The organism is Mycobacterium sp. pV006 (genome assembly GCF_041287115.1).
In the GTDB taxonomy this organism is placed as follows: domain Bacteria; phylum Actinomycetota; class Actinomycetes; order Mycobacteriales; family Mycobacteriaceae; genus Mycobacterium.
Genome location: NZ_JBGGKT010000001.1, coordinates 1 through 115343 on the forward strand (window position 1 = coordinate 1; position 115343 = coordinate 115343).

The window sequence follows — 115343 nt, forward strand, 5'->3', positions numbered from 1 at the left end:
ATTCAGATCATCCTCGGGAAGGTGCGCCCACTTTCACGCCCCCTCACCGAGGCTCATCCACAGGTTCTGATCATTGCTCGCAGCATTTCGCCGACGCCACCACCGGCATCGACATCCTCGTCCTGGCGGCCACGTTCCTGTTCGACACCCTCGACGGATTCCTCGACACCCTGCTCGCCGCCGCCGCCCGCGGTGTGACGGTGCGGTTTCTCGTCGGGGACCCCGACACCCCCACCACGATCCTGCGCGGCGAGGAGGAAGGGATCGGCGAGGCCGTCATCGCCCGCTGCCGCACGTCCGTGGAACTGCTCGCCCCTCACGCCGGCACCCCGGGGCTGGACATCCGCACCCACGACACCGCGCTCTACACGTCGATCTTTCGGGTCGATGACGCCATGATCGTCAACTTCCACATCTACGGCTCAGCCGGGCGCAACAACCCTGTGCTGGTTCTGTCACGTCACCACGAGCCACGGCTCTGGGCCACCCTTGAAGACGCTTTCACCCAGGTCTGGGACCATGCCAGACCGCTGACCTCGAAAGGCTGACCCCGATGCGCACCGACTACTACAACGACCCCAACGCCCCGGCGCCCAACAGTGTCGTTCCGTCGGCCTCGGCCATCGTCACCGACGAACACGGTCGCATTCTGCTGATCAAACGCCGCGACAACACCCTGTGGGCGCTACCGGGCGGCGGCCACGACATCGGCGAAACTATCGCCGACACCGCCGTGCGGGAAGTCAAAGAGGAAACCGGGCTTGACGTCAAAGTCACGGGTCTGGTCGGTGTCTACACCAATCCCCGCCACGTGGTCGCGTTCACCGATGGCGAAGTCCGCCAGCAATTCTCGCTCCTGTTCACCACCACGGTGCTCGGCGGCACCCTTGCCATCGACCACGAAAGCACGGACATCGCCTGGACTGCACCCGACGAGATCCCTAACCTGGATATGCATCCGTCGATGAGGCTGCGCATCGAGCACTACCTGCAACACCGCGACGGCCCCTACCTCGGCTAACCGGCTGGGTTTATAGCCAGTCGCGTACTCGCCGGACGGCCGCCAACAATTCGTCGCGGCCCGCGTCGACCGCCCGGTGCACCGGGTCCTCGGATCCATAACGCGACAGCACGTCGCGTAACCGATCGCGCGGTGATATCGGCGCCCCGTCAGGTCCGGTCGTCAGATCGCAAAAAGTCAGCACATCAAGGAAATCGCTGGGCGGATCACTGAACGCGGATAAGCCTGACAAGCCCCGCTCGGCAGCCTCCGCGTGCGCTCCGGTATGAAAGGCCACCAAGGAGGCGGCCAGCTCCCCGAAGCCGGCCGCTCGCACGTACTCCGCTCCATCGAGCGGATGAAACCCGGTCCGGCGCAACGACGATGCGTAACCGATATCGTGCAGCCACGCCGCTGCGACCAGACAGTCCGCTGTCTGGGGATCGAAACGCCGACTCAACCGCTCGGCAGTCGCCGCGACGCCCCGGACATGCGCCAACCGCCGCGGCTGCTCAGCCAGCCGCGTCTCGGTCTCGCGCCGTGCACGCTGCGTCAGAACCCCGCTCACAGCCGCCAGCTTACGAGCCACAGCACCATGACGCAGCCCCCTCGCAGCTTATGACGTAGATCCTGGAGGCCAGGATCTGCGAGGAACGGCGGCTACCTGCAGGCTTCGCTACGCTCGCTCTGCTCCCGTACGCTGGCGCTCCCGTCCGCGCCGCTCCCTGCGCTTCGCCCTCCGTCCGCCGCCACGCACACATGCACCCACGACCGGCGCCGGAACTAAGTCGCAGGCCACCACAGCTCTGGCATCACGACGAAGCGCAGCTGCCCTCGCTCCTCGCCGCATCGAGACGCCGCGAGCGGCAGGCTGGACCAACAGCCGCCTGACCGTCGTTGACCTGCGATGTGAGAACTTTCTTTACTGGTATCAAGAACTAGAGTCCGATACGTTTGGCAATGATCTCATTCATGATTTCGTTGGTGCCGCCGCCTATTCCGAGAATCCGGCAGTCTCGGTAGTGTCTCTCGATCTCAGACTCACGCATGTAGCCCATCCCACCAAAGATCTGAACCGCCTCATTGACCACGTAGTCGCACGCATACACAGCGGTGTTCTTGGCCATCGACACCTCGGCAACGACATCCTCCCCCGCTAGCCACCTCTGCATGACCGCACGGGTATAGGTGCACGCCACGTCGACCTGTCGAGCCATCTCCGCGAGCTTATGGCGAATGACCTGGCGCCCCGTCAAGGGTCTACCGAACGTTTCACGCTCCCGCGCCCAACTCTTGGCGAGATCGAGAGCCCGACCCGCCGTCGCGTACGCCTGGACGGCGATGCCGAGCCGTTCAGCCTGAAATTGCTGCATGATCTGCAAAAACCCGCTGTTTGCTGCCCCCACCAGGTTCTCAGCCGGTACGCGAACGTCGACGAAAGACAACTCGGCGGTGTCGCTACATCGCCATCCCATCTTGTCCAACCGGCGGGACACTTCGAATCCAGGCGAATTCTTGTCGATCACGAGCAATGAAACTCCACCGTAACCCGGTCCGCCGGTGCGTACCGCCGTAGTAACGAAGTCCGCCCGAACTCCGCTGGTGATGAACGTCTTTGCTCCGTTGACCACGTAGGTGTCGCCGTCGCGCACTGCGCGTGTGCGCAAATTCGCGACATCTGAACCTGCCCCAGGCTCGGTAACGCCCAGCGAGCCGATCATCTTTCCTGCGAGCGTCGGACGGACATATCGTTCAATCAGGGCGTCGGAGCCATTGGCGGCAATGTGGGGAAGGGCAATGCCATGGGTGAACAAGGCGGCGCAGACGCCAGTGGACCCGCCTGCGGCCAGGATGGCCTCAGTGACCAGTGCAGAGTCAATCGCATTGCCGCCGCTGCCGCCGACTTCTTCCGGGAACCCGATTCCGAGAAGCCCCACCTCGGCAGCATTGAGATGCAGGTCGCGCGGAATCTCACCCACGTGCTCCCATTCCGCTAGCTTCGGCGCGATTTCACGTTCCACGAAAGACCGCGCCATTTGGCTCAGCGCTCGTCGCTCCGGCGTGGTCCACACCTCCGGGGCGATAGCGAAACGAGCAGCCCCATCCCCGCTTGCCGTGGTCGTGCCAGCGTCCGTCATCTCAGCCTCCAGAGAATTTGATAAATGATCTATGAGGTGTCTGATGCTTGCCGTCCTCACGACGGGAAAGAAGGACGCGACGCCAACCACCCAAGCGGCCCGGCCGCATGATCTGCAGCGACGCAAGGACATGAAGACCAGCAGTGGGCATGATGCTCTTCAGAACCGGACCAGCCCTCGGATGTTTTTTCCTGAACGCATATCCTCGTAGCCCTCATTGATTTGGTCGAGGGAGTATTCGCGGGTGACCAATTCATCGAGCTTCAACAACCCAGCGGAGTACAGCTCGACCAGTCGCGGAATATCGTGCGGCGCATTGGATGAGCCATACAAAGCGCCACGAATCTGCTTCTCGTAAAGCGTCATTTCAAGCAGTGATCCTGAGATCGATGAGTCGTCGGGGTGCCCGATGGCCGTGACCACGACGCGCCCGCGCTTTCCGACCAAGGCCAGCGCTTCCGCGGTGTAGGAGGCCTCAGCCACATCGGTGGTGAGGATGCAGACATCAGCCAGCTTGCCCAGCGTCATATCGCTGACCAGCGACCAAGCTTCATCCATCGAGGCCGCGGTGTGCGTCGCACCGAACCCGCTCGCTTGCTCTCGCTTGAACTTCACCGGATCGACCGCCACAATCGCCAGCGCTCCCGCGATTCGCGCGCCCTGAATCGCATTCATTCCGATTCCGCCCGCTCCCACTACCACGACGGTGTCCCCGGCGCGCACCTCCCCAGTCCGCACCGCAGATCCGTAACCGGTCGTGACGCCGCAACCGATCAAGGCTGCCCGATCCAGGGGGATTCCGCCGTCAATCTTGACCACGGACGCCTGCGGCACCACTGTGTACTCGGAAAACGTCCCGAGCAAACACATCTGCCCGACGTCCTCGCCTCGTGCGTGAAAGCGATAGGTGCCGTCGATCTGCGGTCCCATCATGAGCGCCGCTCCCAACTCACAGAGATTGCCCATGCCGCGCGCGCAGTACGAGCAGCGCCCACACGAGGGAAGGAAGGTCAAGATGACAGAATCACCTTCGGACAGTTCCTCAACCCCTTCGCCGCACTCCACGACTGTGCCAGCACCCTCATGACCCCCCACTACCGGCAATGGGATCGGGAGGTCGCCGGTCACCAGATGTTCGTCGGAATGGCACAAGCCGGTGGCCGCCAGCCGCACGAGGACCTCCCCGGGACCTGGCGGATCCAAATCGACTTCTTCGACCTCCCACTTCTGCTCCAAGCCCCACAAAACAGCCGCACGTGTCTTCATGTTGAAGTCCCTTCTATCGAATTACGCTTCTCGAGTAGTTATCCCGACCGCGCACGGTGGTCGCGCGAACTGTCCTGGATGATCTCCGGGCACATCGCCCAGAGGCCCGCGCCGCTCACCCGTGCCCGGGCGCGGTACCGCACCGACATCACACATTGAGCAGGTCGTGACGCTTGTCGGCCTCAAGGATTGCCCGGTATTCCGGAAAGAGGTTCTTTGCCTGCGGTATGAGCTTGATCAGTTTGGTGACAGGACCTTTCGCTCGTACAGTTCCTTTCGCCATCGCCATGGTCAAGTTCACCTTCCCCAACCAGAACCTGTTGCCGGTATCCGCGGACATGAACAATTCGACATTCGGTGTAACGCCACTGTCCGCGCCGGTCTCTACGACCTTCTCCGGCATATCCACGGTTAGTACCGCATCCGGATCGGTGTAGTGGATCCGTAACACCACCCCGGACCCGGCAAGTCTGTTCGCAAGGTCTTCGTTCTCCAAACCTCGTCGAAAGATGCCGGCGAGGTAGCGGTAAACCTCTTCCGCATCAGCGAAGACAGCCATCGTGATTCTCCCTTCTTATGACACAATTCAAAGCGCTCAAATAAATCTGCTGGGTCGCAACCAGTTCGGCTTGCTCCGAAGCAATCAGAACTCATAGGAGTAGATCTCCTGCCTCCCTCAGCGCCTCCGCGAGTCGACGTTCGGCTGTCGGCAATTGCGCAGCCACGGACGCGGCGCCGCTCGCTCTTCGGTGCGGATCTGCACCGCGGTCATAAGCGGCGTGCGCAACCGCGGTCCACAACTCAGATGCGGTCTTTGCAGCCTCCGCTGCTTTAAACGCAGGTTCGAAACTCAACTCTTCAGCGACGCGCCGACATCCACGTGCTTGCAGATCTCGGAACAGACCGCCTCCGGTTCCGGCTTTTTCGATGAAGGCGCTCAGCGCAAACAAGGCTCCGTCGAGGGTGTCGTCGTCAAAGATCTTCGGCCACCGCTTGAGATCCTCCACAAAAGTCGATACCCCTGGTAGCCCACGCACCTGAATTTCACAATCGGAGTCCTCGGTGATCGGCGCGCTCACACACGAACCCTGCATCGCGTCCGCGGACCTACGGAAGGCCGACCGGGCAGCATTGCCGAGATCTGGTGCCGCGCCGGGCCACTCGACTACGTAGGTGGTGTGCCGCGTGGGGACGGGAAATCCCGTCGATGCCCGCGCCTTCCGTAGATTCTCGTAAGGCACGGCTTGAGGTGTATCGCGATCGTTATCGACCACGAAGGCGAGTTCCTCGTCGTCGTCGTACCCTACGATCACGACATCGTGCCGGCTCATACTCAGACGCGTTCTCAGATAGGGCAATTCGGCGATGTCAGTCCACACCATGACCGGCGTACCGGCATCGATCTGTTCGGTCACCCATTTCCACCCGAGATCGGGGTCGTCTGTCGAACGACACTCGAAGCGCGCGCCCAACCGGGTCAAGTATTCGTCTTCGAGGTCCGCGCTGCGTCCAACGAGGTAGATCGGTGGACGTAGGTGGGCCGAGCGAACATACGAGAAGTCGAGGGCCCCGCCGAGAGCAAACACGATGCCTTCGTCCGGGGTGTCATCACCCCAACGGATCCCGGCCCATTCGGTCAAATCCCGAAGAGCCCCCGATCCGCAGTGGCCGCCCATGTCGTGGCGATACGGCACCACCATCGATGCCATCAGTCCTCCTCCTCTAGATGACTAACGTGCGGGCGGCAACTCCTCTGAGTCATAGGGAACGCGAGATGATTTCCTTCATCACCTCGTTCGTGCCGGCATAGATTTTTTGCACGCGCTGATCCACCCACAACCTCGAGATGGGGTACTCGGTCATGTAGCCATATCCGCCGTGAAGCTGCATACAGTCATCGAGTACCTTCATCGCTCGCTCAGTGGTCCACCACTTCGCCATGGCGACGGTCTGCACGTCGAGTTGACCCGCAAGGTGCAGGTCGATGCAGTAGTCGAGGAACACTCGTGCGATGCGCGTTTCTGTCGCGGCTTCAGCCAGCGTGAACTTGGTGTTCTGAAAGCCAAAGACAGGCCGACCGAACGCCTCCCGCTCACGCGTGTACTTGAGCGTCTGCTCCAGGGCAAGTTCCATCGCTGCGACAGCCCCCACCGCGACGATGAGTCGCTCTTGTGGCAGCTGCGTCATCAGCTGAATGAAGCCCTGTCCCTCAGACTGGCCCAGTAGATGCGAGCGCGGAACTCTCACTTCATCGAAGAACAACTCGGAGGTGTCCTGGCCGCGCTGGCCGATTTTGTCGAGAACCTTGCCGCGCCGGAATCCCGCCCGGTCAGCCTCGACAACGATCAAAGAGATGCCCGCAGCGCCCTGGCTCGGATCTGTCTTGGCAACAACGATGATGAGGTCGGCCTGTTGGCCGTTGGTGATGAAAGTCTTGGAGCCGGTGATCACGTACTCGTCACCGTCCAGGAGGGCTTTTGTCTTGACGCTCTGCAGATCGGACCCGGTCCCCGGTTCTGTCATGGCGATCGCCCCGATCATTTCACCGGACGCCATCTTGGGAAGCCACTGCGCGCGCAGCTCTTCAGTCGCGTACTGCAGGATGTAGTGGGCGACGATTCCGCTGTGCAGTCCCGCGCCCCATGAGCTGTCACCTATGCGGGCCTGCTCTTCAAGCACGACCGCTTCGTGCGCGAAAGTGCCACCGCCTCCGCCGTATTCCTCAGGTATAGACATGCAGAGCAGGCCCAGCTCGCCTGCTCGGTTCCACAGTTCTCGGTCGACGTGGTGCTGGTCTGCAAAGCGGTTCGCATGCGGCGCCAATTCGGCCGAGAAGAACTTCGCAGCGAGGTCACGAAGCTCGAGTAATTCGGCATTCATCCAGGGAGAGATTGGTGAGGACATGATTACCTTCCGACTGTTGGAATTCCAGGGATTTGACGTTATGACGTTTCGATTTCGATGAGGTATTCGCCGGCAGAGTGGCGCGCACGGATGACCTTTTTGTCGTACTTTCCGACGCTCGTCCTCGGAATATCGGACACGAAGCTCCATCGCTCGGGAATCCACCATTTGGCGACTTTGTCCGCAAGGAACGATCGGAGTTGGTCAATGTCAACGTCGGTTCCGGGGTGGACGACGACAAGCGCCAACGGCCTTTCCTGCCATTTATCGTCCGCGACGCCGACTACCGCCGCTTCGTACACGGCAGGGTGGCCGATCAGCGTGTTTTCCAGCTCCACCGAGGAGATCCATTCGCCACCTGACTTGATGACGTCTTTCGAGCGGTCGGTCAGTGTCAGATAGCCCTCGGCGTCGATCTTGCCCACATCACCGGTACGCAGCCATCCTTCGTCGAACTTCTCCGTATCGTTGTTTCCGAAATAGGACCCGGTGATCCAGGGACCGCGCGCCTGGATCTCCCCAACTGATTGCCCGTCCCACGGCACGTCTTTCCCGTCGTCGTCCCGCAACCGGATTTCGACACCGCAGATCGGTCGGCCCTGGGATGCGCGCAGCTCCCAGCGCCGCGTCGCGTCGGCTCTGTGAGCCGGACGTGCAACGGTCGCCAACGGAGAGGTTTCGGTCATACCCCAGGCCTGCACAATGGGCACGTCGTACTTCTCTTCGAATGCCCGCATCAACGAAAGCGGAACAGCAGACCCCCCGCACGCGACCAGCCGTAACGAAGAAATGTCCCGCTCAGGGTGCGAATCCAGATATCGGTCGACATCGTTCCAGATCGTCGGCACTGCACCGGCCAAGGTCGGTCTGGTGTCTTCGATGATCGACACCAACGGTTCGGCTTGGAGATACCGGTCAGGCAGTACCAGATCCGCACCGGACATCAACGCTGCGTAAATAAGCCCCCACGCATTGGCGTGAAACATTGGGACGATGGCCAGCACACGGTCGGCCTCGCTGACTGACAAAGCGTTAGCTGTGCAGGCGGTCAGGGAGTGAAGGTACGTCGAACGGTGGCTGTAGACGACGCCTTTGGGATCTCCGGTGGTACCGCTCGTATAACACATGGCCGCGGCGGACAGCTCGTCGAGCTCAGGCCAGTCAAATGATTCTTCTTGGCCGGCAAGCACTTCCTCGTAACGCAGAACGGTCTTCCCGCATCCCTGGAGCGGGGCAAGGTCGCCCTCTCCGGTGACGATGACGGTGTGCACCGACGCCATCGCTGGGAGCGCGCGCGCCAACAACGGGGCAACCGAAGCGTCGACTAGGACGATCTGATCGCTCGCGTGATTGGCGATGTACGCCAGTTGCTCTGGGGCCAAACGAATGTTGAGCGTGTGCAGGACCGCGCCCATGGAGGGAATCGCACAGTAGGCCTCCAGATGTTCCTGGTTGCTCCACTGGAAGGTGGCCACGCGTTGGTCTGCCGTGACGCCAAGACTGCGCAGCGCATTGGCAAGGCGAGCCACTCGCGCCAGCACAATGCGGTAAGGCGTTCTCCGATATCCATTTCCGGTCGGAGTGACGACCTCGCTGTCACCGTGTATGGCTGCCGCATGCTGGACGATCGCCGACACCGTGAGCGGAACATTTTGCATTGTGCTTTGCATCGTGTAGTGCCCTTTCAGGCGAAGAGGTCGGGACGGCTGTTCGGCTGATCGATGAATGTGCCGTAATGCGTTCTCAGTGCTTGCAGGATGTCTGCTAGGGGTAGATCGTCGTAGGCTCCCCGGTCGCGCAGATACTCCATGTGCTGGGTGCCGTCAGCGGTGAAACCATGGAGTAGCGCGTCGCTACGGCCGTCGAATTCGATCGGCGAGACACCGAAGCGTGCGCACAGCTCGCGATTGAACGCCGGGGTGGCCTTTACCCACGCACCGTTGAGGAACATGAGACTGTAGCCGTGGTAGACGAAAACGTCGCTACCACCCATCCGCTCGCGCAATGCCTTGGTCTGGAGGTGGTTTCGGACGTCGGCGAACCCCAGCCGCGCCGGGATTCCCGCCGCTCGGCACGCTGCAGTCAAGAGCACGGCCTTCGGGACGCAGTAGGCCCGTTCTGCGGTCGCGACGGTGCTGGCGCGATACGCGTGCGGGTTGTCGGTCACCGTGTAGGGGTCGTACCAAATGGAGTCACGGACCGCGGTGAAGATGGCGATGGCCTTCTCGGTGTCGCCGCAGGCACCACGGATCGCCGATGACACGAAGTCACGTACCGAATCTTGTTGCCAGTCAAGAAACTCCGTGGGTTCGAGGTAGGGGCTGTGGTCGACGGTCATCGGCGCTTCATCTCCAACGGAAGTCCGTCCACCGGAATGGGCAGCGAGGTGTTGTCCCATCGGACGTGATAGTTCTCCGGAACCTTCCAAGTGAACGAACGCAGCATCCTGTGCAGGATTGCTTTGACTTCGAGCGTCCCGAATTGCATGCCGATGCACTTGTGCGCTCCACCTCCGAACGGAACCCAGGCGAATCGGTGGTGTTGGTCTTCGCGCCGAGGCTCGTCGAAACGTGAGGGATCGAACCGCTCCGGATCACTCCAGATCGTTCGATCGAAGTGATTCACGGCAGGCGTTATAGCGCATAACGTGTTCGAGGGGATGTGATATCCATCGATGGCGACATCTCGAACCGTCTTGCGCATCACCAGCGGAACAGGTGCAAGCAGTCTGAGCGCTTCCTTGATCACGAGGTCGATGACCGTCATCTTCTCCAGGGCCTCGATGTCCGGCAACCCGTCACCGATGGCCGCGGCTTCCGCAGCCGCAGCCTCCTGCCACTGCGGATACTTGGCAAGGAAATAGGTGACCGCTGTGGTGGTGATCGTCGAGGTGTCGTGGGCCGCCATCATCAAGAAGATCATGTGATTCACCACATCCTCGTCGGAAAACCGCTCCCCGTCTTCGGTCGTGGCTTGACAGAGAGCAGCGAACAGATCCTCCGTTTCACCGGCTCGCGCGGCCGGCAGATGCCGGAAGAAGTAGTCCTCCAAAACGCGCCGCCCTTGCACACCAGCGCGGAATCTGGTTCCCGGAAGCGGAGCACGCACAAGGGAACTCGCCGCCCGGACCGTAGCGACGAACGCCTTGTTGACAGCATCGCTCTCGTCCTTGCCGCGGCCGCCCATGAAGACGTCGGTAGCGATGTCGAGGGTGAGTTCCTTCAACAGTGGGTAGATTCGAACCGACGGGCCCACCGGCCACGCAGGCACTGCCGAGCGAACGCATGGCGTTACCTGTTCGACGTATCCGGTCAGGCGCGGACGCGTAAACGCCTCCTGCATGATGCGCCGGTGCATCAAGTGCTCGTCGAAGCTCATGAGCATCAAACCGCGATGGAAGAAGGCGTCGATCAGGAAGGACCAGCCATCCTGAGAGAATGCTTTCGCTTCGCTCGTGAACGCCTCTCGAGTGGCGTCAGGGCCGGCGATGACCACCATCTTGGTGCCGAACGCGCCCATCCACGACACCGAACCCAGACGGTCGTAGCGCTCTCGACTGAAATCCGAGCCGAATCGGATGTAGTCGAGCGTGTGACCTACGAAGGGCAGTCCGGCATCCCCCCGGACGGCTTTCAATCCACTGCCCGCGGGTGCCGGTGCCAGTTCACGAACCGGCCAGTCCCGGCTCCATCGACGCCATCTGTCGTCGACGGCGTGAGGCGCGGGGACCATGATCACAGAGGACAACCGCTCCTTCACGTGGTGCGCAGGTGCGAGAAGGTGATTCGTCATGGTTCCTCCTGGACGCTGGGCCGCTTTGACGGCGTCCACCAGTCTTTACAAAGATGCCATTGATGTCAATATCTAGACATTATTGGCCTAGCGGTTAAGTGCGCGTCTCGTGCCCTTAGTCGGCCAGGCTCGGTTCTGCAGGGTCTCAGACCTTTAGACGCCCGACGTTTCTCAAGACGTAATCGCCGCTGTGCGGCTTCCGGGTAAGGAGTCGATAAACCAAGGTAGGCCCCGGCCAGTTCGTCGGGATTTCCCCGCTCGAGGTTCGATACCAGCTCGCACACAGCGCCCACACCGACCTCCGTAGTCGCCTTCTCAAGCGCGTGTTGTAGCGTTGCGCGCTCTCCGTCCTGACATCGATCGCATGACCCGGATGAGCAGCCACGGCTTTGATGAGCGTTGCGATGTGACGGACTTGTGACTCGATCATGTAGAGGATCGACCCCGAGCCCACATTCGTGTTGGGACCATAAAGCAGGAACAGGTTCGGGAACATGGGGACAGTGATGCCCAGATATGCGTACGCCTGGGTCTTCCACACCTCGGCCAAGGAGACTCCGCGAGAGCCGCGCACGGACATCGGGGCGAGAAAATCGGTGGCGCGAAACCCGGTTCCGTAGATCACGACATCTGCAGGACGAAACTCTCCATCCACGGTCTTGACACCGTTGTCGCAGAGCTCTGCGATAGCCTTCGGCACCAACGACACGCGATCACTCGCGATTGCTGGATAGTAATCATTCGAGAACAGCACTCGCTTGCACCCTGGCGCGTCCGAAGGCATCAATTGCTCGCGCAAAGATGGGCTAGCAACCTGCCGATGTAGGTGGCGGCGCGCGATCGCACCGAGGACGCGTGAGAGGGGCTTCGCGTCGACTAGCGTCACAGCGAGCAACTCGAAAATTAGCCATACCGCGAAACGCTCGAGGCGCAGCGCCATCGGCAATAACTCGCTCACCCTGTCGTGAAGGACTCCATACCTGCTGTCCCACTTCGGCAAGATCCACGGAGCCGTGCGCTGATATAGCGTGACATGCTCCGCCTCCTGGGCGATGTGTGGCACGAATTGGATGGCACTAGCTCCTGTGCCGATGACGGCTACTTGCTTGCCGCGAAGCGAAACCGATCGGTCCCAACGCGCCGAATGAAAGCGCGGCCCCTGGAAGGTGTCTGCGTCGGCAATAACGGGTACGTGGGGCAAGGAGAGCTGACCCACGGCCGAGACGACGACATCGCAGGTTATTGTCTCGTTCGAGTTCGTAACCAGGGTCCAACGCCCTAGCTGGTCATCGAAGGTCATTGCGACAACTTCGGTCTGGGTACGCAGATGCGCGGCCAGTCCGCCACTCTCCACGAGTTGTTGGAGGTACTTGAGTATCTCGGGTTGCTCGGCATATCGCCGTGACCAACGAGGATTGGGCTTGTACGAGAGTGAGTACAACGCTGACGGCACGTCGCAGGCCGCTCCCGGATAGGTGTTGTCACGCCAAACACCCCCGATGTCTGCAGCCTTTTCCAGGATCGTGAAGTTCGTGAACCCGTCCTTCTTCAGCCGGTGGGCCATCGCAACCCCGGCGAAGCCGGCCCCGATGATCACGATCGACGGATCGTATGCGCGACAGGCCGTCGCGAAGTTGCTGCTCATGAGGCAGAGACGACTGACTTCACGCTGCGGCGGTCGAGGTGGTGTAGGTGTAGGAGCATTGCCTGTTCGGACACTTTCACCTGACTTCCGAGGCTTCAAGGAAGCGTCCCGCTCGATGAATCGCGTCTCGGGCTTCGGGAAGAATCCGGAACATAGCCTGGAATACATGGATCTGTCCCCGGTATACCTGGATCTCGACGTGGGATCCAGCTGATTGAAGTCGCTCGGCGAGACGGCGCGAGTCATCGATCAACATTTCTCTCCCGCCCACCTGAATGAGGATCGGCGGCATCGAGGTGAGGTCCGCGTCAAGCACGCTGAGGCGCGGATCTCCGCGATCTGCGCCACCTACGTAGAGGTCAAGAGCGCGCGCCGCTGATTGAGCGGAGGCAAAAGGATCCCGGCGGCGAATTTCACGCGCTCTGGCAAGTTCGCACCTGAGATCCAGGACGGGAGACATCAGCAGCATCGCATCAGGGAGCGGCAATCCAACTGCACGTGCGCCCAAGGCCGTGGCCATCGTGAGCTGACCGCCCGCTGAATCGCCGGCAACCGCGACGGTGCGCTGACAAGAACCCGGGGACCCTCCGCTGGTAAGCCAGCGATACGCATTCAGCGCATCGTCCGCGGCTGCGGGATAGGGATACCGCGGGGCAAGACGATACTTCACTGCGAAGATGGGGCGCCCGCTCGCCGAGGCGAGTTCACCAAGAAGACCGCGGTGCGTCTCCGGCGAGCACATAGAATAGGCGCCGCCGTGGATGTACAGCAAAGGGTTGGCATGCGGATTAATGGCAGGCGTGGTGATCCAGTCCCCACGAACCGGGCCTCCGGCGAATACAGTGTCAACCTTGCGCACTGTGACGCCGCGCCGAGGCCGTGAGGCTACGAGCGCTGTTCGAAGCACGCGATCCATCACCGCAAGTCCGTAGGCGTTTGATGGCATCAGCTGCGCCAGTGGCCGCAGCGTGGTTCGCGAGGACATCGCGACGAGATGACTGGCAAGACTGGGCTGCCAGTCAGGGGCATCCATTCTGGTCACCGGGGACACACCTCTTCGGGCCGATTCTCGAATCGGTAGTCCGAGAGGCGAAAGGTGCGGCTCCGCCAATAGGTCTCCAGAGTCGTTGATGGACGGAGTGGAACGTCACCGTGCCTGTCGAAGTAGTAGCTGTTGGCATTGGAACAGCTCGGCTGCCAGAAAACCTGTCTGTGACGCCGCCTTAGCACTTCGGCGAAATAACGGTCGTTCGCCTCCTTCTTGACCTCCACGCAGTTAGCACCCAGCGCCCGCGCGCGACGAAGACACCGGACGATGTGCCGACTCTGCGCCTCGATGAGCGTGAAGTACGAGGAACCGTTGTAGCCGTACGGGCCGAAGATGTTGAAATGATTCGGAAATCCCGGGACGCTCACCCCTTCGAAGGCCTGCAGTCGATGCTCGTCCCACCATGTAGCCTGCTCCAGCCCGCCGCGTCCCTTCAATACGTAAGTTGGCATGTTGCCCGACTCCATCACTTTGAAGCCGGTGGCCAGGATCAAGACGTCAATGGGATGAGCTTTGCCGTCTCGAGTATGGACGGATGCATGGTCGATATGGGTTATGCCGCTCGTCTCGAGCGAAACGTTGGACCGGTTGTACGTTGCGAGATAGGAATTGTGGAAGCTGGGTCGTTTACAGCCCAACGAGTAGCGCGGAATGAGTTGTTCTCTCGTCGTCGGGTCATGGACCTCACGCCGCATGTACCGCTTTGCGGCGCTCTCCATGACATCGGCGAACGGTATCACCGTATGAAAGTGAGCGGCGATTGGGAAAGTGATTTCCACGAACGCCTGGCTGGCGGTCCGGGTCGCCAATTGTGCCCCCGGCAGGAAATGTAGAAGCCTTCCACCCCACGTCGGTATGGGGAAGTCTGGCTTCGGCAGACAATAAATTGGAGTTCGCTGAAATACCGTCAGACTCTCTGCTTTCTTTGCGACTTCGGGTATCAGTTGCACCGCCGATGCACCGGTACCGATTACTGCAACCCTCTTCCCGCTGAGATCTTTGGCATTGTCCCATCTAGCCGTGTGGAGCGTAACGCCGGCGAAATCTCGCACCCCCTTGATTTCAGGCCACTTTGGCCGACTGAGAACGCCGGAGCAATTTATCACGAAGCGTGCCGTGAACTCCTCACCATTGGCACTGGTCAAATGCCACCGTGTTGCGTTCTCGTCGAAACAAGCCTCGGTAATGGTTGTGTTGAAACGAATATGGTCCCAGAGCCGATACTTTTCAACACATCGCTCGGCATAGGCTTTGAGCTCATTGCCGTGGGCGTACGTGCGCGACCAAGAGGGCCGCATTTCGTATGAGAATTGATAACTGAACGACGGTATATCGACAGCGATACCCGGGTAGGTGTTCCAGTGCCACGTACCACCTACGCCATCGGCGTCATCAACCATCAAGAAGTCGGTAAATCCCGCCTTCATCAAGCTAATGCCAGACCCGATGCCGGAAAATCCAGCTCCTATGATAATTATCTCGTAATTACGGTCGGACTTGCGATCCATTCCTGTATTTCACCGTTCTGACGGTCAGCCCTGCAAACTTGTATTCAGAGTGATTGCGTCAGCTCGACGTGTGTATCGTCGCGCCGGGTTATCACGTAATCATGAGGATCCAAGCGGGATAGTTCTCTCATAAACTGGGTCGCGAAACCTGGGTACATCGTGCCGTTGTAGCCGTCCTCGGTCAAATACCAACTGCTGCACCCCGAATTCCAAGTCGTTCGTCGAAGGCGGCGCTGAATTTCGGAGTGATAGCGGTCCTGACGATCCTCCCTCACATCCAAAGTGCCGATGTCATTTTGCTGAAGGAGCTTGATCGCCTTGACTATATAGTCAATTGCAGCCTCCATATATACGAGCGCCGAGTTGTGGCCTGGCCCGGAATTCGGTCCGAAAGTGAAGAATAAGTTCGGATACCCGGCCACGCTCACGCTCTTGAAGGCAAATGTCCCCTGAGACCATTCATCGCCGAGCTTCCGACCGCCGAGGCCGCTAATCGGGAACGGGGTGCCACGTTTGGCCACATCGAAGCCAGTGGCAAATACGATACAGTCCACTTCGTGCTCGACACCGTCGGCGGTCCGAACACCGTTGGGTGACAATGTGGCGATCGGCCAGCTGATCAGCTTGCAGTTATCCGCCTGTAGCGCAGGGTAATAATCACTGGTCATGAGCATGCGCTTGCATCCAGGCCTGAAATGGGGCGTCAACTGACGTCTCAACCAGGAGTCTTTCACCTGCCGACGGAGATGAGCCTTGGCCGCCAGCTGTATCGCGGACGTCGCGGCGGTGTTCCAGACCATACCCACTGCCATCACTTCGTGGGCCCAAAACCACGCGTCGCGGAGCGCTTGTTCGCTCACCGGCAGGTGTGTGAAGGTCGAACGCGCCCAGGCCGGATGCCTGAAGTTCACCCTGGGCAACACCCAGCCGGGCGTTCTCTGGAAGACTTTGACCGAGGCAGCCGACTTTACGAGCTCGGGAATGATCTGAACCGCGCTCGCGCCTGTCCCGATGACTGCAACCCTCTTACCGCCGAGATCGTAGCCATGGTCCCATCGAGCGCTGTGGATCTTTTTTCCACCGTACGAGTCAATACCCCGAATATCGGGAAAGCTGGCGTTGGCAAGTGGTCCACTGGCCATCACAACTGACCGGGTGTGATACCGCTTTCCATCTGCCGTGTCGGCCATCCAGATGCCGGCACTCTCATCGAATTCCAAGGCAGTCACGTCGGTATCAAACTGGATGAACCGGGCAAGATCGTACTTGTCGACCATATCGTCGATATATTCGAGGATCTCAGCGCTCCCCGAGTAGGTACGAGTCCAGCCCGGATTCGGCTCGAACGAGTAGGAGTAGAGAAGCGAGGGAATATCGCAGGCCGCACCGGGATAAGTATTGTCTCGCCAGGTGCCTCCGACGCGATCTGACCGTTCCAGGATGACGAAGTCATCCGTGCCCTCTTGAAGCAGTCTGATCGCCGCACCGATACCTGCGAACCCGGCGCCGACGATCAACGTCGTCGTGGTGCCTGTCATTTGGCAACCGGTTCGTAGGTCAGTTCGTCCGTCCAGGATGGCGGCCGACCGAAAATCTGAACAGGGAAAACATCGATCGCATTGCCAAGGCGCTGAGACACGAAGTGCAGAGGCTGGGACCGCTTGATGGACGACGACATGTGCGCCTTCAAGATGTGATAGCCGGGCACCCTCCGCGTATGCTCACTGCGATCGCCGACATTGGCATACCGCGTCACTGCGTTGTATAACTTCTCCTCGGACAGACCCATAGCGTTGAGATTCATCAACATGCGCGTCAGGAGCGGGATATACAGCAACGCGCCGGTGAGAATGCGCGGGTCGACAAGAGCACCCGCAGTTTGAATGGCGTGGATTCGCATCGGGCTGGCGCCCAGGTCATTCAAGACCTGGAAGCCAACCGCGAGATGCCTTGATTCGTCGCTGTTGACCTTGTTGAACACCTCCCCGCACACAGGGTCGTCAACCTCATCGAGGAGAAACTTCAGCAGCGCTCCATCGAGCGCAGTCTCCAGTGCCGGAATCGCGGCCCCGATGACGGTCAGGGGCAGGGCTTCCGCATAACGGTCCAGCCATTCGATGACCAGCCGAATATTCTTGTTCGGGACCGGTTTCTCGCCTTCCTCGAGCATGCCCCAGCGACGCATCAAGGCAAGTTCGGCATTGGCGTGACGCTGCTCCTCGGCGTGAAAGTAACGGTAAATGTCTCCGAGCGCTTCGAATGGCGCCTTTGGAGCCATCGCGGCGAAGGCACGTGCTCCAACATGCTCAATCCACACCACGTCGGACATGAATTGCTTGAGTTTGGGACGCTGTTCATCGGTGATCAGTTCCGCGCCAGGGGCGTTCCAATCGATATCGGCAAGAGCCCATTGCTTGTTTTTGATTGTCTCGAGCATGTCACTGTATGCGAAAGCCATTTTCCCTGCTCCTCTACTCGGCTGAATCGTTCCATGAGGCCATGCGCTCCACGAGGCCCAGCGTGCGAGTAAAGGGGCCGGGTAGGGCTCTCTTGAGTTGCCACAAGACTTTGGCATCGAGTTGGGGTACTACATAAATTTGTCCGCGATCGTGCGCGTTCAACGTCGTTCGAGCAACGTGCTGTGGCGAAATGCCGGTCCATTTCATCAGGTTGGCCGCGAGTCTTGCAGCCGCCTCGTCGATTTGAGGATTGTTGACGATGTTCGTCTTCACGAAGGTGGGGCAAAGCACTGTGACGTTGATGTCAGTACCGCTCAGTTCGGCCGCCAATGTCTCCGACAGAGCGAGCACCCCGGCCTTGCTCACGTTGTAAGCCGCCATCCGAGGGGCCGAGCCAAAGCTCGCTGCCGACGCCACATTGATGACTCCGCCATGCCCATTGCTGCGGAGCCGAGGCACAAAAGTCTCGCAGCCGTAGATAACGCCCCAGAGGTTGACAGAAATCGCCGCGTTCCAGTCCTCGATCGACGTCGCGCCGATGCGGTTGCCGCCCGCACCGATTCCGGCGTTGTTGATGACGAGGCTCGCAGCCTTCTCGAACCAGTCTTCGCTCACATCAGCGAGGTTGCGGACCTGCTCAAGATCGGTGACATCGCATTCGATGTCGAAGCCCTCGCCGCCAGCCTGCCTCACCAACTCTGCCGACTCTTTTGCAGTGACGGGATCTTTGTCGGCGCACACCACGCGTCCACCTCGGCGCGCAAGCTCCACGGCGAATGCGCGGCCGATACCGCTTCCTGCGCCCGTGACGACTGCATCGGCGCGGTGCGTTCTGCCTGGTGCGCCGCCGAAGGGCAGCAATCTCATCCGTCTGCCTTTCGGGTCGCGACATGGACGTCTGCTGTGGGGAAACTCTCATCTGGGGGCACCAGCCACCATTGGTGTCGCATGCCACCAGTTTGGTGGTGGAACGAGCACCTTGTCAAGATGGAGAGGTGCGGTCGAGAAACAAGCGCTGGGGTGGTCGGACCGGGGCCGAGCGTCGTGCCGAGCGACGGCAGCAATTGATCGAGGCCGCAACCGAGATTTGGAGTGAGAGCGGTTGGGCCGCGGTCACTATGCGCGGCGTATGCGCCCGCACAGGGCTGAACGATCGATACTTCTACGAGGGCTTCAAGACGCGCGATGAGCTGCTCGTTGCTGCGTGGGATGGCGTCCGCAATGACATGCTCGGCGAGGTCGCCGCGCTCTTCAACGAGCGTGCGAATCGGCCGCCGATCGAAACCATCACCGCGGCGATCACCATCGTGGTCGACCGGATCGCACGCGATCCCGGCCGGGCACGCATCCTCCTCGCTCAGCATGTCGGTAGCTCACCGCTACAAGACCGCCGCGCCGTGGCGCTACAGGAAGCAACGCAGTTGGTCGTTGAGGCAAGCCGGCCACACCTCCGACAAGATGCCGACGAGATAGCCCTTCGCATGGACACCCTGATCGCTGTCGGGGGATTCGTCGAAGTCATCACCGCCTGGCACTCCGGTTTGCTTGCGGTGACCGAGAAAGAAGTGGTCGCGCACACCAGCAGACTTGCTGAAACCCTGGCTCAACGCTATGTCATCAGCGACTGATCGAGGCTCACAACAGGCCAGCCAGCCCCGTGGCGATCGCTGCGAACCGCATTTGCGGGTCCGACCGCCACCTTCACCGGCCACCGAGCACCGAATCCGTGAGTCACCGACGCGTCGCACCCTGTTCGGAAGGAGCGACGCAGGAACGGTGCTCCTGCGTCGCCGCACTTCCGCATCTTTGCTATCCCGACGAAGCGATAACTCGCTGTGAACCGTCTTGGTCGAACAGTTCTTTGCTCCAATGCTCCAGGACCGCGGCGCTGTCCCAATCATCAGGATGGAAACCCGGGCGATTGTAGGAACGGAAACGCCGCAGCGCATCGGCGGTGAACATCGGGGTGCGACTAAAGCGGTACAGACTGCGCACCAGGGTGACCGGGTTATATGAGGCTCTATCAGCGGCCATAGACAAGGCAGTCTGCAGAATGAGCTCGCCGAACAGAATTACTGAAGCGATCCGCATGCCCCGTACACGGGTGCGCTCGGTTGCTCCCACCAGCCGATAGACATCAAAGGCAACCGCTTTGTGCTCCGACTCCTCGAAGGCATGCCACAGCAGAATCGGTCGAACCTCTGTCTGGCCGATGAGCTTCTGGGCGTCTTCGCTGGTAAGAATGATTTCTGCCAGCGTAGCGGTGTAGTGCTCCAACGCGGAGGTCATGGACAGCCGCATTTCCGGCGAAAAGCGCCGTTCCAATCGCTTGATCAAGCGTCCGACATGACGGTCGATTCGCGCGGTCGGATAACCCATGACCTGGAGTCGCTCGTTTAGGAGACGATGCTGGTGTCGATGTGTGGCCTCTTGTCCGATGAAACCCTTGACCGCTGTCTCTAGTTGGGGATCGTCGATGGAACTCTGGAAGTTCCTGACCGAGCGGATGAAGAAATCCTCGCCTTCCGGGAACGTCGCAGAAAGCACCGAGATGAAATGGCTCATCACCAGGTCGCCATCGACAAAATGTTGCCGCTTCGTGGAGGTCGGCATCGGAAACCGAACGCGCCTGGGTTTTGGCAGCACCCGGGTCGGGGTCGGGGCTTGATCGTCCGACATTTGAGGTCCTTCCTCGAAGTTTGGATCTGACTTTATGCCTTGTCAGATAAGACTGCCAGACTGTAGGACATGAGTCCAGCACGTGTCTATGGCGGGCTGTCCGCAACTCAACGCGATGCACAGCGTCGCGTGATGTTGATTGATGCCGCGGTCTCAATCATGGGCACCCACGGAGCTACCGCGTGCACCGTGACCGCCGTGTGTGCGAAATCAGGAGTGACGAGCCGGTACTTCTACCAACAGTTTCGCGATCGAGACGCGCTCTTGCGTGCGGTATTTGCCAAGATCTCCACTACCTTCCAAGCGGTGATAACCAGCGCCATTCCGGACGACACGGTTGCTCCTCAAGAACTGGCTTACGCTCCGATCAAGGCCCTGGTTCAGGTGATCGAGAACGATCCCCGCATGGCCCGCATACTGTTTGTCGAGTCGGGCGCAGAACCCCTCCTTCGGCAGCTGCGAAGCGATCTGATGACCGATTTTGCGGAGCTGGTGCTCAGAGAGGCCCGCTTGCACCTCGATATACCCAGCGATGTGCTCCAAGTCGCAGATCTCGCCGCTACCTACGGTGTCGGGGGCCTGTTCGAGATACTCCGTCGCTGGATAGATGGACAACTGAACCTCTCGACTGAAATGCTCATCGAGCACTGTGCGGGTTTTCTCGGCATTCTCGGCCTGTATACCCTCGGACAGGCGCCTGATCAGGCCGCTCCGCCGCTGGCCAAAGCCGAGGAGACCCGATAGATTCTGGCCGACCGGCGTTATGCACTACTCGGTTGGCTGAAGGGCATGGCGCGACACTGACAATCGCTGCGGGTGTTCACCCGAGATCGCGAACCGTAGACTCCACGCGCGCCGGACGAGGAACTCGATACGACCTCGCACGGGCCCTGTGTGCCGTCCCTCCCCAGTCAATTCCTTCGATCGCTCGATCTGCAGCGAACGCACCGCTTCGATCCTCGCCATTCGACGGAACCACGGCGCGGAACAAATCCGACGCCCGCCTGCGCCGTTGTCACCTGATGTTAATTGCGGCTAACATCAGCGCCTAGTAGATCGACGTCGATGCTCGCCCGGAAGGAAAACTTTGGTACAGGTCCTGCCCGATCGGGTCGACGACACCGCGCCCGGCTATCTCAAGAACCGCGAAGGACTGAGCGCGCAACTCGACACCATCGCGGAGCAACTGGCGCTGGTCAACGGCGGCGGCGGCGCGAAATACGTTGCGCGCCACCGTAAGCGGGGCAAGCTGCTTGTCCGCGAGCGCATCGAGCTGATGCTCGACCCCGACACGGCGTTCCTCGAACTATGCCCCTTCGCCGCCTGGGGCAGTAAGTTCCCCGTCGGCGGTAGCGTGGTGGTAGGCATCGGCGTGGTCGAGGGCATCGAGTCGATGATCATCGCCCACGACCCCACCGTCCGCGGCGGCGCATCGAACCCTTATACCTTCCGCAAGGTGTTCCGCGGCATGGCCATCGCGCGGGAGAACCGACTGCCCATCATCAACATCGTCGAATCTGGCGGCGCCGACCTGCCCACACAGGCAGAGATCTTCGTGCCCGGCGGACAGCTGTTCCACGACTTGACCCAGCACAGCGCAGCGGGGCTGCCGACACTGGCCCTGGTCTTCGGCAACTCGACCGCGGGAGGTGCGTACGTCCCGGGCATGTGCGACTACGTCGTGATGGTGCGCAACCGTTCCAAGGTGTTCCTCGGCGGTCCGCCGCTGGTCAAGATGGCCACGGGCGAGGTCTCCGATGACGAGTCGCTCGGCGGCGCCGACATGCACGCCCGCACCTCGGGGCTGGCCGATTACATGGCCGAGGACGAGCAGGATGCGATCCGCATCGGCCGTCGCATCATGGCGCGGCTCAACTGGCGGAAGAACGGCCCCGGACCCACCACGCCGCCGCACCCACCGGTGCACGACCCCGATCAGCTGCTCGGCATCGCGTCGGTCGATCCGAAGGTGCCCTTCGACCCCCGCGACGTCATCGCCCGAGTGGTCGACGGCTCGGCCTTCGACGAGTTCAAACCTCTCTACGGCACGTCACTCGTCACCGGCTGGGCCTCGATCCACGGCTTCCCGGTCGGCATCCTCGCAAACGCACGGGGCATCCTGTTCAGTGAGGAGGCCGAGAAAGGTTCGCAGTTCATCCAACTGGCAAATCAGATCGACACCCCCCTCATCTTCCTGCAGAACACCACCGGTTTCATGGTCGGTGCCGAGTACGAACAGGGCGGCATCATCAAGGACGGCGCCAAGATGATCAACGCCGTATCAAACAGCACGGTCCCCCACGTGACCATCACCATGGGTGCGTCCTACGGTGCCGGGAACTACGGCATGTGCGGGCGATCGTACTCACCGCGTTTCCTATTCGCTTGGCCTAACTCGAAGTCGGCCGTGATGGGTCCGGCGCAACTGGCCGGAGTGCTGTCCATCGTGGCGCGCGAGTCCGCCGCCGACCGCGGGCTGCCCTTCGACGAGCAGGCCGACGCCCAGATGCGCGCCGCCGTCGAGGAACAGATCGAGCGCGAATCCGTCGCACTGGCCAACAGCGGCCGACTTTACGACGACGGGATCATCGATCCCCGCGATACGCGGACCGTTCTCGGGTTCTGCCTGTCGGTGATCCACAACGGCGAGGTCCGTGGCCAGCGTGGCTACGGCGTGTTCCGGATGTGATGGCGATGCCCAAGATCCGCAAGGTCCTGGTCGCCAACCGTGGCGAGATCGCGCGGCGGGTGTTCCGCACTTGCCGCGATCTCGGGATCGCCACCGTCGCGGTCTATTCCGACGCCGACGCCGACGCGTGGCACGTCGCCGACGCCGACGAGGCCGTGCACCTTCCCGGCTCGTCTGCCGCCGAGACCTACCTCGACATCCACCGGATCATCGCCGCTGCCTCGCTCACCGGCGCGGACGCAGTACACCCCGGCTACGGCTTCCTTTCGGAAAACGCCGGGTTCGCGCGCGCCTGTGCCGCCGCCGACCTCGTCTTCATCGGTCCGCCGCCCGGGGCGATCGACGCGATGGGCTCGAAGCTGCAGGCCAAGAAGACGATGTCCGACGCGGGGGTGCCTGTGCTGCCCGGTGGCGACACGACGGGGCTATCGGCCGAGCAGCTGGCGAAGCTGGCCGCCGACGTCGGCTACCCCGTGCTGGTCAAGGCCAGCGCCGGCGGCGGTGGCCGAGGCATGCGCATTGTCGCGTCGCCGGACGAGCTCGACGAAGCGGTCACCTCCGCTTCGCGTGAGGCCGCCGCCGCGTTCGCCGACGGCACCGTCTTCCTCGAGCGTTACGTCCAGCGCCCACGCCACGTCGAGATCCAGATCATGGCCGACACGCACGGAAACGTCGTCTCTCTGTTCGAGCGCGAGTGCTCCGTGCAGCGTCGACACCAGAAGGTGATCGAGGAGGCGCCGTCACCGGTCGTCGACGACGCGTTGCGCGCTCGGATGAGCGAGGCCGCCATCGCCGCCGCGCGCGCCGTCGGCTACGTAGGCGCCGGGACGGTCGAGTTCGTCTACGACGCCGCTCAGGATGGCAAAGCCGACTCCTTCGCCTTCCTAGAGATGAACACCCGGCTGCAGGTCGAGCACCCGGTTACCGAGCTGATCACCGGCCTCGACCTGGTGCGTGCCCAGCTGCTCGTAGCCATGGGCCGCCCGCTGCCTGAGGAGATGCACAACCCGCGAATTCGCGGTCACGCGGTCGAGGCCCGGCTGTGCGCCGAGGATCCGGCCGATGACTACCGGCCCTGTACCGGCACCCTGCGCACCTTGGATGTCCCGGCGCTTGCCGGCGTGCGGGTTGACTCGGGTTTTCGTGCCGGTTCGGTCATCAGTCATTACTACGATTCGCTGCTGGCCAAGGTCATCGCGTGGGCACCAACGCGCGACGAGGCACTTGCCAGCCTCTCGGCGGCGCTGGCCGGCGCCCGTATTCACGGCGTGACCACCAATCGCAACCTGCTTGTTCGCGTCCTGCGCCATGACGAGTTCGCCGGGCGGGGCACCGACACTGGGTTCCTTGACCGACACGACGTCGCCCAACTCGGCGCTGCCCTCCCAGACACGCAGTCCGAGCGCCTGCACGCCGTCGCGGCGACCGTGGCCGGGGTGGCCGCGCGGCGTGCCGTCGCAACTCTGCAGGCCACGTTGCCCGCCGGCTGGCGCAACAACCCTTCGCAGCCGCAGACCACAACCTGGCAGACCCAGGGCGGGCGCGAAGTGCGCGTCGGGTACACGTTAGGTTCGACAGGGACCTGCCTGCAGGTCGACGACGAGCCGTTGGCCGACGTCGAGGTTGTCGAGGGCAGTAGCGAGCGGGTGGTGCTGCGCGTCGACGGGGTGCGCCGCACTTATGATGTCGTCCTCGACGGCGATGTTGCCCACCTCGACTCGGTCGCCGGCTACTCCGCCCTGCGGCTGGCGCCACGCTTCGTCGACCCGAGCACTCTGAACCCGCCCGGGTCGCTCACCGCGCCGATGCCGGGCTCGGTGATCCGACTACCGGTCGCCGAGGGCGAGACGGTGTCAGCCGGTCAAACGCTCGTCGTCCTGGAGGCGATGAAGATGGAGCACACCGTCGCGAGCCCGATCGACGGGGTGCTGAGCGCCCTGCCGGTCCAGGTCGGCCATCAGGTCTCGAGCGGTGACGTCCTCGCCGTGGTCGAGGCGGTGGACGGCGGTGAAGTGGCGTCGGACGCCACGGAGCTCTAATGAAGCCGGCGCGCTCCCGATCGGTGGCGCGTCGATACCGATGTGAGGAGTGTCATGGAATTGCACGAGACAGAGGAACGTCAGGACCTGCGCAAGGCGGTCGCCGAGATCGCCAAGGACTTCGGACACGAGTACTACCTGGAAAAGTCGCTGGCCGGCGGGAAGAGCACCGAGCTGTGGCAGGCCGTGGGCAAACAGGGCTTCCTCGGGGTGAACCTTTCCGAGCAGTACGGCGGCGGCGGCGGCGGCATCTACGACATGCAGATCGTCGGTGAGGAGCTCGCCGCGGCGGGCTGCCCGCTGCTGATGACCGTCGTCTCGCCGACCATCTGCGGCACGATCATCCAGGCATTCGGCAGTGAGGAACTCAAGCAGCAGTGGCTGCCGGGCATCGCCAGCGGCGAGACGATCATGGCATTCGCGATCACCGAGCCGGACGCGGGCTCGAACTCGCACAACATCTCCACGACCGCGAAACGCGACGGCGACGACTGGGTCATCAACGGCACCAAGTACTACATTTCTGGTGTCGACGAAGCCGAAGCGATCCTGGTCGTCACCCGAACGTCTACCAACGACAGTGGTCGCGGACTACTCAGCTTGCTCGTCGTGCCCACCGATGTCCCCGGGCTCACCAAGTCACTCATCCCGGTGCAGGCGGTCACTCCAGAGAAGCAGTTCACTCTATTCTTCGATGACGTCCGCGTGCCGGCCGCCAACCTTATCGGCGCGGAGAACGAGGGCCTGCGCCAGGTCTTCATGGGCCTGAACCCGGAGCGAATCATGGGGGCGGCGCTCGGCAACGGCATCGGTCGCTACGCGCTGGATAAAGCCGCCGATTACGCCCGCAACCGCCACGTGTGGGGAACGCCGATCGGCTCGCACCAAGGCGTATCGCACCCGCTCGCCCACGCCAAGATCCAGGTTGAGCTGGCCCGGTTGATGACTCAGCGTGCCGCCTCCCTGCACGACGCCGGCGATCCGGGGTCGGGTGAGGCGTCGAACATGGCGAAATATGCCGCAGCCGAGGCGGGCATCCTGGCGCTCGACCAGGCGATTCAAACCCACGGCGGCAACGGCATGGCCACCGAGTACGGCCTCGCCACGTTGTGGGGTCCGGCCCGGCTCATGCGCACCGCGCCGATCAGCCGCGAAATGATCCTCAACTTCGTGGCGCAGCACAGCCTGAAACTGCCCGCGTCCTACTGAGTCGCCGCGGAATGAAAGGGAATCGAATGCAACTCGGCATCGGTCAGTGGGTGAGCCGGCGCGCCTTCCTCAACGGCGGGCGCACCGCGTTGATCAGCAACGGCGCGCACATCACCTACGCCGACCTCGATCGGCGCACCAACCAGGTCGCCGCCGCACTCATCGCCCTCGGCGTGCGCAAGGGCGATCGGGTCGCGATGCTGCTGGTCAATTCGACCGAGTTCATCGAGGTGCTGCTGGGCTGCGCCAAAATCGGCGCACTTGCAGTTCCGCTCAACGTGCGCCTTGCCGGACCCGAGATCGGCTACATCCTGGCCGACTCAGGCGCCGATGTTCTGGTCTTCCACGAGCCGTTCGCCGCGCAGGCCAGGAGCGCCGTCACCGAGTCCGGAGTCCGCGTGCGCCATGTCGTGCGCGCCGGTGGGGTGCCGGCGCCGGGCGAGCTCGGCTACGAAGACGTCGTCTCGGGCGCCGCGCCCGAACCGCTCAACGGTGACGTCGACGGCCGCGACCCCGCGTTCATCATGTACACGTCGGGGACGACGGGCCGACCCAAGGGCGCGATCCTCACCCACGACAACCTGCTATGGAACGCGATCAACGTCCTCGGCACCGACATCGGCCTGCGGGGCGAGGACGTCACCGTCGCGGTGGCGCCGATGTTCCACATCGGCGGGCTGGGAGTACACACCCTGCCGCTGTTGTACGTCGGCGGCACCAGCGTGATCATGCCGTCCTTCGAGCCGCGAGCGACGTTACAGGCGATGGCCGACCACCACGTCACGGTCCAGTTCATGGTGCCGGCCATGTGGACCGCACTCACACAGGTGCCCGACTTCGACTCCTTCAACCTGTCTGCGCTGCGTTTCGCCATGGGCGGCGGGTCGCCCGTCCCCCTCACGGTCATCGACTTCATGCGCGAGCGAGGCGTGCCCTTCACCGAGGGCTTCGGCATGACCGAGACCGCTCCCTTGGTGACCGTCCTCGACGCCGAGAACGTCAGCACGCGGGCCGGGTCGATCGGCCGCGTCGCAATGCATGTCGACGCCCGCATCGTCGACGACGACGACCGCGACGTCGCGACCGACACCGTGGGCGAACTGATCGTGCGCGGCCCGAATGTGTTCACCGGCTACTGGATGAAGGCCGAGGCGAGCGCCGAGGCGTTACGCGGGGGCTGGTTCCACACGGGCGACCTCGGGCGCATGGACGCCGAGGGCTTCATCACCCTCGTCGACCGCAAGAAGGACATGATCATCTCCGGCGGCGAGAACGTCTACCCGATCGAGGTCGAGCAGGTTCTCTTCCGCCACCCGGCGGTGTTCGACGCCGCCGTGATCGGCGGTAAGGACGCGAAGTGGGGCGAACGCGTCGTCGCGGTCGTGGTCGCCGACCCGGCGACACAGGCGCCGAGCGCCGAGGAGATCGTAGCGTGGTGCCGGGAGCGGCTGGCACACTTCAAGTGTCCGCGTGACGTGCACTTCGTCGCCGAACTGCCGCGCAATGCCACCGGCAAGCTGCTCAAGACCGAGCTGCGCGCGCAGTTCACGGGCATCGAGGGCGGAGTCGTTTTGCGCTGAGTCGTGCCGCTGCACATCGCGGGTTCGAAGCAGGGCCCCTAAATCATGAACTGAGAAGAGGATGCGACAGCATCGGCGGGGGCTAGCGGTTTCGTTCACCTCCCTTGATTTGGTGCGGCGGGTGCCGACGCAGGCAACCCCAGCGCCGGTAGGATCCCAGCCCGGCCCAGCGGATCGGACGGCGAACAACGTAACCACAAATCGACAGGAGGCCTGAAAGTGGCCGGTTTGCGCCGCAAACTGCTCCTCGAGGCCGCCGCCGACCTGTTCGCGCGGCAAGGCTTTCACGCCGTGGGCATCGACGACATCGGTGCCGCAGCAGGGGTGAGCGGGCCGGCCGTCTACCGGCACTTTCAGAACAAGGACGCGATCCTGCGCGAGTTATGCGACGCCGCCATGACTGAGCTGCTGGCCGGCGCCCGGCGCGCCACCAACGCCGGCACACCGACGGAGGTCCTGCACGCCCTTGTCGACCTACACGCGGCCTTCGGCGCGCGACGACGCGGCCTGTTGGCCGTCTACGCCCGCGAGCACCGCTCGCTGTCGCCGCTGGCGACCCGTGCCCTGCGACGCCGACAGCACAGGTACGAGTCCTTCTGGGTCGACGCGCTCGTACGAGCACGGGGCGATCTGGACCGTGAGCGCGCACAGGGCCTGGTCGCCGCCGTGCTGTCATTGCTCAACGCGTCCGCGTACATGCCGGCGTCGCTGGACGACGCGACGATTGAGGCGATGCTGGCCGCCGCGGCCGTTGCGGCGCTGTTCAGCCGCGCGGTTACACAGCAGGTAGACGGCGCCCCGCACCGGATTTAGTGTGTGTCGAGCAGCGATTCGGGAACGTCCACCACTCGGGATCGCACGTACTCCCCGAGCCCCTTGGCCTGCGCGTCCGGCCGGGTCGAGGAGGCCACCCCGTCACCGAGCAAGCCGTGCACCACCACGTTGAGCGCGCGCAGGTTCGGCAGTTCGAAGCGCTCGATGCGCAGGTGCGCCGTCTCCGGCCCGAGCAGTGTGCGCAGCCGCTCGACGCTCAGGTACTCGCGCGCCCACGCGTAACCGGGGTCGTCGCGTGCCCACAGTCCGAGGTTGGCGTTGCCGCCCTTATCTCCGGACCGCGCACCGAGTACCGACCCGAGCGGCGCGAGCCGCGTCGGCCCGGATGGCGCCGGCAGCTTCGCGGGCGGGGCGATCCCAGCCGGCGGGACCGCACCGGTCGGCGGGTCAGGGATCACGTGCCGATTGCCGTCGGCGTCGACGAGCACGTGCGTGAGGGCCGAGCGCGGAACGTAGGCCGGCCGGTAGACGCCGAACGCGGTCTCCGAGGACGGTGGCGTGGTGGTGTGGAAGCCGGCGAAACCAGCCAGGGCGATCTCCATGACCCCGCCGGAGAAGGCTCGGCCCACCTTTCGCGGGTCGGCGTCCTTCACCGTCACACGCAGGTGCGCGCAGGCTTGCTCGTTCGTCGGCGCATCGGAGACGTCGAAACGCAACAGTCGCACGTCGACTTCGTCGAAGGCGTCGCGTCCGCCGAGAACGTCGAAGAGCTGCTGTTCGGCGAAGGCCGCCTTGGCCTCGATGTCGAGGCCGGTGAGCACCATGGTCATCGTGTTGCGGAAGCCGCCCACCTCGTTCAGCGCCACCTTCAACGTGTCCGGCGGCGGACTGCCTTTCGTACCGCTGATCGCGACACGGTGCTCACCCTGTTGAGCCAGGCGAATGGTGTCGAAGTGGGCGACGACGTCGGGGCCGAGGTAGGCAGGTTCAGCGATCTCGTAGAGCAGCTGGGCGGTGACCGTGCCGACTGAGACCAGTCCCCCGGTGCCGGGATGCTTCGTGATCACCGAAGAGCCGTCCTCGGCGACCTCGGCGATCGGAAACCCCGGGTAGCGGCGGTCGGTGATCTCGTCGAGGAACGCGTAGTTGCCGCCCGTCGCCTGAGGGCCGCACTCGATCACGTGCCCGGCGACGACCGCACCCGCGAGCCGATCCCAGTCGGCGCGTGCCCAGGCGTGCCACCAGGCCGCGGGACCGACCACGAGGGATGCGTCGGTGACCCGGCCGGTCACGACGACGTCGGCGCCCGAATGCAGCGCCTCGGTGATGCCCCAGGCGCCGAGGTAGGCGTTGGCCGACACCGGTTTGATGTCGCCGACGGGCGGCGTGATTGCGTGGAGGTCGCCACGTAGGTCGTCGCCCTCGACGTGCGCGACGCGCGCGGTGAGGCCGAGACGTGCGGACAGCTCGCGCAACGCGGCGGCCAAGCCGGCGGGATTCAGCCCGCCCGCGTTCGCGACGACCTTGATGCCACGATCGAGACAGGTGCCCAGCACCTGTTCCATTTGGGTGAGGAAAGTCCGCGCGTTCCCGCCGGACGGGTCTTTGGCCTGGGCCTTGGCCAGGATGAGCATGGTCAGCTCGGCCAGATAGTCACCGCACAGGACGTCGATCGGTCCGCCCTCGACCATCTCGCGGGCTGCGGCGATGCGGTCGCCGTAAAAGCCGGAGCAGTTGCCGATGCGGACCGGGACGCTCACCGCTGACCCCCTGCGAACTGGCCCGCCACGCGCCCGCCGCCAGGGGGCCCCGCGAAGGCCTGGGCGATCGCGAGCCACTGGTCGGCCAGCGGTCCGTCGGCGACCAAAGCGGTGTCGTCGCGGTGGCGGCGTTGGGTCACCAACAGGCAAAAGTCCAGCGCCGGCCCGCTCACGCGGTTGGCGGCGTCGGCTGGCCCCCACGTCCAGACGCTGCCGTCCGGAGCGGTCAGCTCGACGCGTACCGGGTCCGCGGGGAGGTCCAGACCGTTGGCCAGGTAGCTGAAAGCGCGCGCACCCACCCCGATGTGGGCCACGTGCCGCAGCCGTGCCGTGGCCTCGCGGGTCGCGCCGAGCGCGTCGACGATGTCCTGGCCGTGCGCCCAGGTCTCCATGAGTCGCGCTGTCAGCGACGAGACCGCGCTCATCGTCGGCCCGAACCACGGCAGGCGGGTCGCCGGGGCAATGTCCGCGAACGCCGCAACGAGGGCTGCACGCGACGTGTCGAACCACGCGAGCAGGTCGGCAGCCGGCATTTGACGGTAGCGCTCAGCGATGACGTCGGGTGAGATGCTTCCGTCGGCCATCATCGGCAGGTAGTCGCTGCTGAAACCGTCGGGGTCGGTGGCCGAGCGCACCGCCACGTCGTCGAAGAACGCCAGATGGCTGATCTGGTCGCGGATCGCCCAGCCCACGGCCGGAGTCGGCGCGTCCCAGCCGCGCGGACCTTCGGGCAGCGGTGCGATGAGTTCGCGCAACGCGGCCGTTTCGGCTTCGATGTCGGCGATTACCGACTGCATGGTCACCGCCATGTCAGCGTCCCTTCCACTGTGGTGCGCGCTTCTCGCGGAACGCCGTCGGGCCTTCCTGCGCGTCGTCGCTCAGATAGACCGGCTCCCATATCTCGTCGGCCAGGTCGTAGGCGGCGGCGAGGTGGTGCTGTGCCGAGAGGTACACGGTGCGCTTGGACGCAAGCACCGATAGCGGTGCGTTCGCGGCGATGCTGAGCGCCAACTGCCGGGTACGCTCGCGCAACTGATCGGCCGGCACCACCTCATTGACTAAGCCGACCTGGTGGGCGCGCTCGGCGGTGATCGGGTCGCCGGTCAGCAGGATCTGCATGGCAACGCGTGGGGGCACCAGCCACGATAGCGGTGCCGCCCACGGCGACCCGCGGCCGACTTTGACCTCGCTGACGGCGAAGGTCGCGTGTTCGGCAGCCACGACCAGGTCGCACTGCTGCGCGAGCAGGAAGCCCCCGGCGAACGCGACACCGTTGACGGCCGCGATCGTCGGCTTCGCGACATCGATGTTGCGGCCGAACTGCGGAGCGAAGTCCTTCGGGGGCACCTTGAGCGCGTTCTGCGCCATCTCCTTCAAGTCCCCGCCGGCGCAGAACGCCTTATCGCCCACGCCGGTGAGGACGAGCACCTTCGCCGCGTCGTCGTCATTGAAGCGGCGTACCGCGTCGAAAAGCCCCGTGCGCACAGCGTTGTTCAGCGCGTTGCGCGCCTCGGGCCGGTTGATCGTCAGCCAGGCCACGCTGTCGACGACCTCGTAGCGAACCGGTTGCTCGGCCACCGAGCCTCCGTCCCTCACCGTCGCCTCGCATGTGAGTGGCAGCTCACCCCGGCACCTCGACAAACGGGTCGGCCAGCTCAACGGTGGCTTCACTCGGCACGCACGGACCATCTTCGCTCGAGACGAGCAACTCGAGGTCGACGAGGCGCCGTCCGCCATCGTCGCGTTTGGCCACGACCTTGCCGCTCAGGGTTGCGGTCTGGCCCGGATAGATCGACCGGATCATTGAGATTCTGCGGCGCCGGATGAGCGCGTCGGGTCCGGCCCATTCGTTGAGGCCGCGGTCGATGAAGCCATGGAAGAAGAGGGTTGACAGGTAGATCGTGCGCTGGCCCTGGCTGCGCGCGTAGTCGGGGTCGTGGTGACCGGGGAACCAGTCCCATGTCGAAGCCGCGTTCATGCAGATGCGCTTGTAGCTGATCTCGATCGAGACGGGCGTCAGGGTGTCGCCGACGGCGATGTCCTCGAACCGCACGGGGACGCGGACCATGCTGCGCTCGGTGGAGTCGTTCATGATGCGCCTTCACTATCGGCGGTGTCGTATCGGAAGAGCACGTTGGTGTTGCGGCCGATGACCTCACCGTGCTGGTCGGAGAAGGTGCTCACCGTGGTGATGAACACACCGGTGCCCACCCGCGTCGTCTTGGGCTCGGAGATCGAGGCGATCTCCTCCACGATCGACACGTGATCGCCTACCCGGGGCCGGCGTTCGAACTCCGTCGTCGTCGAGGCGTTGATGATGTGGTGGCCCGGCAACGGGACGCTGAGCGCGAACATCATGTCGGCACGCGCTAGGTACCCGGGCACCCACTGCGGCGCGAAGCCGAGGCTCATCAGCAGCCCGGGCGGGCAGTCCTCACCCTCCCAGTAACGGGGGTTCGCGTCCTCGACGAGCGAGCAGTAGTACAACACCATCGAGCGGTCGATCGGGAACCACGCATGCCGCGGTTCGGAGCGATGACCGACCCACGCCCGGCCTTCGTCGAAGGTCCCGAACGTCATCCCGAGGCCGGTGACGTCGCTCGTTGGCGCGCTCACCGGGTCACCTGCACGACGGCGCTCCCCTTTATCGCGGGTTCGCCGGTCTGGCGCGTGACCACGAGTTCGAGGTCTGCCACCTGCTGCCCTCCGGCCTCGCGCACGCCGGTGACCCTGCCGCCGAAGCTGAGCAGGTCACCGGGCCATACCTGACCGGTGAACCGGATGCGGAACGAGCGGATGTTGGCCAGCCCCACCCAGGCGGTCAGCCGCTGCGCGAGCACACCGCCGTGCAGCAGTCCCATGCCGAACACACCGGGCATGCCGGCCGCGCGGGCGAACTCTTCGTCGTGGTGGATCGGGTTGAAGTCGCCGCCGGAGCCGGCGTAGCGAACGATGTGCGAGCGCGTCAGCGGGCCGAACTGTGAGGTCGGCATCTCGTCGCCGATGGCCAACGCCACCGGCGCGGGGGATGTCGTCATTGGGTGGAGCCTCCGGTTTCGATCAAGACGTCGGTCTGGCGCACGACGAGTTCGTCGCGCTGGTTGGTGAAGTCGGTCTCGATCGTCACGATTGTCATGATGCCGCCGCGCTTCCCCTCGCGGCTGGTCACGTTCGACACCCGACGAGTCTCGGTGAGCTCGTCGCCGACGAACACCGGCGCGAAATACTCCCAGCCGCACTCACCGTGCAGTACGCGTCGCAGGTCGAGCCCGAGGGCGCCGAACATGTCGTCGTCGGCGCGCCAGTGAGCCGAGGAGACGACGAAGGTCGGAGGAGCGGGGATCGCGCCGAAGCCGGCGGCGCGGGCGGCCGCGACGTCCTGGTAGATCGGGTCGCGGTCGCCGAGCGAAAGTGCGAACTCGCGCACTTTGGACCGGTCGACGGGAAACGTGGTCCTCCCGAGTTGCGTCCCGATGAGCGATGCGTCAGCCACTCTGGTCACCTTTCCCGCCGGCGAAGGCCGGCGCACAATCGCGAATGAGGCTGCCGAGGTTCTCGGCGATGCGCTCGGGCGCGAGACCAATCGAGGGTGAGTAGAGAACGATGTGGTCCAGCACGCCCTCGTAGCGGCGCAGCCCTTCTCGGACCTCGGCGGCGGTGCCGGCCACCGCCATCGCGTCGATCATGTCGTCGGTGACCGCGGCGAACATGGCCGGCAGGTCACGCCGTGCGAACGCGTCGCGGATGGCCGCTGCCTGCCTGGCGAAACCGCTGACGTCGAGCACGTGCTCGTAGGTCTTCACCGAGGAGTAGAACGCGATCTGCTGCGCGGCCTCACGACGTGCGATCTGTGGGTCGTCGTGCACCGCGCAGATGACCATCGAGACGATCTCAATGTCGGCGGGATCGCGTCCGGCCCGCTCCGCACCGCGCACGACGGCTGGGCGGGCGACCTCCTCGACGTAAGTCGTGGTGAACAGCGGATGACCAGCCAACCCGTCGGCTACGCGCCCTGCCACCTCGCACATCCGCGGACGCACGCCCGCGGTGATGATCGGGATCGCTCGCTTCGGCGGCGCGACGTCGCCGGTTGGGACGAGATTCATCCGGTAGAAGCGCCCCTCATGGCGCACGGGGCCCTCGTGCAGGTTCCAGATCCGACGCACGAGCGGGACCAGCTCCTCCATGCGCAGAGCGGGAGCGGAGGTGTCCTCCACGCCGTGCCAGTCGCTCATCATGCGGCGTGTACCGTTGCCGAGCCCGAGTACGACGCGCCCGCCTGAAAGCTCGTCGAGGTCACGCGCCTCGGTGGCGAGCACGAGCGGGCTGCGCCCGACGCCATACAGGATCGACGACCCGATGCGGCAGCGCTTTGTGCGCGCGGCCATCGCGGCCATCGAGATCGAGCCGGAGCGCGAGTAGAACTCCGAGGCCCAGGCGGCGTCGAAGCCGGCGAGGTCGGTAGCCTCGGCGGTCTCGACAAGGGTGGCCAAGTCCGCGCCGAGCACCGAGACCCCGTACGTGGTCACGACGCCGCCAGCCTGAATCGGACCAGCCCAAGGTCCTCGTTCACCCGCTCGAACACTGCGCGCACTCTCGCCCCGATCGCAACTTCATCTGGGGCCACGCCCTCGAGACTGGCCAACAACTGCGGCCCCTCGTCCAGACGAACGAGCACGACGACGTACGGCTCGCTGCGCGGGAACGAGTCCCACGGGGGGCGGTACACCGGCGCGAAACTGACGATCTCACCAGTACCCGCCGCGGTCTCCCAGGCCAACTCACCGTCATGGCAGACGGGACACACCAGCCGCGGGTAGAGGAAAGGGTGGTCGTTCGCGCACCGCTGGAAGACGAGTACACCGCGGGCCGCTGCTGCGAAGTAGGGACGGTTGACATCGGTCAGCGGCGGCAGCGCCTCAGGATCGTGCAGACCGTCGAGAGAACTCGAAGCTGCGGTCATGACGCTCCCTCCATCACCATGCTGACGTGACTGCACAGCATCGAGCCGTAGCTGTGCACGAACGCGGTATCCGCCCCGGGCACCTGACGGCCCTCGGCGCGACCGGACAACTGCCAGTAACCCTCAAGGATCTGCGAAATGCCAGAGGAGGTCCCGGTGTGCCCGAACCGGATTAGGCCGCCGTCGGTGTTCACCGGAAGGTCGCCCCCCGGATCGGCGCAGCCGTCACGGTAGAAATCGCCTGCCCCACCGGGCTTCACGAAACCCGCCTCCTCAAGGATCATCGCCGGGTTGGAGGCGAAGGCGTCGTAGAGCAAAGCGATGTCGACGTCGGCCGGCGCCCGTCCGGAGCGCTCAAAGGCCATCGGACCCGAACGGGCGGCCCCGGTACGACCCGGCCGGGCCAGCGAGGTCAGAAAACCGTGGGTGTGACCCTCTCCAAAGCCCAGCAAATGCACCGGCCGGTGCTTGCCCGCGCGAGCCCGGCGGGCCGAGCCCAGCACCAGCGCGCCACCGCCCTCGCAGGGAATCGAGCAGTGGTAGAAGTGGAACGGCCCGGCGATCGGCCGGGACGCCAGCACGTCCTCCACAGTCAGGCGTTGAGCGCCGTGCGCGATAGCCGCGGGGTTCAGTGCGGCCCAACGGTCCTGCGACACGGTGACCTCGGCGATGTCCGCCTTGCCCTGTCCCGTCTCGTGCATCCAGGCCTGCGCGATCAAACCGTAGAGCGCCGGCACGGACGGTCCATAGGGCATCTCGAACGCGTGGTCACACACCAGCGCCATCAGTTCGCGCCCGCCATCGCGGATCGGTGGAAACTTGCCCGCCGACACGACCAGCACCGTCTCGGCCTCGCCCCGGGCGATGACGTTACTCGCCATGCGCGTCATGGCGAGATGGGTCCCGCCGCCAAGCTGACAGGTCATCTGAAGTTTCAGATTGTGCAGCCCGAGATAGTCCATGAGGTCCTCGGACAGGAAGATCGAACCCTCGTTCGTCATCGGCCCGGCGCACACCAGACCGTCGACCTCGTCTGGGACCACCCCTGCGTCGGCGAGAGCCGCGACCGCGGCGCGCACATGCAATTCAGTGGAGGTGTACGGAACGTTTCTCCCTGGAGCGAGTTCGGCGGCACCGATGATGGCCGGCTGGTCGTGTGGCATCCGGACTCCTCTCGACCACGCGTCCAACGCCGGTCCCGACGTGAACGACGGTTAGCATAGCGTGCCTAGAGGTCCGCGTCACCCCCGCCCGCACCCGCCGCTAGCGCGGTATGGATTCTCTGGAATGTCCTTGCGCCTCTTCCCAAGAGGGTGCTGCGATGACCGAAACCCGCGCCGATCGTGTCGTTTCTCGACGATGTCCAGGTGACAGATGAGGCCGATCGTGAAGCCCGCTGGTTCCGATGGTCGCCCGGCACACGCCGGGGCGGATCTATAGCCCTCAGTCGCGCGTTTTTCTGAAGTGGCGCGGTGAACGACCGGTCCACCGTTTGAAGGCATGTGTGAAGTTCGTGAGCTCCGCGTACCCGAGTTCTGCCGCGATCTCGCTTACAGACAACGATCTGTCGAGAAGTCGCAGAATTGCTCGCTCCCGCAAGAACGACTGACGCAATTCGCGAAAGGTGGTCCCCTCTTCGCGGAGGCGCCGCTTCAACGTGCTCGGGGATATCGAAAGCTCGCCCGCCGTCCGGCTGATGTTCGTTTTTCCGGGATCTTTTTCGAGCAGGTCCCTTACTTTTTCGGAGACCGACGTGTCACGTCGTTGATCGAGAGTTCGCTGCAAATCGGTGACGGCAATCCGGTACGCCACAGGATCGGAGAATCGACAGACCTCCTCGAGCGAAGCCGCGGGAACGTGGACGAACGAGCTGGGGGCGTCGAAGAAGATCCGACCCGCCAACACTTCGTCATGAAGAACCCACGACTCCGGCGCTGAATGACTTAAATGCAGTTCAATATTCGGTACGGCACCCGCGAGCATGTCGAGCAGACGCAACAGCGCCAGCCCACCGTAGGTGACGGCCAGGCAGTTCAGGCCCGCGTCACCGGTGCGACCGGTGAGCCCGATCGTGAGGCCGCGTTCCGTCGAATGGAACGTCGGGCTGAGGGCTGTGGTGATCACCGGCAGATAAGCAAGCAACTCGACAACCTCGGCTACCGAGCCCGCGCTGACCAAGGGAACACTGAGTGCCCCAAAGGACGTCAGTTTGGCGTGTTCAGCGAACGCGAAACCCAGACGGGTTCCCTGATCACAATCGAAATCGGAATATATCTCCCTGAACCACCGTAAGGGGACCTGCGCGTCGCGACCCACCAACATCGACTCGGTAACGTGCTCGCGAACCATGATGCTGCGGAGCGCAATGCTGGCGTCATGCCCCAGCGCCTCACTGTCCAGCATCTGCAGGAAAGCCAGCGCTGGCATACCCGAGTCGTCGAGTTTCACGTGCCTCCCTGCGCGTGAGCTAAAAACACAACTTTTTGACTCCTGCGAGCCTAGCGACGCTGGTCACGCGCGACAACGCTAAATAGAGGAGTTCCAAATTGAGGAGAGTTAATCATGGCAGTCGTCACCTTCGTCTCTCACGACGGCGAGAAGTACGAAGCCCCCTTGGCCGAAGGGCAGTCCTTGATGCAGGTTGCGGTCAACAACGCGGTGCCCGGCATCGACGGCGATTGTGGAGGGGAAGCCGCATGCGGAACGTGCCACGTGATCGTCGCTCCCGAGTGGTCGGACACGGTGGGACTCTGCGGCGCCAACGAAGAGGAGATGCTCGCGATGAACCCCGAGCGTCAGCGGACGTCGAGGCTGTCTTGCCAGATGTCCGCCTCCGAGGCATGGGATGGCTTGACGGTCGAGCTACCTGAGTTCCAGCTCTGAAACAACGTCATGGATTTGGAGGAAACAATAATGAGTATTCCCGCGGCAGTGGCCGCCAAAGCCCAGTCTGCCGTGCCTCTGGAGCTGCAAATCCGCGGCGCACACCTCTACGACAAGACACGCCGGTGGGTAACCGGAACCAATGGTAAGAAGATCTTCACCGAGACGCCCATTCCTCCGGTCGAGGACGTTGATATCGCCGACATCGATCTCAGCAACCCGTTCCTCTACCGCCAAGGCCGCTGGAAGTCCTACTTCGAACGCGTGCGCAACGAGGCGCCGGTGCACTACCAGGCTCACAGTGCGTTCGGCCCGTTCTGGTCGGTGACCCGCCACGCGGACATCATCGCCGTCGACAAGAACCACGAGGCTTTCTCCGCAGAGCCGTTCATCATCATCGGGAGACCGCCCCGCTTCATGGACATCGCCATGTTCATCGCGATGGATCCGCCACAACACGACTTGCAGCGCGCTTCCGTCCAAGGGGTTGTCGCGCCGAAGAACCTGCGCGAGATGGAGGGGCTGATCCGCTCGCGTGTCCAGGAAGTGCTGGACGATCTACCGGTGGATCAGCCGTTCAATTGGGTGCACCACGTCTCCATCGAACTGACAGCGCGCATGCTCGCGACCCTGCTGGACTTCCCGTACGAGCAGCGGCACAAGCTCGTGGAATGGTCGGACCTCGCCACCTCCATGGAGCAAGCCAATGGTGGTCCTTCCGACAACGACAGAGTGTTTCGTGGCATGGTCGACATGGCGAAGGGTCTCAGCGCTCTCTGGCATGACAAGGCGGCCCGTACCGCCAACGGGGAGCGACCGGGCTTCGATCTGATCACGATGCTGCAGGCCAACGAGGACACTAAGGATCTCATCGACCGCCCGATGGAATTCCTCGGCAATTTGGTACTGCTGATCGTCGGGGGAAACGACACGACTCGCAACTCGATGAGCGGAGGGGTTCTCGCCTTGAACCAGTTCCCCGATCAGTTCGAGAAGTTGAAGGCGAACCCTGACCTGATTCCCAACATGGTATCCGAGATCATTCGCTGGCAGACCCCGTTGGCGTACATGCGCCGAGTCGCGAAAAAAGACATCATGTTGAACGGGCAATTCATCCGCAAGGGCGACAAGGTCGTGATGTGGTACGCCTCTGGTAACCGCGATGAGCGTGTCTTCGAGCGGGCCGATGAGTTGATCATCGATAGGAGCAACGCCCGCAATCACATCTCGTTCGGGTTCGGCGTGCACAGGTGCATGGGAAACCGACTTGCTGAGTTGCAGCTTCGAATCCTGTGGGAGGAATTGCTCCCTCGCTTTGAGAACATCGAGGTGGTCGGCGAACCCGAGTATGTGCAATCGAATTTCGTCAGGGGTATCAGCAAGCTGATGGTTCGCCTCACTCCCAGGCCAAGTGCGTGACTCCCGAACGAGCGGTGATCGTCGGCGCGAGCCACGCCGGCGCGCAGTTGGCAGCTAATCTTCGAAGGGAGGGGTGGTCTGGGGAGGTCGTGCTCATCGGCGACGAGGGGGGACTGCCCTACCACCGGCCTCCGTTGTCGAAGGGATACCTGGCCGGCAAGAACGGCCTCGACGACCTCCTGATTCGCGGCGCTGATTTCTACGAAAAGCAGCACATTCGACTCTTGAATGCGACCGTGGAGGCGATCCACCGGAGTGCCAAGCGTGTGTCTCTGAGCACCGGCGACACGCTGACGTACACCAAGCTCGCGTTGTGCACCGGCGCAAGGGCCAGACGACTCCCCACACCAGGGGTGGATCTTCCCGGAATTCACTACCTGCGTACCGCTGCAGACGTCGAGTTGATCCGTGCCGCCGCTACACCGGGTCGGAGGGTTGTGATCGTGGGCGGCGGTTACATCGGGTTGGAAACGGCGGCCTCGCTGTGTTCGCTCGGCATGAACGTCACCGTCCTCGAGGCAACCGAGCGTGTACTCGAACGGGTCACCGCGCCGGAGGTTTCCGCGTTTTACACCCGAATCCACAACGGCGAGGGAGTGGAGATCCGAACACACGCTCTCGTCGAAGCCTTCTCCGGCAACGGCAGAGTGCAGGAGGTCGTGCTGGCAGGCGGCGAACCGATCCCCGCCGACTTGGTCATCGTCGGCGTCGGTGTGGTGCCGAACACCGAGCTCGCCTCGGCCGCAGGATTATCCGTCGACAACGGCATCGTGATCGACGACCAGGCCCGCACCAGCGACCCCGACATCGTGGCCGCCGGCGACTGCACCAGCCACACCATGGCTCGATACGGCTCGCGTATTCGTTTGGAATCCGTATCGAGCGCCGGCGAGCAGGCCAAGATCGCTGCGGCGACAATCTGCGGAAAACACAGCGCAATCGCTGCGCTTCCGTGGTTCTGGTCCGACCAGTACGATCTCAAACTCCAGATCGCCGGTCTCAACACCGGATACGACGAAGTGGTCTTCAGCGGCGACCCGTCGCGTGACCGTGACTTCAGCTGCTTCTACTTCCGCGATCGTGAACTCATCGCCGCCGACTGCGTCAACCGTCCTCGCGATTTCATGTTCAGTAAGCGGGCCATCAGCCAGCAGCTCCGAGTTGACCGCTCAGAGCTCCTCGCCGGCTCGATCTGACACGAGAGCTTGCTAGTTACAAACTGTGGACAACTCCCAGGTACCTGAGTGCTACGCGGGAGATCCGCTCACCGGTGGTGGCGATGTCCGCGGCTGGGAGTACAACATGACTCACTGTCAGTCGCACCAGAACATCTGCGACCTCCTCAACGTCTTCGGGATCGAGATCGTCGAAGTGGTCGTTAAACCACGTGATCAGAGCCGCGGAGCAGAGCTGAAGCAGGGAAGCCGACGTCGGCAGAAGAGGTAGGACTCCAGTAGACGACGAGCCACCGCGATCATTCCCCGAAGGGTTGGACGTCAGAACTGCCTTGAGGAGCGGGCTGTCTTCTGCTTCACAGAGGGTGAATTGCACCGCTGCGGTGATGCCGCCCCGCACGTCGCCCACGTGTTCGGCAAGGACGGCAAGAATGCCTTCCATAAAGCGCTGGCCCTCCGACACCACAAGCGCGTCGCCGAGCCCCTGTTTGTCGCCGAACTCTTTGTACAACGTCGGGCGGGAGACGCCGACCGATTCGGCAACCTCGCTCATCCGGACCTGATCCCAGCCCTTCTCGATGGCGAGTTCTCGTGTCGCCCTCAAAACCTTTTCGCGCACATGCCGGCGGAAAGACACCCGCGCTGGTTCAGTTGGCATAGGAGCAGGATAGGCGCCAGCCCTACATGGGCAGTCAACCGACAGCAGGGTTCATGTGGTCCTGTCGAGGAATTCGACGACCGCCGTCGAGAATGCGTCGTTGTTGTCGCCGGCAATCATGTGTCCCGCGCCCGATACGTCAACGGTTTGCGCGTGCGGAACGACGGTCAGGAAATGCTTTACTGTCTCTTCGGAGACCATGTCAGATAGTAGGCCCCGGACCAGCAGCGTTGGCGCGGACACCTGCCTCGCACCATCAAGAAGGAACGCGCTCATCATGTCGAAGTCTTTAGCGCCTTCGTCTGGATCACCCTGCAGGAACTGGAAATTCGACGTCACGAAAGCTGGATCCCATCGCCAGGCCCAGCGACCGTCTTCGCGACGGGCGAGGACTTTTCGGAGGCCGTCGAGGTTTTCGGGGCGAGGGCGGTGCGGGTTGTAGGCGGCGATCACGTCAGCGGCCGACTCTAGGCTGTCGAAACCTTCGGGGTGTGCCGACATGAACGCTACGACTCGTCGGGCGCCTTCCATCTCCATTCGCGGAGTGACGTCAACCAGGACGACGGCCTGCCATAGGTCCGGCGGGGCGAGCAAGTGTGTTCCGAGAATGGTCAAGCCGCCCAGAGAGGCGCCGATCGCGGCGACGGGGCGGCCGGAATCGGCGTATGAGCGCACGGCCAATAGGTCGGATCCAAGCCGGTCCCCGTCGTAGCGTCCGTCGGGGTCCCAGTCGCTGTCCCCGTGTCCCCTGGTGTCGTACGCGGCCACCGTGTAGCCCCGCTGGTGCAGGCGTTGGGCGGTGACGTCCCAGGCGTGTCGGCTTTGACCTCCGCCGTGAAGGAGCAACACGACCGCCCGCGGCGCATCACAGCGGTAGAGGTCGACCGCCAGCGTCAGCCCGTCCGCCGTGGGCACGCGCTCGACCACAGGAGCCGACGAATCGCCTGTTCTCTTTGCCGACATCAGGAGCTCGTCTTCGGTGCGACGACGGTGACGGTTCCCTGGGCCGCACACACCGCTCTGCCGTCGTTGCAGATGTCGATACGCGCCACACCGCTGGTTCTGCCCAGCGAGATGATCTCGGCTGTGGCTACACAGGTGCCGCTAGAGACCGGACGAAGCAGATTCAGTTTGAACTCCGTTGTCGCGACCCAAGATCCCAGTGGAATCACGGGATAAAACACCACTCCGAGGCAGTGGTCGACCATGGCCGATAAGCAGCCCCCATGCAGGTTCCCGAAAGGCGTCTTCAGGTCGTCGCGTGCGTCCATCTCCGCGACGAGCCGTCCCGCAGTGAATTCGGTGTGACGGAAGCCGAGGTAACCGGCCAACCCGCCCGTGGTTTCTGCTGCGCTCTTTAGTTGCTCAGCGACCTGTTCGTTGAACGTGGTGAATTGCACAGGCCCTCCTACCTCATCTGCCGTCGAGACATTACGCCATAGATGTCACATCGGTCGAGCGTGGTCACCCGCCAGGATCGCCGGAAGGAGAAACCTCGACAGAAACGCCCGGAGTCCGTCACGACTGCGCTCCCGCGGCCCTCGAACAGTCAGCAGGCTCAATATCGTGCGGACAACCCACTCGGCGGCGTCGTCGACGGAGACGCCCGGTTCCACGCAACTCCAGTGTCTGGTGAAGATGGGACGCAGAAATTCGGTGACGATTTCGAAGAGGGACGTCGAGGTCCCCGCCGCGAGACCCACGCCGGCGAGTTCCTCGTCGCTGCCGAACAACAATCCGATGATCTCTTCGCGGCGCGCGGCCTCAACCGTGTATTCCACGAAATCGACGAGCGCGGAGCCCAGGTCGGCGTGCGCCGCGATCCGCGGGCTGATGCGGTCGAGATAGCGCTCGGCGGCGCGAATGATGACACCCGACATCACCGCCTCCCGACTGGGGAAGTAGCGATACACCGTTGCCCTGGACACACCCGCTGTTCTGCCGATGTCCTCCATGGTCGTGCCCACCACACCGCAACTCTCGAGGCACCGCTCGGCAGCATCGAGCAACCGGTCGCGAGCGGACCCACGATCTGTCGGCGCGGCGGCGCCCCATCTCAACAACCTCGTCGACACACAGCCAGTATGCCGCGAGCGCACACCATTGTGACTTGCCCACGCACATGACACCATCGCAGTTATGTCTCAAGTCAGCCCCGTGGCCCTGAGCGGATGCCGATGCCGATGTTGGTAGAAGCGCGTACCCCGGTTGTCGTCGGCGTGGGCGAAGTTACCCATCGCGGGAACGACTTCGTGGACCCGATCGACTTGGCGGTAGAAGCCGCACGCCGCGCGGTCAAAGACGCAAGTCGCCCGGTCGAGCGGCGCATCGACACCGTCGCGACTCCGGGCATCCTGGTCATACCGCGCGACAATCCCGCCAGCAGGATCGCCGAAGCGATGCACATCAGTCCCGCCCGCCGCATCAGCTGTCCCGTCGGCGGAAACACCCCGCAGTATCTCGTCGAAGTGTTGGGTGGCGAAATAGGCGAAGGCCGTGCAGATGTCGTCCTGGTCGTCGGGGCGGAGAGCGGGCATTCCGCACGCAAGCTTCAGGGCGGGGCACTTCTCGACTCGCCGCCCCCACCCCGCTCCGACGACGAATCCCTGGGCGACGCCCGCCCCGGGCTGAGTCAAGCCGAATTGTCGGTGGGTCTGAGTTGGCCGCACGAGGTGTATCCCATCTTCGAGTCCGCGATCGCCGCGCGCCACGGCCGCGACTTCGATGCTCAACGGGAGTGGCTGGGCACGCTGATGGCCCCGTTCACAGCCGAGGCGGCACGCCATCCGGAACAGGCCTGGTTCCCACGCGCACGAAGTGCCACCGAACTCAGCGAAGTCACCGCGGAAAACCGCATGGTCTGCTTGCCCTATCCCAAGCTGCTCAACAGCATCATGTCCGTCGACATGGCTGCCGCCTTCATTCTCATGGCGGCCGAGGTGGCGGACGAATTAGGCGTCGCGCGCGATCGTTGGGTCTTTCCCTGGTCAGCAGCGACTTGCAACGACGTGTACTTCCCCGTGGAACGGCCGGACCTCAGCCGCTCATCGGGTATCGAGGTAGCGGCACGGAAGGCTCTCGATGCGGGCCGGTTGACCACCGACGACATCCGGTGGTTCGACCTCTACTCCTGCTTCCCGTCGGCAATTGAGATGGCTGCCGAGGCTCTCGACTTGGACCCCCTCGACGACAGAGGCCTCACAGTAACCGGAGGCCTGCCTTATCACGGCGGTCCCGGAAACAATTACGTCAGCCACTCGATCGTGGAGATGGTCCGACGGTGCCGACGCGACCCAACCGATGCCGGACTCGTCACCGGCCTCGGGTGGTATTCGACGAAGCATTCGGTCGGTGTGTGGTCGGCCACCCCGCCACCAGCCGGGTGGCGACTGCTCGACACGGCGGTCGAACAAGCTCAAATCGATTCATCGCGGCTGGCCGTCGCAGGCGCCGACGAGGCGACCGGTTGCGCGACAGTCGACGGATACACCGTCGTCTACGACCGAGACGGCCAACCTCGATGGACTCCGATCATCGCGCACCTGTCCGACGGGCAAAGAGTCGTCGCACGCAGCGACGATCCGCAGATCGCCGAGGCGATGGGCGCGGAAATGTACGTAGGTAAAACGGTGTGCCTCCGAAACACAGGGTCGTTCACCGGGTTCGAGCTTCCATGATCGCCGAGGCGATGGTGCTGACCGGACCGCGGAGTCTGCAGCGGCGCCAGATGACCATCCCCGACGTCGGCGACCGGGGTGCGATCCTGCGAGTTGAAGCATGCGGTCTGTGCGGAACAGATCACGAACAATTCACCGGACACCTGCCTGCCGGCTTCTCATTCGTTCCAGGGCACGAAATCGTCGGCATCGTCGAACATGTTGGCGCTGCGGCTGGCCAACGCTGGGGTGTACAAGCCGGCCAGCGCGTGGCCGTTGAGGTGTTCCGGTCCTGCCGAGACTGCCCCGAGTGCCGCCGCGGCGAATACCGGCGGTGCGCGGTGAACGGCATCGCCACCATGTTCGGGTTTGTCGACGTGGAGGTCGGCGCGGGCTTATGGGGCGGATACGCCACCCATGTGGAGCTTCCGTGGGACGCGATGCTGCTCCCGATTGCCGAAGACATGGACCCCGTTCTCGCCACGTTGTTCAACCCTCTCGGGGCCGGTATCCAGTGGGGGGCGACTCTTCCCGACACCAAGGCCGGGGACGTCGTAGCGATCCTGGGGCCCGGCATCCGCGGAATCTGTGCGGCGGTGGCGGCCAAAGAGGCGGGAGCCGCGTTCGTCGCGATGACCGGCGTAGGCCCACGCGACGAACAACGACTGGCCATAGCCAGATCATTCGGTGTCGACCTGCCCATCGATGTATCGCAGGACGATGCAGTGACCGCGCTCCAGCGTGAGACAGGCGGACGGCTTGCCGACGTGGTCGTCGACGTCACCGCTAAAGCACCCTCCGCGTTCGCCGATGCCGTCGGCCTTGCCAGGCCCGGCGGCACAATTGTGGTGGCCGGCACCCGTGGAGGAGGCGGCACGCCCCGGTTTGAACCAGACTTGTTGGTCTATAAAGAATTACACGTCGTAGGCGCACTCGGCGTGGAGTATCCCGCCCACCGGGCAGCCCTCGAGATTCTCGCCCTGGGCCGCTGGCCGTTCGACCGGATCACCAGAGAATCAACCGGATTCGCTGGGCTCGCGCAGCTGCTCACTTCGCTTGCAGATGAAAGTGCCCGATCAAGTGGGGCGCTGCACAACGTCTTTTTGCCCACGCCCTAACGGCGTGGGCAGAGGTTCAACAGAGAGGGCCACCCGTGACCATGGCGGAACGCGTACCGATGCTCGACCGTGAGCAGGCCCAGCTGCGAGCTGCCGAATGTGGGTTGCCCGAAGAGTTGGCAGACCTGTCGGTATTCCGCGTGGCACTTCATCAGCCGCGTGTGGCGGTTGCGCTGCATGGGCTGCTAGACGCGTTACTCTTCCGCGGTTCCCTTGACGCGCGGCTACGCGAGCTGGTCATCATGCGCATCGGCTGGATTACTGGCTCCGAATACGAATGGACTCAACATTGGCGAATCGCCACACTGCTCGGCGTGCCTGAGCATGATCTCCTGGCGGTGCGCGACTGGCAGAATTCCGAAAGCCTCGGGCCAGTCGAGCGTGCGGTCCTCGCAGCGACCGATGATGTGGTACGCGACGGGGTCATCTCCGAGGAAAACTGGGCTGGGTGCCAGAAGGCATTCAATAGCGATCACGCCGTTTTGGTCGAACTTGTCGGAGCAATCGCCAATTGGCGGCTCTTTTCGATCCTGCTTCGATCTCTGAATATTCCGCTTGAGTCCGGTACCGACGGCTGGCCGCCCGATGGGCGAGCTCCTCAGGGTTGCGATTGAGCGAAAAACGTGGACCGGTGCTTGACCGAAGCGGTCAGCGCCCCAATCGCCAGACCACGACCCGTGTCGTAGACGGACAAGTCCCCCCTCGGACACAAGATCAGCGAGACGCACCCCAGAGGGTGCTCTCACAAATCCTTCGTCACCAGGGCGCGGAACTGCTCGGCGATCTGGTCGGGGGTGTCGCCGCGTTCGGGCCGATACCAGTACCACAGCGAGTTCACCATGCCCAGCAGGCCGCTGGCGATGATCCGCACAGCCGACTCACTGCGATCCGGCCAGCATTCCTCGATGGTGCGCTCCCAGCAGTCCTGGACGCCCTGACGCAGGGCCTGCAGCTGCACTCCGTGTTCGGCGTTGAGCGCCGCGGCGTCGCGCATCTGGATGGCCACCTCACGGCGGTGGGTGGTGATGATGTCGACGTGCACCTCGATGAGCCGGCCGAGCTTCTCACCCGGTTCGGCGTCGGCCGACGTCACGCTGGTCGCGACGGCCAGCGCCTTGCCCGTGTACGTCCGCAGGATCTCCCACAGCAATTCCTCTTTGGATTTGATGTGGTGATACAGCGCCCCGGCCTTGATGTCCGCCCGGGCACTGATCTCGGCGACGCTGGTACCGTGAAAGCCTTGCGCGGCAAAGAGTTCCGTCGCTGCATCGAGAATCCGCTCACGGGTGACGTCGCGGTTGGCGGCGACGCTGCCCCGGGGACGGCCGGGGCGGCGGGGCTCCGGCGGCGCTGAGGTCGGGGGCGTCTGCATGGCTCGATGTTATGTGTGCGGGTTCGCTAGCGGCCCTAAGCCATGCCGCCGTCGAGTCGCAGGATCGCCCCCGTGCAGAACGAGGACTGCGCTCCCGCGAAGTACAGGACGGCACCGAGCACCTCGTCGGGCTCGCCGCAACGCCGCAACGCGACGCTGCCTTCCATACGTTCGCGCATCTGCGGGGTCCACGCCTCGGAGATGTCGGTGAGGAACGGGCCACACTGGATGGCGTTGACGCGCACCTTCGGGGCGAACGCCTGGGCCATACCTTCGGTCAGCGCATTAAGTCCGGCCTTCGCCGCGGCGTAGGGCACGGTGTGGGGGTCGGGGCGAATCGCGGCGACCGAACTGATGTTGATGATCGAACCGCCACCATCGGCGGCCATCCGCGAACCGATCGACGCCGAAAGCCGAAACGGCCCTTTGAGATTCACCCCGAGCACCTTGTCGTACAGGGCCTCGTCGACCTGATCCAGGCTCGGGTACAGAGGAGACATCCCCGCGTTGTTGACCAGGACGTCGACCCGATCGAACTCACCGTATGCAGCCTCGACCAGTCGATCGCAGTCCGCCCAGTCGCTGACATTGCACTCGACCGGCAGCGCTCTGACTCCCGCGTGCGCACGGACTTCGTCGGCGAGCGCCTCGCAGTTGGACAACTTGCGGCTGGCGATCACGACGTGCGCGCCCTGCGCGGCGAACGCCCTGACCATCTCCCGGCCCATCCCGCGACTGCCGCCGGTGACCACAACAACCTGACCGCTCATGTCCGTCATGGACATTAATGTATCAGACGCACTATATTTATTCTGATGGTTGCGACGGCATCATCGCTGTTCAGATGGTTTATGACCCCACTGTCGTGTGATAAATGTAGTGGACAACCGATATTGTGCCCGTTAGGGTAGGTGGCGCGCATCACCATGTTGCGTTGAAAGGAAGACCAGTGATCACCGAACTTTTCGCGGATCAGGAGTTCCAGGCCAAGCTGGACTGGATGGACGAATTCGTCCGGACCGAGATCTTCCCGCTGGAGACCCTCGACCTCACCTGGCCGCAGATGCTCGAGGCGATCGCACCGCTCAAGGAGCAGGTGCGGGCCCAGGGGCTGTGGGCGGCGCACCTGGGCCCGGAATTGGGCGGCCAGGGCTACGGTCAGGTCAAGCTGGGCCTGATGCATGAGATCCTCGGCAAGTCTCCGTATGCGCCGCTGGTCTTCGGCAACCAGGCGCCCGACTCGGGCAACAGCGAGATCCTCGCCGAGGCCGGCACGCCCGAGCAGAAGGAGCGCTGGCTCAAACCTCTGCTCGCCGGCGAGATGTATTCGGCATTCGCGATGACCGAACTGGACCACGCCGGGTCCGACCCCACCCGGATGTCGACGGTCGCCGTCAAGGACGGTGACGAATGGATCATCAACGGCCGCAAGTGGTTCATCACCAACGCCTCGGTCGCCGACTTCATGATCGTGGTGGCCGTCACCGACGCCGAGGCGCCCGCCCACAGCCGCACTTCGCAGTTCATCGTCCCGGCCGACACCCCGGGGCTGAACATCCTGCGCGACATCGCCTCCCTGGATCATGCCGGGACTGCCCGCAGCCCGTACGGCAGCCACTCCGAAGTGGTCTTCGACAACGTCCGCGTGCCCGGTGATGCCCTGCTCGGCGGCGTCGGCGACGGCTTCGCCATCGCGCAGAAGCGGCTCGGGCCCGGCCGCATCCACCACTGCATGCGGTGGATGGGCCAGGCCACCCGCGCGTTCGACATGATGTGCGAGCGCGCCACCTACCGGTGGGCACACGGCAGTGTGCTGGGCGAGAAGCAGACCGTGCGCGCCTGGATCGCCGACTCGGCCGCCGAGATCCAGGCCGCCCGACTGATGACCCTGCACGCGGCGTGGGTCATCGACCAGCAGGGCGTCAAGGCCGCCCGCAAGGACATCGCGCTGATCAAGTTCTTCGGCGCCAAGGTGCTCCACGACGTCATCGACCGCGCCATCCAGATCCACGGCTCCCTGGGCTATTCCGATGACCTGCCGCTGGCCTGGATGTACAGGCTGGCGCGCGCCTCCCGGCTCTACGACGGTCCCGACGAGGTCCACCGCGAGACCGTGGCCCGGCTGATCCTGCGGGACTACACTCCACCGGCCGACAACAGGCCGACCGAGCACGTCCCGTCCCGCCGGGAAGCCGCCCTGGTCCGCTTCGCCGAACTCCTCGAATCATGAAGGCTTACCAATTCGACACGCCCGCAGAGGGATTGGTCCAGGTAGACCTGGAATCCCCGCGGCCCGGGCCTGGGGAAGTGCTCCTCGACGTCCATGCCGCAGGGTTGTGTCACTCCGATATCCACATCCTGCACGGCACCGACGGGAACTGGCTGCGCAAGCGGCCGATCGTGCTCGGTCACGAGGTGGCCGGTGTGGTGCACGCACTGGGCGAGGGCGTCGTCGACGTGCAGATCGGCGACCGGGTCGCCGTGGCACTGATCTCGCACCCGATCGACACGGCCGATGCGCTCAAAGCGCCGGGCCTGGGGTGCGACGGCGGCTACGCCCAGCAGATGGTGGTGAGCGCCGACGTCCTGGTCGCGGTACCCGACGCGGTGTCGATGGCCCAGGCCGCGGTCGCCACCGATTCGATCGCCACGGCCTACCACGCGGTCGTCACCGAAGCCGAGATCGGACCCGGCATGCGCGTCGCGATCATCGGACTGGGCGGCCTGGGCCTCAACGGCGTACGGGTTGCGGCGCTGCGGGAAGCCACGGTGTACGGCGTCGACATCGACCCGACCACGTTCGACGCCGCACGCGCGCAGGGCGCCTCGGACTGTTTCACCAGCATCACCGACGTGCCCCGCCCCGTCGATGTGATCGTCGACTTCGCCGGCATGGGGACCACCACCGCCGACGCGGTGGCCAGGGTCAAGTGGGGCGGCCGGGTGGTCGTCGTAGGGCTCGGGTCGGCGCGGGCCGAGATCAGCAGCCACGCGCTGGTCACCCGCAACATCCGGCTGCAGGGCTCACTCGGCGCCTCCCGCGACGAACTCGAGGCGGTCCTGGCCCTCATCGCCGACGGCTCCCTGACCCCGGGCCTCGAACAGGTTCCGTTCGACTCCGTTCCCGAAGCGCTGGAACGGCTTTCGCAGGGCAAAGTCAGCGGACGCCTCTACACCGAACCCAACGCTTAGCCCGAAACGACCCGGAAGGAATGTGATATGTCCGAGCTGAACATCATCGCCGAGGGACTGGGATTCCCCGAAGGTCCCGTCGCTCTGAGCGACGGCAGCGTGGTCGTCGTCGAGTTGGCCCACGCCCGCATCACCCGCATCGCTGCCGACGGCACCAAGACCGTGGTCGCCGAGCCCGGTGGCGGACCGAACGGCCTGGCGGTCGGGCCCGACGGAAAGCTCTACTGCGCCAACAACGGTGGCTCGATGACGTGGGTGGATCACGGCGGGCTGATGGCGCCGGGCCCCCACGACCCGAGCCGCTATTCCGGTGGCCGCATCGAGCGGATCGACCTGGACACCGGCGCGGTCGAGGTGGTCTACGACAGCTGCGACGGCCGGCCCCTGCGCTCCCCCAACGACATCGTCTTCGACGACCAGGGCGGCTTCTGGTTCACCGATCTCGGCATCACCTTCGAGCGCACCCAGGACCGCACCGGCCTGTTCTACGGCAAGGCCGACGGCAGCTCCATCACCGAGGCGATCTTCCCCTTGGACTGCCCGAACGGCATCGGACTGTCCCCCGACGGCAAGCGTCTCTACACCGCCGAAACCTTCACCGGCCGGCTGATCTCGTGGGAGCTCAGCGGTCCCGGCACCCCGGTCCTGATCCCCGGCCTGGCCGGCCACGGCGGCACGGTGCTGCGCGGCCTCGGCGGTGAGCGCGAGATGCACGGCCTGGACTCGCTGGCCGTCGACGGCGAGGGCTGGGTGTGCGTCGGCACGCTGATGGCCGGCGGCATCACCGCGGTGGACCCGACCGGCGGGACCGTCGAGTTCTATCCGACCGGCGACCCGCTGACCACCAACATCTGCTTCGGCGGTCCCGATCTGCGGACCGCGTTCGTCACGCTGTCGGGCACCGGACGCCTCGCGAGCATGCCCTGGCCGCGGCCGGGACTCGCACTGGCACACAGCCGCTGACCCACAGGAAGGGAGTCCCGAGATGTCGGACATCATCAGCGGTGAGCGCCGCTTCACCACCACCGAGATCCAGACCCGCAGCGCGCAGGTGGCCGCGGGGTTTCAGGAGTTGGGCCTGCAGCCCGGCGACGCGATTGCGATCTGCCTGCGCAATGACGTGCCCTTCTTCGAAGCCTCCATGGCGGCAGCCATACTCGGCTGCTTCCCGGTGCAGATCAACTGGCATTCAACGGCATCTGAGGTGCGCTACATCCTCGACGACTGCGGGGCCAAGGCGCTGGTCATCCACGCCGACCTGCTGATCGACCGGCGCGACGCAATCCCCGAAAGTGTGGCGGTGCTGGTGGTGGAGACCCCACCGGAGATCCGCGACGCCTACGGCATCGGCGACCAGGACGGCAAGGCCGCTCCCGGCGACCTCGAGTGGGAGTCCTGGCGAGACGGGTTCACTCCCCGCGAGTTCGATCCGGCGAGCTACCCCGCGACGATCATCTACACCTCCGGTACCACGGGCACGCCAAAAGGGGTACGGCGCCCACCGTTCGGTCCGGAACAGCTGGAACGCATCACGGCGATGTTCGTGCAGAGCTACGGCTTCCACCTCGTGGACGACCCGACCACCGTGGTCACCGCGATCGTCGGGCCCACCTACCACGCCGCGCCCAACAACCACGCCCTGTTCTCGCTGCGGGTGGGCGCCGGGATCGTGGTGATGCCGCGCTTCGATCCCGAGGAACTGCTCCGGCTCATCGAAGCTGAACGCATCACCCACCTGAACATGGTGCCGATCATGTTCAGCCGACTGCTCAAGCTTCCGCCGGAAGTCCGTGCCCGTTACGATCTTTCGTCGCTGCAGTACGTCGCGCACGCGGCCGCGCCCTGCCCACCGGATGTCAAGCGGGCCATGATCGACTGGTGGGGCCCGGTCATCTACGAGTACTACGGCGCCACCGAGACCGGCAACGTGACCTTCTGCTCCCCGCAGGAGTGGCTGGAACACCCGGGGACGGTCGGTAAGGCCATGGTCGGAGCCGTGGTCAAGATCCTCGACGACGACGGTAACGAGCTGCCTCCCAACAGCATCGGCGAGATCGCCGCGATGCTGCCAGGGTCCGGCGATTTCGTCTACCACAACGACCCGGACAAGCGCGCCGGCGTCGACCGCGACGGGCTGGTGGCACCCGGCGACATCGGCTATCTGGACGACGACGGTTACCTGTTCATCTGCGACCGCAAGATCGACATGGTCATCTCCGGCGGTGTCAACATCTACCCCGCCGAGATCGAGGCGGCCCTGCACCTGATGCCGGGTGTCGAAGACTGCGCCGTGTTCGGTATCCCCGACGACGAGTACGGCGAGTCGGTGTGCGCGGTCGTGCAACGCCGCCACGGCCACGACGATCTGTCCGCCGCCGACATCCAGCAGTTCCTGCGGGAGCGCATCGCCGGTTACAAGGTCCCCCGGCGCATCGACTTCGCCGAGGATCTGCCGCGAGAGGACTCCGGCAAGATCTTCAAACGCAAACTGCGCGAACGCTATTGGCAGGCCGCCGGCCGCGCGGTCTGAGCCGCGATTCTCACGCACCGAAGGTTGATGTCGATGAACTCCAAGGACCCAGTCGATTGGCATGCCGTCGCGGACTGGATGACGCGGCACGGCTTGGGCGAAGGCCCGCTGACCGATGTCTCCGCCATCGCCGGCGGAACACAGAACGTCATGCTGCGCTTCACCCGCTCCGGCCGGGAATACGTCCTGCGCCGCGGACCGCGACATCTGCGCCCCCGCAGCAACGCCTCGATACTGCGGGAAACCGAGGTGCTCGCGGCGCTGGCCGACTCCGATGTGCCACATCCACACCTCATCGCCATTTGCGATGACACGACGGTGCTGGGCGATGCGGTGTTCTACCTGATGGAACCGATCGACGGTTTCAACGCCGCGAACGGGCTACCACCGCTGCACGCCGGAGATCCGAAGATGCAGTACGACATGGGTCTCTCGATGGCCGAAGCGCTGGCCAGACTGGGCGCTGTCGACCATGTGGCCGTGGGACTTTCCGGCTTCGGTAAGCCCGACGGGTTCCTGGAACGGCAGGTCCCGCGATGGCTGTCGGAACTGGAGTCATACCACCAGTACGACGGGTATCCGGGCCCGCAGATCCCGGGGGTCGAGCAGGTGGCCTCCTGGCTGGAGGCACATCGACCCACGTCCTGGAAGCCGGGCATCATGCACGGCGACTACCACGCCGCCAACGTGATGTTCTCCCACACCGGGCCGGAGGTGGTCGCCATCGTCGACTGGGAGATGTCCACGATCGGTGATCCGCTGCTGGATCTGGGGTGGCTGCTGGCGACCTGGCGTCAGGACGACGGATCGGCCGTTCTCGGCGGCGCTCTGGGCAGTCACGACGGATGGGCCGGTCCCGACGCTCTGCTGGCCCGGTACGCCGAGAACACCACCCGCGACCTGTCGCACATGACCTGGTACACCGTGCTGGCGGGCTTCAAGCTCGGAATCATCCTGGAAGGCACGATGGCCCGAGCCTGTGCGGGCAAAGCCGACAAAGACATCGGCGACCATCTCCACGCCACTGCTGTGCATCTGTTCGAACGAGCGCTCGAGCGGATCGAGACACGCGGCTGACGGCGACGGAGCCCCCTCCGGACACTCACACCCACGCTCCCGCGTTCGGGGGCTCGCCGCCAGCACAATGGTCAGCGATGGACACCACCAGAGCCTCGGCACCGGCGCGTGAGCTCGCGCTCGACCTCTACCGTTCCGCAGCGGTCATGCTCGTCGTCATCGGGCACTGGCTGCTGTCGGTGATGACCTACCGCGACGGCGAATTCGGCCGCGACAACCCGCTGGTGCTGATGCCGTGGACCCAGTGGCTCACCTGGGGCTTCCAGGTGGTGCCGGTGTTCTTCGCCGTCGCCGGCTACGCGAGCGCGGTGTCCTGGGGACGACGGGACGCGGGGAGCGAGTCGCGGCAGGACTGGGTGCGCCGCCGGATCGCGCGCACGCTGGGCCCGACCGGGGTTTACGCGGGGTTCGTGATCGTGGTGATGGCGGTGCTGTTGGCCGCGGGTATCGATGGGTCGGTGCTGGCGCTGGGTGGCTGGGCGGTGGCCATGCACCTGTGGTTCCTGGCGGTATATCTGATGGTGGTCGCGTTGACGCCGGTGGCGGTGGCCGCGCATGCCCGGTTCGGCCTGGCCGTGCCGGCGGTGCTGGCCGCCGGTGTGGTGGTCGTCGACATCGTCGGTATCACCGCCGATGCGCAGCAGATCCGGGCGCTGAACTACTTCTTCTGCTGGGCGGCGATCTACCAACTCGGAATCGCCTGGCACGGCGCGCTGCTGCGGCAGCGCGTGCTGCTGGCGCTGGCCACCGTGGCCGCCGTCGCGCTGCCGATCCTGGTGACGTGCGGCCCGTATCCGATCGCGATGATCGGGGTCCCCGGGGTGCGGGTGGAGAACTCGGCGCCGCCGTCGGTGGCGCTGCTGGCGTTGGCGACCGTGCAGATCGGGGTGTTGTTCGCGCTGGTTCCGCTGATGAACCGGGCGCTCGCGCGCCGCGCGTGGCCCCGTCTGCTGGGCATCGCCAACGACAACGTGATGGCGCTGTATCTGTGGCACATGATGCCGGTCATCGTGGTCACGCTGGTCGGCTATCCGACCGGGCTGCTGCCACAACCCGAACTCGGGTCGGGGGCGTGGTGGCTGGCACGCCTGCAGTGGGAGATCGTGCTGGCCGTGGTGACCGCCGCGCTGCTGTGTCTGCTGTTCTGGCAGCGGCGGTTCTTCGCCGCGCCGGTGCCGACGTTCGCGACCCCGCTCCCACCCGCGGTGGGCGAGGCCCTGCTCTACGCCGGTACCGCCTCGGCCGCACTCGCGCTGGCGCTGTTGTCGGCCAACGGGTTCGCACCCGGTGGCCGTCTGCCGGTGGTGCCGATCGTGCTGTTCGTTGTCGGTGCGCTGTTCGTCGCCGGACGGCCGCGCGTGAGCAGTGTCGCCGCCGGGCATTGACGGCACGTGCCTTCATAGGAAACACTCGTTTCCCATGACGGCCGGAAACCTCTCGCAGCCTGCCCCGTGGGCGATCGACAGCGATGTCGACCGCGGCTATTTCGGGCCGGGGTCCCTCTCGTGGCAGGTGTTGAGCGCACCGGCGGTGCCGCTGATGATCGCGCAGATCACCAACCTCCTGGAGGCGCCCCACGTCGACTTCCAGTCGGTGCTGCTCGACCACGACCCGCTCTATCCCACCAATGCCAAGAAGCAGCGCACCTGGGCCGGCGACCCGGCCAAGAAGGGCGGACGGATCACCGACCGCCTGCGCCGCACAGTGGTGGGGCCGCTGCCCATCATCTTCGGCGACACGCTGGCCGCTCGTCGGTGTGCCGACCGCCTGGCCGCCTACCACCGACCCATGACGGGACTCAACGCCGACGACGGGCAACCGTACTCAGCAGTCGACACCGACACCATGCTGTTCGCGGCGGTGACGATCGCACACGGCGCGTTGATCGCCTACGAACGGTATGCATTCCGTGACGGGAAACCGCCGCGCAGACTTCCACCGCACGAGCGTGACCAGTTCTTCCGCGAGACCGCCGAACTCGCCGTGCTGATGGGGGTGCCACGCGAGCGGGTGCCGGTGACCGCGCAACAGGTCGCCGAATACTACCGCTCCCAGTCGCACAAGTACCGGACGCGCAAGGGGTACTTCCGCACTCAGCTACGCACCGCGGCAACCCAATTCAGGTACACCTCGGGCGACACCGCAGCCACGCTGGCGGCCGACCTCCTGCTCCTCGCGACCACCTTCCTGGCCTACAGCGCCATTCCGCGTCCGTGCCTTCGTGAGCACCGGATCCCGCGACTCGCCGATCCGGTACTGGCCTTGACACATCTGGCCTCACTTCCCGCGTTCGGTCTCCTGCAGATCGAGGCGCTCGGCGCAGGGCTGGTCCGCGCCTTCCTGGGAGCCGAGAACGCCGACGGCATCCGACGGTCTCAGGCGACCGCGCCCGCCACGCGCGCTTCCTGACCCCCGGAGGGCATCATTGCGTTGTGGGTGAGACGGTGTGGCGCGGCACGACGATGGACGACCGGGCTGCAGAACGCCGGCGGCAACTCCTCGACGTGTGCCTCGACACCGTGTCCGCCGGTGGTGCCGCGTCGGTCACGCTCAGGGGCATCTGCCGGTCGGCCAGATTGAGCCCCCGGTACCTCTACGAGAACTTCTCCGGCCGCGAAGAGCTGCTCATCGCAACCTACGACCATGTCGAAGAAGGACTGCTGGAACGTCTCGTGCAGGCAGGGCAGGGACGCCCGACGCTGTCGATCAGGACGGTCCTGGAGACGTGCGCCGAGTACTTCGACGAAGACCCGAGGCGCGCCCGCATTCTGCTCAGGGAGCCGATGTCCGACGAGACGCTACGCGCCCATCAAGCCGGCAAGGCACCGGTCTTCATCAGCACGCTGGTTCCGGCGCTGGACAGCACGGACAGTCGCGACGCCCCGCGGGACGCGCAAGAACTGGGGGTCCTGGCTGCCGCATTGTCCGGAGCGTTGGTCTCTCTGTACCTGGAATGGATCGACGGGCGGCTCGACATCGACCGGGAGGCATTGGCCGACAGCGCCACCCGTCTGGTCACCGCGATCGCACGCGCGTCGCGGCGCCCGCGGTGACACATCCGCCCGCTGTCAGTACACGTCGCGCACGTAACGCTTGTCGGCGACCAGTTGCCGTTTGTAGTCGCGTGCCTTGTCGTTGGTCATACCGCCGTGGGTGCGGATGATCTCGGTGAGTGCGTCGTCGACGTCGCGCGCCATCCGGGTGGCGTCCCCGCACACGTAGACGTGCGCGCCGTCGGCGAGCCAGCGCCACACATCGCGGCCGTGCTCGATCATCCTGTGCTGCACGTACACCCGCTTGCGCTGGTCTCGCGAGAACGCCAGATCCAGACGGGTCAGGTGGCCGTCGTCGACCATGCCCAGCAGTTCGTCGCGATAGTAGAAGTTCTGTTCGCGGTGGCGACCGCCGAAGAACAACCAGTTGGCGCCGGGGTGGCCGAGCGCCCGCCGTTCCTGCAGGAACGCCCGGAACGGTGCGACCCCGGTGCCGGGCCCCACCATGATCATCGGGGTGTCGCGGTGCTGCGGCGGCCGGAAGTTGGGCGATCGCGCCAGGAAGACCGGTGCCCGGGTGCCGAGCGGGGCACCGGCCAGGAAGGTCGATGCCACTCCCCCGCGCCGGCTCACACCCTCGCGGCCGTACCGCACCACCCCGACCGTGAGCTGCACCTCGTCCGGGCTGACCAGTGGGCTCGACGAGATCGAATACTGCCGCGGGGTCAACCGCACCAGCACCTGTTGCCACGCCTCGGGCGCGGCGCGCACCGCGAATTCCTCCACCAGATCGAGGCCGTTGCGGTCGACCAGCCACGCCGTCAACCCGTCGCGGTCCTTGCGTAGCCGCTTGGCCAGGTCCGGTCCGACGCAGTGTTGTGCGACGAATGCAAGCAGGTCGGGCGTCACCTTGCACACGTCATAGTGCGAGGTCAGCGCCGCGTGCAGCGGCATGTCCTGTCCGTCGACGGTGACGGATTCGCCGCCGGTGAATCCGGTTGCCGCCAGCCACTTTCCGACGACATCGGCGCAGTTGTGCACGTAGATGCCCAGCGAGTCGCCCGCGGCGTAGGTCGCCTCGGCATCGCTGATGTCGAACCCGATGTGGTGGACCTGCTGCGCCGATGCCGCAGGGGTGAGCGCGGTGTTGCGGCACAGGGGCGCATCGAGCGGATGCAAGCGGGTGAACGGCGCCGGCGTATCGGCCGCCGCGTCGAGGGTCGCGCCCATCGTCGACAGCACCGTCTGCGTCCACCGGGTGATCGGCTCGTCGTCGGTCAGTTCGCAGTCCGCTCGGTCGGCGATCCGCACCGCACCGAGTTCGGCCATCCGGAGGTCGAGAGCCCGTGCGTGCCCGCAGAATTCGGCGTAGGACCGGTCACCGAGGCCGAGGACCGTGTAGTGGACATCGGACAACGACGGGGCCTGCGCACGGCTGAGGCGTTCCCAGAACGCCGCACCGTTGTCGGGTGGACCACCGTCGCCGAACGTGCTGGTCACCAGGATCACCGGACCGGACAGGCGGGCCGGGTCCACGTCGTCCATGGCACACAGCCGCGCGTCGGGCAGCCGCGCGGCCAGGGCACCGGCGAGTTCTTCGGCGTTGCCGGTCTGGGACGCCCACAACACCAACGGACCGTGCTGCGCGAGGGCCTCGTCGGGCGCGGGTTCGGCGGCGGCGGGCAGGTCGGTGGACAGCGGAGTCAGCCGGACGGCACACAGCTTGAGTTCCGGTTGCAGGGAGTCCGGGTCGACCGCGTCGTTGGTGACCGCGTTGACGGTGACATCCGGGCCGTGGATGTCGTTCCAGTGGAACGGCGCCCATGTGGTGCCGCGCCGCACCCGGTCGGTCAGCTTGGCCGGCAGCACCGCGCGGCCGCGGCGCGATCGCACCTCGATATGCACGCCGTCGTGGATGCCCGATGCTGCGGCGTCGTCGGGGTGTATCTCGAGCATCGGCGCGGGGTTGAGCCGGTTGAGTCGGGCCACCCGTCCGGTCTTGGTCATGGTGTGCCACTGGTGCGGCAATCGCCCGGTGTTCAGGACGGTCGGGAAATCGTCGTCGGCGGATTCGGCGGCCGGCACGTACGGACGCGCGAGGAACACCGCGCGCCGCGACGGGGTCGGGAACGCCAGCCGCGGCACCGTGCCGTCCGCGTCGACGAACAACTCCTGGGACACCCCGTCGTTGAGGTACCGGATCGGATTGCGCGCAGGCGCCCCGGCGTCGGGACAGGGCCACTGCACCGGACCTTCCCGCAGCCGCGCATACGTCACGCCCCGCAGGTCGTATCCCGTCCGTGGATTGTGGAAGCCCCGGATCTCGTCGAAGATCTCCGCGGCCGAGGCATAGGCGAAGCTGTCGCCGTACCCGAGGTGGTCGGCCATCGCGCAGATCAGTTGCCAATCGGGCCGGGCCTGCCCCGGTGCTGTCGTGCACTGCGGCGAAAGGGTCACGGTACGTTCGGAATTGACGGTCACCGCGTCGGCCTCCGACCACAAGGTGGCGGGCAGCACGATGTCGGCGAACCGGTTGGTCGCGGTGTCGGCGTAGACGTCCTGGGTGATCACCAGCTCCGCGCGCTGCAGGCCGACGACGACCACGTCGCGATTGGGCAGGCTGGCAACAGGATTGGTGCAGATGATCCAGATCGCCTTGATCTGTCCCTCGCGTAGGCCGCGGAACATCTCGACGGTGCCGGGCCCGACCTCGGAGCGGATGGCGCCGGGCGGCAGGCCCCACCGGTGTTCGACGAAGGCGCGGTCCTCGGCGCTGGTCACTGTCCGCTGGCCCGGCAGGCCGGGACCCATGTAGCCCATCTCACGGCCGCCCATCGCGTTGGGTTGACCGGTCAGTGACATCGGGCCGCTGCCGGGGCGGCAGATCGCACCGGTGGCCAGGTGCAGGTTGCACAGTGCGTTGGTGTGCGCGGTGCCGCGGGTGCTCTGGTTCAGACCCATCGTCCAGCAGCTCATCCAGTCGCCGGCCTCGGCGATCATCGTTGCGGCGGTGCGGATGTCGGCTTCAGCGAGCCCGGTGAGGTCCGCGACGCGCGACGGCGGGTAGTCGGCCAGGAACGCCGGCATCGCGTCCCAGCCTTCGGTGTGCGCGGCGATGAACTCCTCGTCGACGGCGCCGTCGGCGACCAGCAGGTGCAGCAGACCGTTGAGCAGCGCCAGATCGGTGCCCGGCCGGATCTGCAGGTGCAGGTCCGCCCGTTCGGCCGTGGCGGTGCGGCGGGGGTCCACCACGATCAGCTTCGCTCCCGCCTTGAGGCGGTCGGCCATGCGCAGGTACAGGATCGGGTGACAGTCGGCCATGTTGGAGCCGATGACGAAGAACAGGTCGGTGCAGTCGAAGTCGGCGTAGGACCCCGGTGGGCCGTCCGCGCCCAGCGACTGTTTGTATCCGGTGCCGGCGCTGGCCATGCACAACCGCGAATTGGACTCCAGGTGCACGGTGCGCAGGAATCCCTTCGCCAGTTTGGTGGCCACGTACTGCGCCTCCAGCGACATCTGCCCCGACACGTACACCGCGACGGCGTCGGGGCCGTGCTCGTCGACGATCGCGCGGAGCCGGTGTGCGGCCTCGGCCACCGCGTCGTCGACGTCACAGGCGAGCAGGTCGCCGCCGCGGGACGGGCGCCGCAGTGCGGTGGTCAGCCGTCCCGCGGTGTCGGCCATCACGTCGGCGTGCGTGGCCCCTTTGGTGCACAAACGGCCGAAGTTGCTGGGATGCAGGATATCTCCGGTGACCTTCGCGATCACCGGGGCACCGCTGGCCGCGTCAGGCCGGGTCTCGACGGTGATCCCGCACCCGACGCCGCAGTACGAGCAGGCGCTGCGGGTCACGGCTGGGTGGCGGGAATCGGGGTCTGACTGCGTCCGATGCACTCATGGGCGCGACCGTCCTTGAGCCGCAGGAACACCGCCCAGGTGACCACTGCGCAGACGATATAGAAGCCGAGGAACACCCAGAACGCGTTGGTGGCCGACTTCGCCTCCCCGACGTAGGAGGCGCGCAGCACCACGTTGATGAACACCCCGCCGAGCGCACCGACGGCGCCGGCGAATCCGATCAGCGCCCCCGACATCGCGCGCGACCACTGGGCCTTCTCGGCGCGGTCGAGGTCGTCGCGACCCTGGGCCTTGGCTTCGAAGATCGACGGGATCATCTTGTAGGTGGACCCGTTGCCGATGCCCGACAGGACGAACAGCACGATGAAACCCGTGACGTAGCCGACCATCTGGCCGGTGGTGGGCGCTCCGGCCGATGCGTCGTCGAACGTGCCCGCGGCCACCAGGATGCCCGCGGCCAGCGTCATCGCGACGAACGTGTACAGCGTGATCCGCCCGCCCCCGATCCGGTCGGCGAGCCGACCGCCGAACGGACGCGCGATCGAACCGAGAAGCGGTCCGAGGAACGCGATCTGGGCGGCGTGCAGCGCCGCCTGCGCGGGGCTGTCGCCGGAGGCCAGGAAGTTGATCTGCAGCACCTGGCCGAACGCGAAGGAGAAACCGATGAACGAGCCGAAGGTGCCGATGTAGAGGAAGCTCATCACCCACGAGTGCTTGAACCGCATCGCCTCGATCAGCGCGCCGAAGTCGGACTTCTGGTTGCGCAGGTTGTCCATGTACAGGGCCGCGCCCAGCGCTGCGCCCGCGATGGCGACCAGGTAGACCGCGCATACGATTTCGGGCCGGGTGTTGCCCACCGCGGCGATCACCAGCAGGCCGACGAGCTGGATCACCGGGACACCGATGTTGCCGCCGCCGGCGTTGAGTCCCAGCGCCCAGCCTTTGAGCCGCTGCGGGTAGAACGCGTTGATGTTGGTCATCGACGAGGCGAAGTTGCCGCCGCCCACCCCGGCGAACGCCGCGACCACCAGATAGGTGGTGTAGGTCGTCGGGTTGAGCATGAAATACAGCGTCAGCGCGGTGGGGATCAGCAGCAGCAGCGCGCTGACGACGGTCCAGTTGCGCCCGCCGAACCGGGCCGGGGCGATGGTGTAGGGAATGCGGACGAACGCCCCCACCAGGGTGGGCACCGCCACCAGGTAGAACTTGCCGGCCGCGTCGATGCCGTAGACGTCCTGCGGCATGAACAGCACCATCACCGACCAGATCGACCACACCGAGAATCCGACGTGCTCGGCCACGACCGACCAGATCAGGTTGCGCCGCGCGATGTCCTTGCCCGCGGGCCGGCCTCCGGTGCCCTCCCACGCATCCCGGTCTTCGGGATCCCAGTGCTCGATGTCGCGATTGCGGAACGCTGCTGTAATTGCCACGGGTCGAAGTCAACTGCCGGGCCATTCCGCCGCGGTTGCACCTCGGTGACCAGGTGGAAAACTCGCGCTCACATGCCGGCCGGCACCCCGGTGAGGGTCACGGTCCGGACGAAGCGCCTCGCGGCTCGATCACCAGGCGGGTGATCAGCCCACCTGCCACGGTGAACCGGAAGAACAGATCGGCCGTGCCGCCCGGGAAGTCGCCCTCGAGATGCTGCAGGACGACGAAGTCGGCGTCGCCGGTCTGCTCAGCGTGACGGATTTCGGTGGTGTAGGTGTACTCGCCACCCGCAGTGCCGAGCCAGTCGGCGATGGCGGTGCGCCCGGTATGGGTGCGGCCTTCGTCGGTGATCGACGCGTCGTCGGCGAAGACACGCAGCGCGGTCTCCGCGTCGCGCCGGCGGTGCGCGGTGAGGTAGATGGTGACGGCCTGCGGAAGGTCGTCCCACAGAATGCTTGTCGCTGAGGTCCGTTCGTTCGTCATGGACCCACGGTGAGGTCTCCCCTCGGGGGAGAGTCAACCCTTGCCCAACTGATGGGCCAGCGCCGCACCGATCTCGGGGTGGCGGAACGGATGGCCGAGTCCGAGCAGGGTGGCCGGCACGACGCGCTGGCTCGCCTCGGCCAGTTCCTGCGCGCCCTGCTCCCCGAGCAGGACCCGGGGTCCGAGCCCGGGCACCGGCAGCAGCGCCGGCCTGCGCAGCACCCCGGCCAGGGCGCGCGTGTAATCGGCGTTGCGAACCGGTTGCGGCGCAACGGCATTGACCGGACCGGACAGGCGGTCGTCGTAGAGCGCCCGGTGGTAGATGTCGAGCAGGTCGTCGAGCCCGATCCACGACATCCACTGTCGGCCGTCGCCGACGCGGCCGCCGAGTCCGGCCGCGAACAGCGGGCGCAGCAGCCGCAGGGTTCCGCCGGCCGCGGACTGCACGATGCCGGTGCGCACGGTCACCACGCGCAGACCACCGTCGCGGGCGGGTGTGGTCGCGGCCTCCCAGGCGGTGACGACGTCGGCGAGGAAACCGTCGCCGCGCGTGCTGTCCTCGGTCAGTTGGTTGTCTCCGCGGTCGCTTCCGTAGTAGCCGATGGCCGAGGCGCTGACGAAGACGCGTGGGCCGTCGGTCGCGTCCGCGGCGACCTGGGCCAGGCGGCGGGTCGGTTCGACCCGGCTGTCGCGGATCCGGGCGCGGTGCGCGGCGGTGAAGCGTCCGGCGATCGACTCGCCGGCGAGGTGCACGACCGCGTCGACACCGTCGAGCAGGTCCGCAGCCGGTGCGTCCGGAGACCACTGCCGCTGGTCCGGCCCGCTCGCCGGTCCGCGGACCAGGCGGATGACCCGGTGGCCGCCGGTGCTCAGGAAGGCACACAGCGCCGCACCGACCAGACCCGAGGAGCCGGTGACCGCGACGACCATCGGCCTCATCGCGGCGTCGGCGGCCCGGCGGTGGGCCGCCAGATCGTCGGCGACCTGACGATGGCGGTAGACGAACATCGGGCGCAGCAGCGCTTCGGGCACCGGCGCGTCCACCCGGTCACACATCCGGGTCCGTCCCGCGCCGGCGTCGTCGAAGGTGTGCGTGTGGCGCCAGCCTCCGGCGGCGCGGACCGGCCACGCGACGACACCGTGCCCGGACAGTTCGTCGACGAAGCGGTGCGGCGGGTCGTAGACGGTGGGGTCGTGGCGTGCTGTCCACCGCAATCCGCCGGGCAGGCGCAGCGTCGCGACACCGTCGCTCAGGGATTCGGCCTCGGCCAAGGGAGTCATCGGCTGCCACGGCGGCGTCAACCGCCGGATGGCGCCCGGGCGGGCATGCCAGTCCCAGACCTCCGACGGCGGGTGGTCGACCACGCTCTCGAACTGGATCCCCACGGCTCCTCCTCGTGTTCTGCGGGCGGCTTTACCCATCGCTATTCGGCGCCGACGTGCGGGGGGATTGCCCGGTGTGGGCGCGGGTACCCCTCGGCCAGGGTGACAGACAGGATGACCATGTGAAGACCAGGCGGAGACCCACGTTCTCCGACCGGCGGGACGCGGGCCGGGTGGTGGCCGACGACCTGGCGTCCTACCGGTACCGACACGACGGCCGAGATGTGCTGGTGCTCGGCTTGGCCCGCGGCGGCGTGCCGGTGGGCTGGGAGGTCGCCGCCCGGTTGGGCGCCCCGCTGGACGTGTGCCTGGTGCGCAAACTCGGGGTCCCGCAGTACCCCGAACTCGCGATGGGAGCGCTGGCCACCGGTGGCGGTGTCGTGCTCAACGACGACCTGCTGCGAAGTCTCGGGCTGGGTGACGACGACGTGCACGCCGCGGTGCAACGGGAGAGCGTCGAACTTCGCCGGCGTGAACAGGCCTACCGGGGTGGCCGGGCACCGCTGGACGTCACCGACAAGACCGTCATCCTGGTCGACGACGGGATCGCCACCGGCGCCAGCATGCTCGCCGCGGTGCGGTCGGTGCGTCAGATCGGCGCCGGCCTGGTGGTGGTCGCGGTGCCGGTGGGACCCGGCGAGGTGTGCGACAGGTTGCGCCGAGAGGCAGACGACGTCGTGTGCAGTTTCACGCCGTCGGACCTACGGGCCGTGGGCGAGTTCTACGCGGACTTCCGTCAGGTGAGCGACGACGAGGTGCGCACGCTGCTGGCCACCCCAACCGTCTCCGATTCGCAGGCCACCGGGAACCGTTGACCCACAAGGGATCACGACTTGGGGGTCTCGTCCTCGGTGCGATCGCCGTCGGTGGCCGGTACGTCGGGTTCCTCGTCGGTGTAGTCGGCGGCGATCGGCGCTTCGTCCGGGTAGTCCTCGACCTCGCGGTCGTCGAGATCGTCTTCGGTGACCTCGTCGGACGCCGCGGCGGGCTTGGATCGGTCGCGCAACGCGTCGACGATCAGCAGGATGACACCGATCGCGCTCGCGGCGATGCACACCCACGCGATCAGCTCGTTGCTGGTGACCACCGCGGTCACCAGTGCCACCAGGCCGATGACGGCAAGGACGAGCGCCACGATCAGCATGGGCCAACCTTCGGTCGGTGGGGCACGCGGCTAGTTGCTGCCCCGGTTGAACTGGTTGAAGTTCCCGTCGTTGCCCGCGCCCGAATCGACCGGCGCCGCGGAGCCGCGCTGACCGAGTTCCTCGAGCTGCGATTCCAGGTAGGTCTTGAGCCGGGTGCGGTATTCGCGCTCGAACGTCCGCAGCTGCTCGAGGCGACCTTCCAGCACGGTGCGCTGCTGGTTGATGGTGCCCATGATCTCGGAGTGCTTGCGCTCGGCGTCCGCCTGCAGCGCGTCGGCCTTCTCCTGCGCCTGCCGCAGCTGGGTTTCCGAGCGGGTCTGCGCGTCGGCCAGCATCGCCTCGGCCCGCTGCCGGGCGTCGGCCACGGTGGTCTCGGCGGTTTGTCGCGCCTCGGAGACCATGGCATCGGCCTGGGCGCGGGCGTCGCTGAGCATCTTGTCGGACTCGGCCTTGGCGCTGCTGGTCAGACGGTCGGCCGTCTCCTGGGCCAGGCTGAGCACCTTGGCCGCGCGGAGGTGCTGATCCTCGCTGGGCGCAGCAGCCGGCGCCGCCGCGGGGGGTGCCTCGTACACCTGCTGCGGGGCTGGTTCGGGCTCCGGCTCGGGCTCGTAGGCGGGGATGGTCTGCGTCGGCTGCGCGGCGCCGGACCGAGCCGCGGCGAGCTCCTGATCGAGTTCGGCGACGCGCTGACGCAGGTCGCTGTTCTCCTCGATCAGGCGGGACAGCTCGTTCTCGACGAGGTCGAGGAACGCGTCGACCTCGTCCTCGTTGTAGCCGCGCTTACCAATGGGTGGCTTGCTGAACGCGACGTTGTGCACGTCGGCAGGAGTGAGCGGCATCGTCTGCCCCCTTGAAGTCTGGACCGTGAACGATCACAAAGTGTAGAGCCTTACAGGGTCGTAACTGGCGTCCATCCTGTCACACCAGACCCTACGGTTGCAGACGAGGTCGGGAATTAAGACAGATTTTCAACAATCCCGCGACAGGCACGCAGGCGCGCCACCCCAGCCCGGCAGCTCGTCACGCCCCCCCGACGGATGGCATCGCCGCTGCTCAGAGCGGATTCAGGCGGCGGCGCTGAACGCCAGCTGCATGCCGATGAACGCCAACAGCAACAACACCATGATCGAAAGATCGAACCGTACGGCACCGATCGTCAGCTGCGGGATGATCCGGCGCAGCAGCCGTACCGGCGGATCGGTCAGTGTCATGATGATCTCGAGCACCACGACGGTCGCGCCTCGCGGATGCCAGTCCCGGCTGAACGAGCGGATGAACTCGACGACGACCCGGGCGATCAGCAGCAGCCAGAAAACGAACAGCGCGAAACCCAGGATTTCGAAGAAGAGCCCCAACGGAAGCGACCTCACTCGTAGGCAGATGGTGACGTTCGATACCGCCCGGGATCCGGCCGGTCCGCCGCTGCGTGCGACGTCGCCAGCCTACCTGTGGCCGCGGTTACTGCTCACTGGTAGGCGTAGAAGCCGGCCTCGGCGATCCGGCGGCGCTGTTCGGCCGTCACGTCGACGTCGGCCGGCGAGAGCAGGAACACCTTGGTCGCGACCTTGTCGAACGAACCGCGCAGCGCGAACGCCAGGCCGGCGGCGAAATCGACCAGCCGTTTGGCGTCGGCGTTGTCCATCGACACCAGGTCCATGATCACCGGGGTGCCGTCGCGGAACCGCTCACCGATGGTGCGCGCCTCGCTGTAGTCCTTGGGACGCAGCGTGGTGATCTTTGCCAGCGGGCTACCGGCCTCGAACAACTCGGCCATGCCGCGGGGGTCCATCGCCAGGGCGCCGCGGGTGGAGCCGCGCATCGCACCGAAACGCGGCGGGGTGCGGTCGAATTCGCGGGGAGTGCGCATCCGGGGCTCGAACCGGGCGTCCTCGAAACCGCCGGCCATGCCCGCGCGGTAGGCGGGCGGCTCGTCGTAGTCCCGGCGGTCGTCGTAGCCGCGCGGGTAGGCCTCGTCCTCGAAGCGCTCCTCGCGGGGACGGCGGTACCCGCGGGCCGGACCGCGGTCGTCGTCCTCGTAGTAGTCGTCTTCGTAGTCGTCCATCGGCGCCATACCGAAATAGGCCTTGACCTTGTGCAGTGTGCTCATCGTGCTGACCCCTTGTGCGGTGATGAAGTTTCTGTCTTGTCGGTAGACCCGAGAGACCCTGTTGTCTGTGGTGATCGTGTGACTGGTGTGACTTCGGGTGACGTTAGCGGTCGCGCTCCCAATAGCGCGGTACCGACACGCACACAAGTGGAGCCGTGTTTGACGGCGATTTCGAGGTCGCCCGACATCCCGGCCGAGAGTGCAAGAGTTTGCGGATATCGCTCCTGCACGCGTCGATACTCACGGTGCAACCGCGTGAACGCGGCGTCGGCGTCGGCATGCAGCGGCGGAATCGCCATCAATCCGGCGAAGTGCAGTCCCTCGGCGCGGTCCATCGCGTCGCAGAGTTCGTCGATGCGATCGGTCGCGTCGACGTCGACGCCGCCGCGGGCTTCGTCGCCGTCGAGGCTGAGCTGGAGGAACACGTGCAACGGGTCGCTGCGCTGCCCCTCGTCGAGCGCCTCGGCGGCGGCCCGGGACAGCGCGGCGACGAGTTTCGGGCTGTCCACCGAGTGCGCCACGTGCGCCCACCGCGCGATCGAGCGGGCCTTGTTGCGCTGGATGCGGCCGACCATGTGCCACCGGACGGGCGCTCCCCCGACGAGTTCGCCCACGTCATCGACCTTGCGGGTGGCCTCCTGGTCGCGCGACTCACCGAACGCGGAACATCCCAGCCGCTGCAGCGCCACCACGTCGGAGGCCGGGAAGAACTTCGTGACGGGGAGTAACTCGATCTCGTCGGCGCGGCGGCCGACGGACTCGGCCGCGCGCTCCAGGCGTTCGCGCACCGCGGTCAGCGCGGTGGCCAGTTCCTGCTCACGGGCACTGCTCATCGGGCCGGCTCCAGCCAGATCAGCGATGCCAGCCGACCCGTCGGCGCATCGCGGCGATGGCTGAACAGTTCGCGGTCGGCCACGGTGCAGCGCGGGTCGATGTCGATGGCCGACACCCCCGCTGTGCGCAGTTGCGCGGCGATCCCGGCTCGTAGGTCCAGCCCGGCGGTGCCCCGCGCGGTGGTGGTGCGGCTGCCGGGCAACGCGCGTTCGACCTCGACGGCCATCTGTTCGGGCACCTCGTAGTTGCGCCCACTGACCGCCGGCCCGAGCAACACCGACACGTCCTCGACGTGCGCCCCGGCGGATCTCATCGTGTCCAACGCGTGCGTGACGATGCCGTTCTGCGCTCCGACCCGTCCGGCGTGCACGGCCGCGACCACCCCGGCGCGCGCATCGGCCATCAGCACCGGCACACAGTCGGCGGTCACCACGGCCAGCGCCAGCCCGGACCGGGTGGTCACCAAACCGTCTGTCTCGTCGGGCTTTTCGCGCGGGTCATCGACCACCTGCACCCGGCTGCTGTGCACCTGGTTCATCCACACGATCCGGTCCCCACCACTGCCCGCGGCCAGCCCGACAGCCGTGGCCAGCCGGTGGCGGTTGGTGGCCACGGCGGCGGGGTCGTCACCGACGTGGTCACCGAGGTTGAACGTGTCGAACGGGGGTTTCGACACACCGCCGGCGCGGGTGGTGGTCACACGGCGCACACGGAATCGCACGCTTGCGACCGTACGTCGTTCAGTGACGCATGAACGGCGGCACGTCGACGTCGTCGTCGGAGATGCCTCCGTCGTCGCCACCGATGCGCACCGTCGCGCCGTTGGTCACCGGGACACTGGCCGGATCGTTGTCGAACAGCGACGAACCGACGCGACCGGCCTTGCCGGGCGCGATCGGGGTGCCCGAGGGGGCTTCGGCCTGGGGTTCGCTGGTGACGGGCTTGCGGCCCGGCCCCGCGGCGTCGAAGCCGGCGGCGATGACGGTGACGCGCACCTCGTCGCCCAGGGAGTCGTCGATCACGGTCCCGAAGATGATGTTGGCGTCGGGATGGGCGGCCTCCTGGACCAGCGAGGCGGCCTCGTTGATCTCGAAGAGGCCCAGGTCGCTGCCACCGGCGACCGACAGCAGCACTCCCTGCGCGCCCTCCATCGACGCCTCCAGCAACGGAGAGTTGATCGCGATCTCGGCGGCCTTGAGCGCACGGCCGTCGCCGCGTGCCGAGCCGATGCCCATCAGCGCGGTGCCGGCCGAGCTCATCACGCCCTTGACGTCGGCGAAGTCGACGTTGATCAAACCGGGAGTGGTGATCAGGTCGGTGATACCCTGCACGCCGTTGAGCAGCACCTCGTCCGCGCTGCGGAACGCGTCCATCAGCGACACCGCGGCGTCGCCCATCTGCAGCAGCCGGTCGTTGGGGATCACGATGAGGGTGTCGCAGCTCTCGCGCAATGCTGCGATGCCTTCGGCGGCCTGGTTGCTGCGCCGTTTGCCCTCGAAGGAGAACGGCCGGGTCACGACGCCGACGGTCAGCGCGCCGAGCTTGCGGGCGATCGACGCCACCACGGGCGCACCGCCGGTGCCGGTGCCGCCGCCCTCACCGGCGGTGACGAACACCATGTCGGCGCCGCGCAGCAGCTCCTCGATGTCGTCCTTGGCGTCCTCGGCGGCCTTGCGACCGACCTCGGGGTCGGCGCCGGCGCCCAGCCCGCGCGTCGAGTCGCGGCCGACGTCGAGCTTGACGTCGGCATCGCTCATCAACAGCGCCTGCGCGTCGGTGTTGATCGCGATGAACTCGACGCCCTTGAGGCCCTGTTCGATCATCCGGTTGACGGCGTTGACGCCGCCGCCGCCGATGCCGACCACCTTGATCACTGCGAGGTAGTTATGCGGAGGGGTCATCGCCGCGGTTGCCTTCCTGCCTGGTTGCTGTCTGCTCTGCGGAGTTCCCCCTGATCAAAACCCTCAACCTCAACCTGAAGCTTAGAGTTATGTCAAGTTGTTCCGCGTAGACAGAACGGTAGGGTCAGCGCCCGCACGAACCCCGCAGGCGCGCCGACACGCGCCGAGAAATTTCCGGCCTGCTACTTGACGGTCGGCAGATCCGGGCTGGAGACGTCGTAGACCTGCCCCGGCTGCGTCAACAGCGCCGCGAGCTTGAGGGCCTTCTCCTCGGTGCGGTCGGTGGTCCCCCACACCACGGTGCGCCCGTCGATCAGCGTCAGCGTGATCGAGGCGACCGACGGCGCGGTCACGCGTCCCACCTGCGCGGCAACCTCGGGTCGCAGCGACGTCATCACCTGCAGCGCCGCCTGCGTCGCGGGATCCTGGGGCCCCGGCGTGTCGGTCTCCAGGTACGGCACGCCCGGCGGTGGCGGACCGGTGGCGAAGTCCACCCCGTCCTTGTCGAACTGGTGCACCCCGTCCGGATAGTCGCGCACCACGACGGGCACCCGCTCAACGACGGTGATCCGCAGGGTCGACGGGTACTCGCGCTGCACGCGCACCGACGCGACCCGCCGGATCCCGGCGACCCGCTCGGCGACCGTGTCGGTGTCGACCTGCAGCAGCGGGGTGCCGGGGACCACCGCGGCGACCTCCACGACCTCCGCCTCGGGAACGGCGTCCAAGCCCACCACCGCGATGTTGCGCGCCGACATCAGTGGCGTGAAGTACAGCAGCAGTCCCAACCCGACCACCAGCACGGCGATGCCGGCGGTCCACAGCAGCGTCTTGAGGCCCCGTACGGCACCGCGGCTCAGGGTGGCGCGCTGCGGGGCGGCGGGCCCGGTCACGCGGCGCTTGGCCTCGCGTCGCGCCTCCTCGATCGCCATGGCACGGGCCTGCGCCTCGCGTCGTTGTTCGCGTTCGCGCCGCGCGCGCCGGCGCGGCCCCTCGGCGTCGGCGTCGGGGGTCTCGTCCCCGGCCGCCTCGGTGGCAGGCTCGGTGACCTCCTCGGCAGGGGCCTCCGGCGCGGGGCCGGGATCGGGCTCGCCGTCGTGGGGTCCGGTCATCGCGGTGGTGATCCCGTTCCGCCGGGCGCCGTCCGGTTGGCCTTGTCGGTGAGTTCGGCGACGATCACCGGGCCGAGCATGGTGACGTCCCCGGCGCCCATGGTGATCACGACGTCGCCGGGTTCGGCGGCCGCGGCCACGCGCGCGGCGACCGCGGAGAAATCCGGCACATAGGTCACCGGCACGCCGACGTGGTCGGCGACGGTGGCTCCGCTCACCCCGGCCAGCGGTTGCTCCCGCGCGGCGTAGACGTCGAGCACGAACACCTCGTCGGCCAGACTCAACGCCTGCCCGAACTCGGCCGCGAAAGCCTCTGTCCGGCTGTACAGATGGGGCTGGAACACCACGATCGAGCGGCCGCGCTCGCCGTGTTCGACCAGCGCGCGCGCCGCGGTGAGGGTGGCGCGGACCTCGGTGGGGTGATGGGCGTAGTCGTCGAAAACCCGGACGCCGTAACCGGATCCGACGAGTTCGAAGCGCCGCCGCACCCCTTCGAAGTCGGCCAGACCGTCGAGGACGACCTCGGCCGGAGCGCCGGCACGCACCGCGGCCAGCAAGGCACCCATCGCGTTGAGCGCCATGTGCCGGCCGGGTACCGCGAGGCGCATCACGCGCGGCTGGTCCTCACCGCGCAGCGAGATCACCGCCACCGCACCGGTTCCCTGCTGGGTCCACTCCACCAGCCGGGCGTCGAGGTCGTCGCCGCTGCTGCCGTAGCGCAACACCGTCACGCCTTGGGCCGCAGCGCTTTCGGTGAGCGCCCGGGCACCGGGATCGTCGGTGCACACCACCAGTGCGCCGCCGGGCCGGATCCGCCCGACGAACTGTTCGAACACCTCGGTGTAGGCCTCGACGCTGCCGAAGAAGTCGAGATGGTCGGCCTCGATGTTGGTCACCACCACCACATCCGGGCTGTACTGCAGCAGCGACCCGTCGCTCTCGTCGGCCTCGGCGACGAAGAAGCCGCCGCTGCCGTGGTGGGCGTTGGTGCCGGGTTCGCCGAGGTCTCCTCCGACGGCGAAGGACGGGTCCAGGCCCGCATGCTGCAACGCCACGATGAGCATCGAGGTGGTGGTCGTCTTGCCGTGGGTGCCGGTCACCATCAGCGTGGCGTCACCGTCCATCAGCTTGGCCAGCACGGCAGGCCGCAGGATCACCGGGATGTCGCGCCGGCGGGCCTCGACGAGTTCGGGGTTGGTCTTCGGGATCGCCGCGTGGGTGGTGACCACCACGGTCGGTCCGCCAGGCAACATGTCCAGCGATTCGGGCGCATGGCCGATGCGCACCACCGCACCGCGCGCCCGCAACGCCGCCACGCCGCGCGACTCCTTGGCATCAGAGCCGGACACCAGCGCGCCGCGGTCCAGCAGGATGCGGGCGATTCCCGACATCCCGGCACCCCCGATACCGACCATGTGCACGCGCGCCAGTTCGGGCGGCAGTTCGGCGGTGCTCACCGTCGCCCCCGTCCGGCGCGCCGGTTGGCGCGGGCGACGTCCAGGGCCACCTCGGCGACGCGGCGCGCGGCGTCGGGATGGCCGGCCAGCGCCGCGGCCGCCGTCATCGTCGTCAGCCGCGCGTTGTCGGTCAGCAGCGCACCGACCGTCTCGGCGACGAACTGCGCCGTGAGGTCCCGGTCTTCGACGATCAGGCCGCCGCCGGCGTCGACCACCGGGCGCGCGTTGAGGCGCTGTTCGCCGTTGCCGATGGGCAGCGGAACGTACACCGCGGGCAGGCCGACCGCGCTGACCTCCGCGACGGTCATCGCCCCGGACCGGCAGATCGCCAGATCGGCGGCGGCATAGGCGAGGTCCATCCGGTCCAGGTAGGGCACCGCGACATAGGGCGGATCGCCGGGCGCCGGCTCGCGCAGCTCCAGCGTGTTCTTCGGACCGTGTGCGTGCAGAACCGAAATACCTTGACGGGCAAGGTCTTCGGCCGCAGCCGAGACGGCCCGGTTGAGGGATTGCGCGCCCTGGGAGCCGCCGAACACCAGCAGCACCCGCGCGTCGTCGGCGAAACCGAGGAAGGCCCGGGCCTCGGCGCGCAGCGCGGCGCGGTCCAGCGAGGTGATCGCCTCGCGCACCGGCACACCGACGACCTCCACCCGGCCCAGCCCCGGATCCGGCACCGCCGAGAGCACGCGCACGGCCGTGCGGGCGCCGACTCTGTTGGCCAGACCGGCGGCCGCGTTGGCCTCGTGCACCACCACGGGCACACGACGCTCTGCGCGGATGCTGCGCGCGGCGAGGTAGGCCGGCAGCGCGACATACCCGCCGAAGCCGATCACGACGTCGGCGCCGACACGGTCGAAGACGTCGCGGGTCTGTCGCACCGCGCGACGCACCCGGACCGGCAGCCGCGCCAGATCGGCGGTCGGCTTACGAGGCAGCGGCACCGGGGTGATCAGCTCGAGGTCGTAGCCGCGTTGCGGCACCAGGCGGGTCTCCAGGCCGCGCGCGGTGCCCAGCGCGGTGATCCGGGTGTCGGGCGCCAGTGCCCGCAGCGCATCGGCCACCGCCATCGCGGGTTCGACGTGGCCCGCGGTGCCGCCGCCGGCGAGGACCACGGAGATCGCCCGGTCGTTCCCTGCCGGGATCGATACTCCCGTCACCCGTAACGCTGACCTTCCAGTGTGCGGGCTCGTCGGCCCGGCTTTCGCTGGCCAGCACCATAACCGACGGACCCGCGCGTCTCCGCATTCGGCTGCCGGGCGCCGCGGGCGGCGCGCCGGGTGGCGGTGCGCTCGGGCGCGGCGGTACGGCTCTTGCGGGGCGTGGCGGCCCGACCGGTCCGGCTCTCGGCCGTCGCGGCCCGGGAGCCCGACCGCAGGCGGTCGCGCAGCGCTTCGGTGCGCGACGGCACGTACGGGGCGGGCAGCGGCAACCGCAGCAGCCGGTTGACCCGGTCGTCGCGACCGGCGCGCAGAGCGGCGACCGCTTCGGGTTCGTGGCGCGCGGCGTTGGCCATGATGCCGATCATGAACAGCGTGGTGGCCGTCGAGGTGCCGCCGGCCGAGATCAGCGGCAGCTGCAGCCCGGTGACCGGCAGCAGGCCGACGACGTAGCCGACGTTGATGAACACCTGCGAGAGGATCCACAGCGTGGCGGTGGCGGTGAGCAGCCGCAGGAACGGGTCGGCGGAACGTCGCGCGATCCGCATGCCGGTGTAGGCGAACAGCCCGAACAGGCACAGCAGCCCTGCGGCGCCGACGAAGCCGAGTTCCTCGCCGATGATCGCGAAGATGAAGTCGTTGTGCGCGTTGGGCAGGTAGTTCCACTTCGCGGTGCCCTGCCCCAGCCCGTCTCCGAAGACGCCACCGTTGGCCAGCGCGAACCGCGCCTGCCGGGCCTGGTAGCCGGAGCCCTGCGCGTCGGCTGCGGGATCGAGCCAGGACTGCACGCGCGCCGAGCGGTAGCCCGCCGACATCGCCAGGACCGCGCCGGAGATCAGGATCGCGCCCAGCGAGCTGAGGAACACCCGCAGCGGCAGACCGGCGTACCACAGCAGGCCCAGCAGGATGACGCCCATGGACAGGGTCTGTCCGAGGTCGGGCTGGGCGACCACCAGGGCGAGCGCGATGACGGCCGCGGGGACCAGCGGCACGAGCATCTCGCGCAGCGAGGCGCGTTCCATGCGCCGCGCCGCCAGCAGGTGGGCGCCCCAGATGGCCAGCGCGATCTTGGCCAGCTCGGAAGGCTGCATGGAGAAACCGCCCACCACGAACCATCCGCGCGAGCCGTTGGCGATCTTGCCGATGCCGGGGATGAGCACCAGGACCAGCAGCACCACGGTCACCGCGAACCCGGTGAAGGCGAACCTGCGCATCAGGCGCACCGGAACCCGCAGGGCGATGTAGAAACCGACGAGTCCGACCCCGGTCCACAGCACCTGCTTGCTGAACACCGACCACGGCGAGCCGGCCTGGTCGTAGGAGTACACGCCCGACGCCGAGAGCACCATGGTCAGACCCATGCTGGTCAGCAACGCGGAGACCGCGATGATCAGGTGAAACGACGTCATCGGGCGGTTGAGCCACGACCCGAACCGAGTCCGTGGCGCGGGTGCGACGGCAGGCCCGGCCGTCAGCGCCGGGGCGCCGTCGGCGGCCGGGTTGGCGCGCCGGGTGCGCAGCCGGTCAAGGATGTTGCCCACGAAGACGCCTGCTACCCGGGGCTATCGGAGGACGGCGCGGACCGCGGCGGCGAACGCGTCGCCGCGGTGCCCGTAGCCGCTGAACTGGTCGAACGACGCTCCCGCCGGCGCCAGCACCACGGCGTCGCCGGGTCGGGACAACCGGCGGGCCGCTCGGACGACGCCCGTCATCACCGCGTCGGCGACCGCTCGCCCCGCCGTGTCGACCACGTCTGTCACATGAGTCACACCTGTCTCAGCTTTCTCAAGCACCCCAGAATCCTCCCCCGTCACAACCTCGACGACGGGGACATCCGGTGCGTGTCGCGATAACGCCTCTGCCACGATCGCCCGGTCCCGCCCGATCAGCACCGCCGCCACCAGGCGATCGGCCACCGCGGCGACCATGGCGTCCACCGAGGCGCCCTTGAGAAGTCCACCGGCCACCCACACCACCCGCGGGAATGCGCTGATCGACGCCTGCGCGGCGTGGGGGTTGGTCGCCTTGGAGTCGTCGACATAGGTCACGTCGTCGATCACCGCGACCACCTCGGCGCGGTGCCGGCCCACGTGGAAGTCGGCCAGCGCGTCGGCGATGGGCTGCGCCGACACCCTGACCGCCCGGGCCAGCGCGGCGGCGGCCAGCGCGTCGAGCACCCCGACCGGACCGGCGACCGGGATGCTGTCGACCGGGGCCAGGGGCAGGTCATCGGCGAACGCGCGGTCGATCAGCACACCGTCGACGACGCCGAGTTCGCCCGGTGCCGGTTCCCCGAGCCGGAAGCCCACCCGGACCGGCGCCGGGGACGCGGCGAGCAGGTCGGTGGCGACGCGGTCGTCGAGACCGGCGACTGCGACGCGGCCGGTCAGGGCCCGGGCCTTGGCGAGGGCATACGCGCTCATCGAGCCGTGCCAGTCGAGGTGGTCTTCGGCGACGTTGAGGACCACTCCGGCCTCCGGCCGCAGCGAGGGCGCCCAGTACAGCTGGAAGCTCGACAGTTCGACGGCCAGGACCTCGGCGGGCTGGTCGAGCAGCGCGAGCACCGGGTCGCCGATGTTGCCGCACAGCACCGAGCGTCGGCCGGCGGCGACCAGCATGGCGTGCAGCATCGAGGTGGTGGTGGTCTTGCCGTTGGTGCCGGTCACCACCAGCCAGCGCCGCGGCGTCCCGTAGCGGCCCGACTGGTCGAGCCGCCAGGCCAGCTCCACATCGCCCCACACGGGGATCTGCGCGTCGGCCGCCGCGGTCAGCACCGCAGCCGTCGGCGGAAACCCGGGGCTGGTGACGACGACGTCGAACTCGGTCATCGCAGCCACGGCGTCGGCGGGCGGCAGTGTCGCGGTCCCCTGCCCGGCCAGCGCCGCCAGCGCCGAGGCATTGTCGTCGGTCACGGTCACCCGCACACCGAGCGGTTGCAGTGCCGCCACCACGGCCCGGCCGGTGATGCCGGCGCCGGTCACCAGGACGGTGGCCCCGGGCGCGATCGGCTCGAGCACGTCAGGCACCGACGGTGGTCAGCCACTCGCTGTAGAACAGCGCCACGCCCAGCCCGCAGGCGATGGCGGTCAGCAGCCAGAACCGGATGATCACCGTCGTCTCGGCCCATCCCACCAGCTCGAAGTGATGGTGGAACGGCGCCATCCGGAACACCCGGCGGCCGGTGGTCCGGAACGCCAGGATCTGCACCACCACCGAGGTGACCTCGGCGACGAAGAGCGCGCCGAGCACCACGGCGAGCATCTCGGTGCGGCTGGTGACCGACAGGCCGGCGATGATGCCGCCGAGCGCCAGCGACCCGGTGTCCCCCATGAAGATCTTGGCCGGCGCGGCGTTCCACCACAGGAACCCGATACAGGCGCCGGCGGTGGCGGCCGCGATGATCGCCAGATCCAACGGGTCGCGCACGTTGTAGCAGCCCACGCCGGGAGCCGTGGCGCACGCGTTGCGGAACTGCCAGAAGGTGATCAGCACATAGGCCGCGCAGACCATCGCCATGGCGCCCGCGGCCAGGCCGTCGAGTCCGTCGGTGAAGTTGACCGCGTTGGACCAGGCGCTGACGAGCACCACACAGAACAGCACGAATACCGCGGGAGCCAGGGTGACCGTCGCGATCTCGCGGACGTAGGAGAGCTGCGCGCTGGCCGGGGTGAGTCCGTCGGCGTTGGCGAACTGCAGCGCCAACGCACCGAACACCACCGCGGCCAGCAGGATGCCGATGGTCTTGGCGGTCTTGTTCAGGCCGAGGTTGCGTGCGCGACGCAGCTTGATCATGTCGTCGACGAAACCCACCAGGCCCAGCGACGTGGCCAGCAACAGCACCAGCAGGCCCGACGCCGAGGGTCCCTTGCCGTCCATCATCATCCCGACCAGGTGGGTGCCGAAGTAGCTGGCCCAGATGCCGGCGATGATCGCCACGCCGCCCATTGACGGGGTGCCGCGCTTCTTGTGGTGGCTGGGCGGGCCGTCCTCGCGGATCTCGTGGCCGAAGCCCTGCCGGGTGAACAGCCGGATCAGCACCGGGGTCAACAGGATCGACACCGTCAGCGCGATGCCGACGGCGATCAGGATCTGCCTCATCGGCCACCTGCCGCGATCCCGGCGCCGCCCTCGGCAGCCAGCGTGTCGGCCAGGGGGCCCAGCCCGGCGGAGTTGGACGCCTTCACCAGGACGACGTCACCGGGCGCCAGTTCGGCGCGCAACAGCGTCAGGGCGGCGTCGGCGTCGGCGACCGCGGTGGCCTCCGAGCCCCACGACCCCTCCATGACCGCCCCGTGGAGCATGGCGCTCATAGGCCTCCCGGTTCCCACGACGATGAGTCGAGACACATCTAAGCGCACCGCCAGGCGACCGATGCGGTCATGCTCGCCGATCGCGTCGTCGCCGAGTTCGGCCATCTCGCCGAGGACGGCGAAGCTGCGCTTCCCGCGCGCCATCCAGGCCAGCGCCTTGAGACCGGCGGCCATCGAGTCGGGGTTGGCGTTGTAGGCGTCGTTGATCACGGTCACCCCGTCGGGCCGGGTGGTGACCTGCATCCGTCGTTGCGACACCGGCGCGGCCTCGGCCAGCGACGCGGCGACCTGCTCGAGCGTGGCGCCGCAGTGCAGTGCGACCGCGGCTGCGCACAGTGCGTTGGAGACCTGGTGGTCGCCGTGCACCGCGAGCTGCACCTGGGTCTGCTCGGTTCCGGCGTGCAGGGTGAAGTGCGGTCGCGCCAGCGGGTCGAGGCGGACCTCGTCGGCCCAGACATCGTGGTCCGCCGAGCGGCCGACGCGCACGACACGCGCTGCGGTCTTGGCGGCCATCGCCGCGACCACCGGGTCGTCGGCGTTGAGGACGACGACGCCGGTGTCCGGAACCGCTTGCGGCAGTTCGGCTTTGGTTTCGGCGATAGCCTCTCGGGAGCCGAACTCGCCGAGGTGTGCGGTGCCGACGTTGAGTACGACCGCGACCGACGGCGGCGCGATCGCGGCCAGCGCGGCGATGTTGCCGCGGTGGCGCGCGGACATCTCGAGGACCAGGAAGTCGGTGGACTCGTTGGCGCGCAGCACCGTCCACGGATGGCCGAGCTCGTTGTTGAAGGACCCGGGCGGTGCGACCACCTCACCCAGCGGGGTCAGCACCGCCGCGATCAGGTCCTTGGTCGAGGTCTTGCCCGACGAGCCGGTGATGCCGATGATCGTCAGGCCCCGGGCGGTCAGCCGTTCGGCGACGGCGGCGGCCAATTTCGCCAGCGCGGCCAGTACCGCCGCGCCCGATCCGTCGCGGTCGTGTTCCAGGACGCCGGCGGTGCCGCAGTCCGGAGCCGAGGGTGGCGTCACCGGATCCACGACGATCGCCGGCACCCCGACCGGACGCGCCGCCAACACCGCGACGGCGCCGGCGGCCACCGCTGCAGCGGCGAAGTCGTGCCCGTCGGCGCGGGCGCCGGGCAACGCCAGGAACAGGGTGCCCGGACCCACTGCGCGCGAGTCGAATTCGACGCCGCCGGTCACGCGCAGCTCCGCGGCCTGCTCCTCGGTCACGTCCGTCAGGCGGCCACCCACGATGTCCGCGATCTCGGCCAGGGACATCTCAATCACGGGTGGCATCCTCCCCGTACGCCGCGTCCAGGGCCGCGGCGAGTTCGTCGCGGTCGTCGAACGGTCGGGTCTGCCCGGCGACGGTCTGGCCGGATTCGTGCCCCTTACCCGCGATCAGGACCGTGTCACCGGCGCGGGCCCACCCCACGGCGAAGTCGATGGCGCTACGGCGGTCCCCGATCTCCACGACCTCGGCGGCGGTGCCGGCGGCCCCGGCCAGGATGGCCGCGCGGATCGTGGCCGGATCCTCGCTGCGGGGATTGTCGTCGGTGACGACGACCAGGTCGGCGAGCTCGCCGGCGACCTGCCCCATCGGTTCACGTTTGCCGCGGTCACGGTCCCCGCCCGCGCCGAAGACCACGGCCAGCCGGCCCGGCCTCGATGTCCGCAGGGTCTCCAGGACGGCGCGCAGCGCACCGGGTTTGTGCGCGTAGTCCACCAGCGCCGCGAACGGCTGCCCGCGGTCGATCACCTCCAGGCGGCCGGGTACCGCGGCGGCGCGCAGACCCGGGGCGGCCTGTTCGGGTGACACGCCGACCGCGTCGAGCAGGGCGGTCGCCAGCAGTGCGTTGGCCACGTTGAACCGGCCGGGCAACCCCACCTGCAGGTGGTGGTGCACACCGGCGGGATCGACGGCCCGGAACTGCTGGGTGGTCGGGCCGCCGCACCCCTGCCCGACGTCCTCGACACGCCAGTCCGCGGGGCCGGTGACGCCGACGGTCACCGCGTCGTCGCGCCGCCGCGCCAGGGCCCGACCCCACTGGTCGTCCACGCAGACGACGGCCCGCGCGGCGCAGGTCGGCGACGCGGGCTCGAACAACCGCGCCTTGGCCTCGAAGTACTCCTCCATGGAGCCGTGGAAATCGAGGTGATCCCGGCTGAGGTTGGTGAAACCACCCACCGCGAACGCGGTGCCGTCGACCCGGCCGAGGGTCAGGGCGTGGCTGGACACCTCCATGACCACGGTGTCGACCCCTTCTTCGAGCATCACCGCGAGCAGCGCCTGCAGGTCGGGCGCTTCGGGGGTGGTGAGCCGGCCCGGGATCTCCCGACCGGCGATATGCACCCCGACCGTGCCGATCAGCGCGGCCATCCGACCGCCGGAGCGCAAGCCCGCCTCGACGAGATAGGTCGTGGTCGTCTTGCCCGAGGTGCCGGTGACACCGATGACCCGCAGCTTGCGCGACGGGTGGCCATAGACGGCGGCGGCGGCGGAGCCCAGGACCGAACGCGGGTCGGGATGGACCAGCACGGGCACCTCGACGGACCCGAGTTGCGCAGCGCCGGCCGGATCGGTGAGCACGGCGACCGCCCCTCGTGCGACGGCGTCGCCGGCGTAGCGGGCGCCGTGGGAGCGCGTCCCGGGCAACGCGGCGAACAGGTCCCCGGGGTGGGCGTCCTGCCCGCGCAGCGTGACTCCGGTCAACGTCACGTCGGGCACCGGGGCGGCGTCGACGGCGACGGCCGACACCGACTGCGACACCACGTGCAACGGTAGGCCGGCAGGACGGCTGGGACGCAGATTCATGGCTTTGACACAGTACCGACCCGTCGGGTCTCTCCGATGCCGTGTCAGTCGGCCTGAAGGATCAGCGGCGCACCCGGATCGGCCGACAGCGGCACGTTGTCCCGCTGCAGCAGCCACGACGCGATGTTGTGGAACAACGGTGCTGCCGAGGAGCCCGGCGAACCGTCCGCGGCGCGGTGTGGTGCGTCCATCATCACGCCCACCACGTAGCGCGGATCGTCCGACGGCGCCATGCCGGCGAAGGTGATCCAGTAGACGTCGCTGTAGTAGCACCCGCAGGCGGGGTTGATCTGCTGGGCGGTGCCGGTCTTGCCGGCGATCTGGTACCCCTCGACGGCGGCCTGCGGGCCGGTGCCCTGCTGGATGCCGCGGGGGTCGCGCTGCACGACCGAACGGAACATGTCGCGGACCGTGCGGGCCGTCTCGGCCGAGACCACCCGCACACCTTCGGGCCGGGGTTCCTCGGTGCGGCCACCGTCGGGGTCGAGGGTGGCCTTGACGATCCGCGGCGGGATCCGGACCCCGTCGTTGGCGATGGCCTGGTACATCCCGGCCATCTGCAGCAGCGTCATCGAAAGCCCCTGCCCGATGGGCAGGTTGGCGAAGCTCGAGCCCGACCACTGGTCGATCGGCGGGACCAGACCCGCGCTCTCGCCGGGCAGTCCCACCCCGGTGCGCTGACCGAGGCCGAACTTGCGGAGCATCTCGGCGAAGCGTTCGGGCCCGACGCGCTGGGCCAGCATCAGCGTGCCGACGTTCGACGACTTCCCGAAGATCCCGGTGGTGGTGTACGGCATCACGCCGTGGTCCCAGGCGTCGCCGACGGTGACACCGCCCATGCTGATCGACCCGGGCACCTGCAGCACCTCGTCGGGTCGGGTCAGTCCCATCTCGATCGCGGTGGCCGCGGTGATGATCTTGTTGACCGAACCCGGCTCGAACGGCGAGGACACGGCGAGGTTGCCCAGTTGGCGATGCTCCTGCCGGCTGAGGTCCTGGGCGGGGTTGAAGGTGTTGTCGTTGGACATCGCCAGCACCTCGCCGCTCTTCGCGTCGAGCACGACCGCCGAGACGTTCTTGGCGCCGGAGGCGTCCTTGGCCAGCTGCACCTGCTGCTGGACGTAGAACTGGATGTCGTCGTCGATGGTCAGCATCACCGTGGAGCCGTTGACCGCGTCGTGGCGGTTGCGGTAGCTGCCGGGGATCACGACACCGTCGGACCCGCGGTCATAGGTGATGGAGCCGTCAGTGCCGGCGAGGACGGCGTCGAGCGAGTCCTCCAGTCCCAGCAGGCCGTGGCCGTCCCAGTCGATTCCCCCGATGATGTTGGCGGCCAACGACCCTCCGGGGTACTGACGCAGATCCTGTCGCTCGGAGCCGACCTCGGGGAACTTCGTGCGAATGGCGTCGGCGATGGCAGGATCCACGGCCCGCGCCAGGTAGACGAAGGTCTCGTTGCTGCGCAGCTTCTTCAACACCGTTGCGCTGTCGGGCTTCCCGCCCAACCGCGAGGCGACCTCCTCGGCGATCTCGGTGAGTCGTTCGTCGGGGTCCGGGGCCGACGCGCCGCTCTCCTCGGCCTTCTTGACGGCCTCGGCCAGCTCCTCACGCACCCGGACGGGCTGGAAGGTCAGCGCGCGCGCTTCGATCGTGAACGCCAACTTGTCGTGGTTGCGGTCGACGATGGCGCCGCGCACCGCGGGGTCGATGTCGGTGACCTTGAGCTGACCGGCGGCCTGCGCGCGCAGACCTTCGGCCCGCGGCACCTGCAGTGTGAACAGCTGGGCCGCGGCGATCACCAGCAGCATGAAGATCGCGGCGTTTCCGGCGCGGTGGCGGAACACGAAGGACGCGCTGCGCAACCCGGTCTGCGAGACCGGTTGCCGAATGCGGCGCGACCGCGCCGACCTCTCCTGGGTCGGGGCAGCACCCTTCCCGGCGCGCCGGTCTGGCCGCCGGGTCACGCCGGAGCCCCGGGAACCGGCGGGGCGACGGGCGCGGCGGGAACGACGTGCTCGGGAGCGACCGGGACGCTGGACAGGCCCGGCTCGGCGAGTGGGGTGGCCGGCAGCGGGGCGGCCTGCACGGGCCCGGGTCCGGGCAGCGCGCCCGTGGTGGCGTGAGGCACCTCGACGCCCGGCACGGCCAGCGGCAGCGGCAGCTGTCCGCCCGCGGCGGGCGGTTCGGTCGAGGGTAACCGCACCGGCACCTCGAGCGGTTCGATCACCCGCGGAGCCGGCGGCGCGGGTGGGGTCGGTTCCGGCAGCGGCGCGTTCAACGGTGGCGGCGGCACCCCCTCGGCGGGTTTGGGAGTGCCGACGACGACCCAGTTGCCGCCGGGATCCTGCACCAGCCGGGCGGTGTCGCGCGACGGGATCATGCCGAGCTCGCGAGCCGCCTCGGCCAGCGCCGGCGCGGCCTGCGCCTCGAGGACGTCGCGCTCGAGCGCCTCTTTCTGCTGCATCAGCGCCTCGTTGAGTTCGCGCGCGTTGCCGAGGCGGTAGGAGCGCTCCGCGGCATCGGTGGACAGCCACAGCGTCACCCCGAGACCGAGGCCGAGCGCCGAGATGATCAGCACGACGAACGGCACTCGGGCGACCAGTCGCCGCGGGCTCAGGTCGATCGAGGCGATCCGGACCAGAATCCGTTCCCGCAGGGGCGGGCGGACGACCTTGGGCGCCTTGGCCTTCCGCGCTTTGGCGCGCGCTTTGGCCTGACTGGCGCTCTTCGGCCGGGCCGGCGCGTCGACCGGCCGCGGGGTCGGGTTGGTGCGCGGCGCCGACCGGTCGGGCCGGGTGTCGCGGACGGCCTTGCGGCCGCGCGGTTCGACGGGCGTGCGTTTGGGTTCCCGTGCGCTGCGGCGGGCCTTCTTGCGGTCCGGCTCGACCGGTTGGCGGGTACGTCCCGATCCGGCGCGGGCGGAGCGAACCGGCTTCTTCGACTTCATCGTGACTCCCCCATCACCTTCTCGACCGCGCGCAGCCGGACCGGAGCGCTTCTCGGATTTCGGTTGATCTCGTCGTCGTCGGCACGCTCGGCACCCCGGGTCAGCGCGACGAAACGCGGCTGGTGTCCCGGCAGTTCGACGGGCAGCCCGGGCGGAGTCCGTGACGCGGTCGCGGCGGCGAACTCGGTCTTGACGATGCGGTCCTCCAGCGACTGGTAGGCCATGACGGCGACGCGGCCGCCCGGGCGCAGGGCGTCCAGAGCCGCCGGGATGGCACTGCGCAGGGAGTCCAGCTCCGCGTTGACCGCGATACGCAACGCCTGGAAGGTGCGCTTGGCCGGATGCCCGCCGGTCCGGCGGGCAGGTGCGGGGATCGCGGCGTAGAGCAGCTCGACCAGTTCCGCGGTGGTGGTCAGCGGTGCGGTCGCGCGCCGCCGCACGATGTGGGAGGCGATGCGTGCGGCGAATCGCTCCTCACCGAACTCGCGCAGGATCCGGGCGATCTCTCTTTCGCCGTAGGTGTTGAGGATCTCGGCGGCCGTCAGATCCGACTGCGAATTCATCCGCATGTCCAACGGCGCGTCGGCCGAGTAGGAGAAGCCGCGTTCGACGCGGTCGAGCTGCATCGACGACACGCCGAGGTCGAACAGGATGGCATCGACCTGTCGGCCGCCGAGCGCGTCGGCGAGGCCGTCGTAGCGGGTGTGGACCAGGGTGACGCGGTCGCCGAACGGCTCGAGACGGCGGCCGGCGATGCTCAGCGCGTCCGGGTCGCGGTCCAGGCCGATCACCGACAGGCCGGGGAACTGGGTCAGGAACCGCTCCGAATGTCCGCCGGCACCGAGGGTGGCGTCGACGAGCGTGGCGCCGGCGCCGGCCGGGTCCTGCCGGGTCAGCGCCGGGGCGAGCAACTCGACGCATCGGTCCAGCAGGACCGGGACGTGGGGTTCGTGTTCGACCATGGCAACACCGTGGGGTTCAGGGGCGGCCCCTGCAGTGAGGTCCCTGTCCGAGGTCGCGAACCTGACGTCGGGGAAGTACGTCAGGGCCGGTTCGGGCAGAGGCCACACTGCACGGGCCTGCCGGCCAGTGGGCAGATCAAAAGATGTCGCCGAGTGCTTCATCGCTGGCCGCGGAGAAGTTCTCTTCGTGTTGCTCCTGGTAGGTGCGCCAGGCTTCGGCGTCCCAGATCTCGAGGAAATCGATGGATCCGGTGACGACGCAGTCCTTGCTCAAGTTGGCGTAGCGGCGATGCTCCGACGACAGCGTGATCCGACCCTGGCCGTCCGGGTACTGCTCGTCGGTGCTGGCCGCCAGGTTGCGCAGATACGCACGGGCCTGCGGATTGCCCCGCTTGGCGCGTCCGTTGATCTCCGCGATCATCGCCTCGAACTCGGCCCGCGGATACACGGCCAGGCTGTGATCTTGGCTTTTCGTGACCATCAACCCTCCTGCCAGTGCGTCGCGGAACTTGGCGGGCAACGTCAGTCGCCCTTTGTCGTCGAGCTTGGGCGTGTAGGTGCCGAAGAACATCTCGTCACCTCGCAGACCTTCTCAAGCCTTGCCCTCCACGGAGCCCCGGTCGCTCCGTTGTCCGCCACTTTACCCCACAATCCCCCACTTTGCCCCGAATCCTTCCGCGCGTTTCCACCACCGGCCCACTTTCCCGAGGACGACCGGGCAGCCGCCGCTACACCGCCGCGCACGAAGAGGTGGAACGTCAGAGATATGCGCAGGTCAGCGCGACTTCCGGGGTGATCGACCACAAGGTGGGGCGTGGTGGGGCAAAAAAAGAGAGGCAGCCCTGTCGGGCTGCCTCTACTGGCGGATCGACCGTTACTCGTCGAAACGGCGACGGAACCGGTCTTCCATGCGGCTGGTGAACGAGCCGCCGGCACCTTTCGCACGCTTCTGACGCGCGGCGGTCAGGTCGTCGGGCACGCGGTCGGCGCCGCCGGGCACCCGCGGGCCGGTGATCGCGAACACGACGCCACCGAACATCACGATGAAACCGAGCACCGACAGGATCGGGAAGCCACCGATCATGGTCGCCGTGACCGCCACACCCGAGATCAACATCGCGAGCCCGAGGACGAACAACGCGGCGCCCTGAAGCCGGCGCCGGGTCGAAGGAGCACGCAAGGTTCCACCGCGGACGCTGGACGCGAACTTGGGGTCCTCGGCATAGAGCGCGCTCTCGATCTGATCGAGCATGCGCTGCTCATGATCGGAGAGTGGCATTCGTCCCTCCCTCTTGCCGTGGGGGTGTGGCAGTTGTCGAAACACCGGATGCCCGCGGCTACGGGCACTTAACACTAATGATACGAGGTCGATCTGCCCGGTACCACCTAGTTCACCCCCTGATTCTATGACGGTCGCCGCACCCGCGGAGCCCTCGCGCGCGAGAAGCCGATAATGGGGGGCGACCACCGCACACCGCCGGAAGGGCCGAGAACTTGGCGACGCATCTGATCGAGCTGTCGCCGGGCGACATGCAGCGCCGACTCGGCGACGCTCTGACGATCTACGTCGACGCCATGCGCTATCCGCGCGGCACCGAGGAGCAACGCGCCTCGATGTGGCTGGAACACACCCGCCGGAAAGGCTGGAAGGCGGTCGCGGCGATCGAGACCGCCGATGACGGGCCGCCCGCGCCGCCGGACCCGGCGACCGCCCGGATGCTCGGCGTGGCCTACGGGTACTGCGGCGCCCCGGACCAGTGGTGGCAGCAGCAGGTCAACGCCGGTCTGCGCCGCAGCGGCGCCGACGAGGCCCGCGTGACCGATCTGATGAGCAGCTACTTCGAGCTGACCGAACTGCACATCCATCCCGCCTTCCAGGGCCGCGGCCTCGGTGAGGGCCTGATCCGCCGGCTGCTCGCCGACCGCGACGAACGCCACGTGCTGCTGTCCACCCCCGAGGTCAACGGCGAGGCCAACCGCGCCTGGCGGCTGTACCGCCGGCTCGGCTTCACCGACGTCATCCGCGGCTACCATTTCGCCGGCGATCCGCGGGCCTTCGCCATCCTGGGGCGGACACTGCCGCTGTAGAGGAACTCCCACACCTCCGCGTCCGGCGCCTCATCTGGCACGATGACCGGGTGCCGATCCGTCACCGGACCTCCAAGCGCCTCCTGACATTGCTCCTCGCGCTGTTGCTGGTGGCCCCGACCCTGGTCGGCTGCGTCCGGGTCCGGGCCTCGATCACGGTGTCCCCCGACGACCGGGTCTCCGGGCAGATCGTCGCGGCCGCCAAACCCCGCGACGACAACGACAAGGGACCGCAACTCCTCAACAACCTGCCGTTCGCGCAGAAGGTCGCGGTGTCGGCCTACAACCGCGACGACTACGTCGGGTCCCAGGCGGTGTTCTCCGATCTCACCTTCGCCGAACTCCCTCAGCTGGCCGCGATGAGCCGCGACGCGGCCGGAGTCGACATCACGCTGCGCCGCGCCGGCGACCTGGTGATCCTGGAAGGCCGCGTCGACCTCACCACGCTCAGCGATCCGGAGGCCGACGTGTCGCTGTCGGTCGCGTTCCCCGGCGAGGTCACCTCCACCAACGGCGACCAGATCTCCTCCGAGGTGGTCGAGTGGACCCTGCGCCCGGGCATCGTCACCACCATGAACGCCCAGGCGAAGTACACCGATCCGAGTGCCCGGTCGTTCATCGGCGCCGCGGTGTGGCTCGGTGTGGCGTCGTTCCTGGTCGCCGGAGTCATCGGCGCGCTGGCCTACGCCAACCGGGACAGGTCCCCCAGACCCGGCGACCCGCAGGACGCGGCGTCGCAGCCCTGATTTGCTCTCCCGGTCGGCTCAGCATCTACTCTGAGTGCACTTGCCGGGGCGGTTTGACGACACAGAAAGGGGCGCCCGCTGAGCGTGGATGCTGCGGCACCATCGGCCGTCGAGTTGGCCGCGGCCGTCACCGAGGAACTGCGCGGGTACCTGCGTGAGCGCCGCCGCGACGCGGCCTACATCGGGACCGACTACGCGGTTCTGACCGAGGCCCTCGAGGAGTTCGTGCTCCGAGGTGGCAAACGGCTGCGTCCCGCGTTCGCGTACTGGGGATACCGCGCGGTCGCCGAGGCCGAGCCGACTCCCGCGGTACTGCGGTTGTTCTCGGCGCTGGAGTTGCTCCACGCCTGCGCTCTGGTGCACGACGACCTGATCGATGCGTCGGCGACCCGTCGGGGCCTGCCCACCGTGCATCGGATCTTCGCGGCGCGCCACCGCGACCACAACTGGCACGGTTCGGCCGAGCAGTTCGGGCTGTCGGCCGCGATCCTGCTCGGCGACCTGTCGCTGGTGTGGGCCGACGACATCGTCGCGACCGCGCTCGCGGGCACCGACGCCCACGCGCGCGTGCAGCGGGTGTGGGCGGCCATCCGGACCGAGGTGCTCGGCGGCCAGTATCTCGACATCATCGCCGAGGCCCGCGGCACCGAGACCGTCGCGTCGGCGATGACCGTGAACATCTACAAGACGGCCTCCTACACCATCACCCGGCCGCTGCAGTTGGGTGCGGCCGCCGCGGCCGACCGCCCGGAGATCCTCGAGGCCTTCCACGAGCTCGGCACCAGCCTGGGCGTGGCGTTCCAACTGCGCGACGACGTGCTGGGCGTCTTCGGCGACCCCGAGGTCACCGGCAAACCGTCCGGTGACGACCTGCGCTCCGGTAAACGCACCGTGTTGCTCGCCGAAGCCGTCGAGCTGGCCGAGAAGAACGACTCCGCCGCCGCGCAGCTGCTGCGGACCTCGATCGGCACTCCGCTCACCGAACCCCAGGTGGTCGAGGTACGCGCCGCGATCGAGTCCGTCGGTGCGCTGTCCGCGGTCGAACACCGGATCGAGCGGTTGACCCGCAAGAGCATCGACATCCTCGACGCCGCGCCGATCGACGCCAGAGCCCGCGTCGGTCTGACCGAACTCGCCAGATTGGCCGCCAACCGGTCGGCATAGGCATGACAACTCCAGCGCCTGCACAGGCACCGAGACAAGGCCTCTCCGAACGGGTTTCCGGCCAGTGCCGCCGCCTCGCCACCTTCGCGCGCTCGCCGTCGGGCCGACCCGCCCTGCTCGGCGCGCTGGGCGCCGCGCTGATCACTGCCGGCGGTGTCGGTGCCGGCAGCACCCGGTTGCACGATCCGCTGCTGGAGTCGATGCACCTGTCCTGGTTGCGGTTCGGGCACGGCCTGGTGCTGTCGTCGTTGATGTTGTGGATCGGTGTCGCCCTGATGCTGGTCGCATGGCTCTGGCTGGGCCGGCGCGTCATCGCGCGCAGCGTCGACGAGTACACGATGGTGGCCACCACCGGTTTCTGGTTGGTCCCGCTGTTGCTCAGCGTGCCGGTGTTCAGCCGTGACACCTACAGCTATCTGGCGCAGGGCGCGCTGCTGCGTGACGGGTTCGACCCCTACGTCGTCGGCCCGGTCGACAACCCGAACGCGCTGCTCGACGACGTCAGCCCGATCTGGACCACCACCACAGCGCCCTACGGACCCGCGTTCATCCTCGTGGCGCGGTTCGTCACGATGGTCGTCGGCGACGATGTCGTCGCCGGCACCATGCTGCTGCGGCTGTGCATGCTGCCCGGCCTGGTACTCCTGATCTGGGCGGCGCCGCGCATCGCGCGCCACGTCGGGGCCGACGGTGCGGTCGCGTTGTGGATCTGCGTGCTCAACCCCCTGGTGATCATCCACCTGATGGGTGGAGTCCACAACGAGATGCTGATGGTCGGCCTGATGGCGGCCGGTATCGCGCTGACCTTCCACGGCCGTTACGCCGCGGGTGCCGCGTTGATCGCGCTGGCGGTCGCGGTCAAAGCCACTGCCGGCCTGGCGCTTCCGTTCATGGTGTGGGTGTGGGCCCGTGGCCTGCGGGAGCGGCGCGGTTATTCGGCGGTGCGCGCGTTCGCGACCGCCACCGCAGCGGCACTGCTGATCTTCGTCGCGGTGTTCGCCGTGACCTCACTGGTGGCAGGGGTCGGCCTGGGATGGCTGACCGCGCTGGCCGGTTCGGTGAAGATCATCAACTGGCTGACCGTCCCGACGGCGATCGCGAACCTGATCAACGCCGTGGTCGGGCTGGTGATCCCGGTGAACTTCTATGCCGTGCTCGAGGTCAACCGCATCATCGGGATCGCGATCATCGCGCTGGCGGCGCCGCTGCTGTGGTGGCGCTACCGACACACCGATCGCGACGCGCTGATGGGCACCGCGCTGCTGATGGTGGTCGTCGTGCTGTTCGTTCCCGCGGCGCTGCCCTGGTACTACACATGGCCGCTGGCCGTGATGGCCGCGTTGGCCCAGTCCCGCGCGGCCATCGCACTGATCGCCGGATTCTCGACGTGGATCATGGTGATCTGGCGGCCCGACGGAGCGCACGGCATGTACTCGTGGACCCACGTCCTGCTCGCGACGGCTTGTGCGGTGGCGGCGTGGTACTGGCTGGCCGTCGATAGGTCGCGACGGTCGAACCGTCAGTAGGCCAGAGCCTGGGCCCGGCGGACCACTTCGCGCGCCTGATGCGAGTGCAGTGCGTCGACCGGGCGCGCGTTGACCACCGGCTCGGTGGAACCGTCGCGGCGGATCGTCAGCGACGCATCCGGGGTGAAAAGCCACCGCATGATCTCGGTCTCGCGGTATCCGCCGTCGCGTAACACCACCAGCAGGCCGGTCAACGTCTTGACGAGATGTCCGCTGTCGTCGAAGAAGATCTGCGGTACCACGACGTCCTTACCGCGGCGCACCGCCACCAGATGACCTTCACGCAGCTGCTGGTGCACCTTCGACAGCGGGATGCCCAGCATTCGGGCGACCTCGGGAAGGTGGTAGACGGCCTCGTCGGGCTCGAGCACGTCGTCGGCAGTCGGGATGCTGCTCATCGCCCGAGTCTAGAACCCCGCGGAAGGTCCGCGCTGCCCAGATACCCGCGCGCTCAGCGGGTCGCGCGTCCCCTGCTCGTACCATGTGTCCGGTGGAGACCTACCAGTCCGCCGACACCCTGACCGGGTCCGTGCTGGACGGTCGGTACCGGATCGACGGGTTGATCGCCACAGGCGGGATGTCGGGCGTCTACCGCGGCCTGGACCTTCGGCTCGAACGGCCGGTGGCGCTGAAGATCATGGACTCCCGATACTCCGGCGACGACCACTTCCTCACCCGGTTCCAACGTGAGGCCCGTGCGGTCGCCCGGCTCAAACACCCCGGCCTGGTGGCAGTGTACGACCAGGGCGTCGACGGCCGTCACCCCTTCCTGGTCATGGAACTCGTCGAGGGCGGGACCCTGCGCGAGTTGCTGAACGAACGGGGTCCGATGCCGCCGCATGCGGTCGCCGCCGTGCTGCGCCCGCTGCTCGGCGGTCTGGCGGAGGCGCACCGCGCAGGGCTCGTACACCGCGACATCAAGCCGGAGAACGTGTTGATCAGCGACGACGGCGAGGTCAAACTCGCCGACTTCGGTCTGGTCCGCGCCGTCGCCGAAGCCAAGATCACCTCGACCAGTGTGATTCTCGGCACCGCGGCCTACCTCGCTCCCGAACAGGTCGCGACCGGCGAGACCGATGCCCGCGGCGACGTGTACGCCGTCGGGGTGCTCGTGTTCGAGTTGCTGACGGGACGCACACCGTTCACCGGCGACACCGCCTTGACGGTGGCCTACCAGCGCCTCGAGCACGACGTCGCGCCGCCGAGCACCGTCATCACCGGCGTGCCAAGACAATTCGACGACCTGGTGGCCTGCGCGACGTCCCGCGACCCGGACCACCGGTTCGCCGACGCCGCCGACATGGGCGAGCAACTCGAGATCGTCGCTCGCGAGCTCGCGCTGCCGGCATTCCGGGTGCCGGCGCCGCGCAACTCCGCGCTGCACCGCTCCCACACCACCGTCTCCGACGCCGGCACCGCAGAGGTCGCGGTACCCAACTCCGGCAAGGCGCCGCCGAGTGGACAGACCCGGGTGTTCGACCGCGACGAACTACCGGCGGACGGTTATCCCGACGAGGCTGAATACCAGCCGCTGACAGGGCAATTCGCCGGTATCGAACTCTCGGAGTTCTACTGGGCCCGACAGCGCGCGCGGCGTGTGCTGCTGTTCTGGGTGATCGCAGTGATCACGCTGGCCGGTCTGGCCGCGGCCGGCGCCTGGACCCTGGGCACGAACCTGCCCAACCTGCTCTAACCGCGGAGCATCTCCGCCCCTGCCTAACCGCGGAGCATCTCCGCCCCTGCCTAACCGCGGAGCATCTCCGCCCCTGCCTAACCGCGGAGCATCTCCGCGACCAAGAACGCCAACTCCAACGACTGCTGCGTGTTCAACCTCGGATCGCACGCCGTCTCGTAGCGGCCGGCCAGGTCGGTGTCGGAGATGTCTTGCGCCCCACCGAGACACTCGGTGACGTTCTCGCCGGTGATCTCGACGTGGATGCCGCCCGGGTGCGTGCCCAGCGCGTGGTGCACCTCGAAGAAGCCCTGCACCTCGTCGACGATGCGGTCGAAGTGTCGGGTCTTGTACCCGGTCGAGGACTCATGGGTGTTGCCGTGCATCGGGTCGCACTGCCAGATCACCTGGTGGCCGGAGGCCTGCACCTTCTCGATGATGGGCGGCAACACTTCTCGCACCTTGTGGTTGCCCATCCGGCTGACCAGCGTCAGACGCCCCGGCACATTGTGCGGGTCGAGCCGCTCGACGTACTCCACCGCCAACTCCGGCGACGTGGTGGGCCCGATCTTCACCCCGATGGGATTGGCGATCACCTCGGCGAACGCGATGTGCGCACCGTCGAGTTGGCGGGTGCGCTCCCCGATCCACAGATAGTGCGCCGACAGGTCGTACAGCTGCGGGTTGGGTCGATCCCCCTCGCCGTTGTCCAACCGCAGCATCGCGCGCTCGTAGTCGAGCACCAGCGCCTCGTGGCTGGCGTAGATGTCGGCGGTGTCGAGGTTGTGGTCGGCCACCCCGCAGGCGCTCATGAAGTGCAGCGCCCGGTCGATCTCGCCGGCGAGCGCCTCATAGCGGGCCCCGGCCGGCGAGGTACGCACGAACTCGCGGTTCCAGTCGTGCACCTGGTGCAGCGAGGCCATCCCCGACGACGTCAGCGCCCGGACCAGGTTCATCGCGGCGCTGGCGTTGGCGTAGGCGCGCACCAGCCGCGACGGGTCGTGCTCCCGCACCGCCGCGTCGGGGGCGAACCCGTTGACCATGTCGCCGCGATAGGACTTCAGGCCCAGCGCGTCGACGTCACTGGAGCGCGGCTTGGCGTACTGGCCGGCGATCCGGGCCACCTTGACCACCGGCATGCTCGCGCCGTAGGTCAGGACCACCGCCATCTGCAGCAGCGTGCGGATGTTGGCGCGGATGTGGGGTTCGGTGTTGTCGACGAACGTCTCGGCGCAATCGCCGCCCTGCAGCAGAAACGCCTCGCCGCGCGCGACCGCAGCCAGCTGCGCCTTCAGTCGCTCGATCTCCGAGGGCACCGTCACCGGCGGCACGCTCTCCAGTACGGTCCGCATGGCCGCGGCCTGACCGGCATCCCAGCTCGGCTGCTGGACGGCGGGCTTGGCCAACGCAGCATCCAGCCGTTGGCGCAGATCCTCGGGCAGCGGCGGAAGCGCAGGCAGCTGATCGATGGGTACGTCGACGGTCCAGTTCACCCGTCAATGGTAACCGCGGTTCAAAACTGCACGTCGGGGCTGCCGTGGCCGGTGATCAACCGGTAGCGGTCCAGGTTGTCCTTGGCGTCGACCAGCGCGTCGTGGGCGTCGCGCGGTCGGGGCGGCATCCGGGGTGAGCCGCGCTCCTCCCACAACTGCCGCAACTCGCGGGTGAACCGCGGGATCGCCGGGGGCAGCTCGGTCATCGGGCCCCACAGCTGACACAGCACCACATGGTCGTAGGCACCCACCCACGCCCACAGCTCGATCGGCTCGTCGCCGTCGATGCCGAAGAAGTCCTCGAGGTCGGTCCGGATCTGACGACGCGACCGCCACACCTTCGACGCCGGCGACGGCAGTTTCGGCAACACGTGCTTGCGCACCCAACTACCGGCCCGGTCCGGGTCGAACTCCGTTGAGACGGCGTAATACTCGCGACCGTCCTCGGCTGCGACACCGATGGAGATCAACTCGATGGTGCGACCGTCGTCGATGAACTCCGCGTCGTAGAAGTAGCGCAACGCTATCGGGCTTCCTGTCTGACCGGGACGTCGGCGCCCGGGGCGGGGGCCGCGCGGATCTCCCGGTCGAGTTGTTCGTCGACCAGTGCGTCGTCGGGAAACTTCGGCATCCCGGCGATCGCATCCTGCAGCCATAGTTTGGCCTGAACCACCGGGCGGCGCTGATGGCGCTCCCGTTCCAACGCGCGATGCATCTTGCGGGGCCGTCTGGTGTAACGCCAGCGCGCCCACGGCGCATGCGGTCGCGACAGGCGGATCGCCCCGACCAACAGCAGCGGAGTGATGAACATCCCGACCAGGCCGGTCCACACCTTGCCCTTGAGCAGTACCACCACCGCCAACGCCAAGGTCAGCACAGCACCGACCACCACAGCGGTGCGCGCCTCCCAGGAATGGTCCTCCTGCCAGATGCCCACATCGAAGAACGACATCGGGTTGAACCCCATCACGAGCAGACCGGCGACCGCGACCGCCACGAACACCGCGTCCACCGACGTGCGGCCGTCCTCGGCCCAGTACACATCGGACAGATGCAGGATCAGGGCGAACTCGTCGAGCACCAGCGCCGCACCGACACCGAAAAAGATTGAAGCGACCGTGAACTCGGGTACACCCCCGTCGACCGCCAGCGTCACCATCGCCACCCCGGAGACCATGACCAAGATCACGCCGATGACGACGTGGTGGATGTGCAGCCCCGAGCCCCCCGAGATGTTGCGCGGCTGCCACCATTTGCGGGGCGCGTCGCTGTCGGCGTGCCTGCGGATGTACCGCACGATCGTGCGGGTGACGAAGAACGTCACGATGAAGGCCACCAGACAGCACACCAGCGGAAGGCGCGAATACGGAATGCCCATCGGCAGGTGCGAAGCGGCGGTCAGCGAGGGATCCACGCGCAGAACTTACGCCGACCAGCGCGTGTCGGGGCCGGGATACCGGTCGGCGCGCCGCTACCCCCGGATAGTCTGGTGCCCGAGATGAGTACGTTGCGGTCGCCCGGCGTGGCGGGGTGGGGACCTAAGCTCGCCTGGCGGTTGTTCCAACTGGCGACAATCGCTGCGCTGGCCTGGGCCGGCTGGCGACTTCTGGGCCGCGTGCCCTACCGCATCGACATCGACGTCTACCGGATGGGCGGCCAGGCCTGGCTCGACGGCCGCGACCTCTACGCCGACGGGGCGATCTTCCACACCCGGGGCGGCATCGACCTGCCGTTCACCTACCCGCCACTGGCGGCTGTGCTGTTCTCGCCGTTCGCGATGCTCTCGCTGGAAGCCGCGAGCGTGGCGATCACCGGGACCACGTTGGTGCTGCTGCTGGTCTCCGTGATGATCCTGCTGACCCGACTCGAGGTGTGGCCCACCACTACGGTCACCGGCGAGCCCACCTGGTTGCGTCGGCTCTGGCTGTCGGCCGCGTTGGTGGCGCCGGCCGTGCTGTTCTGCGAACCGATCCGCGCGAACTTCGATTTCGGACAGATCAACGTGGTCCTGATGACCCTGGTGATCGCCGACTGTGTGCCGCGGCGCACCCCGTGGCCGCGCGGCATGCTGCTGGGGCTGGCCATCGCGTTGAAGCTCACCCCAGCGGTCTTCCTGCTCTACTTCCTGCTCCGGCGCGACACCCGCGCGCTGCTGGTCACCGCGATCTCGACGGTGGTCGCGACGCTGGCGGGGTTCGCATTGGCGTGGCGGGACTCCTGGGAGTATTGGACCGAAACGGTGCGCAACACCGACCGCATCGGCACCGCCACGTTGAACACCAACCAGAACATCGCCGGCATGCTGGCCCGGCTCGGCCTGGCCGAGGGACCGCGCTTCGTCCTGTGGGTACTGGCCTGCTTCGCGGTCCTGGCGCTGGCGGTGTGGGCGGCCCGGCGGGCGCTCCGCGCCGACCAGCCCGTATTGGCGCTGATCTGCGTGGCGATGTTCGGCCTGGTGGTCTCGCCGGTCTCGTGGTCGCACCACTGGGTGTGGTCGCTGCCGGCAGTCCTGGTCACCGCGGTACTCGCGCTGCGGCTGCGCCATGTCGCGCTCGGCGTCGTTTCGGCGGTAGGGCTGGCGCTGATGCTCTGGTCGCCGATCACTCTGCTGCCCGAGCATCGCGAGACGACGGCCGCGCTGTGGCGACAGTTGGTGGGCGCCTCGTATCTGTGGTGGGCACTGGCCGTGATCGCGGTGGCCGCCACGGTGACTGTCCGGTCAGCCACGCCGCCCACGGAGTCGACGAACGAGACGCCGGTGTCCGCCCGACGTTGACCGGGATCGCCTCTAGCCGGCGGCGGACTCAGGAAGCCGGGTCGGCGGCTTGGTTGCCGCCTGTGCTTTTCCCTCTTTGATGTCCGCCGCGTAGAGGTCGACGTACTCCTGACCGGACAACCGCATCAGCTCGTACATCACCTCGTCGATCACGGCCCGCTCGATGAAGCGGTTGCCGGCCAGCCCCTCGAAGCGACTGAAGTCCATCGGCGCGCCGAACTTGACGGTGACCTGACCGAACCGCCACATCTTCGTGCCGGGTGGGTTGACGACATCGGTGCCGATCATCGCGACCGGGATCACCGGGACCTGCGTTTCCAGCGCGAGCCGGGCCAGGCCCGTCTTGCCCTTGTAGAGCCGCCCGTCCGGCGACCGGGTGCCCTCGGGATACATGCCGAGCAACTTTCCCTCACCGAGGATGCGTTGAGCGGTGGTCAGCGCGGCCTGCGCACTGTCGGCGTCGGTGCGGTCGATCGGGACCTGGCCGGCAACCGTGTAGAACCAGCGGGTGAACCAGCCTTTGATGCCGGTGCCGGTGAAGTACTCCGACTTCGCCAGGAACGTGATGCGCCGACTCACCACCAGCGGTAGGTAGAAACTGTCGGCGACCGCGAGGTGGTTACTGGCCAGGATGACCGCGCCGGACTGCGGAACATGTTCCAGCCCTTCGACTTTCGGTCGTCCGAGCAGGGTCAGCAGAGGGCCCATGAAGACGAACTTGAACAGCCAGTACCACATGGACCCTCCAGATCACCTGACCTCATGACGCGGACTTCGATGCCCGACCGCGGCGCCGACGCTGCGACCACGATGCTTGGGCCAACTTTACTCACGGTGTGTGCCTGCGACCACACCGCAGTCATTCTTCGATGGTCACCGGGATGTGCTGATAGCGGCCCGGGGCAGGATCCGGGGCACCGTCGCCGTCCGGCGGGGTCGGCGGCGGCGGTGACGGATCGTCGGCGCCGTCGGGCGTGTCCACGAGCGCTTTGACCAGGGCCAACAAAGCCACACTGTGCTCGGCGACGACATTGAGCAGTGGGTGCTGCTCACCGGAGACCAGCGCCGCCAGGGCGCACACCGGGCACCACACCTGCTGGCACCGGCCGGGACTGTCCTGTCCGGCCTGCATCCGAGCGGCAGCCAGCCGGATCGCGGGGTCCAACCGTTCGAGGATCGACTGCGCGAGCTGCCGCAGCTCCGGTGGGATCTCTGCGTGGCGCGCGCCACCGGGGTCGGAGTGAGTGCCATTCACGCCGGCCACACCTCCGGGTTGGGTCGAAAACGCACGGTCAGTTCGCTGCCTCGGAGGGCCGCGTCGACGACGATGCAGCGCCGCAGCACCGATGCCAGTCGAACCCGGCGCCGCATCCCGCCGACGCCGATGATCAGGTCGTCACCGACCCTACCCAACGTCAGCGCCGCCGAGTCCACCTGAGGCAACTGCACACGCATCCGGTAGACGGCCTCCAGCCCGCTGCCGGACTCCCGGTCGACGACCGGGCGCAGCGGTCCGGGCGGCGGGGAACCGTCGCGGCGGCGGGCCGCGTCGAGCAGCTCCCCCAGCGCCTTGGTTCCGATGGGCTCGCCGGCCAGATGCGGCACCATCACCAGGCTCACGTCGCCGATGACCCGGTCGAGGTCGTCGAGTACCGCCTGCTGCTCGGCGATGCGCTCGGAGTACCAGTCGAAGGCCGGATGCGCCGGCAGGTTGGTGTACTCGAACGAATCGTCCTGCACGAGAATTTGATTCACGATCAACTCGGCCACCGACACACCCATCAGCGCCAGCGACCCCAGGGTGCGCACCGCTTCGGCGGCGACCACGCGCTCGGCCGTCATCACCAGGTGCGCGCCGACCCGCGACGCATCGGCGAGCAGTGCGCCGAGCGATTCGGCCCCGGCCGCGATGCGTTCGAGCAGCCCCACCACGGCGGCGGTGCGCGGATCGTCGGCGCTGGAAAGTCGACGGTGGCGCGGCCAGGCCCGTTCGAGATACAGGGCGAACGTGGCCGGCAACGTCAGCATCCGCATGGCGTCGGCGGTCGACGCACAGTCGACGACCACCAGATCCCAGTCGCCGGAGTCGGCGAGCTGACCCACCGCGTGCAGCCCGAGTACCTCCTGCACCCCGGGCAGAGCCGAAAGTTCCTCGGGGGCAAGGTCATCGAGGTCGGAGTCGGGAAACCTCCGCGACAGGACATCGGCGTTGTCGCACCATTGCCGTGCCAACAGGGCCAGGGTGTCCAGCGCCAGCGCATCCAGTCGGCCACCGCCGGCGTCGGCCGTGTCGAGATCGGCGAGCACGCGGGTGGGCACCTGCTCTCCGGTGGGCGTGATCGGGGTGCCCAGCACGTCGCCGATCGAATGTGCCTGGTCGGTGGAGACCAGCAACACCCGCATCCCGGTCCCTGCCGCGCGCACCGCTGTCGCGGTGGCCAACGTCGATTTACCCACCCCGCCTTTGCCGACGAACAAACTGATCCGGGCTGCTCCCCCGTCCGGCGCGGCGGTGTCCTCGCGCTCAGTCAGCCTCGACTCGTTTCTTCAGGTCTTTCAGGGCCGTATCGGTCAGTCGGCGCTCGGCTTTGCGTTTCAGCAGCCCGATCATCGGGATGACCAGATCGACCGACAACTCGTAGGTGACCTCGGTGCCCGAACCTTTCGCGGTGAGCCGGTAGGCACCGTCGAGCGCCTTGAGCAGGGTGCTCGAGACCAGCGACCAGGTGACCGACCGGCGATCCCGCGGCCATTCGTAGGCCAGCACCATCGTGTCCTTGAGCACCGCCGCGTCGAGGACCAGGCGGGCCACCTTCGGGTAGCCCTCCTCGTCGGCTTCGAGGACCTCGGTCTCCTTGTATTCGGCCACCCAGTCCGGGTAGGAGCCGATGTCGGCGATGACATCCATCACCGTCGCAGGGTCGGCATCGATGTAGATCGTCTGCGCCGTCTTGTCCGCCACTTCAGCTGTCCCCGGTCCGTCCGCTCGGTCTGGCCGCTTGCCAGAAATTTACTCTTCCGTTGCCGCAAGGGCGCCCGGTCAGGCCAATCGCGAGACACCCACGGGGCGGTCGGCCTCCAGCGTCCGCTTGATCTCGAAGGCCATGTCCTTGCCGGCCACCCGGCGCCGGTGGTTCAGCTTCGCCAGGTTCATCTTGGCGAGCTGCCACGCCGCGACACCCGACGGTTCCGCGTGCAGGAAATAGTGCAGGATCACGCCGTCGAGCACCTTCTCCAGCCACACCTCCATGGTGCCGGTCAGCGCGCCCGTCACCTTCCAACGGTGCCCGAGTTCGCCACGATCCTCGACCACCTCGAGACGCAGGTCGGGCCACCAGCGCCGCCAGGAGGCCCGGTCGGCCACCGCTGCACCCACCGCCACGGGGTCGGCCGCGACGAACGTCTCGTCGGCGATCTGGATGCTGTTCATGGCTGACTAGCTTCACACATCCCCCAGACCCCCGGCGTGGCAGCCGACTAGGGTGGACATCACACCATCGTTTGTCGATCCGGCTGAGAACACGAGGGGCCCTCACGTGAGCGAGTTCAGCATTCCCGCTTCCTTCACCGTCGATGAGCACGACAACGTCGCAAACTCGGTGTACGACAACGAGCGCACCGATCCCGACCACGTGATCTTCCAGCGTCTCGTGGACGGCACCTGGTGCGACGTCACCTGCCGCGAGGCCGCCGCGCAGATCCGCGGGGTCGCCCAGGGGCTGATCGCCTCGGGCGTGGAGCCCGGTGACCGGGTCGCGCTTCTGTCCGCGACCCGCTACGAGTGGCCGATCATCGACTTCGCCATCCTGTCGGTGGGCGCGGTGACGGTGCCGATCTATGAGACCAGCTCCGCCGAACAGGTGAAGTTCGTGCTCTCGGACTCCGGCGCGGTGGCCGCGTTCGGCGAGACGGAGGCGCACACCAGCCGCATCGAGGCGCAACGCGACCAATTGCCGCAGCTGCGCGACGTCTACACCATTGATGGCCCGGGCACCTCGGCCATCGACCAGCTCATCGCAGCCGGCCGTGACGTGGACCCGCAGGCCGTCCCTGACCGTCTGGCCGCCATCCGGTCGGCCGACCCGGCGACGTTGATCTACACCTCGGGTACCACCGGGCGCCCCAAGGGTTGTCAGCTGACCCATTCGAACCTGCTCTACGAGATCCGCGGGTCCAAGGAGTGCTTCCCCGACCACCTCGCCAAGGGCGAGAAGCTGCTGGTGTTCCTGCCGCTGGCCCACGTGTTGGCCCGGGCGCTGACCATCGGTGCCTTCGCCAACGGCGTGACGCTCGGGTTCACCAGTGACATCAAGAATCTGGTGCCGATGTTCGCGGTGTTCAAGCCGACGTTGGTGGTGTCGGTGCCTCGGGTGTTCGAGAAGGTCTACAACACCGCCGAACTCAACGCCGAGTCCGGCGGCAAGGGCAAGATCTTCGCCGCGGCCGTGGACACCGCGATCGAATGGAGCAAGGCGCAGGACACCGGCGGACCGGGCCTGCTGCTGCGTCTCAAGCATGCGCTGTTCGACAGGTTGGTCTACGGCAAACTGCGCGGCGCGCTCGGCGGCAACTGCCACGCCGCGATCTCCGGGGGCGCGCCGCTGGGTGCGCGGCTGGGGCACTTCTACCGGGGTGTGGGCCTGGCCATCTACGAGGGCTACGGTCTGACCGAGACCAGTGCGGCGATCACCGTCAACCGGGTCGGCGACCTGCGCGTCGGATCGGTCGGAAAACTGTTGCCCGGCAACAGCATGCGGCTGGGTGAGGACGGCGAGCTGCTGGTCAAGGGCGGCGTCGTGTTCGGCGGCTACTGGAACAACGAGGCCGAGACCGAGGCGGTGTTCACCGACGGCTGGTTCCACACCGGCGACCTCGGGTCGATCGACGACGACGGCTTCCTGACCATCGTGGGGCGCAAGAAGGAGATCATCGTCACCGCCGGCGGCAAGAACGTCGCCCCGGCCGTGCTCGAGGACCAGCTGCGGGCCCATCCGTTGATCAGCCAGGCGATGTGCGTCGGCGACGCGCAGCCGTTCATCGCGGCGCTGATCACCATCGACCCGGAGGCGTTCCCCGGCTGGAAGGAACGCAACGGCAAGGACAGCGCCGCGACCGTCGGCGACCTGGCCAAGGACCCCGATCTGATCGCCGAGATCGATTTGGCGGTCAAGGAAGCCAACCAGGCGGTGTCGAAGGCCGAACAGATCCGCAAGTTCACGATCCTGCCGGTCGACTTCACCGAGGACACGGGAGAACTGACCCCGACGATGAAGGTCAAACGCAAGGTCGTCGCCGAGAAGTTCGCCGCCGACATCGACGCGCTCTACGCCAAGAACTAGCTAGAGCAGCCGGGCCAGCCGCTGCGCCTGGCGGTGCCACTGCCAGTTGTCGAGCACCCACTGGCGTCCTGCCGCCCCCATCGCGGCGGCGCGGCGCGGCTCGGCGAGCAGGTCGCCGACGGCCGCGGCGATCGCCCCGACGTCCCATCCGTCGACGACGGTGCCGGTCTTACCGTCGAGCACCGTCTCGGGGGCGCCGCCGGAACGCCCGGCCACCACGGGCACACCGCTCGACGAAGCCTCCAGGTACACGATGCCCAGACCCTCGACGTCCAATCCACCCCCGCGGGTACGGCACGGCATGGCGAAGACGTCGGCCATCGCGTGGTGGGCGGGCAATTCGTCGGCGGGCACCCCGTCGGTGAACACCACGTGCTCGGCCACCCCGAAGGCGTGCGCCAGGCGGCGCAGCGATGTCCGGTTCGGGCCGCCGCCGACGATGACCAGCGCGGCGTCGGGAACCCGTTGGCGCACCGCCGGGAACGCCCGGATGAGCATGTCCTGACCCTTGCGCGGCACCAGTCGCGACACGCACACCACCACGGGACGCTGACCGAGCCGGTAGCGGGCCCGCAGCCGGGCCCGGGCGACCTCGTCGGGCGCGAACCGCTCGGCGTCCACTCCGGGCGGGACATGTTCCAGCGCCGCCTGCGGACCGAACGCCGATGCGAACCGGCGGCGCGTGTAGGAGCTGATGTAGGTCACCGCGTCGGTGTCGGTACCGATCCGGCGCAGTGCATTACGCGCGAGCGGAAGCATCGACCAGCCGACCTCGTGGCCGTGGGTGCTGGCGATCACCCGGCGTGCGCCGGCCGCACGCGCCAGCGGAGACAGCAGTGCCAGCGGGGCGGCCGCTCCGAACCACACCGTGTCGATGTCGCGGCTGCGGATCAGTTGCCGCATCCGCAGTGCGACCGCGGGTTCGGGCAGCATCAACGTGGTGGGATGACGGACCACCTCGTAGCCGTCGGCCCGCGCGGCCGCGTCGTATTCCTGCGCGCCCTTCCACTTCGGGGCGTACACCGTCATGGTGTGCTGACCCGATTCGACGAGCTGGCCCACCAGCGCTTCCAGGTAGTTCTGGATGCCGCCCGGTCGGGGCGGAAAATCGTTGGTGACCAACAGGACCCGGCTCATGACGGGCCTGCCGTCAACGTCGCCAGGTCCACACCGAGGACGTCGCGGACCGCAGTCGGGACGTCCAGTCGGTCGGGTCCGCACGCTGCGACGTACAACTCGCGCAGCGCCTCGGGGCCGAACGTGGCGGCGACGAACGACGCGAACTGCCAGGCCTGGTCGTAGGCGGCCGACCGCTGCGGGCCCGGTGTGCTCAACTGCGCGTCGGTGGGCAGCGCGGCGGGCCGGGTCGGCGGGGTCAGCGGCGGCCGGGCCACGTAGTCGGCGACCCCCTCCGTGAGCCAGACCGGTGCGTCGGCGGCGGTGTCGGGGCGAGCCGCGTAGTGGAACAGCTCGTGGCGCAGCACGATTCGCAGGTCTTCGACGCTCATGCGTCCGGCGGCCGGGGAGAACATGATCCGGTCGGCGGTGGTGGTCGCGGCGATGTCGGGTCCGCCGCCCCCCAGCGCCGCGAACTGCTCGGCCGAGCCTGCGACGACGACCTCCACGTCGGGGCGCCACCGGGGTCCCCAGAACGCCGACACCGCGTCCGCAGCCGCGGGCAGTTCGGCGGCAACGCGTTGCAGGAGCACCGCCCCGTCGGGAGCACCGAGATCCATGAGGCGCGCCTCGCGACCGTCGGGCAGCGGCACCGACGTGACGGCGGGAGCGGCCGAAGCGGTGGCCACGCTCGGGGTTGCGATCATCGGGCCGCTGGGCGCGCTGCCCGGCCCCGCCACGAGGAGCGCCGCGCAGATGAATTCGGCTCCGAGGACGGCGCCGAGACGGCGCCGGTCGGCCGCGCGACGACGATCAGTAACGGCGGACGTTGTAGATCGGCGCATTGTCCACCGGCGCGACGCGCACCGGCGTGCCGTAGGTGGATGCGTGCACCATCATGCCGTCACCGATGTAGATGCCGACGTGCGACGCATCGGAGTAGTAGGTCACCAGGTCCCCGGGCTGCATCTGATCCCTCGAGACGGGCTGCCCGCCGCGGGCCAGGGCCTGGCTCGAGTGCGGCAGCGAGACGCCGGCCTGCTGGAACGACCACATCACCAGCCCGGAGCAGTCGAAGGCGCTGGGCCCGGAGCCACCCCACGAGTACGGGGAGCCGATCCGGCTGAGCGCGGCCTGGATCACGGTGTTGGCCACCGGGGTCCCCGGCGCGGCCACATCACCCGGCGGGATCGCACCCGGCGCCGGCGGGGCGGGCGGCGCGGCCAGCACCGCGGGATCCTGACCCGGCGGGGGCGGCGGCGCACCCGGGGCGGGCGGTGGCGGCGGCATCGCGGCCAGCGCTTCGCGCTGCGGCTGGGTCAGCGAGTCGTACTGCGCTTTGACCACGGCGATCTGGGTCTGCAGCTGGCTCTGCTTGGCCTGCAGGTCGGCACGCACCGCCGCGGCCTGCTCGGCGGCGGTCTTGGCTTCGGCGGCCGAGGCGGCCGAGGCCTTCTCGGCGAGTTCGGCCTGCTGACCGAGGTCGATGAAGCGGTTCATCTGGGCCGACATCTCGGCGGCCATCACCCGCTGGACCGACATCTGGTCGATCAGTCCCTGCGGCGACGACGCGGTCAGCATGGCCTCGAAGCCGGACGTGCTTCCACCCATGTACTGCGCGGCAGCCAAGCGGTCGACCTTGCCCTGGTAGTCGGTGAGCTGCGCGCGTGCCGACTCGACGTTGGCGATGTCCTGGGCGTGCTTGGCCTCGGCGGCGCGCTGGATGTCGAGCTTGTTGTCGAGGTCCAGCTGGGCCGAGTGCATCGCCTCGGTGGTCTGCTCGGCCTGGCGGGACAGCTGCTGCAGCTTGGCCAGCGCGTCGTCGGCGGGGTCGGCGTATCCCGGACCAGCCAGACCGGTCAGCATCGCGCCGACGAGGGCGACGCTGGCCATCACACTGATGAGGATTCGTCGAGAACGACTGGTATTCCGGTGCGCGCGGTCGAACGTCAAGATTTCGTGTCCTTCAACTGCCGTAAACGAGCCGCCTCGAGCTGCGATCAGGTCTCGAACAGGTTACGAAACGGCATCGGCCTTGTCCAACGAGAGACGCAAATTTAACAGTGCCGCGCGTAAGACGCTGAGCCTCAACGATAGCGCGTGTCGTCACGCCACCCCCGCTCCGCCCTGGCGGTGGATGGGCACCAACCGCAGCCGCGGCGCCAAGCCCACTTCGGCGAGCACCTCCAGCGCGCGTTGCTCGTCGACGTGCAGCGTCTCGGGCACCCCCAGCAGCACACTGACCACGCAGTCCTGGCAGCCGGGGCCGCGCACCGCGCAGTCGTCACAGTCGATGGTCAACGTCTGGTCGTCGTCCTGGGTCATTGCGTCCGTCCTCTCGATCGGCATCGAGCGCACGGTATCGACACCGACCGACAACTCTGCTGCGCCGCGCAACGCCGTGTGGATACCGGTGGTTGTCACCGCGACCGCTTACGTTTCTGCCCATGGATCAGTTGAGCTTCGCCGACGTCGATCCATCCGCCGACCCGTCCCTGCGGGAGACGACGTTCGTCGTCGTCGACCTGGAGACCACCGGTGGGCGCGCCTCCGGGGACGTTCACGACGAGATCACCGAGATCGGCGCGGTCAAGGTGCGAGGCGGCGAGGTCCTCGGCGAGTTCGCCACCCTGGTCGACCCCGGGCGGACGATTCCGCCGCAGATCGTCGCGCTCACCGGCATCACCACGGCCATGGTCTACGACGCGCCGCGCATCGAAGCCGTGCTCCCGGCGTTCCTGGAGTTCTGCCGCGGAGCGATCCTGGTCGCCCACAACGCGGGTTTCGACATCGGTTTCCTGCGGGCGGCCGCCGAACGTCACCAGCTGCCGTGGCCCAAGCCGCAGGTGCTGTGCACGGTGCGACTGGCCCGCCGCGTGCTCACCCGCGACGAGGCCCCCAGCGTGCGACTGTCCGCGCTGGCCCAGCTGTTCGGCGCGTCCACCCGGCCCACCCACCGGGCGCTCGACGACGCCCGCGCGACCGTCGACGTGTTGCACGGCCTGATCGAACGGGTGGGCAACCAGGGTGTGCACACCTATGCCGAGCTCCGGTCCTACCTGCCGGACGTCACTCCGGCTCAGCGCGCCAAGCGACATCTCGCTCGCGGGCTGCCGCGCAGCCCCGGTGTCTACCTGTTCCGGGGACCCTCACGCGAGGTCCTCTATGTCGGCACCGCGGTCGACCTGCGGCGCCGGGTGACGCAGTACTTCAACGGATCCGACCCTCGCGCCAGGATGAAGGAGATGGCCTCCCTGGCCACAGCGGTCGATCACGTCGAGTGTGCCCATGACCTCGAGGCCGGGGTTCGCGAGCTGCGTCTGCTGGCCGCGCACGCGCCGCCCTACAACCGGCGCTCGAAGTTCCCCCACCGGTGGTGGTGGCTGACGTTGACCGACGAACCGTTCCCCCGGTTCTCGGCGGTACGCACCCCCCGCACCGATGTCGCGATCGGCCCGTTCCGCACGCGCTCCGACGCCCTCGACGCCGCAGACCTGACCGCCCGGTTCACCCGCGTGCGCACCTGCACCACCCGGTTGGGCCGTTCGGCCCGGCACGGTCCCCGGTGCCCGGAGCACGAGGTCGCGCCCTGTCCGGCGCCACACGACGTGGACTCCGACGCCTACCGGTGCGCTGTCGACGCCGCGCTGGCGCTCATCGCGGGCCACGACAATCGACCGTTGCACGCGATCCTGTCCCACATCGACGACCTCGCGCGCCGGCACCGCTACGAAACCGCCGCCCGCCTGCGCGACCGCGCCGCGGCCGCCATCGACGTGCTCTGGCGAGGCCAGCGGCTGCGGTCGTTGACCGCGCTGCCCGAACTCATCGCCGCATGCCCCGATGGTCATCGAGGCTGGCATCTGGCGGTGATCCGGCACGGGCGGCTCGCCGCCGCCGGCTGCGCGCCCCGCGGGGTGCCGCCGATGCCGGTGGTCGATGTGCTGTGCGCGTCCGCGGAGACCGTGCTGCCCGAGGCCGGGCCGCTCGGCGGTGCGCTCATCGAGGAGACCGCGCTGATCACCCGCTGGTTGAGCAGGCCGGGAGTGCGCATCGTGCGCGCCGACGAGGGCTACCGCTCGCCGATCGGAGCGGCCGGTGCTTGGGCGCAGTGGGCGGCCACCGCACGGTCGGCACGACTCGCCGCCGAACAGGCCGTCCGGTCAGACCTGCTGACTGAACCGCACCCAACGCGCGAGCAACTGCTCGGCGGCCCCGGAGTCGATCGCGTCCTTGGCGCGCGCCAGGCCGGACTCCCAGGCCGGGACCCACTGGGCGTCGCTGGATAGCCCGGCATGGGCCACCATCGCCCCGGCGGCGTTGAGCAACACCGCATCCCGCACCGGGCCCTTGGCGCCGCCGAGCACCGCACGCGCCTCGGCGGCATTGGACTCCGCGTCGCCGCCGACCAGCTCGGAGATCTCGGCGCGCGCGAACCCGAACGCCGCCGGGTCGAAGGTCAGCCGTTCCACGGTGCCGGCCTGGACACGCCAGATCGTGCTGGTGGTCGTCGTCGTCAACTCGTCGAGACCGTCGTCACCGTGCACCACCAGCGCGCTGGACCCACGGGCGGCGAACACCCCGGCCATCACCTCGGAGAGGTCGGCCCAGGCGCAGCCGATCAGACCGGCGCGCGGGGTGGCCGGATTGGTCAGCGGACCCAGCAGGTTGAACACCGTCGGCACCCCGATCTCCCGGCGGGCCGCGCCGGCATGCCGGTAGGACGGATGGAACTGCGGGGCGAACGCGAACCCGATGCCGACCTCGGCGACGCTGCGGGCCACCTCGTCGGGTCCGAGGTCGATGCGCAGTCCCAGCGCCTCGAGGGTGTCGGCGCCGCCCGACAGCGACGACGCGGCACGGTTGCCGTGCTTGACCACCGGTACGCCGGCCGCGGCGACCACGATCGCGGCCATGGTCGACAGGTTCACGGTGTTCGCGCCGTCCCCGCCGGTGCCGACGATGTCCACGGTGGCGGTGCCGATCGTGTCGGTGGGCACCCGCACCGCGTGCTTGAGCATCGTGTCGGCCATCTCGGTGACTTCCGCCGAGGTGGGTCGCTTCATCTTCATCGACACGCCGAACGCCGCGATCTGAGCCGGGGTCGCGGTGCCCGTCATGATCTGGTCCATCGCCCACGCGGTCTGCCCTGGTAACAACGTCTGACTCGTGGTCAACCGGCCCAGGACCACCGGCCAGGTCGGCTCGTTTCCAGCTGTTCGGGAGGCGGCGCCGAGCTGGGGTTCGGGAGAAGTCACCGACTGATTATGACGAATTGCGACACCCGGGTGGAGTTCGACAACTACAAAGCGTCATACTTGCACCTGTGACGAGCGCTGTAGGGACTTCGGGAACTGCCATCACGTCGCGTGTACATTCGCTGAACCGGCCGAACATGGTCAGTGTCGGCACGATCGTCTGGCTTTCCAGCGAACTGATGTTCTTTGCTGGACTGTTCGCGATGTACTTCACCGCGCGTGCTCAATCCGGTGGCGAATGGCCACCGCCGCCAACCGAGCTGAACCTCGCCCTGGCGGTACCGGTGACGCTGGTGCTGATCGCGTCGTCGTTCACCTGCCAGATGGGCGTGTTCGCCGCCGAGCGCGGCGACGTGTTCGGGCTGCGACGCTGGTACGCGCTGACCCTGGCGATGGGCACGTTCTTCGTGCTGGGCCAGGGCTACGAGTATCTGCATCTGGTCGAACACGGCACCACGATCTCGGGCAGCGCCTACGGCACCGTGTTCTACCTGGCCACCGGCTTCCACGGCCTGCACGTCATCGGCGGTCTGGTGGCGTTCGTCCTGCTGCTCTTCCGCACCCGGATGAGCAAGTTCACGCCGGCCCAGGCCACCGCGGCCATCGTGGTGTCGTACTACTGGCACTTCGTCGACATCGTGTGGATCGCGTTGTTCGCCGTCATCTACTTCGTTCGTTAGTCGGCTCGTCCGATGCGTCCGATGATCAACTCGCGGAGAAACACCTCTCCAAACCAGCGGATGAGAAGGGGTTCGATGCCTAGCAAGGCACCTGGAGCCGGTGGTCCGGCGACCATGAAACGCCGTCGGCTGCGCCGCCGGCTGTCGGCAGCGCTGCTGCTCGGGCTCGGCTTGACGTTTGCGGGCGGTCTGGCCTCGACGTTGACGCCGACGCCCCAGGTGGCGGTGGCCGACGAGTCAGCCTCGGCCCTGCTGCGCACCGGCCAGCAGCTCTACGAGACCTCGTGCGTGTCCTGTCACGGCGTCAACCTGCAGGGTGTGGCCGACCGCGGCCCCAGCCTGATCGGCGTCGGCGAGGCCGCCACCTACTTCCAGGTGTCGACCGGCCGCATGCCGGCGATGCGCAACGAGGCGCAGGCGCCCCAGAAGGACCCGTTGTTCGACGAGGCCCAGACCGACGCCCTCGGCGCCTACATCCAGGCCAACGGCGGCGGTCCGGTCGTGCCCCGCGACGAGAACGGCGAGGTCGCCCAGGCGTCACTGCGCGGCGACAACCTGGCCCGCGGTGGCGACCTGTTCCGCCTCAACTGCGCGTCCTGCCACAACTTCACCGGTAAGGGCGGTGCGCTGTCCTCCGGCAAGTACGCACCCGACCTGGGCAACGCGAACGAAGCCCAGATCTATACCGCGATGCTGACCGGCCCGCAGAACATGCCGAAGTTCTCCGACCGGCAGCTCACCCCGGAAGAGAAGCGCGACATCGTGGCCTACGTCCGCGAGTCCGCGGAAGCCCGGACCCCGGGTGGCCTGGGCCTCGGCGGCTTCGGCCCCACCTCGGAGGGCATGGTGGCGTGGATCGTCGGCATGGTGGCCATCATCGCCGGCGCGCTGTGGATCGGAGCACGGGCATGAGTCAGGAACCTGACGACCTCAAGGGCGGAGAGAAGGGCACCGACGTCCCGGGCCACAAGGGTGAACCGGGCCAGCCCACCGACGCCGAACTCGCGCGGATGTCGCGCGAGGAACTGGTCGAACTCGGCGGCAGGCTCGACGGCGTCGAGGTCATCTTCAAGGAGCCGCGCTGGCCGGTTCCCGGCACCAAGGCCGAGAAGCGGGCGGAGCGCACCGTCGCCTACTGGCTACTGCTCGCCGGGTTCTCCGGACTGGCGCTGCTGCTGATCTTCCTGTTCTGGCCCTGGGAATACCAGCCGCCCGGCTCGGACGGCGAGTTCATCTACTCGCTGGCCACCCCGCTCTACGGTCTGACCTTCGGCCTGTCGATCCTGGCCATCGGTATCGGTGCGGTGCTGTACCAGAAGAAGTTCATCCCCGAGGAGATCTCGGTCCAGGACCGCCACGACGGCGCGTCCCCGGAACTGCACCGCAAGACCGTCGCCGCCAACCTCACCGATGCGCTCGAGGGTTCGACCATCAGGCGCCGCAAGATGATCGGTCTGTCGCTGGGTATCGGTTTCGGCGCCTTCGGGCTCGGCACCCTGGTCGCCTTCATGGGCGGGTTGATCAAGAACCCCTGGAAGCCCGTCGTCCCCACCGCCGAGGGCATGAAGGCCGAGCTGTGGACCTCGGGCTGGACCCCGCGCTTCGAGGGCGAAACCATCTACCTGGCCCGCGCCACGGGTCGGCCCGGCAACTCGCCCTACATCAAGATCCGTCCGGAGGACATCGATGCCGGCGGCATGGAGACGGTGTTCCCGTGGCGTGAATCCGACGGTGACGGAACCACTGTCGAGTCCGAGCACAAGCTGTTCGAGATCGCGATGGGCGTCCGTAACCCCGTCATGCTGATCCGCGTCAAACCGGGTGACATGTCGCGGGTGGTCAAGCGTCGCGGCCAGGAGAGCTTCAACTACGGCGAGTTCTTCGCCTACACGAAGGTCTGCTCGCACCTCGGATGCCCGTCGTCGCTCTACGAGCAGCAGACCTACCGGATCCTGTGCCCCTGCCACCAGTCGCAGTTCGACGCCCTGGAGTTCGCCAAGCCGATCTTCGGCCCGGCGGCCCGTGCACTGGCACAGCTGCCGATCACTGTCGACCAGGACGGCTACCTCGTCGCCAACGGCGACTTCATCGAACCCGTCGGACCGGCATTCTGGGAGCGGAAGTCATGAGCCCACGTCTGGACGCCGCCGAGATCGCGGCCAAGCAAGGCGAAGCGATCGATTCGCGGTACCACCCTTCGGCGGCGGTACGCCGGCAGCTCAACAAGGTCTTCCCGACGCACTGGTCGTTCCTGCTCGGCGAGATCGCGATGTACAGCTTCCTCGTACTGCTCATCACGGGCGTGTACCTGACGCTGTTCTTCGACCCGTCGATGGCGCACGTGACCTATGACGGCGTGTACCAGCCGCTGCGCGGTGTGGGCATGTCGCGTGCCTACGAGACGACGCTGGAGATCAGCTTCGAGGTGCGCGGCGGGCTGTTCGTGCGCCAGGTCCACCACTGGGCCGCGCTGCTGTTCGCCGCGTCGATCATGGTGCACCTCGCGCGCATCTTCTTCACCGGCGCATTCCGGCGCCCCCGCGAGGCCAACTGGGTCATCGGCTCGCTGCTGCTGATCCTGGCGATGTTCGAAGGCTTCTTCGGCTACTCGCTGCCGGACGACCTGCTGTCGGGCACCGGCCTGCGCGCCGCGTTCTCGGGCATCACGATCGGTATCCCGGTGGTCGGTACGTGGCTGCACTGGGCGTTGTTCGCCGGGGACTTCCCGGGCGAGATCATCATCCCCCGGCTGTACGCGCTGCACATCCTGCTGATCCCGGGCATCATCCTGGCGCTCATCGGTGTCCACCTGGCCCTGGTGTGGTTCCAGAAGCACACCCAGTTCCCCGGCCCCGGCCGCACCGAGACGAACGTGGTCGGCGTGCGCGTCATGCCGGTGTTCGCGGTGAAGTCCGGAGCGTTCTTCGCCGTCACGGTGGGCATCCTGGGGTTGATGGGCGGTCTGCTGCAGATCAACCCGGTCTGGAACCTCGGGCCGTACAACCCGTCCCAGGTGTCGGCCGGCAGTCAGCCTGACTTCTACATGATGTGGACCGACGGTCTGATCCGTCTGTGGCCGGCGTGGGAGTTCTACATCGGCAACTACACGATCCCGCAGGGTGTGTGGGTCGCCGTCGGCATGGGTCTGATCTTCGGCCTGCTGATCGCCTACCCGTTCCTGGAGAAGAAGTTCACCGGGGACGACGCGCACCACAACCTCTTGCAGCGGCCGCGTGACGCTCCGACGCGCACGGCCATCGGTGCGGCGGCGGTCTCGTTCTACATCCTGCTGACCTTCGCCTGCATGAACGACATCATCGCGTTCAAGTTCGACATCTCGTTGAACGCGACCACGTGGATCGGCCGCGTCGGTCTGGTGCTGTTGCCGGCGATCGTCTACTACGTCACCTACCGGTGGGCGGTCGGGCTGCAGCGCAGCGACCGTGCGGTGCTCGAGCACGGCATCGAGACGGGCATCATCAAGCGTCTGCCGCACGGCGCTTATGTCGAGTTGCATCAGCCTCTCGGCCCGGTCGATGAGCACGGCCACCCGATTCCGCTGGAATACCAGGGCGCAGCTCTGCCGAAGCGGATGAACAAGCTGGGCGGCTCCGGCGCTCCGGGCACCGGTGGCTTCCTGTCCGCCGATCCGCTCTCCGAGCACGAGGCGCTGACCGAAGCGGCTCACGCTGCCGAGCGCAAGGCCCTCACGGCGCTGCGCGAGGTGCAGGAGCGCAACAGCTCCGGCAACGGCAACGGCTCCGGCAACGGGCATCACTGATACCCGAATAACGAAGTCCGACAAGCTGATCCGTCTCGGCCGCCAGGCCGGGGCGGATCAGCTCTTTAGTGGCCCCTCCCCTCCCCCACTGCGGCGGCTGCGCGCCCTCACCGAACGTGCACTCAGGGCGGAAAAACAGCCCGTTTACCGCCACCACCGCACACTCGACGACACCCACCGCACCAAACCACGGACTGTCGCGTCGAAAGTGCCGTCACGGTAGCCAGATGGCGGAGTCAGCGACGCTGACGGCACTTTCGCGCAGGCCCAACCAGGGCCCGCAGGGCCCTCAGGGCCAACCAGAGCCGGCCGGGGCCGAAGCTCAGGAGTCGAGCGCGGCACCGAGTTCGCGCAGGAAGTACCACGGGATCGCGGCCATGGCGAGGGTGACCAGCGCCGCGATGACGTACAGCACCCACGCCACGACGTCGTTGCCGACGGCCATCAGGTACGTCGAGATGCCGATCAGCAGGGTGGCCACGCCCATAGCGGCCACGAGAGACGTCGGGCAGCGGAACCAGATCTGGGCGACCAACGGAGGCTCCACCGCCTGCGTCGGGCGTGACGGAACCGGCGGCGCGGCGGGCTGCGGTGCGACACGCAACTTCTCCGTCGGGGCGTCCGCGCCGCGGACGGGTTCGCTGACCGCTTCCTCGACCGGAGGCGCCGGTGCCTCGGCATGTGATTCGGTGACCTTGCGGGCGCGCAACAGCAGAGGCACGGCGGCTGCGATGACCGCAGCCGACACCGCGATCACGACATAGAGCACCCACGGCGTACCGGAGTCGCCGGACGAGTGCGCGTGGTCGCGCGCGAGATCGACCAGCGCGACGGTCGCAGCCACCGCGGCACCCAGCGCGGCCAGCCACGCGACGGCACAACCGGCCAGCAGCAGGCGGTCGTTACGTTCCAGGGCGAACGGGTCGAAGGGGGTCCGCGATCGACTCGCGGAGTCCGTCAGAGATGTCATCAACTGTGGCTCGCTAGCAGCTGGTCTGGGCAGCGTTGTTGGTGTTCGACGACAGGACCTGGCCGTCGCTCGTGGTGATCGAGCAGTTCAGCCTGCTCACCAGGAACAGGCTGGACGCCTGCACCGAACCGACCTCGGACTGCGAGATCGGGGTGACGGTCAACGACCACGGGATGTAGACGTTGCGCTGGGTGCGGCTGCGGCCCGACGCATCGATGTAGGTGACAGTGATGATGTCGCCGGGGGCCTTCGTGCCGGTGACCGAATAGGTCACCTGGCGTGGACCGGCCCGCGTGGTCGTGGGCGGCGGAGGCGGTGGCTCCTCACTGGTCGCCGGCGGCGGAGGCGGCGCCTCGGTGGTGGCCGGAGGCGGCGGCGGTTCGGTGACGGTCACGGTCTCCGGCGGCGGGGGCGGTGGCGGAGGCGGGGGCGCCTCGGTGGTCTCCGGCGGGGGCGGGGTCGTCGTGGTGGTGGTGAACTCGTCCTGCACCGGAGGGAGCGACGTCGTCGGCTGCGGGGTGGCGAGGTTGTCGGTTTCCGATCGGGTCACCAGAACCGAGACCGAGACCACCAGGGCAACTGCCGCGACGATGGCGACGACGCCGACCACCCACGGCCACCGCGGCGGATCCTGCGGTTCACCGGCATCCGCGGCCGGGTCGTAACTGTCGTAGTCGTAGAGCCCCGTGTCGGCGGCCGCGTACGGCGCGCTGACGAACTGCTCAGACTCGGGCGCGGAGTACGCCCGCGGGTAGTCCTCGGTGGCTGCGGCGTCGAACGCGTCGGCGCCGGCGTCTGAGGTGACGTCGTCGGAGGACGGTCGCCCCGGGTCCTCACCTGGGAGATCCGCCCCACCTGAGTCGCGTCCGGGGGGATTAGGCCCGCTCATCTACGCTTGTCCTTCTCGCCTGGCTGTCCGGCACCGGCGAGGGCCGTGACCGGCCGACGGTGCCCCGGCAACACTACCCAACGGGAGTACCGGAACGAGACGTTGCGCACCGGCTACGGGCCAAGTCATGCCCTGATTGTGACCTTGTCCGGCGCGGCCCGGGGGTCACAGCCGCGCTCAGTGCTTCTCGGGCCCGATGTGGTACTCGAAGACCAGCCCGGCAACGGTCGCGATGAGGAAGCAGATGCCGGCGATGATCAGCCACGCCATCCAGAACGCAAGCCCCACCGCCGTAATCGACGCGGACAGCGCGATGAAGATCGGCCACCAGCTGTGCGGGCTGAAGAAGCCGAGTTCCCCGGCGCCGTCGGCGATCTCGGCGTCCTCGTAGTCCTCGGGACGGGTGTCGAG

Annotated in this window: 108 protein-coding genes and 2 pseudogenes (1 of these 110 running past the window's edge); 36 read left to right on the forward strand and 74 right to left on the reverse strand. The window is 67.0% G+C overall.

The window, feature by feature from the left end:
- Both ACAG25_RS00005 and ACAG25_RS00010 read left to right on the forward strand, forming a co-directional pair.
- Positions 1-548, forward strand: a pseudogene (locus tag ACAG25_RS00005) (hypothetical protein); the annotation flags it as partial.
- 5 nt (positions 549-553) lie between these two features.
- Positions 554-1021 carry an NUDIX hydrolase gene (locus ACAG25_RS00010; protein ID WP_005086575.1) on the forward strand — a complete coding sequence of 156 codons (468 nt, stop codon included), beginning with the start codon at positions 554-556 and terminating at the stop codon, positions 1019-1021.
- Between the two features lie 10 nt (positions 1022-1031).
- Here the strand turns inward: ACAG25_RS00010 and ACAG25_RS00015 are convergent, their stop codons facing one another.
- The 15 genes from ACAG25_RS00015 to ACAG25_RS00085 all read right to left on the reverse strand — a co-directional run bounded on the left by ACAG25_RS00015 (position 1032) and on the right by ACAG25_RS00085 (position 18627).
- Positions 1032-1568 carry an HD domain-containing protein gene (locus ACAG25_RS00015; RefSeq protein ID WP_005116484.1) on the reverse strand — a complete coding sequence of 179 codons (537 nt, stop codon included), beginning with the start codon at positions 1566-1568 and terminating at the stop codon, positions 1032-1034.
- A 370-nt stretch (positions 1569-1938) separates the two neighbouring features.
- Positions 1939-3138, reverse strand: coding sequence for an acyl-CoA dehydrogenase family protein (locus ACAG25_RS00020; RefSeq protein WP_005086577.1), 1200 nt, complete (start codon positions 3136-3138; stop codon positions 1939-1941).
- 159 nt (positions 3139-3297) lie between these two features.
- Positions 3298-4404, reverse strand: a complete 1107-nt coding sequence (locus ACAG25_RS00025) for an NDMA-dependent alcohol dehydrogenase (RefSeq protein WP_005086578.1) — start codon at positions 4402-4404, stop codon at positions 3298-3300.
- 148 nt (positions 4405-4552) lie between these two features.
- Positions 4553-4963, reverse strand: a complete 411-nt coding sequence (locus tag ACAG25_RS00030) for an SCP2 sterol-binding domain-containing protein (RefSeq protein WP_005086579.1) — start codon at positions 4961-4963, stop codon at positions 4553-4555.
- 91 nt (positions 4964-5054) lie between these two features.
- Complete coding sequence (locus ACAG25_RS00035; RefSeq protein ID WP_005086581.1) at positions 5055-6113, reverse strand: BtrH N-terminal domain-containing protein; 1059 nt, start codon at positions 6111-6113, stop codon at positions 5055-5057.
- 49 nt (positions 6114-6162) lie between these two features.
- A complete protein-coding gene (locus ACAG25_RS00040) occupies positions 6163-7308 on the reverse strand; it encodes an acyl-CoA dehydrogenase family protein (protein WP_005086582.1) in 1146 nt (381 codons plus the stop codon).
- 38 nt (positions 7309-7346) lie between these two features.
- A complete protein-coding gene (locus tag ACAG25_RS00045) occupies positions 7347-8966 on the reverse strand; it encodes a fatty acid--CoA ligase (protein ID WP_017205326.1) in 1620 nt (539 codons plus the stop codon).
- A 26-nt stretch (positions 8967-8992) separates the two neighbouring features.
- Complete coding sequence (locus ACAG25_RS00050; RefSeq protein WP_011560574.1) at positions 8993-9646, reverse strand: transglutaminase family protein; 654 nt, start codon at positions 9644-9646, stop codon at positions 8993-8995.
- Positions 9643-11100: a cytochrome P450 gene (locus tag ACAG25_RS00055; RefSeq protein WP_011560575.1), complete on the reverse strand. Its 1458-nt coding sequence runs from the start codon at positions 11098-11100 to the stop codon at positions 9643-9645. The genes ACAG25_RS00050 and ACAG25_RS00055 overlap by 4 nt, the downstream gene beginning before the upstream one ends.
- Before the next feature lie 145 nt (positions 11101-11245).
- Positions 11246-12745 (reverse strand): NAD(P)/FAD-dependent oxidoreductase, encoded by a 1500-nt coding sequence (locus tag ACAG25_RS00060; protein WP_017205328.1) that lies wholly within the window; start codon positions 12743-12745, stop codon positions 11246-11248.
- Positions 12746-12821: 76 nt separating this feature from the next.
- Entirely contained in the window at positions 12822-13787 is a 966-nt protein-coding gene (locus ACAG25_RS00065; protein ID WP_012296509.1) for an alpha/beta hydrolase, read from the reverse strand.
- A complete protein-coding gene (locus ACAG25_RS00070) occupies positions 13784-15301 on the reverse strand; it encodes an NAD(P)/FAD-dependent oxidoreductase (RefSeq protein ID WP_011560579.1) in 1518 nt (505 codons plus the stop codon). The genes ACAG25_RS00065 and ACAG25_RS00070 overlap by 4 nt, the downstream gene beginning before the upstream one ends.
- 44 nt (positions 15302-15345) lie before the next feature.
- Complete coding sequence (locus tag ACAG25_RS00075; protein ID WP_011560580.1) at positions 15346-16839, reverse strand: NAD(P)/FAD-dependent oxidoreductase; 1494 nt, start codon at positions 16837-16839, stop codon at positions 15346-15348.
- Positions 16836-17759: a hypothetical protein gene (locus ACAG25_RS00080; RefSeq protein ID WP_005086594.1), complete on the reverse strand. Its 924-nt coding sequence runs from the start codon at positions 17757-17759 to the stop codon at positions 16836-16838. Before ACAG25_RS00080 ends, ACAG25_RS00075 begins: the two co-directional genes overlap by 4 nt.
- 13 nt (positions 17760-17772) lie before the next feature.
- Positions 17773-18627: an SDR family NAD(P)-dependent oxidoreductase gene (locus ACAG25_RS00085; RefSeq protein ID WP_011560581.1), complete on the reverse strand. Its 855-nt coding sequence runs from the start codon at positions 18625-18627 to the stop codon at positions 17773-17775.
- A 197-nt stretch (positions 18628-18824) separates the two neighbouring features.
- Between ACAG25_RS00085 and ACAG25_RS00090 the strand changes: the two genes are divergently transcribed.
- A complete protein-coding gene (locus ACAG25_RS00090; RefSeq protein WP_005131302.1) occupies positions 18825-19388 on the forward strand; it encodes a TetR/AcrR family transcriptional regulator in 564 nt (187 codons plus the stop codon).
- Between the two features lie 181 nt (positions 19389-19569).
- Here the strand turns inward: ACAG25_RS00090 and ACAG25_RS00095 are convergent, their stop codons facing one another.
- Positions 19570-20439: a metal-dependent hydrolase gene (locus tag ACAG25_RS00095; RefSeq protein WP_011560583.1), complete on the reverse strand. Its 870-nt coding sequence runs from the start codon at positions 20437-20439 to the stop codon at positions 19570-19572.
- 69 nt (positions 20440-20508) lie between these two features.
- Between ACAG25_RS00095 and ACAG25_RS00100 the strand changes: the two genes are divergently transcribed.
- From ACAG25_RS00100 to ACAG25_RS00125, 6 genes are all read left to right on the forward strand, one after another.
- A complete protein-coding gene (locus ACAG25_RS00100; protein WP_011560584.1) occupies positions 20509-21183 on the forward strand; it encodes a TetR/AcrR family transcriptional regulator in 675 nt (224 codons plus the stop codon).
- A 343-nt stretch (positions 21184-21526) separates the two neighbouring features.
- On the forward strand, positions 21527-23128 hold the full coding sequence (locus ACAG25_RS00105; protein ID WP_011560585.1) for an acyl-CoA carboxylase subunit beta: 1602 nt from the start codon (positions 21527-21529) through the stop codon (positions 23126-23128).
- A 5-nt stretch (positions 23129-23133) separates the two neighbouring features.
- Entirely contained in the window at positions 23134-25167 is a 2034-nt protein-coding gene (locus ACAG25_RS00110; protein WP_005116476.1) for a biotin carboxylase N-terminal domain-containing protein, read from the forward strand.
- A gap of 54 nt (positions 25168-25221) precedes the next feature.
- On the forward strand, positions 25222-26376 hold the full coding sequence (locus ACAG25_RS00115) for an acyl-CoA dehydrogenase family protein (protein ID WP_011560586.1): 1155 nt from the start codon (positions 25222-25224) through the stop codon (positions 26374-26376).
- Positions 26377-26402: 26 nt separating this feature from the next.
- Positions 26403-27956, forward strand: coding sequence for a long-chain fatty acid--CoA ligase (locus ACAG25_RS00120; protein WP_011560587.1), 1554 nt, complete (start codon positions 26403-26405; stop codon positions 27954-27956).
- 219 nt (positions 27957-28175) lie between these two features.
- The gene (locus ACAG25_RS00125; protein ID WP_011560588.1) at positions 28176-28769 is read left to right on the forward strand and encodes a TetR/AcrR family transcriptional regulator; all 594 of its coding nucleotides are present in this window, start codon (positions 28176-28178) and stop codon (positions 28767-28769) included.
- Here ACAG25_RS00125 and ACAG25_RS00130 read toward each other — a convergent pair.
- The 11 genes from ACAG25_RS00130 to ACAG25_RS00180 all read right to left on the reverse strand — a co-directional run bounded on the left by ACAG25_RS00130 (position 28766) and on the right by ACAG25_RS00180 (position 37901).
- On the reverse strand, positions 28766-30490 hold the full coding sequence (locus ACAG25_RS00130) for an acyclic terpene utilization AtuA family protein (protein ID WP_370486289.1): 1725 nt from the start codon (positions 30488-30490) through the stop codon (positions 28766-28768). The two genes, ACAG25_RS00125 and ACAG25_RS00130, sit on opposite strands and share 4 nt — an antisense overlap.
- Positions 30487-31299 carry a TIGR03084 family metal-binding protein gene (locus tag ACAG25_RS00135; protein WP_011560590.1) on the reverse strand — a complete coding sequence of 271 codons (813 nt, stop codon included), beginning with the start codon at positions 31297-31299 and terminating at the stop codon, positions 30487-30489. The genes ACAG25_RS00130 and ACAG25_RS00135 overlap by 4 nt, the downstream gene beginning before the upstream one ends.
- Position 31300: 1 nt before the next feature.
- Positions 31301-32068 (reverse strand): enoyl-CoA hydratase/isomerase family protein, encoded by a 768-nt coding sequence (locus ACAG25_RS00140; protein WP_011560591.1) that lies wholly within the window; start codon positions 32066-32068, stop codon positions 31301-31303.
- A 43-nt stretch (positions 32069-32111) separates the two neighbouring features.
- Positions 32112-32582 carry a MaoC/PaaZ C-terminal domain-containing protein gene (locus tag ACAG25_RS00145; protein ID WP_011560592.1) on the reverse strand — a complete coding sequence of 157 codons (471 nt, stop codon included), beginning with the start codon at positions 32580-32582 and terminating at the stop codon, positions 32112-32114.
- Positions 32579-33070, reverse strand: a complete 492-nt coding sequence (locus tag ACAG25_RS00150) for a MaoC family dehydratase N-terminal domain-containing protein (RefSeq protein WP_017205330.1) — start codon at positions 33068-33070, stop codon at positions 32579-32581. Before ACAG25_RS00150 ends, ACAG25_RS00145 begins: the two co-directional genes overlap by 4 nt.
- A gap of 32 nt (positions 33071-33102) precedes the next feature.
- Complete coding sequence (locus tag ACAG25_RS00155; RefSeq protein WP_011560594.1) at positions 33103-33528, reverse strand: dihydroxy-acid dehydratase; 426 nt, start codon at positions 33526-33528, stop codon at positions 33103-33105.
- A complete protein-coding gene (locus ACAG25_RS00160; protein ID WP_011560595.1) occupies positions 33525-33983 on the reverse strand; it encodes a MaoC family dehydratase N-terminal domain-containing protein in 459 nt (152 codons plus the stop codon). Before ACAG25_RS00160 ends, ACAG25_RS00155 begins: the two co-directional genes overlap by 4 nt.
- Entirely contained in the window at positions 33976-35019 is a 1044-nt protein-coding gene (locus ACAG25_RS00165) for an LLM class flavin-dependent oxidoreductase (RefSeq protein ID WP_014382413.1), read from the reverse strand. The genes ACAG25_RS00160 and ACAG25_RS00165 overlap by 8 nt, the downstream gene beginning before the upstream one ends.
- A complete protein-coding gene (locus ACAG25_RS00170; RefSeq protein ID WP_011560597.1) occupies positions 35016-35453 on the reverse strand; it encodes a Zn-ribbon domain-containing OB-fold protein in 438 nt (145 codons plus the stop codon). Before ACAG25_RS00170 ends, ACAG25_RS00165 begins: the two co-directional genes overlap by 4 nt.
- On the reverse strand, positions 35450-36616 hold the full coding sequence (locus tag ACAG25_RS00175) for a thiolase family protein (RefSeq protein ID WP_011560598.1): 1167 nt from the start codon (positions 36614-36616) through the stop codon (positions 35450-35452). The genes ACAG25_RS00170 and ACAG25_RS00175 overlap by 4 nt, the downstream gene beginning before the upstream one ends.
- Before the next feature lie 280 nt (positions 36617-36896).
- The gene (locus ACAG25_RS00180; RefSeq protein ID WP_011560599.1) at positions 36897-37901 is read right to left on the reverse strand and encodes an AraC family transcriptional regulator; all 1005 of its coding nucleotides are present in this window, start codon (positions 37899-37901) and stop codon (positions 36897-36899) included.
- A gap of 114 nt (positions 37902-38015) precedes the next feature.
- Here ACAG25_RS00180 and ACAG25_RS00185 point away from each other — a divergent pair, with 114 nt between their 5' ends.
- The 3 genes from ACAG25_RS00185 to ACAG25_RS00195 are packed head-to-tail and all read left to right on the forward strand — an operon-like array spanning position 38016 to position 40951.
- A complete protein-coding gene (locus ACAG25_RS00185; protein ID WP_011560600.1) occupies positions 38016-38336 on the forward strand; it encodes a 2Fe-2S iron-sulfur cluster-binding protein in 321 nt (106 codons plus the stop codon).
- Positions 38337-38366: 30 nt separating this feature from the next.
- Complete coding sequence (locus ACAG25_RS00190) at positions 38367-39755, forward strand: cytochrome P450 (protein ID WP_011560601.1); 1389 nt, start codon at positions 38367-38369, stop codon at positions 39753-39755.
- On the forward strand, positions 39752-40951 hold the full coding sequence (locus ACAG25_RS00195; RefSeq protein ID WP_011560602.1) for an NAD(P)/FAD-dependent oxidoreductase: 1200 nt from the start codon (positions 39752-39754) through the stop codon (positions 40949-40951). Before ACAG25_RS00190 ends, ACAG25_RS00195 begins: the two co-directional genes overlap by 4 nt.
- Positions 40952-40967: 16 nt before the next feature.
- Here ACAG25_RS00195 and ACAG25_RS00200 read toward each other — a convergent pair whose 3' ends face one another.
- From ACAG25_RS00200 to ACAG25_RS00215, 4 genes are all read right to left on the reverse strand, one after another.
- Positions 40968-41549 carry a TetR/AcrR family transcriptional regulator gene (locus tag ACAG25_RS00200; RefSeq protein WP_005110548.1) on the reverse strand — a complete coding sequence of 194 codons (582 nt, stop codon included), beginning with the start codon at positions 41547-41549 and terminating at the stop codon, positions 40968-40970.
- Positions 41550-41639: 90 nt separating this feature from the next.
- Entirely contained in the window at positions 41640-42551 is a 912-nt protein-coding gene (locus ACAG25_RS00205) for an alpha/beta fold hydrolase (RefSeq protein WP_011560604.1), read from the reverse strand.
- On the reverse strand, positions 42551-42988 hold the full coding sequence (locus ACAG25_RS00210; protein ID WP_011560605.1) for a PaaI family thioesterase: 438 nt from the start codon (positions 42986-42988) through the stop codon (positions 42551-42553). The genes ACAG25_RS00205 and ACAG25_RS00210 overlap by 1 nt, the downstream gene beginning before the upstream one ends.
- Positions 42989-43033: 45 nt before the next feature.
- Positions 43034-43720, reverse strand: coding sequence for a TetR/AcrR family transcriptional regulator (locus tag ACAG25_RS00215; protein ID WP_011560606.1), 687 nt, complete (start codon positions 43718-43720; stop codon positions 43034-43036).
- Positions 43721-43771: 51 nt separating this feature from the next.
- Here ACAG25_RS00215 and ACAG25_RS00220 point away from each other — a divergent pair, with 51 nt between their 5' ends.
- From ACAG25_RS00220 to ACAG25_RS00230, 3 genes are read left to right on the forward strand one after another with little or no spacing between them, the layout of a single operon-like run.
- Positions 43772-45265 (forward strand): acetyl-CoA acetyltransferase, encoded by a 1494-nt coding sequence (locus ACAG25_RS00220; RefSeq protein WP_024445489.1) that lies wholly within the window; start codon positions 43772-43774, stop codon positions 45263-45265.
- Positions 45262-46362: a zinc-binding dehydrogenase gene (locus tag ACAG25_RS00225; protein WP_017205332.1), complete on the forward strand. Its 1101-nt coding sequence runs from the start codon at positions 45262-45264 to the stop codon at positions 46360-46362. The genes ACAG25_RS00220 and ACAG25_RS00225 overlap by 4 nt, the downstream gene beginning before the upstream one ends.
- Positions 46363-46397: 35 nt before the next feature.
- On the forward strand, positions 46398-46976 hold the full coding sequence (locus ACAG25_RS00230; RefSeq protein WP_370486290.1) for a carboxymuconolactone decarboxylase family protein: 579 nt from the start codon (positions 46398-46400) through the stop codon (positions 46974-46976).
- A 128-nt stretch (positions 46977-47104) separates the two neighbouring features.
- On the opposite strand, the gene ACAG25_RS00235 is transcribed toward ACAG25_RS00230, so the two are convergent.
- A complete protein-coding gene (locus ACAG25_RS00235; RefSeq protein ID WP_370486291.1) occupies positions 47105-47734 on the reverse strand; it encodes a TetR/AcrR family transcriptional regulator in 630 nt (209 codons plus the stop codon).
- A gap of 35 nt (positions 47735-47769) precedes the next feature.
- On the reverse strand, positions 47770-48513 hold the full coding sequence (locus ACAG25_RS00240; RefSeq protein ID WP_370486292.1) for an SDR family NAD(P)-dependent oxidoreductase: 744 nt from the start codon (positions 48511-48513) through the stop codon (positions 47770-47772).
- Between the two features lie 170 nt (positions 48514-48683).
- Here ACAG25_RS00240 and ACAG25_RS00245 point away from each other — a divergent pair, with 170 nt between their 5' ends.
- The 8 genes from ACAG25_RS00245 to ACAG25_RS00280 all read left to right on the forward strand — a co-directional run bounded on the left by ACAG25_RS00245 (position 48684) and on the right by ACAG25_RS00280 (position 57586).
- Positions 48684-49964, forward strand: a complete 1281-nt coding sequence (locus ACAG25_RS00245) for an acyl-CoA dehydrogenase family protein (RefSeq protein WP_370486293.1) — start codon at positions 48684-48686, stop codon at positions 49962-49964.
- Positions 49961-50926: a zinc-binding dehydrogenase gene (locus ACAG25_RS00250; RefSeq protein WP_370486294.1), complete on the forward strand. Its 966-nt coding sequence runs from the start codon at positions 49961-49963 to the stop codon at positions 50924-50926. The genes ACAG25_RS00245 and ACAG25_RS00250 overlap by 4 nt, the downstream gene beginning before the upstream one ends.
- A 27-nt stretch (positions 50927-50953) precedes the next feature.
- On the forward strand, positions 50954-51889 hold the full coding sequence (locus ACAG25_RS00255) for an SMP-30/gluconolactonase/LRE family protein (protein WP_370486295.1): 936 nt from the start codon (positions 50954-50956) through the stop codon (positions 51887-51889).
- Positions 51890-51911: 22 nt separating this feature from the next.
- Positions 51912-53456, forward strand: coding sequence for an acyl-CoA synthetase (locus ACAG25_RS00260; protein ID WP_370486296.1), 1545 nt, complete (start codon positions 51912-51914; stop codon positions 53454-53456).
- Positions 53457-53489: 33 nt separating this feature from the next.
- Positions 53490-54533, forward strand: a complete 1044-nt coding sequence (locus ACAG25_RS00265; RefSeq protein ID WP_370486297.1) for a phosphotransferase family protein — start codon at positions 53490-53492, stop codon at positions 54531-54533.
- Between the two features lie 77 nt (positions 54534-54610).
- Positions 54611-55918, forward strand: coding sequence for an acyltransferase (locus tag ACAG25_RS00270; RefSeq protein WP_370486298.1), 1308 nt, complete (start codon positions 54611-54613; stop codon positions 55916-55918).
- Positions 55919-55952: 34 nt separating this feature from the next.
- Entirely contained in the window at positions 55953-56942 is a 990-nt protein-coding gene (locus ACAG25_RS00275) for an oxygenase MpaB family protein (protein WP_370486299.1), read from the forward strand.
- 23 nt (positions 56943-56965) lie between these two features.
- Positions 56966-57586 (forward strand): TetR/AcrR family transcriptional regulator, encoded by a 621-nt coding sequence (locus ACAG25_RS00280; RefSeq protein WP_370486300.1) that lies wholly within the window; start codon positions 56966-56968, stop codon positions 57584-57586.
- Between the two features lie 15 nt (positions 57587-57601).
- Here ACAG25_RS00280 and ACAG25_RS00285 read toward each other — a convergent pair whose 3' ends face one another.
- From ACAG25_RS00285 to ACAG25_RS00300, 4 genes are all read right to left on the reverse strand, one after another.
- Positions 57602-61378 (reverse strand): molybdopterin-dependent oxidoreductase, encoded by a 3777-nt coding sequence (locus ACAG25_RS00285; RefSeq protein WP_370486301.1) that lies wholly within the window; start codon positions 61376-61378, stop codon positions 57602-57604.
- The gene (locus tag ACAG25_RS00290; protein WP_370486822.1) at positions 61375-62811 is read right to left on the reverse strand and encodes a nitrate/nitrite transporter; all 1437 of its coding nucleotides are present in this window, start codon (positions 62809-62811) and stop codon (positions 61375-61377) included. The genes ACAG25_RS00285 and ACAG25_RS00290 overlap by 4 nt, the downstream gene beginning before the upstream one ends.
- 103 nt (positions 62812-62914) lie before the next feature.
- On the reverse strand, positions 62915-63301 hold the full coding sequence (locus ACAG25_RS00295; protein WP_370486302.1) for a nuclear transport factor 2 family protein: 387 nt from the start codon (positions 63299-63301) through the stop codon (positions 62915-62917).
- A 33-nt stretch (positions 63302-63334) separates the two neighbouring features.
- Positions 63335-64687, reverse strand: coding sequence for a TIGR01777 family oxidoreductase (locus ACAG25_RS00300; RefSeq protein ID WP_370486303.1), 1353 nt, complete (start codon positions 64685-64687; stop codon positions 63335-63337).
- 119 nt (positions 64688-64806) lie between these two features.
- Here ACAG25_RS00300 and ACAG25_RS00305 point away from each other — a divergent pair, with 119 nt between their 5' ends.
- Positions 64807-65499 carry a phosphoribosyltransferase gene (locus ACAG25_RS00305; RefSeq protein ID WP_370486304.1) on the forward strand — a complete coding sequence of 231 codons (693 nt, stop codon included), beginning with the start codon at positions 64807-64809 and terminating at the stop codon, positions 65497-65499.
- Positions 65500-65510: 11 nt separating this feature from the next.
- Here ACAG25_RS00305 and ACAG25_RS00310 read toward each other — a convergent pair whose 3' ends face one another.
- The 20 genes from ACAG25_RS00310 to ACAG25_RS00405 all read right to left on the reverse strand — a co-directional run bounded on the left by ACAG25_RS00310 (position 65511) and on the right by ACAG25_RS00405 (position 86713).
- The gene (locus ACAG25_RS00310; protein ID WP_370486305.1) at positions 65511-65828 is read right to left on the reverse strand and encodes a DUF308 domain-containing protein; all 318 of its coding nucleotides are present in this window, start codon (positions 65826-65828) and stop codon (positions 65511-65513) included.
- A 30-nt stretch (positions 65829-65858) separates the two neighbouring features.
- Positions 65859-66668 carry a DivIVA domain-containing protein gene (locus ACAG25_RS00315; RefSeq protein WP_370486306.1) on the reverse strand — a complete coding sequence of 270 codons (810 nt, stop codon included), beginning with the start codon at positions 66666-66668 and terminating at the stop codon, positions 65859-65861.
- Between the two features lie 225 nt (positions 66669-66893).
- A complete protein-coding gene (locus ACAG25_RS00320) occupies positions 66894-67184 on the reverse strand; it encodes a YggT family protein (RefSeq protein WP_370486823.1) in 291 nt (96 codons plus the stop codon).
- A 110-nt stretch (positions 67185-67294) separates the two neighbouring features.
- Complete coding sequence (locus tag ACAG25_RS00325; RefSeq protein ID WP_370486307.1) at positions 67295-67936, reverse strand: cell division protein SepF; 642 nt, start codon at positions 67934-67936, stop codon at positions 67295-67297.
- Positions 67933-68769, reverse strand: coding sequence for a YggS family pyridoxal phosphate-dependent enzyme (locus ACAG25_RS00330; RefSeq protein WP_370486308.1), 837 nt, complete (start codon positions 68767-68769; stop codon positions 67933-67935). The genes ACAG25_RS00325 and ACAG25_RS00330 overlap by 4 nt, the downstream gene beginning before the upstream one ends.
- The gene (gene pgeF / locus ACAG25_RS00335; RefSeq protein ID WP_370486309.1) at positions 68766-69491 is read right to left on the reverse strand and encodes a peptidoglycan editing factor PgeF; all 726 of its coding nucleotides are present in this window, start codon (positions 69489-69491) and stop codon (positions 68766-68768) included. Before pgeF ends, ACAG25_RS00330 begins: the two co-directional genes overlap by 4 nt.
- Positions 69492-69510: 19 nt before the next feature.
- The gene (gene ftsZ, locus ACAG25_RS00340) at positions 69511-70671 is read right to left on the reverse strand and encodes a cell division protein FtsZ (protein WP_370486310.1); all 1161 of its coding nucleotides are present in this window, start codon (positions 70669-70671) and stop codon (positions 69511-69513) included.
- 182 nt (positions 70672-70853) lie between these two features.
- A complete protein-coding gene (locus tag ACAG25_RS00345; RefSeq protein ID WP_370486311.1) occupies positions 70854-71783 on the reverse strand; it encodes a cell division protein FtsQ/DivIB in 930 nt (309 codons plus the stop codon).
- Positions 71780-73240, reverse strand: coding sequence for a UDP-N-acetylmuramate--L-alanine ligase (gene murC / locus ACAG25_RS00350; RefSeq protein WP_370486312.1), 1461 nt, complete (start codon positions 73238-73240; stop codon positions 71780-71782). The genes ACAG25_RS00345 and murC overlap by 4 nt, the downstream gene beginning before the upstream one ends.
- Positions 73237-74397 carry an undecaprenyldiphospho-muramoylpentapeptide beta-N-acetylglucosaminyltransferase gene (murG, locus tag ACAG25_RS00355; protein WP_370486313.1) on the reverse strand — a complete coding sequence of 387 codons (1161 nt, stop codon included), beginning with the start codon at positions 74395-74397 and terminating at the stop codon, positions 73237-73239. The genes murC and murG overlap by 4 nt, the downstream gene beginning before the upstream one ends.
- Positions 74394-75938, reverse strand: coding sequence for a putative lipid II flippase FtsW (gene ftsW, locus ACAG25_RS00360; protein WP_370486314.1), 1545 nt, complete (start codon positions 75936-75938; stop codon positions 74394-74396). Before ftsW ends, murG begins: the two co-directional genes overlap by 4 nt.
- Before the next feature lie 21 nt (positions 75939-75959).
- Positions 75960-77414 carry a UDP-N-acetylmuramoyl-L-alanine--D-glutamate ligase gene (murD, locus tag ACAG25_RS00365; RefSeq protein WP_370486315.1) on the reverse strand — a complete coding sequence of 485 codons (1455 nt, stop codon included), beginning with the start codon at positions 77412-77414 and terminating at the stop codon, positions 75960-75962.
- Between the two features lies 1 nt (position 77415).
- Complete coding sequence (gene mraY / locus ACAG25_RS00370; RefSeq protein WP_370486316.1) at positions 77416-78495, reverse strand: phospho-N-acetylmuramoyl-pentapeptide-transferase; 1080 nt, start codon at positions 78493-78495, stop codon at positions 77416-77418.
- Positions 78492-79997, reverse strand: coding sequence for a UDP-N-acetylmuramoyl-tripeptide--D-alanyl-D-alanine ligase (gene murF / locus ACAG25_RS00375; RefSeq protein WP_370486317.1), 1506 nt, complete (start codon positions 79995-79997; stop codon positions 78492-78494). The genes mraY and murF overlap by 4 nt, the downstream gene beginning before the upstream one ends.
- Positions 79990-81525, reverse strand: a complete 1536-nt coding sequence (locus ACAG25_RS00380) for a UDP-N-acetylmuramoyl-L-alanyl-D-glutamate--2,6-diaminopimelate ligase (protein WP_370486318.1) — start codon at positions 81523-81525, stop codon at positions 79990-79992. Before ACAG25_RS00380 ends, murF begins: the two co-directional genes overlap by 8 nt.
- 44 nt (positions 81526-81569) lie before the next feature.
- Positions 81570-83489 carry a peptidoglycan D,D-transpeptidase FtsI family protein gene (locus ACAG25_RS00385; RefSeq protein WP_370486319.1) on the reverse strand — a complete coding sequence of 640 codons (1920 nt, stop codon included), beginning with the start codon at positions 83487-83489 and terminating at the stop codon, positions 81570-81572.
- A complete protein-coding gene (locus ACAG25_RS00390; RefSeq protein ID WP_370486320.1) occupies positions 83486-84472 on the reverse strand; it encodes a hypothetical protein in 987 nt (328 codons plus the stop codon). Before ACAG25_RS00390 ends, ACAG25_RS00385 begins: the two co-directional genes overlap by 4 nt.
- A complete protein-coding gene (rsmH, locus tag ACAG25_RS00395) occupies positions 84469-85596 on the reverse strand; it encodes a 16S rRNA (cytosine(1402)-N(4))-methyltransferase RsmH (protein WP_370486321.1) in 1128 nt (375 codons plus the stop codon). Before rsmH ends, ACAG25_RS00390 begins: the two co-directional genes overlap by 4 nt.
- A complete protein-coding gene (locus tag ACAG25_RS00400; protein ID WP_370486322.1) occupies positions 85571-86005 on the reverse strand; it encodes a division/cell wall cluster transcriptional repressor MraZ in 435 nt (144 codons plus the stop codon). Before ACAG25_RS00400 ends, rsmH begins: the two co-directional genes overlap by 26 nt.
- 303 nt (positions 86006-86308) lie before the next feature.
- Complete coding sequence (locus ACAG25_RS00405) at positions 86309-86713, reverse strand: DUF3040 domain-containing protein (protein WP_370486323.1); 405 nt, start codon at positions 86711-86713, stop codon at positions 86309-86311.
- Between the two features lie 215 nt (positions 86714-86928).
- Between ACAG25_RS00405 and ACAG25_RS00410 the strand changes: the two genes are divergently transcribed.
- The 4 genes from ACAG25_RS00410 to ACAG25_RS00425 all read left to right on the forward strand — a co-directional run bounded on the left by ACAG25_RS00410 (position 86929) and on the right by ACAG25_RS00425 (position 90958).
- The gene (locus ACAG25_RS00410) at positions 86929-87522 is read left to right on the forward strand and encodes a GNAT family N-acetyltransferase (RefSeq protein ID WP_370486324.1); all 594 of its coding nucleotides are present in this window, start codon (positions 86929-86931) and stop codon (positions 87520-87522) included.
- A 50-nt stretch (positions 87523-87572) separates the two neighbouring features.
- Entirely contained in the window at positions 87573-88268 is a 696-nt protein-coding gene (locus tag ACAG25_RS00415; protein WP_370486325.1) for a DUF3153 domain-containing protein, read from the forward strand.
- 84 nt (positions 88269-88352) lie between these two features.
- Positions 88353-89432: a bifunctional (2E,6E)-farnesyl/geranyl diphosphate synthase gene (gene idsA2 / locus ACAG25_RS00420; RefSeq protein WP_370486326.1), complete on the forward strand. Its 1080-nt coding sequence runs from the start codon at positions 88353-88355 to the stop codon at positions 89430-89432.
- A gap of 2 nt (positions 89433-89434) precedes the next feature.
- A complete protein-coding gene (locus ACAG25_RS00425; protein WP_370486327.1) occupies positions 89435-90958 on the forward strand; it encodes an alpha-(1->6)-mannopyranosyltransferase A in 1524 nt (507 codons plus the stop codon).
- Here ACAG25_RS00425 and ACAG25_RS00430 read toward each other — a convergent pair.
- Positions 90952-91356 carry an Rv2175c family DNA-binding protein gene (locus tag ACAG25_RS00430; protein WP_370486328.1) on the reverse strand — a complete coding sequence of 135 codons (405 nt, stop codon included), beginning with the start codon at positions 91354-91356 and terminating at the stop codon, positions 90952-90954. The two genes, ACAG25_RS00425 and ACAG25_RS00430, sit on opposite strands and share 7 nt — an antisense overlap.
- A gap of 83 nt (positions 91357-91439) precedes the next feature.
- On the opposite strand from ACAG25_RS00430, the gene ACAG25_RS00435 reads away from it, so the two are divergent.
- On the forward strand, positions 91440-92651 hold the full coding sequence (locus tag ACAG25_RS00435; RefSeq protein WP_370486329.1) for a protein kinase: 1212 nt from the start codon (positions 91440-91442) through the stop codon (positions 92649-92651).
- A gap of 77 nt (positions 92652-92728) precedes the next feature.
- Here the strand turns inward: ACAG25_RS00435 and ACAG25_RS00440 are convergent, their stop codons facing one another.
- Genes ACAG25_RS00440 through ACAG25_RS00450 form a run of 3 tightly spaced genes read right to left on the reverse strand, consistent with a single transcriptional unit; the run spans position 92729 to position 95501 of the window.
- The gene (locus ACAG25_RS00440) at positions 92729-94123 is read right to left on the reverse strand and encodes a class II 3-deoxy-7-phosphoheptulonate synthase (RefSeq protein ID WP_370486330.1); all 1395 of its coding nucleotides are present in this window, start codon (positions 94121-94123) and stop codon (positions 92729-92731) included.
- A 20-nt stretch (positions 94124-94143) separates the two neighbouring features.
- Complete coding sequence (locus ACAG25_RS00445; RefSeq protein ID WP_370486331.1) at positions 94144-94644, reverse strand: polyadenylate-specific 3'-exoribonuclease AS; 501 nt, start codon at positions 94642-94644, stop codon at positions 94144-94146.
- A gap of 2 nt (positions 94645-94646) precedes the next feature.
- Positions 94647-95501 carry a hypothetical protein gene (locus ACAG25_RS00450; protein WP_370486824.1) on the reverse strand — a complete coding sequence of 285 codons (855 nt, stop codon included), beginning with the start codon at positions 95499-95501 and terminating at the stop codon, positions 94647-94649.
- Positions 95502-95621: 120 nt separating this feature from the next.
- On the opposite strand from ACAG25_RS00450, the gene ACAG25_RS00455 reads away from it, so the two are divergent.
- The gene (locus tag ACAG25_RS00455) at positions 95622-96899 is read left to right on the forward strand and encodes a glycosyltransferase family 87 protein (RefSeq protein WP_370486332.1); all 1278 of its coding nucleotides are present in this window, start codon (positions 95622-95624) and stop codon (positions 96897-96899) included.
- 12 nt (positions 96900-96911) lie between these two features.
- On the opposite strand, the gene ACAG25_RS00460 is transcribed toward ACAG25_RS00455, so the two are convergent.
- The 5 genes from ACAG25_RS00460 to ACAG25_RS00480 all read right to left on the reverse strand — a co-directional run bounded on the left by ACAG25_RS00460 (position 96912) and on the right by ACAG25_RS00480 (position 100329).
- Positions 96912-97637: a lysophospholipid acyltransferase family protein gene (locus ACAG25_RS00460; RefSeq protein ID WP_370486333.1), complete on the reverse strand. Its 726-nt coding sequence runs from the start codon at positions 97635-97637 to the stop codon at positions 96912-96914.
- 121 nt (positions 97638-97758) lie between these two features.
- A complete protein-coding gene (locus ACAG25_RS00465) occupies positions 97759-98154 on the reverse strand; it encodes a hypothetical protein (protein ID WP_370486334.1) in 396 nt (131 codons plus the stop codon).
- Entirely contained in the window at positions 98151-99377 is a 1227-nt protein-coding gene (locus ACAG25_RS00470) for an ArsA family ATPase (protein ID WP_370486335.1), read from the reverse strand. Before ACAG25_RS00470 ends, ACAG25_RS00465 begins: the two co-directional genes overlap by 4 nt.
- Positions 99378-99423: 46 nt before the next feature.
- A complete protein-coding gene (locus ACAG25_RS00475; protein WP_370486336.1) occupies positions 99424-99861 on the reverse strand; it encodes an SRPBCC family protein in 438 nt (145 codons plus the stop codon).
- 78 nt (positions 99862-99939) lie between these two features.
- Complete coding sequence (locus ACAG25_RS00480) at positions 99940-100329, reverse strand: polyketide cyclase / dehydrase and lipid transport (RefSeq protein WP_370486337.1); 390 nt, start codon at positions 100327-100329, stop codon at positions 99940-99942.
- Between the two features lie 106 nt (positions 100330-100435).
- Between ACAG25_RS00480 and ACAG25_RS00485 the strand changes: the two genes are divergently transcribed.
- Positions 100436-102238 (forward strand): long-chain fatty acid--CoA ligase, encoded by a 1803-nt coding sequence (locus tag ACAG25_RS00485; protein WP_370486338.1) that lies wholly within the window; start codon positions 100436-100438, stop codon positions 102236-102238.
- On the opposite strand, the gene ACAG25_RS00490 is transcribed toward ACAG25_RS00485, so the two are convergent.
- The 4 genes from ACAG25_RS00490 to ACAG25_RS00505 all read right to left on the reverse strand — a co-directional run bounded on the left by ACAG25_RS00490 (position 102239) and on the right by ACAG25_RS00505 (position 105679).
- Positions 102239-103375: a glycosyltransferase family 4 protein gene (locus tag ACAG25_RS00490; protein WP_370486339.1), complete on the reverse strand. Its 1137-nt coding sequence runs from the start codon at positions 103373-103375 to the stop codon at positions 102239-102241.
- Positions 103372-104199, reverse strand: a complete 828-nt coding sequence (locus tag ACAG25_RS00495; RefSeq protein WP_370486340.1) for a peptidase — start codon at positions 104197-104199, stop codon at positions 103372-103374. Before ACAG25_RS00495 ends, ACAG25_RS00490 begins: the two co-directional genes overlap by 4 nt.
- Positions 104168-105307, reverse strand: a complete 1140-nt coding sequence (gene ripC, locus ACAG25_RS00500) for a peptidoglycan hydrolase RipC (protein WP_370486341.1) — start codon at positions 105305-105307, stop codon at positions 104168-104170. The genes ACAG25_RS00495 and ripC overlap by 32 nt, the downstream gene beginning before the upstream one ends.
- 153 nt (positions 105308-105460) lie before the next feature.
- Entirely contained in the window at positions 105461-105679 is a 219-nt protein-coding gene (locus ACAG25_RS00505) for a hypothetical protein (RefSeq protein ID WP_370486825.1), read from the reverse strand.
- Between the two features lie 122 nt (positions 105680-105801).
- Here ACAG25_RS00505 and ACAG25_RS00510 point away from each other — a divergent pair.
- Positions 105802-107580: pseudogene (locus tag ACAG25_RS00510) on the forward strand (DEDD exonuclease domain-containing protein); the annotation flags it as partial.
- Here the strand turns inward: ACAG25_RS00510 and trpD are convergent.
- Positions 107518-108612 (reverse strand): anthranilate phosphoribosyltransferase, encoded by a 1095-nt coding sequence (trpD, locus tag ACAG25_RS00515; protein ID WP_370486342.1) that lies wholly within the window; start codon positions 108610-108612, stop codon positions 107518-107520. The pseudogene ACAG25_RS00510 and the gene trpD sit on opposite strands and share 63 nt — an antisense overlap.
- Positions 108613-108680: 68 nt before the next feature.
- Between trpD and ACAG25_RS00520 the strand changes: the two genes are divergently transcribed.
- The 4 genes from ACAG25_RS00520 to ACAG25_RS00535 all read left to right on the forward strand — a co-directional run bounded on the left by ACAG25_RS00520 (position 108681) and on the right by ACAG25_RS00535 (position 113073).
- On the forward strand, positions 108681-109292 hold the full coding sequence (locus tag ACAG25_RS00520) for a heme-copper oxidase subunit III (protein ID WP_370486343.1): 612 nt from the start codon (positions 108681-108683) through the stop codon (positions 109290-109292).
- Between the two features lie 75 nt (positions 109293-109367).
- Positions 109368-110204, forward strand: a complete 837-nt coding sequence (locus tag ACAG25_RS00525; protein WP_370486345.1) for a c-type cytochrome — start codon at positions 109368-109370, stop codon at positions 110202-110204.
- Entirely contained in the window at positions 110201-111421 is a 1221-nt protein-coding gene (locus ACAG25_RS00530) for a ubiquinol-cytochrome c reductase iron-sulfur subunit (RefSeq protein WP_370486346.1), read from the forward strand. The genes ACAG25_RS00525 and ACAG25_RS00530 overlap by 4 nt, the downstream gene beginning before the upstream one ends.
- Positions 111418-113073, forward strand: coding sequence for a cytochrome bc complex cytochrome b subunit (locus ACAG25_RS00535; protein ID WP_370486347.1), 1656 nt, complete (start codon positions 111418-111420; stop codon positions 113071-113073). The genes ACAG25_RS00530 and ACAG25_RS00535 overlap by 4 nt, the downstream gene beginning before the upstream one ends.
- A 322-nt stretch (positions 113074-113395) precedes the next feature.
- Here the strand turns inward: ACAG25_RS00535 and ACAG25_RS00540 are convergent, their stop codons facing one another.
- From ACAG25_RS00540 to ACAG25_RS00550, 3 genes are all read right to left on the reverse strand, one after another.
- The gene (locus ACAG25_RS00540) at positions 113396-114043 is read right to left on the reverse strand and encodes a DUF2561 family protein (RefSeq protein ID WP_370486348.1); all 648 of its coding nucleotides are present in this window, start codon (positions 114041-114043) and stop codon (positions 113396-113398) included.
- 13 nt (positions 114044-114056) lie between these two features.
- Positions 114057-114932 carry an MmpS family transport accessory protein gene (locus ACAG25_RS00545; protein ID WP_370486349.1) on the reverse strand — a complete coding sequence of 292 codons (876 nt, stop codon included), beginning with the start codon at positions 114930-114932 and terminating at the stop codon, positions 114057-114059.
- A gap of 177 nt (positions 114933-115109) precedes the next feature.
- Positions 115110-115343: the 3' portion of a cytochrome c oxidase subunit 4 gene (locus tag ACAG25_RS00550; RefSeq protein WP_370486350.1), read on the reverse strand. It continues 186 nt past the right edge of the window; 234 of the gene's 420 nt are visible here — the last part of the coding sequence; its start codon lies beyond the right edge, outside the window — the gene reads right to left on this strand; its stop codon occupies positions 115110-115112.

Bases quoted from the DNA above. Each gene is read 5' to 3' on its own strand.
- ACAG25_RS00145 (WP_011560592.1), bottom strand. From the start codon at position 32,582: ATGAACGACTCCACCGAGCGCAGCATGGTCCGCGTCCCCGTGCGGTTC.
- ACAG25_RS00265 (WP_370486297.1), top strand. From the start codon at position 53,490: ATGAACTCCAAGGACCCAGTCGATTGGCATGCCGTCGCGGACTGGATG.
- ACAG25_RS00030 (WP_005086579.1), bottom strand. From the start codon at position 4,963: ATGGCTGTCTTCGCTGATGCGGAAGAGGTTTACCGCTACCTCGCCGGC.
- ACAG25_RS00115 (WP_011560586.1), top strand. From the start codon at position 25,222: ATGGAATTGCACGAGACAGAGGAACGTCAGGACCTGCGCAAGGCGGTC.
- ACAG25_RS00060 (WP_017205328.1), bottom strand. From the start codon at position 12,745: ATGAGCAGCAACTTCGCGACGGCCTGTCGCGCATACGATCCGTCGATC.
- ACAG25_RS00240 (WP_370486292.1), bottom strand. From the start codon at position 48,513: ATGACGGACATGAGCGGTCAGGTTGTTGTGGTCACCGGCGGCAGTCGC.
- ACAG25_RS00250 (WP_370486294.1), top strand. From the start codon at position 49,961: ATGAAGGCTTACCAATTCGACACGCCCGCAGAGGGATTGGTCCAGGTA.
- ACAG25_RS00215 (WP_011560606.1), bottom strand. From the start codon at position 43,720: ATGGTGTCATGTGCGTGGGCAAGTCACAATGGTGTGCGCTCGCGGCAT.
- ACAG25_RS00225 (WP_017205332.1), top strand. From the start codon at position 45,262: ATGATCGCCGAGGCGATGGTGCTGACCGGACCGCGGAGTCTGCAGCGG.
- ACAG25_RS00540 (WP_370486348.1), bottom strand. From the start codon at position 114,043: ATGACATCTCTGACGGACTCCGCGAGTCGATCGCGGACCCCCTTCGAC.
- ACAG25_RS00135 (WP_011560590.1), bottom strand. From the start codon at position 31,299: ATGGCGGTGACCATGCAGTCGGTAATCGCCGACATCGAAGCCGAAACG.
- ACAG25_RS00435 (WP_370486329.1), top strand. From the start codon at position 91,440: ATGTGTCCGGTGGAGACCTACCAGTCCGCCGACACCCTGACCGGGTCC.
- ACAG25_RS00310 (WP_370486305.1), bottom strand. From the start codon at position 65,828: ATGCTGATCGTGGCGCTCGTCCTTGCCGTCATCGGCCTGGTGGCACTG.
- ACAG25_RS00155 (WP_011560594.1), bottom strand. From the start codon at position 33,528: ATGACGACATCCCCCGCGCCGGTGGCGTTGGCCATCGGCGACGAGATG.
- ACAG25_RS00505 (WP_370486825.1), bottom strand. From the start codon at position 105,679: ATGACCCAGGACGACGACCAGACGTTGACCATCGACTGTGACGACTGC.
- ACAG25_RS00080 (WP_005086594.1), bottom strand. From the start codon at position 17,759: ATGGCTTTCGCATACAGTGACATGCTCGAGACAATCAAAAACAAGCAA.
- rsmH (WP_370486321.1), bottom strand. From the start codon at position 85,596: ATGAAGCACTCGGCGACATCTTTTGATCTGCCCACTGGCCGGCAGGCC.
- ACAG25_RS00450 (WP_370486824.1), bottom strand. From the start codon at position 95,501: ATGGGCATTCCGTATTCGCGCCTTCCGCTGGTGTGCTGTCTGGTGGCC.
- ACAG25_RS00235 (WP_370486291.1), bottom strand. From the start codon at position 47,734: ATGCAGACGCCCCCGACCTCAGCGCCGCCGGAGCCCCGCCGCCCCGGC.
- ACAG25_RS00075 (WP_011560580.1), bottom strand. From the start codon at position 16,839: ATGACAGGCACCACGACGACGTTGATCGTCGGCGCCGGGTTCGCAGGT.
- ACAG25_RS00430 (WP_370486328.1), bottom strand. From the start codon at position 91,356: ATGAGCAGCATCCCGACTGCCGACGACGTGCTCGAGCCCGACGAGGCC.
- ACAG25_RS00545 (WP_370486349.1), bottom strand. From the start codon at position 114,932: ATGAGCGGGCCTAATCCCCCCGGACGCGACTCAGGTGGGGCGGATCTC.
- ACAG25_RS00495 (WP_370486340.1), bottom strand. From the start codon at position 104,199: ATGCGCCGATCTACAACGTCCGCCGTTACTGATCGTCGTCGCGCGGCC.
- ACAG25_RS00205 (WP_011560604.1), bottom strand. From the start codon at position 42,551: ATGTCGGCAAAGAGAACAGGCGATTCGTCGGCTCCTGTGGTCGAGCGC.
- ACAG25_RS00185 (WP_011560600.1), top strand. From the start codon at position 38,016: ATGGCAGTCGTCACCTTCGTCTCTCACGACGGCGAGAAGTACGAAGCC.
- ACAG25_RS00390 (WP_370486320.1), bottom strand. From the start codon at position 84,472: ATGAAGTCGAAGAAGCCGGTTCGCTCCGCCCGCGCCGGATCGGGACGT.
- ACAG25_RS00035 (WP_005086581.1), bottom strand. From the start codon at position 6,113: ATGGCATCGATGGTGGTGCCGTATCGCCACGACATGGGCGGCCACTGC.
- ftsZ (WP_370486310.1), bottom strand. From the start codon at position 70,671: ATGACCCCTCCGCATAACTACCTCGCAGTGATCAAGGTGGTCGGCATC.
- ACAG25_RS00010 (WP_005086575.1), top strand. From the start codon at position 554: ATGCGCACCGACTACTACAACGACCCCAACGCCCCGGCGCCCAACAGT.
- ACAG25_RS00045 (WP_017205326.1), bottom strand. From the start codon at position 8,966: ATGCAAAATGTTCCGCTCACGGTGTCGGCGATCGTCCAGCATGCGGCA.
- ACAG25_RS00315 (WP_370486306.1), bottom strand. From the start codon at position 66,668: ATGCCGCTCACTCCTGCCGACGTGCACAACGTCGCGTTCAGCAAGCCA.
- ACAG25_RS00295 (WP_370486302.1), bottom strand. From the start codon at position 63,301: ATGACGAACGAACGGACCTCAGCGACAAGCATTCTGTGGGACGACCTT.
- ACAG25_RS00110 (WP_005116476.1), top strand. From the start codon at position 23,134: ATGCCCAAGATCCGCAAGGTCCTGGTCGCCAACCGTGGCGAGATCGCG.
- ACAG25_RS00530 (WP_370486346.1), top strand. From the start codon at position 110,201: ATGAGTCAGGAACCTGACGACCTCAAGGGCGGAGAGAAGGGCACCGAC.
- ACAG25_RS00345 (WP_370486311.1), bottom strand. From the start codon at position 71,783: ATGACCGGACCCCACGACGGCGAGCCCGATCCCGGCCCCGCGCCGGAG.
- ACAG25_RS00255 (WP_370486295.1), top strand. From the start codon at position 50,954: ATGTCCGAGCTGAACATCATCGCCGAGGGACTGGGATTCCCCGAAGGT.
- ACAG25_RS00025 (WP_005086578.1), bottom strand. From the start codon at position 4,404: ATGAAGACACGTGCGGCTGTTTTGTGGGGCTTGGAGCAGAAGTGGGAG.
- ACAG25_RS00525 (WP_370486345.1), top strand. From the start codon at position 109,368: ATGCCTAGCAAGGCACCTGGAGCCGGTGGTCCGGCGACCATGAAACGC.
- ACAG25_RS00095 (WP_011560583.1), bottom strand. From the start codon at position 20,439: ATGTCGGACGATCAAGCCCCGACCCCGACCCGGGTGCTGCCAAAACCC.
- ACAG25_RS00490 (WP_370486339.1), bottom strand. From the start codon at position 103,375: ATGAGCCGGGTCCTGTTGGTCACCAACGATTTTCCGCCCCGACCGGGC.
- ACAG25_RS00405 (WP_370486323.1), bottom strand. From the start codon at position 86,713: ATGCCACTCTCCGATCATGAGCAGCGCATGCTCGATCAGATCGAGAGC.
- ACAG25_RS00120 (WP_011560587.1), top strand. From the start codon at position 26,403: ATGCAACTCGGCATCGGTCAGTGGGTGAGCCGGCGCGCCTTCCTCAAC.
- ACAG25_RS00270 (WP_370486298.1), top strand. From the start codon at position 54,611: ATGGACACCACCAGAGCCTCGGCACCGGCGCGTGAGCTCGCGCTCGAC.
- ACAG25_RS00190 (WP_011560601.1), top strand. From the start codon at position 38,367: ATGAGTATTCCCGCGGCAGTGGCCGCCAAAGCCCAGTCTGCCGTGCCT.
- ACAG25_RS00480 (WP_370486337.1), bottom strand. From the start codon at position 100,329: ATGAACAGCATCCAGATCGCCGACGAGACGTTCGTCGCGGCCGACCCC.
- ACAG25_RS00325 (WP_370486307.1), bottom strand. From the start codon at position 67,936: ATGAGCACACTGCACAAGGTCAAGGCCTATTTCGGTATGGCGCCGATG.
- ACAG25_RS00150 (WP_017205330.1), bottom strand. From the start codon at position 33,070: ATGACGTTCGGGACCTTCGACGAAGGCCGGGCGTGGGTCGGTCATCGC.
- ACAG25_RS00040 (WP_005086582.1), bottom strand. From the start codon at position 7,308: ATGTCCTCACCAATCTCTCCCTGGATGAATGCCGAATTACTCGAGCTT.
- ACAG25_RS00460 (WP_370486333.1), bottom strand. From the start codon at position 97,637: ATGTGGTACTGGCTGTTCAAGTTCGTCTTCATGGGCCCTCTGCTGACC.
- ACAG25_RS00100 (WP_011560584.1), top strand. From the start codon at position 20,509: ATGAGTCCAGCACGTGTCTATGGCGGGCTGTCCGCAACTCAACGCGAT.
- ACAG25_RS00425 (WP_370486327.1), top strand. From the start codon at position 89,435: ATGACAACTCCAGCGCCTGCACAGGCACCGAGACAAGGCCTCTCCGAA.
- ACAG25_RS00400 (WP_370486322.1), bottom strand. From the start codon at position 86,005: ATGTTCTTCGGCACCTACACGCCCAAGCTCGACGACAAAGGGCGACTG.
- ACAG25_RS00050 (WP_011560574.1), bottom strand. From the start codon at position 9,646: ATGACCGTCGACCACAGCCCCTACCTCGAACCCACGGAGTTTCTTGAC.
- ACAG25_RS00175 (WP_011560598.1), bottom strand. From the start codon at position 36,616: ATGCCACACGACCAGCCGGCCATCATCGGTGCCGCCGAACTCGCTCCA.
- ACAG25_RS00380 (WP_370486318.1), bottom strand. From the start codon at position 81,525: ATGAATCTGCGTCCCAGCCGTCCTGCCGGCCTACCGTTGCACGTGGTG.
- ACAG25_RS00070 (WP_011560579.1), bottom strand. From the start codon at position 15,301: ATGGATCGCAAGTCCGACCGTAATTACGAGATAATTATCATAGGAGCT.
- ACAG25_RS00330 (WP_370486308.1), bottom strand. From the start codon at position 68,769: ATGAGCAGTGCCCGTGAGCAGGAACTGGCCACCGCGCTGACCGCGGTG.
- ACAG25_RS00170 (WP_011560597.1), bottom strand. From the start codon at position 35,453: ATGACCGCAGCTTCGAGTTCTCTCGACGGTCTGCACGATCCTGAGGCG.
- ACAG25_RS00535 (WP_370486347.1), top strand. From the start codon at position 111,418: ATGAGCCCACGTCTGGACGCCGCCGAGATCGCGGCCAAGCAAGGCGAA.
- ACAG25_RS00275 (WP_370486299.1), top strand. From the start codon at position 55,953: ATGACGGCCGGAAACCTCTCGCAGCCTGCCCCGTGGGCGATCGACAGC.
- ACAG25_RS00020 (WP_005086577.1), bottom strand. From the start codon at position 3,138: ATGACGGACGCTGGCACGACCACGGCAAGCGGGGATGGGGCTGCTCGT.
- ACAG25_RS00055 (WP_011560575.1), bottom strand. From the start codon at position 11,100: ATGACGAATCACCTTCTCGCACCTGCGCACCACGTGAAGGAGCGGTTG.
- ACAG25_RS00220 (WP_024445489.1), top strand. From the start codon at position 43,772: ATGTTGGTAGAAGCGCGTACCCCGGTTGTCGTCGGCGTGGGCGAAGTT.
- ACAG25_RS00455 (WP_370486332.1), top strand. From the start codon at position 95,622: ATGAGTACGTTGCGGTCGCCCGGCGTGGCGGGGTGGGGACCTAAGCTC.
- ACAG25_RS00260 (WP_370486296.1), top strand. From the start codon at position 51,912: ATGTCGGACATCATCAGCGGTGAGCGCCGCTTCACCACCACCGAGATC.
- ACAG25_RS00085 (WP_011560581.1), bottom strand. From the start codon at position 18,627: ATGAGATTGCTGCCCTTCGGCGGCGCACCAGGCAGAACGCACCGCGCC.
- mraY (WP_370486316.1), bottom strand. From the start codon at position 78,495: ATGAGGCAGATCCTGATCGCCGTCGGCATCGCGCTGACGGTGTCGATC.